General features: G+C 67.2%; 93 protein-coding genes and 1 pseudogene (2 of these 94 only partly in view). 61 read left to right on the top strand and 33 right to left on the bottom strand.

What is annotated here, in order from left to right; genetic code table 11:
• The 29 genes from infB to OV287_RS40540 form a co-directional block, all read left to right on the top strand.
• Window positions 1–1,594, top strand: the 3' portion of a protein-coding gene (gene infB / locus OV287_RS40680; protein ID WP_267539414.1) for a translation initiation factor IF-2. 1,634 nt of this gene lie to the left of the window's left edge; the window shows 1,594 of its 3,228 coding nt (coding positions 1,635–3,228); its start codon lies beyond the left edge, outside the window; it ends in the stop codon at window positions 1,592–1,594.
• Window positions 1,595–1,683: 89 nt separating this feature from the next.
• A complete protein-coding gene (locus tag OV287_RS40675) occupies window positions 1,684–2,289 on the top strand; it encodes a DUF503 domain-containing protein (protein ID WP_267539413.1) in 606 nt (201 codons plus the stop codon).
• Complete coding sequence (gene rbfA, locus OV287_RS40670) at window positions 2,286–2,645, top strand: 30S ribosome-binding factor RbfA (RefSeq protein ID WP_267539412.1); 360 nt, start codon at window positions 2,286–2,288, stop codon at window positions 2,643–2,645. The genes OV287_RS40675 and rbfA overlap by 4 nt, the downstream gene beginning before the upstream one ends.
• Before the next feature lie 35 nt (window positions 2,646–2,680).
• Window positions 2,681–3,550 carry a tRNA pseudouridine(55) synthase TruB gene (gene truB / locus OV287_RS40665; RefSeq protein ID WP_267539411.1) on the top strand — a complete coding sequence of 290 codons (870 nt, stop codon included), beginning with the start codon at window positions 2,681–2,683 and terminating at the stop codon, window positions 3,548–3,550.
• A gap of 219 nt (window positions 3,551–3,769) precedes the next feature.
• Window positions 3,770–4,042 (top strand): 30S ribosomal protein S15, encoded by a 273-nt coding sequence (gene rpsO / locus OV287_RS40660; RefSeq protein WP_043390443.1) that lies wholly within the window; start codon window positions 3,770–3,772, stop codon window positions 4,040–4,042.
• A gap of 390 nt (window positions 4,043–4,432) precedes the next feature.
• Window positions 4,433–6,613, top strand: coding sequence for a polyribonucleotide nucleotidyltransferase (pnp, locus tag OV287_RS40655; RefSeq protein ID WP_267539410.1), 2,181 nt, complete (start codon window positions 4,433–4,435; stop codon window positions 6,611–6,613).
• A 148-nt stretch (window positions 6,614–6,761) separates the two neighbouring features.
• Window positions 6,762–7,520: a hypothetical protein gene (locus OV287_RS40650; protein ID WP_373371868.1), complete on the top strand. Its 759-nt coding sequence runs from the start codon at window positions 6,762–6,764 to the stop codon at window positions 7,518–7,520.
• Window positions 7,521–7,532: 12 nt separating this feature from the next.
• Window positions 7,533–8,546 carry a M23 family metallopeptidase gene (locus OV287_RS40645; RefSeq protein WP_267539409.1) on the top strand — a complete coding sequence of 338 codons (1,014 nt, stop codon included), beginning with the start codon at window positions 7,533–7,535 and terminating at the stop codon, window positions 8,544–8,546.
• A 47-nt stretch (window positions 8,547–8,593) separates the two neighbouring features.
• Complete coding sequence (gene dut, locus OV287_RS40640; RefSeq protein WP_267539408.1) at window positions 8,594–9,049, top strand: dUTP diphosphatase; 456 nt, start codon at window positions 8,594–8,596, stop codon at window positions 9,047–9,049.
• 102 nt (window positions 9,050–9,151) lie between these two features.
• Entirely contained in the window at window positions 9,152–10,792 is a 1,641-nt protein-coding gene (locus OV287_RS40635) for a serine/threonine protein kinase (protein ID WP_267539407.1), read from the top strand.
• Window positions 10,789–11,733, top strand: a complete 945-nt coding sequence (locus OV287_RS40630; protein WP_267539406.1) for an ABC transporter substrate-binding protein — start codon at window positions 10,789–10,791, stop codon at window positions 11,731–11,733. Before OV287_RS40635 ends, OV287_RS40630 begins: the two co-directional genes overlap by 4 nt.
• A complete protein-coding gene (gene purB / locus OV287_RS40625) occupies window positions 11,730–13,043 on the top strand; it encodes an adenylosuccinate lyase (RefSeq protein WP_267539405.1) in 1,314 nt (437 codons plus the stop codon). The genes OV287_RS40630 and purB overlap by 4 nt, the downstream gene beginning before the upstream one ends.
• Before the next feature lie 171 nt (window positions 13,044–13,214).
• Entirely contained in the window at window positions 13,215–13,958 is a 744-nt protein-coding gene (locus OV287_RS40620) for a hypothetical protein (protein ID WP_267539404.1), read from the top strand.
• Entirely contained in the window at window positions 13,958–14,599 is a 642-nt protein-coding gene (locus OV287_RS40615) for a hypothetical protein (protein WP_267539403.1), read from the top strand. Before OV287_RS40620 ends, OV287_RS40615 begins: the two co-directional genes overlap by 1 nt.
• Window positions 14,596–15,798, top strand: a complete 1,203-nt coding sequence (locus OV287_RS40610; RefSeq protein WP_267539402.1) for a hypothetical protein — start codon at window positions 14,596–14,598, stop codon at window positions 15,796–15,798. Before OV287_RS40615 ends, OV287_RS40610 begins: the two co-directional genes overlap by 4 nt.
• Window positions 15,789–16,751, top strand: a complete 963-nt coding sequence (locus OV287_RS40605; protein WP_267539401.1) for a hypothetical protein — start codon at window positions 15,789–15,791, stop codon at window positions 16,749–16,751. Before OV287_RS40610 ends, OV287_RS40605 begins: the two co-directional genes overlap by 10 nt.
• Window positions 16,748–17,377, top strand: a complete 630-nt coding sequence (locus tag OV287_RS40600; RefSeq protein ID WP_267539400.1) for a tetratricopeptide repeat protein — start codon at window positions 16,748–16,750, stop codon at window positions 17,375–17,377. Before OV287_RS40605 ends, OV287_RS40600 begins: the two co-directional genes overlap by 4 nt.
• A gap of 15 nt (window positions 17,378–17,392) precedes the next feature.
• Window positions 17,393–18,100: a MotA/TolQ/ExbB proton channel family protein gene (locus tag OV287_RS40595; RefSeq protein ID WP_267539399.1), complete on the top strand. Its 708-nt coding sequence runs from the start codon at window positions 17,393–17,395 to the stop codon at window positions 18,098–18,100.
• A 9-nt stretch (window positions 18,101–18,109) separates the two neighbouring features.
• Window positions 18,110–18,736, top strand: coding sequence for an OmpA/MotB family protein (locus OV287_RS40590; protein ID WP_267539398.1), 627 nt, complete (start codon window positions 18,110–18,112; stop codon window positions 18,734–18,736).
• Complete coding sequence (locus OV287_RS40585; RefSeq protein WP_267539397.1) at window positions 18,736–20,610, top strand: magnesium and cobalt transport protein CorA; 1,875 nt, start codon at window positions 18,736–18,738, stop codon at window positions 20,608–20,610. The genes OV287_RS40590 and OV287_RS40585 overlap by 1 nt, the downstream gene beginning before the upstream one ends.
• A 14-nt stretch (window positions 20,611–20,624) precedes the next feature.
• Complete coding sequence (locus tag OV287_RS40580; protein ID WP_267539396.1) at window positions 20,625–22,628, top strand: hypothetical protein; 2,004 nt, start codon at window positions 20,625–20,627, stop codon at window positions 22,626–22,628.
• Entirely contained in the window at window positions 22,618–23,454 is an 837-nt protein-coding gene (locus OV287_RS40575) for a hypothetical protein (RefSeq protein ID WP_267539395.1), read from the top strand. The genes OV287_RS40580 and OV287_RS40575 overlap by 11 nt, the downstream gene beginning before the upstream one ends.
• Window positions 23,454–25,364 carry a hypothetical protein gene (locus tag OV287_RS40570; RefSeq protein ID WP_267539394.1) on the top strand — a complete coding sequence of 637 codons (1,911 nt, stop codon included), beginning with the start codon at window positions 23,454–23,456 and terminating at the stop codon, window positions 25,362–25,364. Before OV287_RS40575 ends, OV287_RS40570 begins: the two co-directional genes overlap by 1 nt.
• Window positions 25,361–26,008, top strand: coding sequence for a hypothetical protein (locus tag OV287_RS40565; protein ID WP_267539393.1), 648 nt, complete (start codon window positions 25,361–25,363; stop codon window positions 26,006–26,008). The genes OV287_RS40570 and OV287_RS40565 overlap by 4 nt, the downstream gene beginning before the upstream one ends.
• 304 nt (window positions 26,009–26,312) lie before the next feature.
• Entirely contained in the window at window positions 26,313–27,365 is a 1,053-nt protein-coding gene (locus OV287_RS40560; RefSeq protein WP_267539392.1) for a DUF2169 family type VI secretion system accessory protein, read from the top strand.
• Window positions 27,362–28,456: a beta-ketoacyl synthase N-terminal-like domain-containing protein gene (locus tag OV287_RS40555; protein WP_267539391.1), complete on the top strand. Its 1,095-nt coding sequence runs from the start codon at window positions 27,362–27,364 to the stop codon at window positions 28,454–28,456. Before OV287_RS40560 ends, OV287_RS40555 begins: the two co-directional genes overlap by 4 nt.
• A complete protein-coding gene (locus OV287_RS40550) occupies window positions 28,453–28,929 on the top strand; it encodes a DUF4150 domain-containing protein (RefSeq protein ID WP_267539390.1) in 477 nt (158 codons plus the stop codon). The genes OV287_RS40555 and OV287_RS40550 overlap by 4 nt, the downstream gene beginning before the upstream one ends.
• A complete protein-coding gene (locus tag OV287_RS40545) occupies window positions 28,919–29,869 on the top strand; it encodes a hypothetical protein (RefSeq protein ID WP_267539389.1) in 951 nt (316 codons plus the stop codon). Before OV287_RS40550 ends, OV287_RS40545 begins: the two co-directional genes overlap by 11 nt.
• Window positions 29,870–29,881: 12 nt before the next feature.
• Complete coding sequence (locus OV287_RS40540) at window positions 29,882–30,661, top strand: Imm49 family immunity protein (protein ID WP_267539388.1); 780 nt, start codon at window positions 29,882–29,884, stop codon at window positions 30,659–30,661.
• Window positions 30,662–30,667: 6 nt separating this feature from the next.
• Here OV287_RS40540 and OV287_RS40535 read toward each other — a convergent pair whose 3' ends face one another.
• From OV287_RS40535 to OV287_RS40525, 3 genes are all read right to left on the bottom strand, one after another.
• Entirely contained in the window at window positions 30,668–31,972 is a 1,305-nt protein-coding gene (locus OV287_RS40535) for a TIGR02270 family protein (RefSeq protein ID WP_267539387.1), read from the bottom strand.
• A 153-nt stretch (window positions 31,973–32,125) separates the two neighbouring features.
• Entirely contained in the window at window positions 32,126–33,625 is a 1,500-nt protein-coding gene (locus tag OV287_RS40530; RefSeq protein WP_267537314.1) for an IS1182 family transposase, read from the bottom strand.
• A gap of 860 nt (window positions 33,626–34,485) precedes the next feature.
• Window positions 34,486–34,683: a hypothetical protein gene (locus OV287_RS40525; RefSeq protein WP_267539386.1), complete on the bottom strand. Its 198-nt coding sequence runs from the start codon at window positions 34,681–34,683 to the stop codon at window positions 34,486–34,488.
• Here OV287_RS40525 and OV287_RS40520 point away from each other — a divergent pair.
• Window positions 34,653–38,411: a trypsin-like serine protease gene (locus OV287_RS40520; protein ID WP_308809777.1), complete on the top strand. Its 3,759-nt coding sequence runs from the start codon at window positions 34,653–34,655 to the stop codon at window positions 38,409–38,411. The two genes, OV287_RS40525 and OV287_RS40520, sit on opposite strands and share 31 nt — an antisense overlap.
• Before the next feature lie 81 nt (window positions 38,412–38,492).
• Here OV287_RS40520 and OV287_RS40515 read toward each other — a convergent pair whose 3' ends face one another.
• Window positions 38,493–38,732 (bottom strand): ATP-binding protein, encoded by a 240-nt coding sequence (locus OV287_RS40515; RefSeq protein ID WP_267539384.1) that lies wholly within the window; start codon window positions 38,730–38,732, stop codon window positions 38,493–38,495.
• Between the two features lie 65 nt (window positions 38,733–38,797).
• Here OV287_RS40515 and OV287_RS40510 point away from each other — a divergent pair, with 65 nt between their 5' ends.
• The 3 genes from OV287_RS40510 (at window position 38,798) to OV287_RS40500 (ending at window position 41,458) form a co-directional block, all read left to right on the top strand.
• Window positions 38,798–39,436: a reverse transcriptase domain-containing protein gene (locus tag OV287_RS40510; RefSeq protein WP_267539383.1), complete on the top strand. Its 639-nt coding sequence runs from the start codon at window positions 38,798–38,800 to the stop codon at window positions 39,434–39,436.
• A 9-nt stretch (window positions 39,437–39,445) separates the two neighbouring features.
• Window positions 39,446–40,018 (top strand): group II intron maturase-specific domain-containing protein, encoded by a 573-nt coding sequence (locus OV287_RS40505; protein ID WP_267539382.1) that lies wholly within the window; start codon window positions 39,446–39,448, stop codon window positions 40,016–40,018.
• 249 nt (window positions 40,019–40,267) lie between these two features.
• Window positions 40,268–41,458, top strand: coding sequence for an ISAzo13 family transposase (locus OV287_RS40500; protein ID WP_267542308.1), 1,191 nt, complete (start codon window positions 40,268–40,270; stop codon window positions 41,456–41,458).
• A gap of 170 nt (window positions 41,459–41,628) precedes the next feature.
• Here OV287_RS40500 and OV287_RS40495 read toward each other — a convergent pair whose 3' ends face one another.
• Together OV287_RS40495 and OV287_RS40490 are read right to left on the bottom strand one after the other, a co-directional pair.
• Window positions 41,629–42,321, bottom strand: coding sequence for a LytR/AlgR family response regulator transcription factor (locus tag OV287_RS40495; protein ID WP_267539381.1), 693 nt, complete (start codon window positions 42,319–42,321; stop codon window positions 41,629–41,631).
• Complete coding sequence (locus OV287_RS40490; RefSeq protein WP_267539380.1) at window positions 42,318–44,003, bottom strand: sensor histidine kinase; 1,686 nt, start codon at window positions 44,001–44,003, stop codon at window positions 42,318–42,320. Before OV287_RS40490 ends, OV287_RS40495 begins: the two co-directional genes overlap by 4 nt.
• Window positions 44,004–44,143: 140 nt before the next feature.
• Between OV287_RS40490 and OV287_RS40485 the strand changes: the two genes are divergently transcribed.
• A complete protein-coding gene (locus OV287_RS40485; RefSeq protein WP_267539379.1) occupies window positions 44,144–45,550 on the top strand; it encodes an alpha/beta fold hydrolase in 1,407 nt (468 codons plus the stop codon).
• Between the two features lie 331 nt (window positions 45,551–45,881).
• Here the strand turns inward: OV287_RS40485 and OV287_RS40480 are convergent, their stop codons facing one another.
• From OV287_RS40480 to OV287_RS40455, 6 genes are all read right to left on the bottom strand, one after another.
• Window positions 45,882–46,076: a hypothetical protein gene (locus tag OV287_RS40480; protein WP_267539378.1), complete on the bottom strand. Its 195-nt coding sequence runs from the start codon at window positions 46,074–46,076 to the stop codon at window positions 45,882–45,884.
• A gap of 169 nt (window positions 46,077–46,245) precedes the next feature.
• Window positions 46,246–46,449 (bottom strand): mersacidin/lichenicidin family type 2 lantibiotic, encoded by a 204-nt coding sequence (locus OV287_RS40475; RefSeq protein WP_267539377.1) that lies wholly within the window; start codon window positions 46,447–46,449, stop codon window positions 46,246–46,248.
• 206 nt (window positions 46,450–46,655) lie between these two features.
• The gene (locus OV287_RS40470; protein WP_267539376.1) at window positions 46,656–47,588 is read right to left on the bottom strand and encodes a transposase; all 933 of its coding nucleotides are present in this window, start codon (window positions 47,586–47,588) and stop codon (window positions 46,656–46,658) included.
• A 324-nt stretch (window positions 47,589–47,912) separates the two neighbouring features.
• A complete protein-coding gene (locus OV287_RS40465) occupies window positions 47,913–49,289 on the bottom strand; it encodes a flavin monoamine oxidase family protein (protein ID WP_267539375.1) in 1,377 nt (458 codons plus the stop codon).
• Between the two features lie 31 nt (window positions 49,290–49,320).
• On the bottom strand, window positions 49,321–51,285 hold the full coding sequence (locus OV287_RS40460; RefSeq protein WP_267539374.1) for a YcaO-like family protein: 1,965 nt from the start codon (window positions 51,283–51,285) through the stop codon (window positions 49,321–49,323).
• A 37-nt stretch (window positions 51,286–51,322) separates the two neighbouring features.
• Window positions 51,323–51,451 carry a hypothetical protein gene (locus OV287_RS40455; protein WP_267539373.1) on the bottom strand — a complete coding sequence of 43 codons (129 nt, stop codon included), beginning with the start codon at window positions 51,449–51,451 and terminating at the stop codon, window positions 51,323–51,325.
• Window positions 51,452–51,785: 334 nt separating this feature from the next.
• On the opposite strand from OV287_RS40455, the gene OV287_RS40450 reads away from it, so the two are divergent.
• The 6 genes from OV287_RS40450 to OV287_RS40425 all read left to right on the top strand — a co-directional run bounded on the left by OV287_RS40450 (window position 51,786) and on the right by OV287_RS40425 (window position 65,676).
• Window positions 51,786–55,733: a hypothetical protein gene (locus OV287_RS40450; RefSeq protein ID WP_267539372.1), complete on the top strand. Its 3,948-nt coding sequence runs from the start codon at window positions 51,786–51,788 to the stop codon at window positions 55,731–55,733.
• Window positions 55,734–55,762: 29 nt separating this feature from the next.
• A complete protein-coding gene (locus OV287_RS40445) occupies window positions 55,763–57,673 on the top strand; it encodes a phage tail protein (RefSeq protein WP_267539371.1) in 1,911 nt (636 codons plus the stop codon).
• A gap of 9 nt (window positions 57,674–57,682) precedes the next feature.
• Entirely contained in the window at window positions 57,683–59,626 is a 1,944-nt protein-coding gene (locus OV287_RS40440; protein ID WP_267539370.1) for a phage tail protein, read from the top strand.
• Between the two features lie 9 nt (window positions 59,627–59,635).
• Window positions 59,636–62,716, top strand: a complete 3,081-nt coding sequence (locus tag OV287_RS40435) for a DUF6603 domain-containing protein (RefSeq protein WP_267539369.1) — start codon at window positions 59,636–59,638, stop codon at window positions 62,714–62,716.
• A 5-nt stretch (window positions 62,717–62,721) separates the two neighbouring features.
• Window positions 62,722–64,704, top strand: coding sequence for a hypothetical protein (locus OV287_RS40430; RefSeq protein WP_267539368.1), 1,983 nt, complete (start codon window positions 62,722–62,724; stop codon window positions 64,702–64,704).
• 174 nt (window positions 64,705–64,878) lie between these two features.
• On the top strand, window positions 64,879–65,676 hold the full coding sequence (locus OV287_RS40425) for a hypothetical protein (protein WP_267539367.1): 798 nt from the start codon (window positions 64,879–64,881) through the stop codon (window positions 65,674–65,676).
• A 35-nt stretch (window positions 65,677–65,711) separates the two neighbouring features.
• On the opposite strand, the gene OV287_RS40420 is transcribed toward OV287_RS40425, so the two are convergent.
• Window positions 65,712–66,137 (bottom strand): VOC family protein, encoded by a 426-nt coding sequence (locus OV287_RS40420; RefSeq protein WP_267539366.1) that lies wholly within the window; start codon window positions 66,135–66,137, stop codon window positions 65,712–65,714.
• 149 nt (window positions 66,138–66,286) lie between these two features.
• Between OV287_RS40420 and OV287_RS40415 the strand changes: the two genes are divergently transcribed.
• Window positions 66,287–66,835, top strand: coding sequence for a transposase (locus OV287_RS40415; protein WP_308809776.1), 549 nt, complete (start codon window positions 66,287–66,289; stop codon window positions 66,833–66,835).
• A 403-nt stretch (window positions 66,836–67,238) separates the two neighbouring features.
• Window positions 67,239–70,292: an RCC1 domain-containing protein gene (locus tag OV287_RS40410; protein ID WP_267539365.1), complete on the top strand. Its 3,054-nt coding sequence runs from the start codon at window positions 67,239–67,241 to the stop codon at window positions 70,290–70,292.
• Window positions 70,293–70,433: 141 nt separating this feature from the next.
• Here the strand turns inward: OV287_RS40410 and OV287_RS40405 are convergent, their stop codons facing one another.
• Both OV287_RS40405 and OV287_RS40400 read right to left on the bottom strand, forming a co-directional pair.
• Window positions 70,434–70,733 carry a hypothetical protein gene (locus OV287_RS40405; RefSeq protein WP_267539364.1) on the bottom strand — a complete coding sequence of 100 codons (300 nt, stop codon included), beginning with the start codon at window positions 70,731–70,733 and terminating at the stop codon, window positions 70,434–70,436.
• Complete coding sequence (locus OV287_RS40400) at window positions 70,730–71,182, bottom strand: hypothetical protein (protein WP_267539363.1); 453 nt, start codon at window positions 71,180–71,182, stop codon at window positions 70,730–70,732. Before OV287_RS40400 ends, OV287_RS40405 begins: the two co-directional genes overlap by 4 nt.
• Before the next feature lie 135 nt (window positions 71,183–71,317).
• Here OV287_RS40400 and OV287_RS40395 point away from each other — a divergent pair, with 135 nt between their 5' ends.
• A complete protein-coding gene (locus OV287_RS40395) occupies window positions 71,318–71,758 on the top strand; it encodes a VOC family protein (protein WP_267539362.1) in 441 nt (146 codons plus the stop codon).
• Window positions 71,759–71,818: 60 nt separating this feature from the next.
• Here OV287_RS40395 and OV287_RS40390 read toward each other — a convergent pair whose 3' ends face one another.
• From OV287_RS40390 to OV287_RS40375, 4 genes are all read right to left on the bottom strand, one after another.
• Window positions 71,819–72,751, bottom strand: coding sequence for a LysR family transcriptional regulator (locus OV287_RS40390; RefSeq protein WP_267539361.1), 933 nt, complete (start codon window positions 72,749–72,751; stop codon window positions 71,819–71,821).
• Between the two features lie 905 nt (window positions 72,752–73,656).
• Window positions 73,657–75,426 (bottom strand): caspase family protein, encoded by a 1,770-nt coding sequence (locus tag OV287_RS40385; RefSeq protein WP_267539360.1) that lies wholly within the window; start codon window positions 75,424–75,426, stop codon window positions 73,657–73,659.
• A gap of 198 nt (window positions 75,427–75,624) precedes the next feature.
• Window positions 75,625–76,146 carry a transposase zinc-binding domain-containing protein gene (locus OV287_RS40380; RefSeq protein ID WP_267539359.1) on the bottom strand — a complete coding sequence of 174 codons (522 nt, stop codon included), beginning with the start codon at window positions 76,144–76,146 and terminating at the stop codon, window positions 75,625–75,627.
• Between the two features lie 689 nt (window positions 76,147–76,835).
• Entirely contained in the window at window positions 76,836–77,468 is a 633-nt protein-coding gene (locus tag OV287_RS40375; RefSeq protein ID WP_267539358.1) for a DUF6151 family protein, read from the bottom strand.
• Window positions 77,469–77,638: 170 nt separating this feature from the next.
• On the opposite strand from OV287_RS40375, the gene OV287_RS40370 reads away from it, so the two are divergent.
• The 3 genes from OV287_RS40370 (at window position 77,639) to OV287_RS40360 (ending at window position 80,772) form a co-directional block, all read left to right on the top strand.
• Entirely contained in the window at window positions 77,639–78,412 is a 774-nt protein-coding gene (locus OV287_RS40370) for an SDR family NAD(P)-dependent oxidoreductase (protein ID WP_267539357.1), read from the top strand.
• A gap of 393 nt (window positions 78,413–78,805) precedes the next feature.
• A complete protein-coding gene (locus tag OV287_RS40365) occupies window positions 78,806–80,173 on the top strand; it encodes an AHH domain-containing protein (RefSeq protein WP_267539356.1) in 1,368 nt (455 codons plus the stop codon).
• Between the two features lie 2 nt (window positions 80,174–80,175).
• Window positions 80,176–80,772: an imm11 family protein gene (locus OV287_RS40360; RefSeq protein ID WP_308809775.1), complete on the top strand. Its 597-nt coding sequence runs from the start codon at window positions 80,176–80,178 to the stop codon at window positions 80,770–80,772.
• Between the two features lie 65 nt (window positions 80,773–80,837).
• Here OV287_RS40360 and OV287_RS40355 read toward each other — a convergent pair whose 3' ends face one another.
• Window positions 80,838–81,032: a hypothetical protein gene (locus tag OV287_RS40355; protein WP_267539355.1), complete on the bottom strand. Its 195-nt coding sequence runs from the start codon at window positions 81,030–81,032 to the stop codon at window positions 80,838–80,840.
• Between the two features lie 108 nt (window positions 81,033–81,140).
• Between OV287_RS40355 and OV287_RS56720 the strand changes: the two are divergent.
• Together OV287_RS56720 and OV287_RS40340 are read left to right on the top strand one after the other, a co-directional pair.
• Window positions 81,141–82,507 (top strand): annotated as a pseudogene (locus tag OV287_RS56720) (AHH domain-containing protein).
• Window positions 82,504–83,112 carry an imm11 family protein gene (locus OV287_RS40340; RefSeq protein ID WP_267539352.1) on the top strand — a complete coding sequence of 203 codons (609 nt, stop codon included), beginning with the start codon at window positions 82,504–82,506 and terminating at the stop codon, window positions 83,110–83,112. Before OV287_RS56720 ends, OV287_RS40340 begins: the two are co-directional and overlap by 4 nt.
• A gap of 64 nt (window positions 83,113–83,176) precedes the next feature.
• On the opposite strand, the gene OV287_RS40335 is transcribed toward OV287_RS40340, so the two are convergent.
• Window positions 83,177–84,109, bottom strand: coding sequence for an alpha/beta fold hydrolase (locus OV287_RS40335; protein WP_267539351.1), 933 nt, complete (start codon window positions 84,107–84,109; stop codon window positions 83,177–83,179).
• A 450-nt stretch (window positions 84,110–84,559) separates the two neighbouring features.
• Between OV287_RS40335 and OV287_RS40330 the strand changes: the two genes are divergently transcribed.
• Both OV287_RS40330 and OV287_RS40325 read left to right on the top strand, forming a co-directional pair.
• Window positions 84,560–85,921 carry an AHH domain-containing protein gene (locus OV287_RS40330; protein ID WP_267539350.1) on the top strand — a complete coding sequence of 454 codons (1,362 nt, stop codon included), beginning with the start codon at window positions 84,560–84,562 and terminating at the stop codon, window positions 85,919–85,921.
• Window positions 85,918–86,502, top strand: a complete 585-nt coding sequence (locus OV287_RS40325; protein ID WP_267539349.1) for an imm11 family protein — start codon at window positions 85,918–85,920, stop codon at window positions 86,500–86,502. Before OV287_RS40330 ends, OV287_RS40325 begins: the two co-directional genes overlap by 4 nt.
• 65 nt (window positions 86,503–86,567) lie before the next feature.
• On the opposite strand, the gene OV287_RS40320 is transcribed toward OV287_RS40325, so the two are convergent.
• From OV287_RS40320 to OV287_RS40310, 3 genes are read right to left on the bottom strand one after another with little or no spacing between them, the layout of a single operon-like run.
• Window positions 86,568–87,035, bottom strand: coding sequence for a nucleoside deaminase (locus OV287_RS40320; protein ID WP_267539348.1), 468 nt, complete (start codon window positions 87,033–87,035; stop codon window positions 86,568–86,570).
• Between the two features lie 12 nt (window positions 87,036–87,047).
• Window positions 87,048–88,250 carry a cyanate transporter gene (locus OV287_RS40315; RefSeq protein WP_267539347.1) on the bottom strand — a complete coding sequence of 401 codons (1,203 nt, stop codon included), beginning with the start codon at window positions 88,248–88,250 and terminating at the stop codon, window positions 87,048–87,050.
• Window positions 88,251–88,266: 16 nt separating this feature from the next.
• The gene (locus tag OV287_RS40310; RefSeq protein ID WP_267539346.1) at window positions 88,267–88,944 is read right to left on the bottom strand and encodes an ankyrin repeat domain-containing protein; all 678 of its coding nucleotides are present in this window, start codon (window positions 88,942–88,944) and stop codon (window positions 88,267–88,269) included.
• A gap of 100 nt (window positions 88,945–89,044) precedes the next feature.
• Between OV287_RS40310 and OV287_RS40305 the strand changes: the two genes are divergently transcribed.
• Both OV287_RS40305 and OV287_RS40300 read left to right on the top strand, forming a co-directional pair.
• On the top strand, window positions 89,045–89,923 hold the full coding sequence (locus OV287_RS40305; RefSeq protein WP_267539345.1) for a LysR family transcriptional regulator: 879 nt from the start codon (window positions 89,045–89,047) through the stop codon (window positions 89,921–89,923).
• A gap of 425 nt (window positions 89,924–90,348) precedes the next feature.
• Window positions 90,349–92,199: a Hint domain-containing protein gene (locus OV287_RS40300; RefSeq protein WP_267539344.1), complete on the top strand. Its 1,851-nt coding sequence runs from the start codon at window positions 90,349–90,351 to the stop codon at window positions 92,197–92,199.
• Between the two features lie 155 nt (window positions 92,200–92,354).
• Here the strand turns inward: OV287_RS40300 and OV287_RS40295 are convergent, their stop codons facing one another.
• The 3 genes from OV287_RS40295 to OV287_RS40285 are packed head-to-tail and all read right to left on the bottom strand — an operon-like array spanning window position 92,355 to window position 96,435.
• Window positions 92,355–93,395: a glycoside hydrolase family 2 TIM barrel-domain containing protein gene (locus OV287_RS40295; RefSeq protein WP_267539343.1), complete on the bottom strand. Its 1,041-nt coding sequence runs from the start codon at window positions 93,393–93,395 to the stop codon at window positions 92,355–92,357.
• The gene (locus OV287_RS40290) at window positions 93,392–94,903 is read right to left on the bottom strand and encodes a DUF1552 domain-containing protein (RefSeq protein ID WP_267539342.1); all 1,512 of its coding nucleotides are present in this window, start codon (window positions 94,901–94,903) and stop codon (window positions 93,392–93,394) included. The genes OV287_RS40295 and OV287_RS40290 overlap by 4 nt, the downstream gene beginning before the upstream one ends.
• On the bottom strand, window positions 94,900–96,435 hold the full coding sequence (locus OV287_RS40285) for a DUF1588 domain-containing protein (RefSeq protein WP_267539341.1): 1,536 nt from the start codon (window positions 96,433–96,435) through the stop codon (window positions 94,900–94,902). The genes OV287_RS40290 and OV287_RS40285 overlap by 4 nt, the downstream gene beginning before the upstream one ends.
• Window positions 96,436–96,619: 184 nt before the next feature.
• Between OV287_RS40285 and OV287_RS40280 the strand changes: the two genes are divergently transcribed.
• From OV287_RS40280 to OV287_RS40240, 9 genes are all read left to right on the top strand, one after another.
• Window positions 96,620–97,165 (top strand): RNA polymerase sigma factor, encoded by a 546-nt coding sequence (locus tag OV287_RS40280; protein ID WP_267539340.1) that lies wholly within the window; start codon window positions 96,620–96,622, stop codon window positions 97,163–97,165.
• A complete protein-coding gene (locus tag OV287_RS40275; protein WP_267539339.1) occupies window positions 97,158–98,294 on the top strand; it encodes a FecR domain-containing protein in 1,137 nt (378 codons plus the stop codon). The genes OV287_RS40280 and OV287_RS40275 overlap by 8 nt, the downstream gene beginning before the upstream one ends.
• Before the next feature lie 49 nt (window positions 98,295–98,343).
• Window positions 98,344–99,297, top strand: a complete 954-nt coding sequence (locus OV287_RS40270; protein ID WP_267539338.1) for a hypothetical protein — start codon at window positions 98,344–98,346, stop codon at window positions 99,295–99,297.
• A 13-nt stretch (window positions 99,298–99,310) separates the two neighbouring features.
• Window positions 99,311–101,230: a di-heme oxidoredictase family protein gene (locus tag OV287_RS40265; protein ID WP_267539337.1), complete on the top strand. Its 1,920-nt coding sequence runs from the start codon at window positions 99,311–99,313 to the stop codon at window positions 101,228–101,230.
• Window positions 101,231–101,359: 129 nt separating this feature from the next.
• Complete coding sequence (locus tag OV287_RS40260; protein ID WP_267539336.1) at window positions 101,360–103,225, top strand: di-heme oxidoredictase family protein; 1,866 nt, start codon at window positions 101,360–101,362, stop codon at window positions 103,223–103,225.
• Between the two features lie 47 nt (window positions 103,226–103,272).
• Entirely contained in the window at window positions 103,273–104,505 is a 1,233-nt protein-coding gene (locus OV287_RS40255) for a DUF2403 domain-containing lipoprotein (RefSeq protein ID WP_373371931.1), read from the top strand.
• An 81-nt stretch (window positions 104,506–104,586) separates the two neighbouring features.
• Window positions 104,587–104,916, top strand: coding sequence for an ArsR/SmtB family transcription factor (locus tag OV287_RS40250; RefSeq protein WP_267542510.1), 330 nt, complete (start codon window positions 104,587–104,589; stop codon window positions 104,914–104,916).
• Between the two features lie 50 nt (window positions 104,917–104,966).
• Window positions 104,967–105,227: a hypothetical protein gene (locus tag OV287_RS40245; RefSeq protein WP_267539335.1), complete on the top strand. Its 261-nt coding sequence runs from the start codon at window positions 104,967–104,969 to the stop codon at window positions 105,225–105,227.
• 29 nt (window positions 105,228–105,256) lie between these two features.
• The gene (locus OV287_RS40240; RefSeq protein WP_308809774.1) at window positions 105,257–105,793 is read left to right on the top strand and encodes a DUF1801 domain-containing protein; all 537 of its coding nucleotides are present in this window, start codon (window positions 105,257–105,259) and stop codon (window positions 105,791–105,793) included.
• Window positions 105,794–105,969: 176 nt separating this feature from the next.
• Here OV287_RS40240 and OV287_RS56715 read toward each other — a convergent pair whose 3' ends face one another.
• The 6 genes from OV287_RS56715 to OV287_RS40210 all read right to left on the bottom strand — a co-directional run.
• The gene (locus OV287_RS56715) at window positions 105,970–108,021 is read right to left on the bottom strand and encodes an Ig-like domain-containing protein (protein ID WP_267539334.1); all 2,052 of its coding nucleotides are present in this window, start codon (window positions 108,019–108,021) and stop codon (window positions 105,970–105,972) included.
• Between the two features lie 215 nt (window positions 108,022–108,236).
• Window positions 108,237–109,706, bottom strand: coding sequence for an Ig-like domain-containing protein (locus OV287_RS40230; RefSeq protein WP_267539333.1), 1,470 nt, complete (start codon window positions 109,704–109,706; stop codon window positions 108,237–108,239).
• A 332-nt stretch (window positions 109,707–110,038) separates the two neighbouring features.
• Window positions 110,039–111,331 carry a Kelch repeat-containing protein gene (locus OV287_RS40225; protein ID WP_267539332.1) on the bottom strand — a complete coding sequence of 431 codons (1,293 nt, stop codon included), beginning with the start codon at window positions 111,329–111,331 and terminating at the stop codon, window positions 110,039–110,041.
• Window positions 111,332–111,590: 259 nt separating this feature from the next.
• Window positions 111,591–112,205 carry a response regulator transcription factor gene (locus OV287_RS40220; protein ID WP_267539331.1) on the bottom strand — a complete coding sequence of 205 codons (615 nt, stop codon included), beginning with the start codon at window positions 112,203–112,205 and terminating at the stop codon, window positions 111,591–111,593.
• A complete protein-coding gene (locus OV287_RS40215; RefSeq protein WP_267539330.1) occupies window positions 112,202–114,112 on the bottom strand; it encodes a sensor histidine kinase in 1,911 nt (636 codons plus the stop codon). Before OV287_RS40215 ends, OV287_RS40220 begins: the two co-directional genes overlap by 4 nt.
• A gap of 177 nt (window positions 114,113–114,289) precedes the next feature.
• Window positions 114,290–115,343: the 3' end of a M4 family metallopeptidase gene (locus OV287_RS40210; RefSeq protein ID WP_267539329.1), read on the bottom strand. It continues 1,160 nt past the right edge of the window; 1,054 of the gene's 2,214 nt are visible here — the last part of the coding sequence; its start codon lies beyond the right edge, outside the window; the stop codon is at window positions 114,290–114,292.

Raw genomic sequence — 115,343 nt, 5'->3', positions numbered from 1 at the left:
CGGCTGGCGTGTGGAGAAGGCTGGCTTCGAGGTGGAGGACTTCCTGCCCGAGGTGGAGGCGCGTCCCGAGGACGAGCGTCCGCGTCCGCCGGTGGTCACCGTCATGGGCCACGTCGACCACGGCAAGACGAGCCTGCTCGACGCCATCCGCGCTGCCAACGTGGCGGCCGGCGAGGCCGGTGGCATCACCCAGCACATCGGCGCCTACTCGGTGACGACGTCGCGCGGTGACATCACCTTCCTGGATACCCCGGGCCACGAGGCCTTCACGTCCATGCGCGCCCGCGGCGCCAACGTGACGGACATCGTCGTGCTGGTGGTGGCCGCCGACGACGGCGTGATGCCGCAGACGATCGAGTCCATCAAGCAGGCCAAGGCCGCCGAGGTCCCCATCGTCGTCGCCATCAACAAGATGGACGTGCCGGGCGCCAACCCGGACCGCGTGAAGAAGGACCTGGCCAACTACGAGCTCACTCCCGAGGAGTGGGGCGGCGACACCATCATGGTGCCCGTCTCGGCCAAGCAGAAGATGGGCATCGACCTGCTGCTGGAGAACATCGCGCTGCAGGCCGAGGTGCTCGAGCTCACGAGCAACCCGGGCCGTCCGGCGGTGGGCGCCATCATCGAGGCCAAGCTGGAGAAGGGCCGCGGTCCCGTGGCCACGGTGCTGGTGCAGGAGGGCACGCTCCGCGTGGGCGATTCCGTCGTCACCGGGACGCACTTCGGCCGCGTGCGCGCCATGAACAACAGCCGCGGCGAGTCCGTGAAGGAAGTCCTTCCGGGCTACTCCGCCGAGCTCGTTGGCCTCTCGGGTGTGCCCACCGCGGGTGACACCCTCAACGCGGTGGCCGACGAGAAGGCGGCCAAGGAGATCGCCACCCACCGCGCCATGAAGGGCCGCGAGGCGGAGCTGGGCAAGCCCAGCACCCGCGAGACGCTCGAGCAGCTCTTCGCCAAGACCAAGGCGGGCGGCGGCGCCAAGGAGCTGCGGCTCGTCATCAAGGCGGACGTGCAGGGCTCGGCCGAGGCCGTCAAGGAGGCCGTCCAGAAGCTGTCCACCCACAAGGTCCGCGTGGAGATCGTCCACTGGGGTGTGGGTGCCATGACCGAGGGCGACGTGATGCGCGCGGCCGCCTCCAAGGGTCTGGTGGTCGGCTTCAACGTCAAGCCTGAGTCCGGCACCGAAGCCGCGGCGAAGGCCCAGGAGGTGACGCTGCAGACCTACAGCATCATCTACGAGCTCATCGATGGTGTCCGGAAGGCCATGGAAGACCTCCTGGAGCCCATCCGCACCGAGCGCAAGCTGGGTCGTGCCGAGGTCCGCAACACCTTCAACGTGCCGAAGCTGGGCACCATCGCCGGTGCGGCGGTGCTCGACGGTGTGATGAAGCGTGGTGCCTACGTCCGCCTGCTGCGCGACAGCAAGCAGCTGTTCTCTGGCCGCATGGCCTCGCTCCGCCGCTTCAAGGACGACGTGAAGGAAGTCGCCCAGGGCTTCGAGTGCGGTATCGGCATCGAGAACTACACCGATCTCAAGCCCGGCGACATCATCGAGGCCTATGAGATCGAGGAGACGCGGCCGAGCCTGAGCTAGTCCCTCTCCGGCCGCTGTTCTTCACCACCGGATTGCACCCGGTGGCCCGCCGTCCAGGCGTGGTCACCGGGCCCGAAGGTCTTTGTGTCATGTTCGTTTGTGTCGCACGTCTGACCCTGCAGATTCCGGAGAGCGGTTCTCTCAAGGCCAAGCGGCAGGTTCTCCGCCGGATTACAGAGCGGGTGAAAGCCCGGTTCAACGTGGCCGTGGCCGAGGTGGATGACCAGGATCTCTGGCAGAAGGCCACGCTCGCGCTGGCGGTGGTGGGCAATGAACGCCGCCATGTCGACGAGCAGATGGAGAAGATCATCCGCTTTGTGGAGGAGATGTACGTAGCGCCCCTCCTCTCCCGACAGACGGAGATCATGGCCTTCGGGGAGACGCTCTACACCCCCAGTCGGCCCATGCCGGCCAGGCGGGACAAGGCCGGGGACGACGAGGAGTCGGAGGAGTTCGAGGAGGACGGTGAGGAGGCGGGGCCGGAGGCGGACCTGGAGGACCTCATCGCCGGCATGGGCCGTGGAGACCGCTCCATGGCCGAGGCCGAGGGGATGGTGGACTGGGAGCGTCGGCACCAGGGGCAGGAGAGCGGGCGGCCCGTCAAGGGCTCGGAGCGGCAGGGTCCCCTGTCATTGGATGAGGCCCGGGCCCGCGCGCGGAGCCTGCGCAACCCGAGGGATTGGGAGAAGAAATGAGTACCAGCAATCGGCCGGAGCGTGTGGGGCAGGAAATCCAGGTGGCCCTCGGGAGGATGCTCACCCGAGGCGAGCTGAAGGATCCACGCATCGGCTTCATCACCATCACCGGCGTGAAGGTGTCGCCGGACCTGAAGACGGCCCGCATCTACTACTCGATGATGGGCACCGAGCAGCAGCGCAAGGACACCGAGAAGGGGCTCGAGGCGGCCAAGGGGTACATCCGCCGGGAGATCACCGAGGCGGTGAATCTGCGCGTGTCGCCCGAGGTGTTCTTCACCTTCGACGAGTCGCTGGAGCGGGGTGACCGCATCGAGCGGCTGTTGCGCGAGGTGAAGGAGAAGGAGGGCTGGTAGCCGCGCACGGTGCGGTTGCCGGTAGAATCGGAAGCATGAACGGCGTCCTGGTCATCGATAAGCCCAAGGGGCCCACCTCGTTCGACGTGGTGCGGCAGGTCCGGGGTCTGCTCAAGGTGAAGAAGGTGGGCCACACCGGCACGCTGGACCCGATGGCCACGGGGGTTCTGCCCCTGTGCCTGGGTGAGGCGACCAAGGTGGCTGGCTTCATCACCGAGGGCGACAAGGCCTATGACGCCGTGGTGCGTCTGGGCGCGGAGACGGACACCCAGGACGCCGAGGGCAAGGTGGTGGCCGAGGCGCCGGTACCCGCCCTCACCGCGCCCCTGCTGGAGGACGTGCTGGGACGCTTCCGCGGCTCCTTCGACCAGGTGCCGCCCATGTACTCGGCGGTGAAGGTGGGCGGGAAGCGGCTGTACGAGCTCGCCCGCGCCGGCGAGGAAGTGGAGCGCGCCAGCCGCCATGTGACGGTGTACGAGCTGGTGCTGCGCGACTTCAGTGCCAACCAGCTCCGCCTGTCGGTGCGCTGCTCCAAGGGCTTCTTCGTGCGCACGCTCGCCTATGACATCGGCCGGGCGCTGGGTTGTGGGGCCCACCTGGAGGCGCTGCGGCGCACCTCGAGTGGTCCCTTCACCCTGGCCCACGCGCTGCCGCTGGCGGACCTGGCCGAGCTGGCCCGGGAGCCCGAGGCCCTGGCGAAGCGGCTGTTGCCCGTCTCCCAGGCCCTGACGGACCTGCCGGCGGTGCGGGTGAGCGCAGCGGACGCGGTACGGGTGTCCCACGGGGTGCCAGTGGAGGCCCCTGCTCATCCGGGCCGGGTCCGGGTGGTGGACCCCTCGGAGGCGCTGCTCGCCGTGGCCGAGGTGGTGCGCGGCCGGCTGCGCTACCTGCGGGTGCTCGTCTGACCCCTGGAACCTTCCTGGTGGCCTTGGCCTCGGGGCACCGGACTGTCCACTGGTCCGTCTCCAGGCAGGAGATCGGGCGCTTCAGGTTGACCGCCCGCACGGGCGATGCTTATAAGCCCCCGATTCGTTAGTAGGAGGAAGCCCGGTCTGTACCCCTCCGCGGACCGCGGCGACCGCAGTACCCATCCCCCGGAGCGGGCAGAGAGAAGAAGGAAGCACATGTCGGCATTGCATCAGGACCGTAAGGCAGAGGTTGTCGCGAAGTACCGCACCCACGAGAGCGATACCGGCTCTCCCGAGGTGCAGGTGGCCCTGCTCTCCGAGCGCATCACCATGCTCACGGAGCACTTCAAGACGCACAAGAAGGACCACCACTCCCGCCGCGGTCTGCTGAAGCTGGTGGGTCAGCGTCGCCGCCTGCTCGACTACCTGAAGAGCAAGGACGCCAACCGCTACAAGAAGCTCATCGAGGGCCTCGGCATCCGCAAGTAGGCCTGTCGTGAATCGGGGCGCTGGCATTCGTCAGCGCCCCGAGTCGTTAGAAGCAGTCGCAGTACGCAGTTCAGAGGAAGAAGCGGGGCGAGGGAGGAAGCAAGAGAGTGGTGTGGACGGAGGTTTTGGTTTCCGTTCGGACGGGCCGACCCGGCGCAGAACAGGTCGGCCCGCGCGATCAGGGATCAAAGCTCCGGCGCATCCCTCTGGCGCTTCCAAGGCGCCCCCACCGCAGTCAAGCCGCGGTTGCCCGTATCCGCCTGTTCCAGGCCCGGCGACCGCATTCAACCCTACAGGCCTCGCATCGAGGCGCGTGGGCCCTCACCTTTCTTTTGTCCAAAGGCAGGGCACGCGTCAGCGGGGCCACCAGGAAGTACGAGGCAAACGGATATGCACTTGAAGAAGAGCGTCAAGATTGGCGACACCGAGCTCACCATCGAGACCGGCCACATGGCCAAGCAGGCGGACGGCGCGGTGGTGGTTCGCTACGGCGACACCATGCTGCTCGTGACCGCGGTGAGCGCGCGCGAGAAGAAGGACGTGGACTTCCTCCCCCTCACGGTGGAGTACCAGGAGAAGCTGTACTCGGCCGGCCGCATCCCCGGCAGCTATTTCAAGCGCGAGGGACGCCTGACGGAGAAGGAGACGCTGGCCAGCCGTATCGTGGACCGCTCCTGCCGCCCGCTGTTCCCGGACGGGTACGCCTACGAGACCCAGGTCATCGCGAGCGTCATCTCCGCGGACCCGGAGCACGAGGGTGACATCCATGGCATCACCGGTGCCTCCGCGGCGCTGTGGGTGTCGGACATCCCCTTCAACGGTCCCATCGCGGGCATCCGCGTGGGCCGGGTGGACGGCAAGCTCATCGCCAACCCCACGCGCAAGCAGCGCGAGCTGTCGGACATCGACCTGGTCATGGCTGTCAGCCGTGAGGCCGTGGTGATGGTGGAGGGCGGCGCCGAGGAGGTGAGCGAGGCGGACATGGTGGCCGCGCTCGAGTTCGGCAAGCAGTCGGCACTGCCGGTGCTGGACCTGCAGGACGAGCTGCGGCGCGCGCTGAACAAGACGGTGCGCAACTACGACCGCATCGCCGCGGTACCCGAGGACCTGAAGGCCAAGGTGCGCGCGCTGGCCTGGGACGGCATCGTCCAGGGCTACACCATCAAGGAGAAGGCGGCCCGCTACGACGCGCTCTCCAAGGCCAAGAAGGAGGCCCTGTCCAAGCTCAAGGAGCAGCTGGGCGAGGCCTACACCTCCCAGGTGGAGAAGCACGCCAAGGCGGTGGTGGAGGACCTGAAGTATGAGCACATGCGCACGCTGACGGTGAACGGTGGCCGCATCGGCGGCCGCGGGCACGACAAGGTGCGTGAGATCTCCAACGAGGTGGGCGTGCTCCCGCGCACCCACGGCAGCGCGCTCTTCACCCGTGGAGAGACGCAGGCGCTGGTGGTGGCCACGCTGGGCACCGCCGAGGACGAGCAGCGGCTGGAGCTGCTCGGCGGCATGTCCTTCAAGCGCTTCATGCTGCACTACAACTTCCCCCCGTTCAGCGTGAACGAGACCAAGCCCCTGCGCGGCCCCGGCCGGCGTGAGGTGGGCCATGGCGCCCTGGCCGAGCGCGCGCTGCGCAACATGCTGCCCCCGAGCGAGAAGTTCCCGTACACGGTGCGGCTCGTGTCGGACATCCTCGAGTCCAACGGCTCGTCGTCCATGGCCTCGGTGTGCGGCGGCACGCTGGCGCTGATGGACGCGGGCGTGCCCATCAAGGCCCCGGTGGCCGGCATCGCCATGGGCCTGGTGAAGGAGGGCGAGCAGATCGCCATCCTCTCGGACATCCTCGGCGACGAGGACCACCTGGGCGACATGGACTTCAAGGTGTGCGGCACCTCGAAGGGGATTACCTCCATCCAGATGGACATCAAGATCACCGGTCTGACCACGGAGATCATGAGCCGCGCGCTGGAGCAGGCGCGTCAGGGCCGTCTGCACATCCTGGGTGAGATGCTCAAGACGATGGCCGAGCCGCGCAAGGAGATCAGCGCCTACGCGCCGCGGATTACGACCATCCAGATCCGCCCCGAGTTCATCAAGAACGTCATCGGGCCGGGCGGCAAGGTGATCAAGGACATCATCGCCCGCACGGGTGCCGTCATCAACATCGACGACTCGGGCCGCGTGGACATCGCGAGCTCGAACGTGGACTCGGTGAAGGCGGCCATCGCGATGATCCAGGCTCTCACGCGCGAGGCGGAGATCGGGAAGATCTACACGGGCACGGTGCGGAAGATCGCCGAGTTCGGCGCCTTCGTGGAGCTGTTCCCGGGCACCGACGGCCTCATCCACATCTCGGAGCTGTCCGACAAGCGCGTGAAGAGCGTGTCGGATGTGCTCAACGAGGGCGATGAGGTGCTGGTGAAGGTCATCAGCATCGACAAGACGGGGAAGATCCGTCTGTCGCGCAAGGAGGCCATGGCCGAGCGCGCCGCCACGCAGCAGGGCACCACCCCCGCTCCCGCGGAGGCCGCTCCCGCCCAGTCGCCCGAGGCCACCCAGCCGGGCGCCAAGGCCTGAGCTGCACCCCTCTCCCTCTGGGAGAGGGAGAATCGACGCCCTCTCTTCGCTTTGGCGGGGGAGGGCGTCTTCCGTTGCGGGCTACAGGCGGGAAAAATCCTTCCGCCGGCCCGTGCGTTGATGGGCAGGTCCACCTCCGGAGCCTCCCGTGTCCCAGGGCCCTTTCACCGCGCTCTCGCGTTTCCTCGGCCACTTCCGGTGGGCCTTCATGCCGCTCGGTCTGCTGGCGCTCATCGCCGTGGGCGTCCATGCCGCAGCGGATACGCTCGATGACCGGCTCCTGGCCGTAGTGGACCTGGCCGATGCCGCGTTCGATCGGCTCGTGGGCCGCTACAACCTCACCGCGCCTCTCGTGGACCTGCTCTCCCTGGAGCGGCGCACCACTCTGGCCCGAGCCCTCGCCCTGGCTTGGGAGCTGACGGCGGACCTGGTGCTCGCACTCCCCGCGCTCGGCTACCGCGAGGAGACGCCGTCTCCAGTGCGGTCCTCACTCGCACCTCCGCAGCGCAACACGTGGCGCGCGATGCTCGTGCGCTGCCTGCGCAAGCCCACCACCTTGCGGTGGATTCGCCCTCTGGCCACCGCGCTCGTGGCCGTGGCCGGCGCCTGTACCGTGGCGCGGCTCGTCCAGGGCTCGGTGTACCTCTCGTGGCGCGAGCTGCTCGGTGATGGCGCGGCGGATGTGGCGGCCCGGGGGCTCGCGCTCGCGGCACTGGGGGGACTCCTGTGGCGGCTGGGCTGGCGCGCGGTGCTGCGCAACCTCCAGCACGCGGACGCCGCCTCCGAGCTGCACGCGCGCGGACTTGCACAGGCCTTCGCCTACGGGCTGCCCGGCTCCGCCTTGGTCGCGCCCCTCGCGCTCGCCGCTGCGCTCGATGCCTCTCCCCTGTGGTCCTTCGTGCGCTGAGGAGGACGGCCCATGTTCCCACGCCACGTCCGAGGGTTGCTCGACTTCTCCCTGGCCGTCCTCTGTCTCTGGTGCGCCTGGCACCACACGCCCGCGGGCGCGCTGGTGCGGCGCACCTCGGCCTGGATCTCCGGGGGGCGGAGCACCGCCCGGCCGTTGCTCGCCTACTACGACGGTGTCGTCAGTAGCTCCGGGGTGTCCGCGCCCGCGCTCGCGCCCGTCGCACCACCCCTCCGGCCCTTCACCGACGCGGAGGCGCTCGCGTATGGCACCCACCTGGCGCTCAAGGGGCTCTCACCTGCGGCCCGGGCTCCCGCTTTCGCGCTCGCCGGAGAGTTGGGCATCCCCTCCGACTCCCTGCTGGATGCGGCCCGGGGCCCCGCTGCGGCCCGCAAGCTGCTCGAGTCCCTGGCCAGCGCCTTCCCCCACGAGGAGTCCCGCCTCACCGCTGTCTTCGCCGGCAGTGTCCCGGCCCGCTACGCCGCCGCGCGCGTAGAGGCCGAGGGCGGCGCGCCGACCCTGGAGCGGCTCTCGAAGCAGTTGCCCCCCGGTTTCGAGGACGCCACCGTCGCTGCGGCCCAGGCGCTCGCACTGGCCACGGCCTTCGGTCTCGCGTGGCCCGTGCCGGAGCACACCCCGGTGTCGAGCCCCTTCGGCTACCGCGTTCACCCTGTGCTGGGCACGCGCAAGCTGCATACGGGCGTGGACCTCTCCGTCCGCGTTGGCACCGAGGTGCGTGCGGTCTCCGATGGCACGGTGCGCCGCGCGAGTGAGGACGGCGTGAATGGCCGGGTCCTCATCCTCGACCATGGCCGCGGCGTGACGACGGCCTACTGCCACAACTCGGAGCTGCTGGTCCGGCCGGGGCAGCGCGTGACGCGTGGCGAGCTCATTGCTCGCTCGGGCAACACGGGCCGCTCCACTGGGCCCCACCTGCACTACCAGCTCGAGCTGTCCGCGCAGCCGGTGGACCCATTTCGCTTCCGTCCCAGGTCCGGTCCCGTGGCGAATGAGGCGGCACGCTAGCGGGCCGAGAACTCGCATCTTGGCCACATCGTGCTACTTCATCCCACATGACTTCGTCCGTCAGCGTGAGGGTCCGCCGCGTGCGCGCCCATCCCGAGCCGTTGGCGCTGCCGCGCTACGAAACCGAGCTCGCCGCGGGGATGGATCTGCGAGCGGATATTGATGGGGAGCTGACCCTCGGTCCCCTGGAGCGCGTGGCGGTGCCCACGGGCCTGGCGCTGGCGCTGCCCGCTGGCTACGAGGCGCAGCTCCGGCCCCGTTCGGGACTGGCGCTCAAGCACGGCATCACCCTGTTGAACTCGCCAGGTACGGTGGACGCGGACTACCGGGGAGAGGTGAAGGTGCTCCTGGTCAACCTCTCCTCGCAGCCCTTCACCCTCCGGCGCGGCGAGCGCATCGCCCAGCTCGTGGTGGCACCGGTGTCCCAGGTCTCCCTGGTGGAACTGACGGTGCTGGACGACACCGAGCGGGGAGAAGGTGGCTTCGGCTCGACGGGCCGCTGAACTGGCGTTCCTTGCCCCATGTCGGCGCGGCAGGTTAAGACCCTCCGCGGGTGCCTTCTGGAGGCCCCGTAACAGCCCCCCACCTCCGGGAGTCCGACCGCTGTGCTCTGCTACCGCTGCGGCAGCAATGTCCCCGACAACAGTGAATCCTGCGCCACCTGTGGACTGAAGCTCACGGGCGCGGCGGCGGGAAGTGGCACGCGCCGCCGAGGGGCGAGCGTGGAGGCCCCCTACAAGCCCGGTGACGTCTTCGCGAAGCGCTATGCCATCCGCGAGGTGCTCGGCCCCGGCCCGGTAGGTCACGTCTTCCGCGCGCTCGACCAGGAGATGGACGTCGAGGTCGCGCTCAAGGTCATCAACCCCCGGTTGGTGCAGATGCCCGAGGAGCGCACCCAGTTCTCCTTCGCGCTGCGCCAGGGCAAGAAGCTCACCCACCCCCACCACGTGCGCGTCTACGAGGAGGGCGAGGAGCGCAACCGGCCCTACTTCACCACGCAGCTCCTGGAGGGCATGACGCTGCGGCGGATGATGGAGCAGCGCGCGGCGCAGGGGCAGCACTTCTCGGCCAAGGAGGTGGCGCCCCTCCTGGCGCAGCTCGTCGAGGCCCTGAACACGGCCCACAAGTACGGGCCGCACTCGAACCTCAAGCCCGAGAACATCATCGTCCTGCCAGACATGCTGAAGGTGACGGACTACGGGCTGGCGCTCGGCATTCCCCGGCTGCCCTTTGTCCAGGCTCAGAAGGTCTGGCGAGTGGCCAGCTACGTCGCCCCCGAGTACGCGGAAGGTGGCGAGCTGGATACGCGGATGGACCTCTACTCGCTCGGCGTCATCCTGGGCGAGCTGCTCACCGGCCAGACGCCCGAGGACGGGGAGGTGCCGGAGCTGCAGGCCCATGACCCCGAGCTGCCGCCCGGAGTGGAGGCCCTCTACCGGCGGACCATCAACGCCAATCCGCTCGCGCGCCCCAAGACGGCGAGCGAGTTCCTCGCGGAGTTCACCGCGGCCCTGTCTCGCCCGAGGCCGCCGGGTGCGGTGAAGCCCGCGGCGGGAGCGCAGGCCCCCGCGGCCGCCCGCCCACGTCCGAAGCCGGTGCCCTTCAGCCTCACCGCCCAGCTGGCGACGGCCTCGCCCCTGAGCTCGGACATGCTGCCTCCGCCTGTTCCCACCGCCGAGCTGCCGGCCCTGGCGGCCCCGACCATTCAGGTGCCTGTGGTGGGCGGCAGCCCCACGCTGGAAGAAGTCCCCAAGGTCACCCGCCAGGCGGTTCCCGTGTCGGGCTCGCCGACGCTCGAGGTGCCCCGCGTGGACTCCGGGCCCACCGAGCTGCTCACCTCCGAGAGCATCGAGCAGCGGCTCGCCTCGAAGGCCAAGGAGGACGCGCGCACGCTGGCTGCCACCCAGCCGCTCGACTCAGCGACGCTCGCGGCGATGATGGGGCGGTCTCCCAAGCCCGCCTCAGCTCCGGCCCCCAAGCCACGCCCGGCACCGGCCCCTCCGACACCGGCCGCACGTGCGGAGCCTCGGTCCGAGGCGCATGCGGCTCCCGTCAAGGTACCTCCCCGGAGCGTGCCCGCGACGCCAGCGCCCCGCTCTCGCTCCTCCACGGTGACGCTGGTCCTGCTGACGCTCGCGGGGCTTGCCCTGGGCGCGGCGGGGGGATACTGGCTGCTGTTGAAGATCCGCCAGGGCGCTCATCCGGCCCCCGCGGCGCCCACGTCTTCGCAGGGGGAGACGAGATGAGGCGGTGGGGGTGGCTTGCCCTTCTGGTGCTGGTGTTCCCACTGGTGGCCGCTTCGGAGCAGGCGCGGCCTCGCGTCGTGGTGGTGAAGTCCGCCGGGCTCGCTCCCTACGCGGCGGTGGTGGCCGGCTTCAGCGCCGAGGTGCGCGCCGAGGTCGCGGAGGTGACGCTGGAGGACAGTGCCCAGGCGGCAACCCGGGCCTTCCAGCGCATCGCCACGCAGAAGCCGGCGCTGGTGTTGGCCATTGGCCCGCTGGCTGCCAACACCGCTCGCCGCACCTTGGGCACGCAGGTGCCGGTCCTCTTCGCCATGGTGCCCTACTACGAGAAGTACGGCCTGGAGGGCCCCAACATCACCGGCATCGCGCTCACCAGCGACTTCCGCCCCGAGCTGGCCGCCCTCAAGTCCCTGGCGCCCTCGGCGAAGCGGGTGGGCATCCTTCATGACCCCCGCTTCTCCGCCGGGCTGGTGGAAGCGGCGCAGTCGGCCGCGGGCCCGTTGGGTCTCTCCATCGTGCCGCTCGAGGCCGATGCGCAGGCCAAGGCGGAGAAGGTGCTCGCCGGCTCGAAGGACAAGGTGGACGCGCTGCTGATGGTGGCCGACAAGACGGTGGGCAACGCCGCCGTCGTCCAGGAGCTCATCGCCTTCGCTACTGCTCAACGCCTGCCGCTGGTGGGTCTCACCCCCAGTCAGGTGAAGGAGGGCGCCACGCTCGCCCTCGCTCCCAGCCCCACCGCCATCGGGCAGCAGGCGGGCCGGCTGGCCAACCGCATCATCCATGAGAAGGTCGACCCCGGTGCGCTGGCTGTCTCCCAGCCCGAGGGGATGGACCTCGCCGTCAATCTCTCCGCCGCCAGCAAGCTGGGAGACTCCAGGGACGTGGTGCTGGAGTTGCTCCGCTTCGCGGCCAAGCGGGACTTCCCCGTGAGGGTCTTCGAGTGATTCCGCGTTACAGCCGTAAGGAGATGTCTTCCCTTTGGTCCGATGTGGCCCGTCTGCGCCGTTGGCGCGATGTGGAGCTGGCCGCGTTGGAAGGCATGGTGGAGCACGGCATCGCGCCGCGCGAGGCGCTGGATGACTGCCTCGCCCGCGCCGGTGACTTCACCGAGGCGGATGCCGCCCGCATCGAGGAGATCGAGCGCACCACCAAGCACGACGTCATCGCCTTCCTCACCTTCATGGAGGAGCGCATCGGGCCGAGTGCTCGCTGGCTCCACCTGGGCATGACGTCCTCGGACGTGCTGGACACCTCGCTGGGCCTGGTGCTGCGCGATGCGGTGGACCTCATCCTCCAGGGCGTGGGGCGCGCCATGGCCGCGGTGGAGAAGCGCGCCTTCGAGCACAAGCGCACGGTGATGATGGGCCGCAGCCACGGCATCCACGCCGAGCCCATCACCTTCGGGCACAAGCTGGCCATCTGGTACGACGAGCTGCGCCGCGCCGAGACCCGCTTGCTCCGGGCCCGCGAGGTCATTGCCGTGGGGAAGATCTCCGGCGCGGTGGGCACGTTCGCGCACCTGCCTCCCGCCGTGGAGGTGTTCGCGTGCAAGAAGCTGGGCCTGTCACCAGCGCCGGCCTCCAGTCAGATCGTCCAGAGAGATCGGCACGCTGAGTATTTCTCCGCGCTGGCGCTGCTGGGCGCGAGCATCGAGAAGTTCGCGGTGGAGATCCGCCACCTGCAGCGCACCGAGGTCCGTGAGGCCGAGGAGCACTTCACCGCGGGCCAGAAGGGCTCGAGCGCGATGCCGCACAAGCGCAACCCCATCCTGTCGGAGAACCTGACGGGGCTGGCGCGGCTGCTGCGCGGCTACGCGGTGAGCGCACTGGAAGACGTGGCGCTCTGGCACGAGCGCGACATCTCGCACTCCTCGGTGGAGCGGGTGATTGGCCCGGACGCGACCATCGTGGCCGACTTCATGCTGCACCGCTTCGCCGGGCTGATGGAGAACCTGCGCGTCTACCCCGAGCAGATGCAGAAGAACCTGGAGCTGCTGGGCGGGGTGGTGAACTCGCAGCGCCTCTTGCTGGAGCTGGCGCGCAAGGGGATGGATCGCCAGGCTGCGTACGTCATCGTCCAGCGCAACGCCATGCGCATGTACGAGCAGGGCGTGTCCTTCCGGCAGGCGCTCGCGGAGGACCAGGACTTGCTCAAGGTGATGACGTCGAAGGAGATCGAGGACTGCTTCTCGACCGGCTACCACACGCGGCACATGGACGACATCTTCCAGCGCGTGTTCGGCCGCAGCGAGTAGGGGGGCGGAGGGGTGCGACCACGCCGGGTTCGGGATTCTGATATGGTCGCGCCCGATCATGAACGCCAATGCGACATCCGTGTCGCGGATCGCTGGTCCTGGAGCGGATAGCTCGCCTCATTCTCCAGCTGGAATGCGTCGGCACAACGGTTGCACGAGGTCGCCGACCACATGACTGGCCGTGCTGTGAAATTCAGGCAGAGGGTGAGTGACGCGGGCCGGGTGGCGCTGTTGGGCGTGCTGCTCTCCGGCTGCGTCACCGTGTACCAGCCGCTCAGCTCATTGCAGCGCCCGGCGATCGTCGATCCGCAGCTCGCGAACTTCGAAGGCATGCGCCTGCTCGTGCGCTGCATCCCGGGGGACTACCTCAAGGTGCCCGCCGCCGAGCTCCTCTGCCGCAGGGTCGGCGCACTGTTCCGAAACCAGGGCGCGAAGGTCGAAACCGATGTGCCACGCCATGGCAGATCATCGCGGAGCCTCGAAGAGAGCGCCCAGCCCGACCTGGTCGTCGACCTGTCGTCGCGGCTCCTCCACAAGGAGAGCAGCGGCCCGTTGTGGGCGCTCACGGTACTCACCGCCACGATCGTGCCGGCCTACACGGAGTACAGCGTCGCGCAGGACGTGACCATTCGCGACGCGAGCGGGTTCCTGCTCGCATCCGACAGCCTGAAGGCGCGCTTCATCGAGTACTTCGGCGCCGGAATATGGGGCGTGAACTGGGCGCTCGACACCCTCGTGCGCCCGCCGGAGGAGGAGCTCTCGGGTGATGCGCCAGCGCGGGACTTTTCGCGCGACTTCTACGCCCAGCTGAGCCAGCTCGCCTTCAACGCGCGGGTCCGGTCCGACGTACTGCGCTCGTTCGAGCCTCTTCCCCGGAGCGGGGGCCAACAGCGCCAGACGGGCGTGGAGCGGTAATGGAAACCCTGCTGGCCTTCTTCCTGGTGCAAATCGCGGTGTCCGGGGGGCAGCCGTACGACCCCGCGCCCGGCGTCTGGAACGACAAGTCAGAGGCGCGGAACCTCGACTGCTCGCGCGTGAGCCAGCAGCGGGCGCATGAGCTCCATCCGGGCGAGATCCCCGCGCCGCTCGCGCGCCTGGCGAACCAGGAGTCCGAGGCGCTCATCTGCACCCGGCTCATCATGCGCAATGGAGAGCGGCCGGAGCGCGACGAAGTCATCCTCGCTTCGCTGCGCAAGTCGGTGGGAGAGATCGCCGAGGTCGCCAGCGCGCTGGGGCCGGGTAAGCTCACCTGGCACGTCGACGCCTTCTATCCCCAGCCCGAGGTGGCGGCGAAGATCTCGGTGGCGGCGCGCATCGAGCTCGCCGAGCAGGGACGCAGGGTCTCCGACAAGGTTCCGGTCCTCGCCGCTGGAGATATCGCGGTGCTCGGCCGGATGGCGCCGAAGGAGGCCTATCCGCTGGCGTGCAAGCGCTACTTCGCTCAACGCGCGCTCGGCGAGAACGACGCATTCCTGGGGATCATGCTGATCGACGCACGGGAGACGCAGCTCCACGCCGGACTGTGCCTGAACGGAGAGTGGAGGTGGCTGCGATGAGGCCGGCGCTTCTCGCCCTCACGCTCGCGCTGGTCTCCTCGTCGTCGTGGGCGGCGGACCCGGCGATCGCCGAGGCGCAACGGGCACAGATGGAGAAGCTCCGCGCGGAGGTGGCAGGGCAGATCCAACTGCAGGCGTACGACCTGCTCGACGAGCTCGTCTACGGCTGGACGCGGCAGCCGGTCTTCGAGCTGGAGACGCCGGTGGTGCTCGCCGACGTCACCGTGCCGGTGGGCTTCGGCAGTGGACTGGCGGCCCTGATCGAGAACCACTTCGCCGACCTGGTGGTGAAGAACCCGCGCACCCGGCTGACCCTGGCGCACTGCCCGCAATGCACGGCGGTGATGGTGCACTCGGGCTCGAAGGGGACGATCGTCTCCCGCGGCGTGGACCAGCCGGAAGCGCTAGCCGCCGCGGGCGCGCTCTCCGGTGCGCGCCATGCGATCTTCCTCGACTTCGAGGCGGAAGGCAGCGCGCTGGTGCTGCGCGCCCGCATCACCTCGCTGGAGCCGGCGCTTCCGATCATCCACGCGCGGACCCTCTCGACCTCCACATCGTCACCGGCGCTGCTGCGCTCGGGGGACCAGCTCAAGAGCGCGGCCGAGGCGCGGAAGGAGTACCTCGATGCCCTCCAGGGCCGCGGCGTGTTCACCGTGCCGCTGCGCATGGCGGTGCGGAGCTACGGCTCGCCCCCCGACACGGGCACAGTCGCGGCGATGCCCTTCATCTGGCTACAGGCCGGGACCGAGGTGGCGCTCACCCAGGCGCGGGCCTGGACCGGCACCTTCTCGGTGGGCGTCACCTGGATGCCCCAGCTGCACACGGGCTTCATGGCGCAGGCGCGCATCTCCCGCCTGCTCACCGGCTCGGTTGCATCGCTCACCCGGCCGGATCTCTACGTCTTCCTGGGCGGCTCCGTGATCTCCATCCACGGGCAGGGGGCGCGGGTGTTCCAGAACAAGGTGCTGAACCTGGAGGATGTCCTCACCAACATCCCGGAGCTGCTCGTCGAGCCCCACGCCACCTTCGCCGCGTTTCCGATCGGGCTCGAGCTGCGCGTCGGGAACCGCATCGGGGCTTCGGTCTTCCTCGAGTCCGCGCCGGCGCTCAACGATGCGCCCTCGGTCGGTACCTACCTGAACCTGCTCGATCTCCTGAAGTTCCACACGCTGGGCGCGGAGGTGACGTTTTGCTTCTGAAGCGCCTCGCACTCCTCGCCGCGTTGCTGCCGGCCGTGGCCCTCGCCCAGCGTGACACCTCGCGCGAGGCGCTCGCCCGCGTGGAGGAGACCCTCACCCTGCGCCTGGAGGAGGGAGGGATCGCGTTGAAGGACGTGACTCCCGCCATCGTGGTGAGCGCCTCGCCGGCTTTCGAGGAGTCGAAAGCCTGGTACCCGACCGCTGCGCTGCAGACCCTGGTTCGCGTGTTCGGCTCCGCCGCGCTCCGTTCCTGCGAGGCGTGCATGGCGCCGCGCCTGTTCGTGGAGGAGGGCCGGCTCGAGCAGTTCACGACCGCGCTGGGTGCAGCGGAGATCATCCGGCTGGACGAGAACGCACGTGGAAAGGCCCCGCCGGCCCGGGTGGCGATCTGGCTCGACGAGACGCCGGAGGGCGTTTCGTTGCGCATCATCGATCTGCACAACAGCCGCATCGTGTTCGTGCAGAACTTCGACCCGGGGCTCACCGAGATGGCCCGCACCCGCCGGAACTTCACCCTCACCGAAGAGCTGGAGAGGCGCGCGCGGGGAGACAGCCTCACCCACACGTTCCTCGACGTCACGGTGTACCCCGGCCAGCACGTCTCCCTGGATTTCGCGGAGCAGTGGGGCGACACCAACGCGAACCTCGCCGGCTTGTCCCTCTCCGCCTACGATCCGCTGATTGGCGTAGGAGGCGCCTACTACCGCGTCATCCCCAGCGCGCTGAACCTCACGGTCGGCGGTAAGATCCTGCTGAGCGTGCCCACGGCCGTCGCCAGCGGCATCAGCGGCGAGTCGGTCCAGCTCATCGACCCGCTGCTGACCGCCGTCTTCGTGGTGCGCGTGCCGATCGCCAGCTCGAACTACGGCATCACGTTCACCGCGTCCACCAACGGGAGGATCGGCGTTGGGATCTCCCTCATGAACATCACCGCCCTGCCGTTCCTGCCATGAACCGACTCCTGCTCATCCTGCTGCCGCTCCTGGCCTCCGCTTGCGCGACGCGGAACTACACCTATTACCTGGTCGAGCCGGCGCCGAAGAAGCCCGAGGCGCTCAAGGAGGAGGGGACGCTGGTGCGGCCCTTCGGCTTCGGCTCGACCACGGTGATGAAGGTCCGCTGGAACGACGGCAACCTGATGACCGAGGTGGACGTGCCCATGCTGGCCTCGGGTCAGCGCATCGTCATCGAGCACGGCGCGGGCAACGGTGACGTGAAGACGCTCCCCGCCAGCCGGGTGGTGCCACCGCCGCCCTCCGCGGCGGACAAGGCGCTCATCGAGGCCTACCGGGCGCGTGGCCTGCGCATCGACGAAGGGGCCGCGGAGGTGAGCATCACCCGCGCGCGCACCTTGATGGAGCAGGCCAGCCGCGAGGGCAACTACCACCTGGCTCTCGAGTGGTGTGAGACCGTGTTGGCACGCTACAAGACGCACCCCGAGTTCCTTCGGGCCAAGGGCTCGCTGCTCCTGATGATGGGGGAGCGCGAGAAGGCCGTCGAAATCTATGAGCAGGTCGAAGCCATCGAGAGTGATCCGGGCGTCCGCAAGAAGCTCGAAGAGCTCCAGCGTCAGCAGTAACAGGAGAAGCACCTCGTGCAGATCATCGGTTTCGTGTTGTTGGGCTTCATCATCTGGTACGGGTTCAAGGATCGCAGCGACGCGGTGATCTCTGCGTTCGACGCCCACGCGCTGGTGATGGTGCTGGTCGGGTCGTGCTCGGCGGTGCTGGTGAGCTCCAGTCACACCACCGCGTGGCGCACCCTCCTGTGCCTGCGCGAGATGCTCCCCGGCCTGGCGCTGTTCGGCCGGAGCACCCGGGCGATGGAGGTCGAGCGCAATCAGCTGTCCGCGCTGTGGCGCGACGGCAAGCGCAGCCAGGCGGTCGATCTGGCCGCCAACAGCCGCTTCCCCGCGGTGAAGCAGATGCTGGAGTTGATCCTGAACCGGGCGAACGAGGCCTCCAGCAACAAGACCTTCACCGAGCTGCGGCACGAGGAGATCAGCCGGTGGCAGCCGGCGATCCACAACTGGGAGATGCTCGCCAAGCTGGGGCCGGCGTTCGGCATGGTCGGCACCATCACGGGCATGATCCAGCTCTTCCGCAACATGAGCTCGGAGAACCTCAACATCGGCGCGTCGATGTCCCTGGCGCTGCTGGCGACCCTGTACGGCGTGGCGTTCGGCGCCGGCGTGGCCGGGCCCATCGGGCACTATCTCAACGGGCTGCTCGACGACCGCCTGGGGCTCCTCGAGCGGTGCGAGAAGAGCGTCAACGAGATCGTCTCTCGCGGCGAGCGGTGAGGGTGAGCCATGCAAAGACGGAAAGCGGGGCATGAGGAGAGCTGGCTGCTCAGCTATGCGGACCTGATCACCAACCTGCTGCTGTTCTTCGTGGTGCTGCTGACCGCGGCGAACTTCAACAAGATGAAGATGCAGCAGATCGCCCAGAGCATCTCCGGCAAGGAGAGCCCGGCGAGCCTGGAGTCCATTCGTAAGGAGCTCGAGCAGCAGATCGCCGCCAAGAACCTGCAGGAGCTGGTGACCACCACGGTGACCGAGGCGGGGCTGGAGGTGTCGCTCAACTCCGGGCTCGTGTTCGACTCGGGGAAGGCGAAGATCCGGCCGGAGTTCGACGAGACCGTGGCGGCGATGCTGAAGGAGCTCTCGCCGTACTCGTCGCAGTACCACTTCGCGGTCGAGGGGCACACCGACTCGACACCGATCGTGAGCGGTGGGCTGTTCGCGAGCAATTGGGAGCTCTCCAGCGCGCGCGCCATCGTGGTGAGGCAGCGGCTGGAGGAGGTAGGGATCGAACGCTCGCGCATCCGTGTCGAGGGCTACGCCGAGACGAAGCCGCTCCCTGAGCAACTGCTGAAGGGCCTGAGCGAAGACGAGCGCCTGGCCCGGCACCGCCGTGTCGTCGTGAGGATCTACTGATGAGAAGCTTCGCCGTCCTCGTCGCCTGGGTCGCGTTGAGCTCCGTGGCGGCAGCTCAGACCCAACCCCCGACCGGCACCAGCCTCCCTGACGCGCCGACGCCGGTGCCGCAGAGCCATGTCCCCGCGCCCGTCCTCCTGGAGCTGCGCACGCTCGAGAGTCAGTTCGATCTCGCGCTGGCACAGGACTGTGCCCCCGAGCGCTGCTTCTCCAAGGGCTGTGTCTACCGCGACCACGTCACCGTCGACATGCCGCGCACCAGCTCGATGCCCGGGCTCGGTCAGAGCGAAGGTCCCGGCAGCGTGCCGCCGCAGGAGTACCTGACGCAGGCTCAGTGCGAGTTCACCCACGAGAAGTCGGTCCCCACCCAGGATGTCCAGGCCCTGGTCCGGCGCCTCGAGCAGCGGCTGTCGAAGGGTTGGCTCAAGGTGAAGGTCGGCCGGCAGATCCTCCAGCCGATCTCTCCGGGACTGCGCGAGTCTCCGCCTCCGGCCGAGCCCCCGAAGCCGCCGGCGCCGGAGCCGGTGGTCGAGGAGAAGCCGGTGGAGCCGGCGCCGCCGACGACGTGGGAAGCTGACGTCGCGCTGCGGGAGCTCTGGGTCAGCCTGCTTCCGCACTTCTCGTGGATGATCGCGTTGGTCATGTTGACGGTCGCGGCGCTGACCATCATCTGGGCCCTGCGCCGCCTTGGGCGCGAGACGCTCGAGGAGAAGGCGCTGGCGGCGCAGCTCGCGGCGGGTTCGCTCGACAAGGCGGCGGAGGCCGAGACACCCCCGAGCGCCGGGGAGCCGTCTGCGGACGGGGCGGACCCGGCGCCTTCCCAAGGGGACGTGGAGGCCGCGTTCGTCACGGCCCAGCAGCAGCTGTGGAACGAGCGGATCGCCCAGGCCGAGCTGGCCAAGGACGAGAGCGTGGTGGTGGAGCTGCTGCGCGACTGGCTGAAGGCCGGCGAGTTCGAGCTGCTGGCCAAGGCCATCTTCGTCTTCGGCGATCGGCTGTCCCTGGCCTTCACCTCGGACGGTGAGCTCGCCGTCCGCAAGGTGGAGTTCGCCGGGTATTTGAAGACGGTGGACGAGAAGGCGCTGCTCTCGGACGCGGAGTTCTTCCGCTTGCTGAACCAGCACGCCATCTCCTCCACGCTGATGGCCCAGGCGGACGCCGAGGTGTACCGCAGCCTCCGCGAGGAGTTTGGCTCCAACGGCGTGGCGCACCTGATCGAGAGCCTGTCGCCACGTCATGGGGCGCTGCTGTTCGGGCACGTGCCCACCGACTGCCAGCAGGACGTGGCGCGGATCATGCCGCCCGAGCTGCGGGTGCAGGTCGCCAACGAGCTGCTCGCGTCCAACCGCATCTCGAAGGAGGAGACGGTCCACCTGTTCGAGGTGCTCGACGCCGCGCGCGCGGGGAAGCCGCTTCCCCCGGCGCCTCCGGCCCAGGGCATCCTGGACCGTGGCCGGCAGTTCGACGCTGCCGGTGCGCTCTCGGTGCTGTTGCCGCTGCTCGAGTCCTCCGAGCGCGGTGTGCTGTTCACGCGGGCGCTGGGGCGCTCCGGCGGGACGCTGCCGCTCTGGTACCAGGACATCCTCTACGGAGACATGCTGCTCAAGCTGCCCGACGAGCTCCAGAGGGACCTGCTGCTCGACGTCGACGTCCGGGGGCTCGCCGGCTGGTCTTCGGTGCAGCAGCCCGCGTGGCAGGAGAGCTTCATCGCGCGGCTCGCGCCAGCGATGCAGAGCGCCATCCGCGCCAACATGTCGTTCGTCTCGCGTGAGGAGCAGCTCAGGGCCGCGCGGCGCGGCCAGAACGAGTTGATCTCCGCCGTGAAGAAGCAGGTCGCGCGAGGGAAGGTCTCCTTCGCGGAGATCATCACCTAGGTGGGGTGGACGGGATGGACCGCGCGCGCCTGCTGATCATCGGGGTCACTGCCATCGCGGTCGCCGCCTGCGAGAAGGTGCCGATCGTCGACATCAACGCGGGCTTCTCGCTCGCGGACGTGGCCTGGTTCGAGGAGGAGAACACGCTCTTCGTCTTCTACCAGGCCAACGCCGAGCAGGGACTGGGGCCCGAGAGCCAGCTCGAGCTCACGGTCCGTACCGATCACTTCGAGCTGCCCTGGACGCCGCTGTCACAGCTCGACACGGTTCACACCCACGTTCCGGTCGACTGCGGCCCCAAGAGCGTGTGCGGCAGCACCAGCCTGGCGCTTGGCGAGCGGCCGCGCGACGTGAGGTTGCGGCTGCGCTACCACCGGGCCGGCGAGATGACGCTGAACGCGCCCGTGGCCCTCAACATCATCGGCAGGGGGGCAGCGCACACGAACCGGAGCCTGCTGGTGTACGGCGTGTTCGACGAGACCAACACGCACGTGCAATGGCGCGCCCGGCACCAGTTCCCGACGCTGCGGAACCACGACGTGCAGAAGTACGGGCTGCGGCGCCACTTCTCCATCGCCGACCGGCGGCACGGCGCCATCGCCGCGAACTTCGGCGAGAACCCGTACGGCTACGGTTCGGTTCAGAGCTGTCCGGGAGCGCTGCCGTCGCTGGACTTCGGACCGGTGGAGACCACCGAGCGAGCCGTGTTCGACGTGGGTTCGCTTCCGCTGTCGGCGTCCGAGTCCCCGGTCGTCTGTGCGCGCTCGACCGTCACCGATGCAAAGGGGGGCACCTTCGAGGCGGTGGCGCTGGCGCGAAAGAATCCGCAGGTTCGCCCGGCCTTCCCGGTCCTGCGCAGCCCGATCACCGAGAACACGCCGATCAAGTTCATGTTGCGCCCGTGCCGACGGGAGATCTCCTCGCCGCATTACGCGATGCAGGAGCAGCGCCTCTTCCTGGAGGACGCTTCGGAGATCTGCATCGACAACTGGAATGCTCCCGGGTTCGTCGACGAGCTCGCCACCCAATTCCGCACGCGGATCGATCAGGTGCGGACGCAGGGGCGGGACATGGTCCTCGTGCTGGGTTTCCATCACGACGACACGACAGGCCGGCTGGGCACCGTGCTCGAGGAGGCGCTCCAGAGAGTGCTGCCCTTCGAGCGGGACAAGAGCTCGCCGCGCGTCACCGGTGCCTTCGTCTATGACAGCGTGGCGCACGTCGTCGCGCGCCCGGAACTTCGGCGACTGGTGTTGTGGTGCCCACCCAACCACACGGTTGACGACCTCGACGAGGTCCCAGTAGCAGCGTCGAGCACCTGCCCCGCGGTGTCGGAGCGCCCCGACCTCGAGCTCGGGCCGTTCCGCTTCAATCAGATCCCGATCCTGGCGACCCGTGCGCAGTACCTCCGGTTCATCCAGAAGTACTCGGAGGCCCAGGCGGGGAGGATGACCTCGATGTCGTTCCGGGCTCCCGAGCACACGCCGCTCTCCGTCAACATCCCGATCGGAGAGTTCGGGATCGCGACCTTCTACAACAACGAGATCCTCACGGCGGAGCCGGGCGATGCGTTCTCCTATTGCCCGGACGCGGACAAGAGGCGGATTGTGTTCCGCCTCCCGGGTTCGCCGACGCCGATGGGGCTCGAGGTGCTTCCCGAGCTGCACCAGTTGGCCCCGCAGCCCGCGTATGCGCTCGGGCTGTTCTGGGACTTCCCGTTCCTGTTGAAGGCGCAATACGAGAGCTATCTCGCCGGATCCGTGACGGCCTACTCGTTCAGCGTGCCGTTCGGAATTGTCAGCTCCAACGAGGAGACCTGGGCAAGCGGGCTGTGGACGACGGGAGAGTTCCCCATGGGCGACATCCTGGCGCAATGCACGCGCTTCTGTGATCACCCGACGTTCGATTCGAGCGTCACCTACAACGTACAGGCGCTGTTCCGGGATGCCTACCGCGTGCAGTGCTATCGCCCGATGTTCCCGCGACCGGGTGACGGAGGCTTCCCTCATGATCCGTAGCCTCTTCGTCCTCCTCGTCCTCTTCGTCCTCTCGTTGCCGCGCGCCGTGCTGGCGGAGGAAGCGCAGGCCCCGGAAGCGCAGGCCCCGGAACCGTCCCCTGCCGACTCCGAGAAGACCGACGACACGTTGGAGGGCTTCCGCACGCCGCTCGACGCGCTCACCGAGCGGGAGATTGGCGCAGCCTCGAAGTCGGTGCGTTTCGACTGGCGGAAGTCCACCATCGGGTTCGGGCTGATTGGCAGCGAGCTCCTCGAGCGAAACAACTTCGGCAGCACCCGCCTTGGGCTCATGGCGCGCAAGCCGTTCGGGAGCTTCGTGGGGGAGGTGGCCATTACCCGCGCGTTCACCTGGGGAACCGACAGCACCGAGAAGCTGGCGCTCACGCCGTACCGCCAACACGGCCGCCCCAGCCGCTTCGAGCTCGACATCAACGTCGGGTATCCGTTGGCGGAGGGCGTGGTGACCGCGCTGCCTGGCTTCTTCCCCGCGACCGAGCTGGTGTTCTCTGCCAACGCTGGCTTCCGCTACCTCTTCTACCCGGGGGCGATGGGGGGCATGAAGTTCCAGGACGTCGCCACCTCGCTCCTCGCGCCGCGCCTCTCCGACCACGAGCTGGCGCAGCTCGAGTCCTCGCGGCCGGGCGGCATGCAGATTGACCCTGCCCGGTATGGCCTCCTCGCGGGGCTCTCTGTGGACGTGTACTTCGGGTCCGGAGGTTTCCTTTCGCCGCGGGCGATGATGGCCGTGCCGCTGTTGGGCGTCGTCACCGGAACAGGCCTGGGGTTCTGGTGGGAGCTCTCGCTCGCGTTGGGCTGGACACTCTGATGCGCTGGGTCGTCGCCATCGTCGCTGCTCTGTTGTCGAGCGCCGCGGCCGCGGAGGCGACGGCGTCCAGACAGACCGTGGTCTTCTACAACGCGCGCCTCGCGCTCCGGGACGGCCGTCCGGAAGACGTGCTCAAGCTGTGGCTGCTTCGCAACAGCCTTCTCCAGCAGGGCGAGCGCCCGCGAGATGATCCGGAATTCCGCTCCGTGGTGTGGGCAGCGCTCGGAAGCCTCGGGCTGTGCCAGGACGGGTTCGAGGATGACGAGCGAGAGGGCGCGGGCCTTTGGCCGCTGGGGCTGCACAACATGGTTGTCCACGGGCTCAGCAGAGGCCCGGCGCCCTCGAGGCCCGCGCCGTGGGACGTCTTCGAGGTCGGGCGCCAGCAGCGATTCATCTCTCTGCGGGACGTGCTCTCGGCGGAGGAGCTGCGTTCCGTGACCTTCTCCCGAACCGACTGCCTGCTGCCAGCCACCATGGCGCTGCGGTTCGGACGGACCCTGTTCCTCGACCTCGAGGAGCGACTGAACGCGGGCTGGCTCCTGCGCGATCTGCTGGTGACATCGCGCGCCACCCTGGTGCGGGAGAAGGTCCGGAACCTGTCGGTGGTGGAGGCGCGCATCTTCGATCTCGACCTGGTGCTCGCGGACCTGGAGGCGCGCAAGGCGCGCGGCAATGCTCGAAGCATCGCGCAGCAGGCCCGGGTGGTCGGCGTCTCCGCGGCAGGCGCGGCGGAGCTCCGGAGCAAGCTGGAGACCTTCCCCGAGGACTCGCCGCAGGCGGCGTTCCTTCGACGAAGCCTGACCTGGACCCCGGGGGAGTGGCTGGCGCTGAACCGGGAGCGGCGGCTGTTCCTGTTCGCCCGGGCGCGACCGCTGTCGAAGGAGCCGGACGCGCTCCAGAAGCTCATGTTCGGGATCATCGACGAGCTGATCCGCCGCAAGGATGGGAAGGAGCTCGAGGCCTGGATCGGTTTCGTGGGAGCGAGCGACTCGAGGGAGCTGCGCGGCGCGCTGACCTCGGGCGAACGAGGCAAGCGCCTCCTCGAGCTCGATGAGAGCACCGGGTTCCGCGAGCGCTCGGTCGTCGCGCTGCACCGGGGCGTGGGCTTCCTGGAGGTGGGAGAGCTGCAGGAGTCCCTGCGCTCCTTTGCGTACGCCATGCAGCAGGCCGAGACCTCGCGCGAGGCGGCCGTCACCCTGGGGCTCGCACGGCGGTGGCTGTCGTACGTGCTCTCCCGCTACGAGACCAACGACGAGGTCGTCGCCACGCTGAAGGCGCTGGTTCCGCGGCAGGAGTACAACCAGGTCATCGAGGAGCTGGTCTGGCGCGCGGCACTGCGCGCCGACGAGCGCTCCTTCGAGCGGATTACCCGGACTGCCCGGCGCGGTGGCTCCTTCGACGCGACGGTCGAGCGGCTCCGGCCGTTGTCGCAGGGCAAGCCGGGAGAGATGGCGACGCGGCTGCGCGACGCGCTCCCCGAGGAGCCCTCGTCGGTGCTGAGGTTCGTGCGACAGCTCATCGAGAACATCGAAGCGGAAGATGCGGACGTCCGCCGGGCCAACGTTCCGACGCTCAAGCACGTGCTCGAGATGCTCCGGCCCTTGAGCGACGAATCCAGAACGGCGAAGTCGCAGAGCCGGACGGCCGGCGAGCTCATGGAGCGGACCCAGTCGATCCTCGACGGCCTGAGCCATCTCGACGACTCGGTGAGCGGGAACGCGCGGGCGCTGTCACTCACGCGCTCGACGTTTGCCGGGAGCATCCGCCTTGCGCCGGCCGATCCGCTGCCGTGGCCCTTCAGGCCGCCCGAGCCCGAGGCGCCGTCCGTCTTCACGCCGATCGTGCTCGAGCCGGTGGAGTGGAGGGACGCCAAGGGCGCACTCGTTTTCGGGTGGAGGCTCACCGAATGACCCCCAGGGAGCTTCGGCGCGAGCTGCGCCGGCGCAAGAAGGAGCTGCGCCGCTCGGCGGAGCGCATGAGGCAGGCGGCACGCGAGCGGATGGAACAGCACCCCTCCATCCGACGCGAGAAGAGGCGGAGACGGATTCGTCGAGCGGTGACGATCGCCGCGCTGCTGCTCCTGGCGATGTTGGTGCGTTGTGAGTGCGAGCCGTCGCCACCTGCGCCGCCACCGGAGCCGGTGGTAGAACCCGCGCCGGAGGTGAAGCCGAAGAAGCCCGCGTCGCCCGCGAGCAAGCCGAAGGCCTTCAGCGAGCGGATGGAGCGCCAGCGGCGGGGGAGCTACCAGAACGAGGCGCAGACCTCGCCGAGCTGGCTGGACGACTTCCGCCTTCAGGTCGCGGCGCGCAGCCCGCGCCTGGCCCAGTGCTTCAGTGGGACGGAGCGACCCGGGGCCCTGCGCTGGACGGCCGCGGTGAACGCCGCGAGCGGCTCCGTCTCCGACCATGCGCTCGAGCTCGTGGGAACGGGCGGCGAGCTGAGCGGGAAGCAACGCGACTGCGTCCTGGGTGTCCTCTCCAGCCCGGGCTACCGATTGAAGCCCGAGCAGAAGCAGGACCTGCCCGGTCGGGTCAGCCTCGTCATCGAGTTCTGACGGTCGGGCCGAAAAAGCCCGGCCCCGCAAGCTGGACGCATAAGCCCTCTTAACCACGAGGCTTCTTTGACCAGCCCCGTCCAACCCGCGGAACCGACACGCGAGGACGCCAGGAATTTTGCGGCGACCTTGCTACGCCCCACTCAAGCCCACGAACTCAATCCCTGGAATCCAGCAGACGCAGGAGAGAGCCTCGGCGGCACGCAGCCCATCTCACGCTTGAAGGAGTTAACATGCTCGAGGGGCCAGCAGCCGCTACATATGACCCGCTGGTCGGGCACAGTGAAGGGAGGAGGGTCATGACATGCCCCAGCCAATAGCGGATCTGGTGCGCAAAGGATTCGTCAATCTGACGCCCTTCGCCGCCGACATGTTCCTGTTGCAGGACGAGCACGGCGCAGACGTGCTGACGCTGGTCGTCAAAGCAACGTTCGTTCTCCAGGCCAAAGGAGCCCTGGCGCCGCTCCAGCCTTCGCCTCCCGTCAGCGCGGAGCCTGTCTTCCATGGCGCGCCGGGCGCATCCAGCCTGAAATACGAGACTGAAGCGGTCTTCACCAAGGAGGCAACGGACGTCGTGCTGCTGGGCCACGCCCATGCGCCAAAAGGTCGCGCGACCGAGGTCGAGGTCTCGCTGCGGCTCGGACCCCTCCATAAACGGGTGCTGGTCCTGGGGAACCGGGTGTGGTCCCGATTCCTGGGTTCTACGACCATGAACGCCCCACTCCCCTTCGAGCGTATCCCCCTGACCTACGAGCGATCCTTTGGGGGTTGGGACCGCAGCAATCCAGAGAAGCCCGAGGCAGAGTTGCGCAATCCCGTGGGCACCGGATTCATTGCTCGCCCCTCCCAGGCAACCTACGACGGCCTGCTGCTGCCCAACCTGGAGGACCCTCAGCACCGGATTCGCCACCCTTCCGACAGGCCGCCTCCAGCGGGCTTCGGTTTCATCGCATCCCACTGGCAGCCCAGGCTCCGGCTGGCTGGCAGTTACGATCAGGCCTGGAAGGAGGAGCGCTTCCCCCTCGTGCCAAAGGACTTCGATCGCCGCCACCTCAACGCCGCCCCCGCCGACCAGCAGGTACCGGGCTTCCTCTCAGGTGGCGAACCCGTCGAGCTCCTCAACGCTTCTGCCAGAGGCCCGCTCCGGTTCCTGCTGCCCACCCACCGCTTCGAGGGAGTCGTCATGCTGCATTCCGGTCGCCGACACGCACTCCCCATGCCGCTGGACACGGTGGTTATTGACACGGACGAGGAGCGCCTGGTGATGGTGTGGCGCGGCTCGCTGCCCATCCACAGGCGGGTGCACGAGGTGCTCTGGACCAAGGTCCAGGAGCCCGGCGGAGGTCAGCGCCCATGACGGGAGGGCCGCAGGGCGGAGCCGTGCCCGTGACGGGCATTGGAATGGTGACCTCGGTGGGCTTTGGAGCCTACCCGGCATGCGCGGCCATCCGAGCCGGCATCGTCCGGATGAACGAGCTCGACAAGTCCCAGAGGATTGCTGACCGTCCCTCCTGGAAGCCCCCCCTCATCGGCAGTCCGCTGAAGGGGCTCACGGATGGATATTTCGGAATGGGACGGTGGACCCGGATGACCGTGGATGGGCTGCGGGACCTGATGGTCAACGCAAGGCTGGGCGGTCAGGAATTCGAGCAGCTCGGCATCTACCTGGGGCTGCCTTCCGGGGGGGGCATTTCACAGGAGCGCCGCCAGCAACTCGCCGCGCGTATCGCTCAGTGGCTCCAGTTGCCCGGCCTGCAGAGCCGCATCCGCATCTACTCCGAGGGGCATGCGTCCGCCCTCAAGGCCCTCCAGGACGCGCTCACGCAGCTGCAACAGGGCAGATTCACGCAAGCGGTGATCGGAGGTGTCGACTCCCTGGTGGAGCGAGAGAGGCTGACCCAGCTCTGGACCGAGGGGCGGCTCAAGACAGACGAAAACGCCGTGGGCCTGATTCCCGGGGAGGCGGCGGCCTTCTTCCTGGTGGAATCACCGGTTCAAGCCCGGCGAAGGAAGGCCGAGGTGCTCGCCTGGCTGGAGGCGCCCAGCGTCGCCCATGAGCCCGTCTCTCCAGCCTCGGGGCAGCCATGCAATGGACTGGGCCTTGGGCGGGCCATCTCCACGACCCTCGTGGGATTGACGGACCGTGGCGCCCACACGGGGCTCATCCTCAGTGACTTGAATGGTGAACTCTACCGCGCGGAGGAGTTCTCCAAGATGGTGCCACGCGCGCTGCAGCACCTCCAGCAACCCTGGCGCCTGTGGCACCCCGCGGACTGCATCGGGGACACGGGTGCGGCCTCCTCTGCCATCTCCGTATGCGTCGGTGCACGAGCCCTTGCCCGAGGCTACGCAGGCACAGACAATGTCCTCGTCTGTGCATCTTCGGACGAGGGACTCAGGGGCTCGGTCTACCTGCGCAGTGCTAGAAAGGAGGGTGCTCGCCCATGAGCACCAAGACAGGTGTCAATAAACTGACTGTCGTTCACAAGGACTCCTCGGGCACCAGCATCGCCTTCCCCGATGTGTGTCTGACGCCGGGCCCTCCTTCCCCCGTACCGGTGCCCTATCCCAACATCGCGAAGTCCTCCGACACGGACAAGGGCACCAAGAGCGTGATTTGTGATGGCAACCCGGTGTGCGTCAAGGACTCGAACTTCAAGACGAGCACTGGAGACGAGGCGGGCACGAACAAAGGCGTCGCCTCCGGAAAGATCCAGGGCAAGGCAGAGTTCATCAACTACTCGTTCGACGTCAAATTCGAAGGGAAGAACGTGGCTCGCGCCTTCGACATGATGCTGCACAACGACAAGAACACTCCACCCGCACCCGTGCTGCAACCTCCGCTGGTTGCCATGGGTCAGAGTTCGAAACTGGATCCGGAGGAGATCAACCTCACCGTGGAGTGGAAGGATGGCAATTAATCCCGAAAAGACGCATCAGGCGGTGATCGTCGTCTCCTATGCGAACTGGACCAGCTCCCAGGCCACGGAACACCGGATCGTGCGGATGGGGCACGTGAACCCATGGCAGGGCTGGGCCAGCGACAACCGCCTCGAGACCACTTGGAACAGCATCCCTCAAGGAAAACCGAGCGGGACCAAGCCCTTCCAGACCGAGGAAACGCCCGTCAACAGTGGAACGGGCAAAATGGAGCTCAAATGGACGGTCTGGGACAACACCAGCAAGCTGACCAATATCGAGGTCGAGCTCTACTCCGTCATGCGGGCTGAAAAGCGCTACATTGGCGAGGGGTTCACGAAGCTGGCCTCGAAATACGTTCGGACCCTGCAACGAGGCGCGGCCTCAATTGATATCGAAAACTGCGGTGTAGACAGTTTCTTCTGGCGCGACAGGGACCAGAGTTGTGTCTTCTGTGAATCCAAATTCACTGGCAACGTGGCCAAGTTCGAAAGTTGGAAGCAGGATCGGCGGCGCGTCTGGCAGCTCATGGGGCGCTACCAGGCGGATGGCAGGCGCTGCCGGCAGATGAGCTGGGCCTGGATCCGGGATCGTGCCAAGAAAGCCTTGCTGAAACCGGTCGGCCTCGACGGGCTCACCACGGACCAGAAGGCATCCAGTGTCGAGCAGAGCGTCCGAATGCTGCAGGCCGCCAAGAACAGGCGAGGCAGGCGGGTAGTCAACATCTTCGGTGCCGCCCAGGTACCTGTCTATCCTGGCATCTACCTGGTCGTCCTGGGCGAGGGCGCAACCCCTTCTGTCAACGAACTCAGCATCGAGTGGCCATTTCCACAGGAGCCGCAGGAATTCATCGAGCTGGGAGAAGACTTCGACAATTGGTTGCAGACACAGGCTTCTCATGATTCAGAGCCTGCGCCATCCTCCATCATCCTCCCTCCCTGAGGTTTCCATCCCATGGCGAATCAAGAGCTGCTCAACGACTCGCTGCTGAGCATCAACACCACCATTCGCACCTTCCTCAAAGAGGACATCACCCGGCCCTACTCGGCCTGCAAGAATCTCGGTGGCTCCATCTGGTGCCTGGTGGACATGTACCGCGGCCGCGCTATCATCCGCTTCCTTTTGGAAGCGGATGTGGATGGCTTCTTCGAGGATCTCCACCGGGAGGCGCTGACGTACCACACCCTCCTCAAGGCCTATCATCAGGGATTCGACGTGGAGAGCGATCTCGTCAATGCCGAAACGGAAGGCCCACTGCTGTGTGCCATGGCGGCAGGCAATTTCAATCTCGCTCGCGAGATCGATGCACTCATGCCCAGGCAACAAGACGACCCTGAAGGACAGGAGTTCTTTACCTATACGAACATGCTGCGAGCACTGGCCGCTGGTACCGAGCAGGCCATTTCCACTGCATTCCAGGAGTTCCAACGCATGTGCTCGGGCAAGTTCCGATTCGATGAGAAAATTGCCATCCTCGAAGGATTGGTTCAGAGGGACGCGGCGGCCTTCAACGAAGCCCTGAGCAAGTACCTGGAATCGTTCGAGCAACTCTCGCCAGAGGAGCAGGAAGAGCTGGACCCAGGGGCTGAGGACATCGACATCCTGGCCCTGGCACTGGTGCAGGTGGCTCGGCGCCGCAGCGTGCCGCTCACGGTGGAGCACCGGATGCTGCCGCCGGAGTTGCTCGATCCACGCGTACGCATGCCGCAGGATGGCTACCCGGCCTGGCCGTGAGCGGGCTCACCCACCGAAAATGCGCGCAAACGGAGTTGCGGACAGGCGCGCCTGCTCCGCACGGGCCTTTCGCAGTTCCGTACGCTGTCTCTGGGCGAAGGCGCGAGTCTGGAGCAGGCACGCCCCTCGGCTGCGAATCGCCAGCTCCAGTGCGTGCACGTGCCTGCGCCGCATGGGCCCCCGCTCGAGTTCTTCCAGCAGCCCTTCGTTGTTGAACACGCGCCCCCGCAGGTAACGGGTGCCGCGAGCGAAGTCCTTCCGCATCCTCATCCACCAGGCGGCCATTGCCTGGCGATCCGGCATGGGCAGGGCACTCTCCGGCCGAAGCTCCAGGTCCTGATCGAGCTCCTCCTCCAGTGGGGGCAGCGCGGCCTCTTCCTCCATTCTCGGCAGAACGTACGGCCCCTCCAGCCTCAGCCCGGTAATGGCACAGAAGGCCTCACCCGCCAGGGGCGCCATGGGTTCCGCCCCCATCAGTTCCAGGCAGGCCTCCGCGGCTGCCACCCGGCCGCTGAAGCCCAGCGCCCAGATTGCATCCGCGCGCAGTTCCTCCGACCCGGCACGCTCCAGGAGCGGTTTGAGATTCCCCTCCTCTCCCCCCACCGCCAGCAATGCCAGCGGCAGCCGGCCAGCGCCGGTGCGGCCCTCCACGGCCTGACAGCACGCATTCCATGCCACACGCGCCCCGGCGACCAGCCCGGCCTCCAGGGCAGCCTCCGCCACTCCAGGACGTGGGTCGGCCAGGAGCCGGGACAGCGTCAACGAGTCCATCTCCCGGGGAAGAGGGCGCATGCCTCGAAGCGCCGCGGCGACCACCGAGCCATCCGCATGCCGCAGCCACTCCATCGACGCCTCACTTCCCGCCTCTCCCCGGAAGGCGAGCACATGGAGCGCCAGCGCAGGAAAGACGGGCTCCGTCCGCCGCAGCAGCGGCAGTAGCGCGCCCCCCAGTTCCTGCCGTCCGCTCAATTCCAGTGCACGCTGCAACGAGGGCAGCAGTTTCGGGGGCGCAGCCACCAGGAGGTTCACCGTCTCTTCCAACGACATCCCCTCGGGCGCCTCCACCTGAGCCCAGAAGGCAGAAGCGATACGCGGCGGGTCCTCCGAGCCCAGCGCCGGCATCAGTAGCTCCCGCGCCACGGGAGCACCCCCAATCACCAGCCCATCCAGGTGCGCCAACAACCGCTCTTCCAACGCCGCCGTATCTTCTAGGTCGTGGTCTGGAGCCGCCAGCGCCCGCTCCCACTGGCTCCAGAGAAAGGCGGCCTCGTCCAGGTGCTCTTCGTAGATATCCATCATCCGCAGCGCCATGTGCGCCTCCACGTGCCCGCCCAGCCTAGGAGCTTGTCGGCGAATCAGCCAGCGGTGCGGTAGCGCATAGCAGACACCATATGGCACCACAGGCGGGTACTGGGGGCGTGGCCGATGTGGCCCATGGTCGCCCGCCTCGCAGCGACCTCGCCGCTACGCGGCCTGCGCGGCAAGGCTGGGAAGCTCCCAGCCCTGCTTCCACAGCTTCTTGAGGTTGTGGACGGCGCACGCCAGCGAGAATTCCCCTTGCACCTTGGTGAGGCCCCGCAGCGAGAAGCGTGGCAGCACTCCGTTCTTTACCTGTCCAATCACTGGCTCAGCCGTCACCTTGCGCCGCGCGTATGCCTTGCGCCCCCGCTTCGTCGAGAGCTTGCGCTTCATCCGCTCCTTGAAACTCATGCCCGCCGGCCGTCGCCCTCTTGGGGCCGGCGGTGCCTCCTCCCCATGCTTGTCGCGCCCGGTGGCGATGAAGCACTCCACGCCCTTGGCCTCTACCTTCTCAATGTCCTGCTGGCACAGGTAGCCCGAATCCGCGCTCAGCTCCTCGGGCACCAACTCCGTGTTGGCCTCTACCTGCTCCACCATGGGGGACAGCTGGCGTGCATCGCTGCTGCTCTGCCCCACCTCCTGCGCCACTATCAGCTGCGTGTCCGCGTCCACCGCCACCTGCGCGTTGTAGGACTGCTGGAAGGTGCCTCCCCTGGGCATGATTCGTGACTCCGGGTCGGTGAAGTTGCGCTGCGCCTTCTCGGAAGGTTTCGCCTCCTCCGGCCTCTCGCCCCTGGCCTCGGCTTTCTCCCTGGCCTCCTTCTCCAAGTCCTCCTTGGCCTTGCCAATCTTCTCTCGTCGCTTCTCCTTCTCCACCGCCAGCTCGAGCTTCTTCTCCGCCTCCAGTTGACGCGCCGCCTCCCGCAGTCGCTCGGCGCGCTTCTTGGGGTCCTTCAGCTCCTCGGGCAGCTCATCTCCGCGCCGCCCCTTGCCGTAGCGCTTGTTCTCCTCGGCATCCAGCGCCGCGGCCTCTTCCAACAGCCTGTCAATCTGCTCGTCCAGCTTCTTCATGCACTCCTCCATCCGTCCGTAGCTCATGGCCTTGTGCTTGCTGGCGTTGGCCTTCACCTTCGTGCCGTCCACCGACAGGTGCCCAAGCTTCTTGAGCCCCGAGCTGCGCGCCAGCCTCAGCGTGTCCACGAAGAGCGCCCGGAAGGCTTCCAGATGCCGCACCCGGAAAGTGCACACCGTGTCGTGGTCCGGCCTCTCTCCTCCCGTCAGGTAGCGGAAGGCGAGGTCCGTCTCACACCTCCGCTCAATCTCCCGGCTGCTCGTAATGCCTCGCGCGTACGCGTACATGAGCAGCAGCGCCATCATCACCGGGTGGTAGGCCGGCTGGCCGCACTCCTTCGTGTACGCGCTCAGAATCGGGCTGAAATCGAGCGCCTTCCTCAAGTCGACGAAGAAGCACGCCAGGTGCCCCTCTCCCAGCACTTCCCGCGCGTACTGCGGCAGCAGCTGCCCCTGCTCCGGTTGCCATTCCCGGAACGGCCTCGGCGAGGTGAAGCGGGCGGAGCTCTTCGCCTCCTCCCGCTCCGGCTTCTCGCTGGCGGCTACTTTCAACAGGTCGGCCTGCTCCGGCTTCTTCGTCGTGGTGGCGCTCACCCTCCACCTTCAACCAGAACTCTCCTTCCCTCTGAAGAACCACCTGGGGCATCACCCTCCTGGCCCACCCTCTACGGTGGGGTTCTCCGACAAGCTCCTAGCTCTGGCTGGGATGGTGGAGTCGAGGAAGGAGCGCACGCCGCGATGGGATTGGGTGGGGCTGCTGCGCCGGATGTTCGCGCAGGATGTCTTCGCCTGCTCTGGGTGTGGAGGCCGCAGAAGGGTGCAGGCATAGCTGACGGCCCCCAACGCAGTGCGAGCCATTGTGGAGCACCTGTCACGGCCCACGCGGCCTGCTCAGCAGTCTGCAGAGCAGGGGCCACCCCAGAGAGAGTGGTGTTGAGCCTCGAGCAGTCACGGAGCCAAAGACGCCCACGCCCCTGCGGCCTCCCCCTGGGGAGGCCACTGGGTCGGCGTGTGCCCCATGGGGCTGCACCGCGTCTCCACCGGCCCGGCGCAGTAGGCCGCGACGTCCTCACATCCGGATTCCGAGCAGCACGCCGGGCCAGTGTCCGAGCAGGGGAGAGGTGCGCCTGGAGCACGACGTGCAGTCCCCCATGGGGACCCCTCCTGCACTGTCCATGGAGTGTCGAGCTGCCCTCCTACCCCGGCCCTCGCCCGCAACAGGGCTCCTCTCCCGCCCATACTCCAGCAGGACCTCTGCCCAGCCGCCCCAGCACCGCTCTGCGCGTGGGAGCGGCAAGTGCCTGGAAGGTGTCGTCGTAAGAGCCAACCAAGGCTGGGCCGGCGATCTCCGCCGCCACGAAGTCCGCGACGTTCTGAAAGGGCGCGAACGCGATGCGCACCGGACCGCCGCTCGAGTTGAGTGCGGTCACTCCCTTACCGAAGTTGCGGAGGGCTTACTTGGTGGGGTCGCCCATCAGCAGCCCATGGTACTGCTTGAACAAGTACCCGACTTGAGGCCCGTCGATGACCAGGGCTGACTCGACGTTCAAGCCCGTCATCGCGCCCTTCGAGATGTTGGGCGCGCCGGTAAAGGTCACCCGCGAGGTCACCATCATCGAGGATGACGGCAAGAAGCTCGTTTTCTGCATCATGGGCCCTCGCGCCCACCGTGCCTTCGTCACGCCCTGGTCACAGGCTCTCGGGTATATGGCGCAGCGCATTCATTCTCGGGAGAAGAATCCAGATGCGAATCATGAAAAGGTCTGTCCACCGAGGGGTGGCGGGCGCAGTATTGTGTGCAGTCCTGACAGCCGCCTGCGGCAACTCCGAGCAGTCCGGGCCGGGGAGCCGCTCGGGCACTGAATTGGGGGAGGGTCGCAGTCCCATCCTCGGGGGCGCGAGCGCCGTTCCGGATGCAAGTCACTCCGGAGTCGTCGCCTTCTCCGCCTCGCGGTTCTGCAGCGGCGTGATGCTGACGAATACGACCTTCCTCACCTCGAGACACTGTGGTGTCTCGCAGGTCTGGCCGGCCCAGACCGTGAAGGTCTACATGGGCAACCTCAACGACCAGATGCTTCCCGCCGATGGCTCGGTCCAGGAGCGAAAGGTGAGCTCCGCCAGGGATCTCGAGCTTTCCCCTGGCGTGTTCGAGGATGCCACGCTCGTGACGGTGGACGCTCCCTTCGCCATCATGAACGCGAGCGGCCAGTTGGTGTCGAAGGGCTACCGGAGGAGCCTGTATCCCAAGAAGGTCGCCGACATGATCGGTGAATCCGTCGAGTGCTTTGGCTATGGAAAGAATGATGATTCAGGTACCGGTGTGGCGGGGCAGGGGATCCTCCGGAAGACGACGTTGAAGACGGAGGCGTCCTCCAGTTATCCGAACCGGGTCCTCCTCGCGCCGCACGCCAACATGCTCTATTCGGGGGACTCGGGAGGGCCCTGCATCATCCGGGTTCCCGACCCGGACTGCGCCGGCGGGTGCCTCACGGGCATCACCGATTCGGTGGGCTACGAGCCTGGGCCGCCGAAGAAGTACTTCGCCTATCAAATCGCCGCCGAAACCCTCCGAGGGTGGGTGGCCTCGAGCGTCAGTGGGCTTCAGCCGGGGAACACCTCGTCGACCAACAAGGACAAGAAGCTCGAGGGAACCGCGGACGCTCCGGACGGAGGCTCGAGTGGGTTGATGGCGCTCCTCGCGGCGAGCTCGGCGACGGTCGAGTTCTGGGCGGGCGGCTCGCTGATGGGCACGGCGGTGGCCAACCTGCCCACGTCGACCGGGCGGAACAATGGTTTCGAGTTCGAGATTCCGGCGGCGTACCAGACGGGCTACCGGCTCGAGGTGAAGATCGTGGTCCGGGATGAGGCGAACCAGCTCCTGCTCCATCTGGCGGGCTCGCCGATGACGATCATCTCTGGCACTCCCCAGGGCACGGACATCATCCAGCGCAAGTATGAGTCCCTGCAGGATGCGCGCGGGCCGCTGGGTTCCCCGCTGCCCTCGCCGCAGGGAGACGAGCGCGAGGCCCCGGATGGAGAGGGGCGCCTGCGACACTTCACCTCGGGTGCCATCTACTGGAAATCTCGCGCCGAGCAGCCCGCCTTCGCCGTCCATGGGGCCATCTACTCCCGCTATGAGTCCATGGGAGGCGTGCAGAGCCGGCTGGGCTGGCCCATCGCTGACGTGCAGGCGGACACCCGGGGCGGGGCCGTCGGCAGGTTCCAGAATGGCAGGCTCTACCACCACCCCAGCACGGGCACCTTTGCCATCTACAGCGAGCGGATCCTCAGCACCTACCAGCAGCACGGAGAAGGCGGGAGCTCCGAGGGTTATCCCATCGCGGATGAGGTGACGGACTCGAAGGGAGGCGGTCTGGTGCACATGCAGAACGGCGTCCTCCTCTACAAGCTGGGGGCCACCAATGCCTATGTCTCTCGTGGCGCCATCTTCCAGCGGTGGTCCTCGGATGGCGCGGAGAACGGCCGCCTCGGCTATCCCATTGCGGTGGAGGGTTCCATCACCTCGCCGAGCGGCACGCTCTTCCAGGAGTTCGAGAACGGCTTCCTCATCCACCACACGCAGGTGGGGGTCCGGGCGATCTACACCAAGGCCATCCACAGAGCCTGGGGCACCTCCCGCGCCACCTTCGATGCGGGTCTGCCCATCGCGGACGAGCGCGCCGCGGCCAACGGGGGCGCCATGGTCGAGTACCAGAACGGTGCCTTCTACTGGCACTCCCTCACGGGAGCGGTGGCCGTGAAGAACGGGTCGATCCGGCAGCACTGGGACCAGCGTGGCGCCGAGGGCGGCGTGTTGGGATACCCGGAGCAGTCCAGCTCCAACGTGGGCAATGGCTATACCTACCAGTCGTTCCGGGGCGGAGCCATCTACTCCTCGGACGCGACCGGCCCCATCAGCCTCATCAATTCCATCGAAATCCACTACGAGTACCTGAGGGGGCGTAACGGAGGTCTGGGATACCCCGTCTCCAATGTCATGACGTTCGGCGGTGGCGAGTACGTGCGCTTCACCGGCGGAGCCATCTCCTGGCACCCGTTGCTGGGCGCCTTCGAGGTGCATGGAGACATCTACGCCAAATACAAGGCGATGGGCGAGTGGCAGGGGCTGCTGGGGCTCCCCGTCTCGGATGAGGAATACGACTCGAGCACTGGCGGCCAGTTGAGCAAGTTCCTCTTCGGCACCATCCACTGGATTCCTGGCAAGGCCACGGAGGTGCTGGGCCCCTATGTCACGGGACACCGGTTCTTCCCCATGGATTATGACGGCGATGGAGATGACGACCTCGTCGTCCGTGGGCCCCACGGCCAGTTCATGGCCTTCCGCTCGGAAGGAGGACAGCTCTCCTTCGCCGGCATCCTGGTGAACACCTCCTGGACGGACTATTGGGGCTGGAACGCCGGGCATCGCTACTTCGTCATGGACTATGATGGTGATGGAGACGATGACCTCGTGGGGCGTGACTCGTATGGTGTCTTCTCCGCCCTGCGGTCGGATCGCACCCAGTTCGTCATGACCGGCGCGCTCTTCATCAACCCGGGCATGGGGGATGACCAGACCGGCTGGAACGCCGGGCATCGCTACTTCGTCATGGACTACGACGGCGATGGAGACGATGACCTCGTTGCCCGCGATTCCTACGGTCACTTCACCGCGATCCGCTCGGAGCGGACCCACTTCGTAGGCACGCCCGCGCTCTACATCAACACCGGGATGAAGGACGCGGATGGGTGGAACGCCGGGCATCGCTACTTCGTCATGGACTATGACGGCGATGGAGACGATGACCTCGTTGCCCGCGATTCCTACGGTCACTTCACCGCGATCCGCTCGGAGCGGACCCACTTCGTAGGCACGCCTGCGCTCTACATCAACACCGGGATGAAGGACACGGATGGGTGGAACGAGGGCAACCGCTACTACGTCATGGACTTCGATGGCGACCACGACGACGACCTGCTCGTGCGTGACGCGGCTGGTACCTTCTCCCTCTTGAGGGCGGAGGGCAACGCCCTGGTTCATCGCGGCGTGGTGCTCAACACCCCCTACACGGATGCCTTGAACTGGGGCAGTGGCCACCGCTTCTTCGTCATGGACTTCGACAAGGACGGTGATGACGATCTGGTGGGCCGTACCTCCAATGGTGCCCTGATTGGCTTCCGCTCCGATCGGACCGCCCTGGTGGAGACGGGGCTCCTCCTCAATACACCGATGGTGGATGGCCCCTCCATCCCCCCGCCGCCGAACCCCTGCGACTCCAATCCCTCCCTTTGTGAGGATCCATGCGATACCAATCCCGGGCTCTGCGAGCCGGACCTGTGCGAGCTCAGGCCCTGGTTGTGTGATCCGGAGAGTCCGTAGGCTACAAATATCCGGGTGGTGCGCTCTACTGCACGACCAACACGGTCACTGTCGTACTGCAGTGAGGAGATGAGCTCCTGCTCAGGGGAGCGGGAGCTCCAGCGTGGCCACGGCGCCCTTGCCGGGTCCCTCGCTCTCCAACCTGAGGCTGCCCCCGAGCAGCTGCGCCGCCAGCGCGCTCGTGTGCAGGCCAAAGCCGTGGCCGTCCTTGCGCGTGGTGAAGCCGTGCACGAAGAGCTTCTCTCGCATCTCCGGCGCGATTCCCTTCCCATCATCCACCACCTGGATGCACGCTAGCTTCCCCTGCGCGGAGAGCCGCACGCCACGCGGAGGGAAGGAGAAGAGGGGAAAGGGAGCTGAGCACCCCAACGCACCGTTTCTGGGGATTGTACGTCCATCTCCTCAAGCGCGAGACACTCGAAGCCGCCTACCTGGAGGCCCGGCGTAAAGACGGAGCGCCCGGGGAAGACGGTGAGACGTTCGAGCGGATAGAGGAGACGGGCCGAGAGGAATTCCTCGCGCGGATAGCCGAGGAATTACGAACGGAAACGTATCGCCCCAGGCCCTATCGTCGGAGAGAGATTCCGAAAGAGGGCGGCAAAGTGCGCGTCATCTCGATTCCCTCCATCAGGGATAGGACCGTGCACGGAGCACTCCGACTGGTATTGGAACCCATCTTCGAGGCCGACTTCTCGGACAGTTCCTTCGGGGCGAGGCCGGGGCGCTCGGCGCATGAAGCGATAGAAACCGTGAGCCGGGGGCTGCGCCAGCGCAGGCACCGAGTCGTGGACGTGGACCTCAAGGGCTTCTTCGACAACATCCGGCACGACCGGCTGCTGGAGAGGGTGGCCCGACGAGTTCAGGACGACGAGGTGCTCGCCTTGGTGAAGCAGTTCCTCAAGAGCACGGGGGAGAAAGGGATACCGCAAGGCTCACCCCTCTCTCCTCTACTCGCCAACATCGCGCTGAATGACCTGGACCAGGCACTGGAGAGAGGAAGAGGCTATCTCGCCTATACGCGGTAGCTGGACGACATGGTGGTGCTCACCCCCAACTCACAGAAGGGACGGGAGTGGGCTGACCGAGCGCTGGAGCGCATCCGCCGGGAGGCGGAGGCAATCGGCGTGTCGCTCAACGCGGAGAAGACCCGGACGGTGACGATGACTGAGCCGGGAGCGAACTTTGCCTTCCTGGGCTTCGAGTTCCGGTGGGAACGCAGCCCGAGGACCGGGAAGTGGTATGCGCACACGAGTCCACGAAAGAAGAAGGTGACCGAGGTGCTGAGCAAGGTACGCGACACCCTACGAGCCGGCCGGGCCCTGCCGATAAGGGCGGCGGTGGAGAGGGTGAACGGAATCGTGCGCGGCTGGGTCAACTACTTCCGGGTGGGAAACTCGGGGCAGGCGTTCGGCAAGGTGAAGCAATACGTCGAGCGCAAGGTGAGACGATTCGTGGCGAAACGAGCGGGGCGAAGGGGACTCGGCTGGAAGCGGTGGAGTAGAGGGGTGGTGTACGGAGCCTGGGGCCTCTACGGAGACTACCGGGTGAGGTACCGCAACCCCTCGAAAGCCAGAGTCCAACCGAACGGAACCATAACCCTGGTGTGATGACGCCTTCGCGGTGAGCCGGATGCGGTAGTCCCGCCTGTCCGGTTCGATGTGGCGGGGATCGGAAACGGAGTGATGGTGGACCCTAAGGGGCTGTCGCAAAATAAGTGTAATGAAAGTGATAATGAGCCCACCAGGCAGGCAGCCATGGGGCTGGTCGCTGCGTAAGAGGCATTTCGTGGGCATGTTGTATGCGTGAAAGTAGATCTCGAAGCCTTGCGCGCCAAGTTCAAGGCCCTGGCCCCCATCATGGACGAGAGGGTCAGCCGCCTGTGGGCTGCGGCTGAAGTGGAAAGCCTTGGACGCGGAGGAACCGCAGCGCTCCAGCGGGCAACGGGGATCAGTGGTCGTCGCATCTGGAAGGGCAAGAAAGAGCTGGCGGAGCTTCGGCGGCAACCGCCTTCAAGGGCTTCAACGTCGCGAGTGCGTCGGCCAGGAGGAGGAAGAAGGCGCCTGAGCGCAAAGGACGCGAGGTTGCTGGGTGACCTCCAGGCGCTGCTCGAGCCGGTGACGCGCGGCGAACCGCAATCGCCGCTTCAATGGACGACGAAGAGCGTGAGGCACCTTGCGTCGGAGTTGAGAGAGCGAGGGCATGAGGTGAGTAGCGACACCGTCGCGCGGATGCTGCACGAAGCGGGGTATAGCTTGCAGGCTCCGCGTAAGGAGGAAGAGGGAGGCAGCCATCCAGATAGGAATGCACAGTTTCGTTACATCGCTCGACAAGCGAAGGCCTTTCAGCGGCGCCGACAACCAGTGGTGTCCGTCGACTCGAAGAAGAAGGAGTTGATTGGAAACTTCAAGACCCCGGGTCGGGAGTGGCAGCTCCAAGGCCAAGCGCCCAGAGTCAACGCCTACGATTTTCCGGATATGGCTGAGGGCAAAGCGATTCCCTATGGAGTGTATGACTTGGCCCGTGACGAGGGCTGGGTCAACGTTGGGACGGACCATGACACTCCTGAGTTCGCAGTCCAGTCGCTTCGGCGTTGGTGGCTCACGATGGGCAGGCATGCATATCCTCATGCAAGAGAGCTTCTGGTGGTAGCGGATGCTGGGGGTTCGAACTCGGCACGGTCGCGGGTATGGAAGAAGTGCCTGCAAGAATTTGCAGATGCCACGGGGTTGAAGGTCTCCGTCAGCCATTACCCTCCGGGCACGAGCAAATGGAACAAGATCGAGCATCGACTCTTTGCCCAGATCACGCTCAACTGGCGAGGCCGACCGCTAACGAGCTATCAAGTTGTCATCAATCTCATCGGCAGCACCACGACACGCACGGGACTGTGTGTTCGGGCTGCCCTGGATACGAGGGAGTACCCCCTTGGCGTTCGCGTCAGCGCAGCGGACTTTGGGCAACTGAACATCCGAAAGAAGCGGTTTCACGGGGAATGGAACTACTCGCTCTCTCCGAGACGGCAAGCGAGCGCTCAGCTGGTGAAATAATTACACTTATTTTGCGACAGCCCCTAAACGGGCACGAAGCTGGAAACGGCGGATACAGCCAAGGGCCTCCTGCACACCACCGCGCCGATCCTCGACCCGACCACCGATTCCGGACACCGATTCCGCCCTCCCTGGCGCTCGGGGTCCCCTGGCCGCCGGCGAAGCACAGCCTACGCTTCCAGCCGTTTGCGCAACACTCCCAACCGGCTGCGGCCCACCGGCAGTCGCGTGCCGTCCTGGAGCTCCACCGCGGCGCGCGAGCCCTCCGAGGTGACGAGCTCACGGATGTCCGTGACGCGGACGAGATAGGAGCGGTGGATGCGGAGGAAGTCCGCGGGGAGCAGCTGCTCGAGCCGCTCCAGGCTCTTCTCGCTCAGCTCGGTGCCGCCTCCGCGCAGGACGAGCTCCGCATAGTCGCCAGCGCCCTGGATGTACGCCACGGAGTCCAGAGGGACGAGGACCACGCCTCCGCCCTTCCTCACCGCGAGGGTGCGCAACGGAGTGGCCGCGCGGCTTCCCACGCGGGCGAGCGCGAGCGCGAGCCGCTCCGGCGTGTATGGCTTTGGCACGAAGTCCAGCACCCCCAGCTCGAAGGCGCGCAGCGCCTGGTCGGTGTTCGCGGAGACCACCACCGTCTGGAATGCGCCCGCGGCCGCCTCCGTGAGCAGCGCGAAGCCGTCCTCGCCCGAGAGGTTCAGGTCCAGCAGCAGCACGTCCACGTCGCGCTCGGCCAGCAGCGCGCGCGCCTCGTTCAGACTCGCGCACACGCGCGGGGGCGGGGCGTCCGGCCCCAGCCGCTGCTCGCACAGCCGCGCGAGGCGGCGCGCCGCCAGTGGCTCGTCCTCCACGATGAGCAGCCTCACGCCGGCACCTCCACCCGCGTCATCCACCCCGCCTCCGTGGGCCCGTCCTCGAGCCGCCACGCGCCGGGGAAGGCCTCCTCCAGGCGCGCGCGCAGGTAGCGCGAGCCGGTGCCCTCACCACCACCCCGGGGTGTGCCCGTGCCCGAGGGGGCGAGGAAGATGTAGCGCCGTCGCGGCCGGGTGCCCTCGGCGACGAGGCTGCCCTCGAGCCGGAACGTGTGGGGCGAGACGTAGCGGTTATGGCTGAAGGCGTTCTCCAGCAGCGTGTGCAGCAGGGCAGGGGGGACGGGGGCCTCGATGTCCACGCCCGCGGTCTCGAGGTGGAAGGCCGTGCCCTGCCGGCAGCCCATGACGTCCAGATGGGCGCGGCACAGCTCGAGCTCGCGGGCGAGCGGAATGGTGCGCTCACCGGAGACGGCGAGCAGGTGCCGGTACACCGCGCCCAGGGCCTCGATGAAGCGGACGGCCTGCGCGGGCTCCGTCTCCACCCACTCACTCAGCGCGGCCAGCGTGTTCATCAAGAAGTGGGGCTGCAGGCTGCGCTTGAGCAACTCCAATTGCAGGCGCTCCGCGACGCGCGTCGCGCTCTCCAGCCGCTCCTGCTGACGGCGCTGCTGCTGGGCATGCACCGCCGCGAGACAGAGCAGCAGCCCCCCGAAGGCGAGGAAGAAGCCGAGCTCGGAGAAGCCCCAGGGGGCCAGCATGTAGAGCGTCCCGGTCAAGCCCAGCCCCACCAGTGCGCCCAGGGCCCCCTTCTCCCCGCGGCGCCACGCGCGCATCGCGAGCACCATGGAGACGGTGAGCGAGGCCCCGAGCGCGACGCCATTCTTTCCATCGAAGCCCCGGACGAGGACGAGCGAGAGCAGCCCCAGCCCGAGCCCCGCCCACCGCAGCCAGCGGCGCGGCTCTCCGAAGGCCGCGTGCACGGTCGCTGGCAGCAGCGCCGACACGGCGAGCGCCGCCGCCGCCAGCAGCCGCAACCGCGGCGCGTGCAGCGGATAGGGGTAGTTGGCGAGCCCGCGCCAGGCTTCCAGCAGCAAGAGCGCCGCGGCGGCGAGGCACAGCGCGCCGAGCAGCAGCGTGGCGAGCCCACCGTGAGAGAGCCTCACGCGCGCGAGGTGGTAGAGCCCCATCAGCACCAGCGCGCCCAGCGTGCAGAGGGCGGGCACCAGGCCGAGCATCCGCGCCTGGGCGAGTGACGCCGCCTCGCCTGCCCGCAGGTGGTGGACGATGCCGACGGGCTGGAAGCCGAGCCGGTGCGACGAGATGCGCAGCGTCAACAGGTGAGTGCCTGGCGCGCTGAGCTCGGGCGGCAGCGGGAGCAGGGCGTCGACGCGTCCCGGCACCTCCTCCTCGGGCGTGCGCCCCACCTGCCCGTTGCGGCCCAGGGGCACGCCGTCCCACCAGGCCTCCCATGAGCCGAGTACGGACAGGGCGAGGGCGGGCGTGGGCGCCCCGTCTTCACGCACGGGGACCTCCACCTGCGTGCGCATCCAGAAGGGGCCGGCTCCTTCGTGCACCTCATCGCGCTCCACCGTGCGCCAGCCGCGCGCGTCCCCGGAGAGCGCCACCTCCACGGGGAGGTCCTCCGCGTGCACCTGCACCTGCCGCGGGGTGGGCAGGGCAGACGAGGAGGCGAGCGAGAGCGCGAGGCATCCCGCGACAAGGGCGGACGACATCATGAGCCTCATCATACCCGGCCCGGCTCCGCCGCCCCCGAGCACTCCGGCGACGGCGCGAGACGTTGGGCGACCGGCACCCCACGCATCGCGCCAGTCACCGCATCCTCGTCGGCGTACCCCGCTCCCTCGGAGGAACGCCCATGCGTGCCGTGCTCCTGCTCTCACTCCTCGTTCCACTGTCGCTCGCCCAGGCCCAGGGACTCCAGTTGCAGCCCCACACCTTCCAGGCCCGCGACGGTCGCGAGGTCCAGGCCGAGCTGGGCACCGTCACCGTGCCCCTGCGCCACGCCCGCCCCGAGGGCCCGGTCCTGCCCCTGCGTTTCGTGCGCTTCAAGAGCACGAACCCCTCGCCCGCGGCGCCCATCGTCTACCTGGCCGGTGGCCCGGGAGGCTCCGGTATCGATGCCGCGCGCCATGGCCGCTTCGAGTTGTTCCTCGCCTTGCGCGAGGTGGCCGACGTCATTGCGCTGGACCAGCGCGGCACCGGCGAGTCGAACCCCCACCCCGAGCTGGCGCAGCCCTGGGCCATCCCGCTCGAGCAGCGCGTGGACGAGGCACGGCTCACCACCACGTTGAGGAAGGCCGCCGCCGAGGCGAGCCGGACCTGGTCCACGGCGGGCGTGGACCTGGGCGCCTACACCACCGTGGAGAGCGCCGACGACCTGGATGTGCTGCGCAAGGCGCTGGGCGCGCCGAAGCTCAACCTCTGGGGCATCAGCTATGGCACGCACCTGGGCCTCGCCTACCTGCGGCGCCACGCACAGCATGTGGACCACGCCATCCTCGCCGGACTCGAAGGGCCGGATGACACCTGGAAGCAGCCTGCACACGCGGAGGCGCTGCTCGAGCGCTGGGAGGTCGTGTTGCGCGCCGAGGGTGAGCGCGGGCCGGGCCTGAAGTCGCGGCTGGCGAAGCTGTTGAAGGCGCTCGAGCGCGAGCCTCCCACCGTTCAGTTCACAGACCCGGCGAAGGGTGAGCGCCACACCTGGCGGGTCAGCCCCTTCGACCTTCAGCGCGCCACCTTCGAGTCCCTCCGGGACCCCGCCACCTTCCGACGCTTCCTCGCCCTGCTGCCGAGCCTGGAGGCGGGGGACTACGAGCCGATGGCCCCCTTCGCGCGGATGCTGCGTGAAGGAGTGCTGAGGCCCATGTCGCTCGCCATGGACGCGGCCTCCGGTGTGAGCCCGGCGCGAGCCGCCCTCATCAAGAAGGAGGCGGCGAAGGCACTGCTCGGTGGCAGCGCCAATCCGGGAGCCTTGCTGGCGGGGGATGTGCCCGGCGTGAGCGACCTGGGCGAGTCCTTCCGCGGCCCGCTGAAGGCGTCAGTGCCCGTGCTCCTCATCAGCGGCACCCTGGATGGGCGCACGAGCCCCGACAACGCGGAGGCCCTGCGCCCCGGCCTCTCCCGGGCCGTGCATCTGGTGCTGGAGGGCTCGGGACATGACGGCCTCTTCCAGTCGGACCCGCGCATCCTCGAGCGGATGAAGTCCTTCCTGAAGGGCGAGTCGCTCCGTGATGAGCGGCTGGAGATCAAGGTGAAGCCCTGAAGTCGCTCCCCTGCTGGCCCAGGCTCGCGATTTCGCCTGGGCCCATGCAGTGTCTCAGCGAGCGCGGACCGTGCAGGACGTTCCCCCAATCAGGAGAGAAGGGGCCCGGGAAGGTGTCAAAGGAGTCGTTCCAACACTTCGTCTCTTACGAATCGTCTGACATCCTTCCGGACATCCTTCCGGGCCTACGACTCAGAATGCACAGCGAGGCTCGAGGGGAGGGGAGGAGAGCGAAACCGGGGCCAGATGCGAGCGGCCCCGCGCCCCTTACCCCCCTGTGTCAGGGTAGTTGACGCCTGGGCTCGCGCGCGCTGCACGGCCGCTCAATCGGTCATGTCCATCTCGTCTCCGGCGTCGTGGATTCGATGATGATGGGGCGGGTCACGGTCAAGACGAGCTGCGACCGCCGTCCGCCCACCGCGTCGCCCAGCTCGTCGTCCTCCAACTCGGTGATGGCTCTTCCGGACAGGTTCTCTGGAGGCGTGGAGGGATCCTTCCATGCTCGGGTGAGCAGCTCTTGGTTCATTTCATCTCCTGGGTTGTGCCTTGGTAGAGCGCTGGAGCTACACCTTGTTGGACGGACCAGCCTCCGAGAGTGACGACAGATTCCCTGCCGAGCCATGGACCCGGCCGAAGGGAGCCATCCGGACGCAGGCTGAGGAGAGCCTCCCTGGCCGGGCGGCTGGCCACATCAGTCAAAAGCCGTTCGAGATGTCGGACGCGGTCGGGTTGAACCTGGGGCGGGAACGCCCGCCCACCACGCCGCCCAACTCTTCGTCATCCAGCTCGCTGATGGGCCTCCCGGACGGAGTCTCCAGAAGCGTGGTGCGTAGAGGGGCGGAAAGCCGGGCCCGGAAGGAGGGCTCCTCCCTTGCTCGGGTGAGCAGCTCTTGGTTCATTTCATCTCCTGGGTTGTGCCCTGGTAGCGCGGTGGAGCCTCACCCGGTTGGAGGGACCAGGCTTCGGGCGTGACGGCAGGTTCCCTGCCGGGCCGCGGACCCGTTCGAAGGGGGGCCGTGCGGACACATGGTGTCGACACATGGCGTCGCATCGCCGTTGGCCCGGCCCTGAGAGGGTGTCCCTGAGAGGGTGTCCTGAGAGGGTGTCAAAGAATTTGAGCAACACGACCGGGCACGACACGCGGAGGGAAGGAGAAGAGGGGAAAGGGAGCTGAGAAATCCCCCAGCCGCCACCGAGCTGCCGCCTCGCGGAACGCCGCGACGAAGACACGGTACAGCTCGCGCAGTTCCTCCAACGCCCGTCGGGAGGAGGCATGCCCCAACGGTCGCGGGCTGCGCTTGCGGTGCTCGGGCCGGGTATGCGGGTGCTGAGAGCGCACGGCCCGTGCGCCCATGACAGGAGTGCCCCGCGTTTGGGCCTCAGCTTCCACCTGCTCCACAAGTCCCCGCACCAGGCCTTGCCGCTCCTCCACCTCCAGTCCTTCCCAGCACGGCAGTGGAGCCACCTCCAACTCTACCGGCTCGGCCCACTCCTGCGCGTAGCGACCCTGCACGGCTTCCATGCCCTCGCGTCCCCGCTTGCTCCAGCGCTTCGTCCAGTTGAACCACTGGAACAACCGCCGTGCCGGCCCCATCAATTGGGGCAAGCAGGTAAGGCCAGGCCACTCGGAGGTCCTCTCCACCAGCCCCTCCTTCACTCCATGGGCGAGCACGTAGCGCAGCCGCCCCACCAGAGCCGTGTCGTCCAGCACGGGTTCCGCGGAGTAGCGCCGCTCCCAGAAGCTTCCACTCCAGTCCACCAGCCGTCCTACCTTCTTGGAGAGGTTGGCGCGCAGGTATTGCATGAAGTCCGCGAGCGCCGTACCTCGCGCCCACACCAACAGGTGAAAGTGATTGGAGGCGAAGGTAAAGGCGAACAGCCGTACGGTGCCGGCGCTCTGCTGGACAGCTCGCGCGAGCACTCCCCCCACCACCTCGTTCACCTCCGCGCTGGGACGCAGCAGCAGCCGTCCCTGGAAGCACCTGGAGGTGACGAAGTAGTAGCCCTCCTCTTGAAACATCCTCAGCGGCCAGCCCATCCCCCATCCCTCCTACGCTCCGCGACGTCGATGCACCGCGCAGGCCAACCGCAAGTCCCCAGAAACACGTGGAGGCCGGTAGCGTCACCTGTCCACGCTGAGTCTCTTTGGGACTCGAGTCCCGCGTTTCGAGTTCTTTGACACCGATTCCGAGACACCGATTCCGACACCGATTCCGACACCGATTCCGGATTCCGGGGACTCGAGTCCCGCGTTTCGAGTTCTTTGACACCGATTCCGGACACCGATTCCGGACACCGATTCCGCGTGGTGTTGAGGATTACGCCGCCATAGCCCAAGAGAGCCAGGCCCCTGCCGCGCACCTCATGGGCGCGTGGCCAGGATTTCGGCGGCGGCACGGCGACCCGATAAGAGTGCCCCCTCCATCCATCCGGGCATGGGGGAGGTCTGGTCCCCGGCGAAGTGGAGCCGTCCCTCGGCGCTCGCGAGCGCCGAGCCCCACTCCGTGAGCTGTTTCGGACGGAACCACGCGAAGGCGCCCCGGGCCCAGGGGTCCAGGTCCCAAGCGTAGGACGCTCCGGCCTGGACCTCGGAGGCGAGCTCGGGCGCGACCTGGCTCATGCCCCGCACCACCATCGCCAGGCGCTTCTCCTCGGAGAGCCGCGCCGCCGCGCGGGCCCGCGGGCCCGCGATATAGGCCTCGAGGAGGCCCGAGCGTCCGGGCTGCGTCGGTGAGGCGTCGAGGACGTGCATGATGGGCAGGTCCGTCAGCCACGCAAGCGACCACCCCCGCTCTTCCCAGAGGCGGCGCCGGAACTGGACGAAGACGCGCACCACCGAGGTGTGCTCGAGCTCACGAACCGCTCTCGCCTTTCGCTCCGAGAGCGCGGGGGAAATTTCCACTTCGCGAAGGACCGGGAACGGGATGGCACACACGAGGCGCTCCGCCGTGAACGTGCACGGCTCGCCAGCGCTACCGACACAGTGCACACGCACCGTCGTGGGGTCCTGCTCGATACGGCGCGCGGCCCACCCGAGTCGAAGCCGCTCACCCAGCGATTTCGCGAGAGCGGCGGGAAGCCGGTCGCTTCCACCACTCAGGGTGTAGACGCCCGAGGCGCCCGCGCCGTTGGCCAGCACCTCCCGCCGGAGGGCGCCGAGTGCCGAGCTCGCGTCCACGCCATCGCCGAGGAGGTCGAACCGGCCCAGGCTCAGCGCCTCGATTGCCGCTGGCGAGGCGCCTCGTGCCACGAGTGCCTCGCGCATGGTCAGTCCATCGAGGTCGGTGGCGCTCGAGCCGGGCCAGGACGCATGGAAGGGGTCACCGACGGCCTCCAGGAGCGGAGCAACGTACTCGCGATAGAGGTTCGCCAGGCCGAGCCGCTGCTCGTCGGGCCTCAAGGCATACGGGAAGCACGCCTCACTGCCCGCGGAGGCCACGATGCGGCGTTGCTGGAGATGGAACAGCCGCGAGCCAGGCCGCGGAGGCGCCGGCAGCGGAGTGAGCTCCAGGCCGAACCGCTTCGCGTAGCCGAGGACGGTCGAATGCCCGCCGAGGACGTACATCCCGCCCGCCTCGGCGTACTGCCCGTCGAGGAACGGCTGACGCAGCGTCAGCACCCGGCCGCCGACCCGAGGGCGCGCCTCCAGCACGAGGACGTCCCGCCCCGCGAGCACCAGCTCATGTGCCGCCGCCAGCCCCGCGAGTCCGGCTCCAAGGACGATGATGCGCTCGCTCATTCGTGGCCTCGCCTCCCGGCTCCGCGTGGGCTCACGCGAGCGGAAGCACGTAGGGGTTGAGATGCCCTCGCCGGACCTTGAGCGGTGAGGGCGGCGGCCCCGGATTCCGCGGTGGGAGGCGGTGTGGGAGCAGTCCGCTCCCGAGGCGTAGCAGGCTGGGGGTGAACGCCAGGGGCTGCGTCCCGAGGACCAGCGCCTGACAGGTCCGGAAGGGCGCGGCCGTCGCCAGCGTGAGGTCGATGATGAGCGTGCGCAGCCCGTCCCGACGGAGCCTCGGGATGAGGGCTCCCGCCGAGTCAGGGACGACACGGCGTGGGAGCGCCACCGGTGGCCCGTCGAGGAACAGCTCGACCGCGCTCCGCATGGCCGGGTTCAGGTAGAGCATCGTGATATCGATCAAGGACTCGATGTCCTGGTAGCCCGCCAGCTTGGGGGGACGCTGGAGCGCCTCGAAGTCAATCTCGAGCTCCCTGGGGAGCGACAGCGCCTCCGTCACCATCCTCATCTCTCGGAGGGCGCGCCGCACGGCCTCTTCCGGGGCACCCGCCGCCGCGGCGGTGAGCAGCGTTCCACCCTTCGGAAAAGGCCCCTCTCCCGTGGCCTCGGCGATGAGCGCGATGACGTGAAGGCTGGCGCGGCCGGCCAGGTAGGAGAAGTGCAGGTCCCACCCGGCATCCCTGAAGAAGCGTTGTGTCCCCGCCTCGAGGGGGACCGTCCGCCTGTCGATGCGCTGGGCGCCCTGACCCCGGTACCAGGCGAGCTGGAGGGCATCGCGCTCCGCCACCTCCAGGAGCGCGGAGCGCAGCGCGGCGTCATCGCGCGTGTGCGTCGCGACCCCGTTCGATGAGCCGCACACGAAGCGCGGCCCGGCGAGTCGCTCCGAGGTCGTGAAGGCGGCTGGAACGAGCAGCCGTTCCCCAGACCCGGCGTCCGTGGCCCAGAGCCAGTCGAGCGGCGTGTCCTCGGTGACGGGCGCATAGGGAAAGCCCGGGCTCGCATACTGCTCCGGGGTGTAGAGGTCCCAGTCGCGCAGCGGCAGGAATGGCCTCCCGAGCGCACGTGCCGGCGTGGCGCGGATGTCGGGCACCCGGAGGATGGCCGAAGCGCGCTCGATGACCTCGGCGCGCGCCGTCAGCTTCCGCTCCTCGAGCGACGCTCCGGTGCCGACCTGCGCGAGCAGTTGCCCCGACACGATGGGACGCCCCCGCTTCCGAGGGCGGAGGACGGCGGCACCCCAGGTCACGCTGAAGATGGGCGGAGTGCCCCGCCTGCCGCGAACAGTGGACTCGCGCGTGGTGATTCCCATCCGCTCCAGGGCGGCGCTCGCCATCCGGGCGATGTCCGTCATGACGGTGAGGTCCACCGCGCCCGCGGGAGGAGTGCACCCGCATCCCGCCGCGGCCCGGGGCCGGACGCGCCTTCCCCGCCGCTGTCTGTATGCGCCCTCCGTCCAGGTTTTCTCCTCAGTGGGCGGCCCTCCCAGCGCGGACCGGAGCGCCGCGAGCTCGGTGGACCCCAGGGCAATCACGGCGCGACGAGGAAGCGCATTCGCCAGGATGGCGGCCTCGGCGGGGGCATCGGAACCCTGGACCTCCCAGAGCACACCACACGCCATACACACGCCACGGCCAGCGCTCCGCCAGCCCCTGGCGCTCAGTTGAACGAGCGCTCCGTTGCCCGCGGTGATGTCCACCGTGCGAAGGGGGCCGAGGCGCAGCCTGCCGGCAATGCCCGATGCCTCACGGAGGGCGCGTTCATCCAGCAGTCTCGGGGCGCCCGGCCCGAAGGCTCCCTCCGCGGCGAGGCGCGCTCCGAGCCCAAGGGCGTCGGACCGGTCCACGCCAAGCCTCATGAGCTCGCGGGCAAAAGCGGCCTCTCCGCCACGGCGCAGCTTCCGGAGGATGGAGACGAGAAGAGGAAAAGGGAGGCCCCGTACTTCCAGCAGCGCCTTGCGCGTCTGGAGGACGGAGACTCCCTTGCTCACTTCGAGGAGCACGACACCTGTTTGAAGCCCCATGTCGTGCTGGAGGAAGTTACTTCTTCGAGGTGTGGGTGATGGTGCAGGTGTTGGTCTCGAGCGCCTTGAGCGCGGACTCCCTCAGGACGCGGACGGTGACCTTGATGGACTTCTTCGCGCGCTTCGTACGAGCAGGCTTCTTCATGATGGGCCTCCCTGGGTAATGGCGAAATGGTCGTCCCGGCCCGCACGTGAGTCAATGATTGATTCTTGAAATGCACCTTGTGCGGTGTGTTCCAGGCCCCGAGAGGGTGTCAAAGAATTCGAGCAACACGACCGGGCACGACACGCGGCGGGAAGGAGAAAAGGGGAAAGGGAGCTGAGGTGCTCGGGCCGTTTCGAGTTCTTTGACACCGATTCCGGCACGACTGAAAGACATACAACCCGCCTGTAGCCAGCCCTGGCGTAAACGCGGGATCCTTGTCAAGTCTTCAAAACGCTTATTGCGACTCTGAGTGAAGTTCCCTAAGCCCGGGGTCATGGCAACCACTTCGAGGCAAGGCTTCCTCCAGGTGCCCCTGCAATTGCAGGCACTGTGTCTGGATGGGGAACAGACCGTGGTCCGGGCGCTGGCGGACTACCGCAAGCTGCCGTCACTGCACGAAAAGGGCGACGTCGACGACCATCCCAACCTCAGCGGCGCCATCCTCACGCCGCCCTTCACGCGGGATCTGCTCCTGCCCGCGGGCATCCACCTGCACTGGATGTTGCCGTCCGTGCTCACGCGGGGCGAGAGCGACGCCTCGGGCATCCGCTTTCCCCAGGTGCCCAACCGCTGGCTCATCCTGCGCTCGGGCGGCGGTCAGCCCGAGAAGCAATGGGTGGTGGAGAGCGACTACCTCTACCCGGAGGGGTACGGCGACGAGTGGGAGCAGGAGGGCAAGGGCGAGGGAGACATCCCCGTCAATGTCATGGTCGTGCCGGATCCCGCGCCGGGCACGGGCCTGCGCTACCGCTTCCTCGGCCGGGCCCTGACGCTGGCGGACTGGCGCGCGGCCCGGGGACAGAGCGGCGCCGAGTACCTGGCGGATCTCACCGCCGTGGGCCCCGAGCCCCTGCTCAACGCGCTGGATCCGGTGCGCGCCACGTTCGCGTCCTTCTACCCGAACTGCCGTACCGTCTTCGGCTTCCATGACGCGGACTTCGCCACCGCCTCGCCCCCGGCGGACCTGCGCTATGACGTGCTCGGCTGGTACGGCGACGCCTCGCGCGACTGTCTGCTTCCGCTGCTGAACGCGGAGACGGACGCCGAGCAGCTCCGGCTGCGGCTGGACGAGGAGTTCCAGTGGACGCTCCCGCCGGGCGAGGTGCTGCCCGCGGCGTGTCTCTTCCAGGCACGGCTCACCTTCGCGCTCGGCGCCCGAGCACTCATGAACCGGGTGCGCTCGCTGGACAAGCCCCTGCTCTCGGTGGGCCAGACGGAGTCGGAGGCCCTGGCGGCGCTGCTCGCCCACCGCCGCGCGCCCGAGACGAATGAGGAGGCCCGGGCCGTGCGCCGCCAGGTGGAGGAGCAGCTCGAGGCGCTTCAGCTCACCGAGCGGCTGGAGGGGCTCACCCTGGACCTGGACGCGCGCCTGCTCGAGTCGCGTCACGAGCGGGGCTTCGCCTCGCACGCCGCGGGCATCCGCTGGGCGCTCAAGCCCCAGGCGGACGAGACCCAGGACGTCTTCGCCGCCCTGCGGCGCCGGCCCGTGCGTGCCACGCGCTCCACGGGCCTGCCGCCCGCGTGGATGGGCCAACTGGAGACGCTCAACACGCTCCAGGAGGAGTACCAGCGGGCCGGGGACGAGCTGGAGGCGCTGCGCCAGCGCATGTACACGGCCTGGTACGACGCGATGGACAGGCATGAGAACGTGAACGCGTCCTTCTTCGAGGAGTACGTCGTCCCGGTGCGCCAGCGGCTCACCACCCGGGGCGTGCTGAACCTGGGCGAGGGCGAGGTGTCGCTCGAGCCCGTGTCGTTCACCGTCGTCACCCGGCTGAGTGACTACTTCTCCACCTACGTGGACGTGCTCGACGCGGGGAGGCCCTTCGAGCTGTCGGACGAGGACGACGACTCGTACTGGACGTGGGCATTGGAGTTCCCCAACTGCCTGGGCCGGGAGCTGTCCGCCCAGCACACCGTCGCCGTGGTGAAGGCGGGCGAGGCCTGGGAGATCCGCGACCAGGGCGTGGTCTACCCCGTGCGCGCGAGCGCCGAGGGACTGGTGCTGGAGTTCCCCCCTGCTGCCACGAGCGCCGCGTCGCGGCTGGCCGAGGCGCTGCGGGTGCTGCGCGCCTCCGTGGCGGCCTACAACGCCACGCCCGAGGGCACCGCCGCCCCCTACCAGCTGCAGGCCCTGCCCGCGGCCCCCTATTGGGAGCCCGCCGAGCCCGTGCTCCTCCTGTCGGGTCCCGCGGCCCGGAGCGACCTGTGGGGCGACCTGAACGCGGCCACGTCCGCCCCTCGCCAGCTCACGTGCCAGCATGTGGACCTGACGCTGAACCTGGCGGACCTGCCGGACGCCACCCTCACTGCCCTGCGCACGCACCTGGCGGGCCTGGAGTCGCGGGGGAACGTCTGGACCCAGACGCCCTGGAGCCCGTTCATGATGAACTGGCACTTCCGCGTGTCGCCCGCCGGCCGCGATGACAATGGCGACTACGACCCCGGGCTGCTCCAGCGCCACTACCAGCTGGACACACGCGCGGTGGACCAGACGCTCCAGGCCGGGCACGAGCAGGATTTCGCGAAGGAAGGCAGCATCTACAGCGGCATCAGCCTGCTCACCCCCGGAGTCAGCCTGGAGGTGGGCGGCCGCTTGCGGCGCTACCTCGCCCAGGAGGTGCTGGAGGACTACTACACGGCACAGAACGTCCCCGCCGATGACCGGCACGAGGGCTACCTCGACGAGCACTTCGACGCCATCCGCGACTGGTACGTGGCGCGCCAGGGCGGCACCACGCCAGGGGTCGAGGATCCGGTGTACACCGCGCTCTGGACCTTCGGGGAGCTGCGCTCCACGCCGTGCCTCGCGCAGTCGCTCGGCCACTTCAACCAGGTGCTGATGCTGCGTGAGCCCACGCTGCAGCTCAAGATCAGCGACCCCTCGGCATCCCGGGACACCGAGCAGTTCTTCTACACGGAGACGGTGCGAGACGCGATGGGCTCCACCGTGCAGCACCGCCCCCTGACGCTCGACATCTTCAACCCCCTGCGCAGCGGCGCCTTCGCCCTCAATGGCCTGTGGCTCGTGGACACCTTCGGGCAGGTGAAGGAGGTGGTGGACCTGGAGACGCCGGAGGACACACGCGTCATCACCACCGACGAGCTGGTCCCGCCCGCCACCGCATTGGGTCAGCACATGCTGCTCCCCCCCCGCTTCAACCAGCCCGCGCGCCTGCGCTTCGACTTCCTGCCCGCCAAGGACGTCCAGGCCCAGCGCGCAACGGAGCACCCGGACACCAACCCCGTGTGCGGCTGGGTCCTGGTGAACAACCAGGACCGCGCGCTCGCGGTGTACGACCAGGCGGGACGGGCGCTCGGCGCCATCGACCAGGGCGGCAACTGGCGCACGGCACCGGGCACCCGCGCCGCCGTGCGCACGAACGCCCAGGGCCTGCCGGAGTTCGCCAACCCCCATCTGCAGCGGGTGGTGCGGCACGTACTCGCCCAGGGCGAGGACTTCCTGCGCCTCTTCCTGTCCACCCAGCGCACCGCCCTGGAGACGATTGATCCGGCCGCCTACGCCGAGCACCCGAGCCGCGCGCTGCTCATGGCCCGCCCCGTGGCCGTGGTGCGCGCCGCGTTCACCCTGGAGCTCAAGGGGCCGCCCGCGTTGGATCCCAACGCCCTCGCCGATGGCGTGGACACCACGCGCGGCGTGGAGAGGTTGAAGGTGCCCATCCGCTTGGGCGAGTTCGGCCAGTTGGATGACGGGCTCGTGGGCTACTTGCGCGAGAGTCCGGACGGGGCCGGGGGCTACACCTACGCGCAAGGCGGCACGTTCTTCTCGCCGCAGATGGGCTCGGTGGGCCACCCGCTCATCAAGACCTATAGCAACGAGTCCCTGCTCATGCTGCGCACCGCGGCGGACCCGGCCCAGCACGTGACGATGCTGCTCGACCCGCGCGGCCAGGTGCATGCCACCACGGGCCTGCTCCCGAGCGAGCAGCTCCGCCTGCTGCCCGAGTTCTACGCCCAGGCGCTCGCGGACCTGGAGGTGAGCTTCCTCACCGCGCCCCTGCTCACGGACCAGGGCACGCTGCGGCTGCCCGTGCCCGAGGAGCCCGGCCTCACCTGGTCCTGGACGACGCGCCAGCCCGACGGGGCCTGGACCGAGACAAACAAGCTCGACCCCGTGAACCCCCGCGCCGCCTTCTCCGCGACCCAGGAGGTCCGCGAGGGCTGGCTGATGCTGCGCCGCTCGGAAGAGTCCGGCTCCTGAGCGGAAAACGAGACCAAGGAACGACATTCATGGCCGACGAGAAACCGAAGAAGAAGCCGTTCGCCTTCGAAGTCAGCTACGAGCTGTTCAACGCGCGGGAGGAGCGCCTGCGCGAGGTGCTGCTCATCGAGAACCCGGGCTCGGGGCAGGTGATGCAACTGGGCATCGCCAACGCGCTGGTGGCGGAGAACGAGCGCATCACCCTGCATCAGCGCACGAGCGCGAACGCCACCACGAACCATTTCCGGCTGCGCTTTCCGCAAGGGACCCTGGCGCGGCGTACGGTGGGCGTGGAGGGCGAGGACTGGCTGGTGTCCCGCGTGGACAACCAGGACGGGACCACGGACGTATTCCTGTCCTGGGGCAGCCCGGACGTGACGCTCGAACCGGGGGAGTGGCTCACCTTGGGACTCAAGGGCGTGTCGGCGGAGCCCGGCGTGGGCGCCCAGGTGGTGATGGAGCTCAAGTGGCCCAAGCCCGAGACCGATCCGGCGACCTCCTCGGCCCTGACCATCTCGCCGACCGGGCCGGGACAGCCCGGGGACTACGAGCTGGAGGCCCAGAAACCGCTCGGTGTCCGCAACCGCCGGGGCAAGCCGGACTGCCCCCTGCGCGCGGGCTTCGCGGGTGCCAACCAGGTGCTCAACGTGGGCAACGAGATGAGCACACTGTACTTGCGGCTGTCCAACGAGGCACCCGCGGGCAGCCAGGGCGGCACGCTGCGCTTCGTGTACGACGCGAACGAGCCCACGCGCACGTCCCGGCTGGTGGTGGCCCTGCCCGTGGGCACGGTGGCGGATTCGCCGTGGGCCCTGGGCACCGAGCAGCAGGTCAAGGACATCACCTTCTCCACCCTGACCGATTGGAACCGCTCGGCCGCCACGCTCAGCACGGACGGGGCCTGGATGGAGTGGACCTTCACCCCCACAAAGGAGGTGACGCTCGCGCCCCGGGAGTTCCTGCAACTGCAATTGAGCAAGCTGGTGACGTTGCATCCGAACGGCCCGACGCAGCTCCTGGTGCGCTATGAGAACGTGCCTGGCTTCTGGGATGGCGAGCGAATGTGTGTCATCGAGAAGGCACCGCTCGTCTTTGGCCGGAGAGGCCTGCTCCACGACTATTCGAGCCACGTGGGCATTGGTGACGCGACCCCCACGGCCCGGCTCTATCTGAAAGGCGGGCACCTGCGCCTGCACAACGCAGAGATCCAGAACGAGGGGCCACTCATCTTCCGCTCGGACGCGGACAACACGGGAGACGACACCGCGGTCCGGTTCTTCAAGAAGGACGAGACGTCCGCCCTGATGCAGCTGAACGCCAATGGAGATCTGACCCTGACGGGTGATGTCCTTCCGTTCAATGGAAGTCTGACCATCAAGGGAAGCCTGACCGTCACGGAACGGGCGAAGGACAAGACTGGCTGGCTCGTACCCGTGGGCACCATTGTCGCGTACGCAGGGCCCAACATCCCCGAGGGCTGGTTGCGCTGTGACGGCTCCACCCAAAGCAAGACCACGTATGCGGACCTGTACGCTGCCGTCGGGGATACCTACAAAGGCTCGCTCACGCCTCCGTCCGGACAGTTCTACATCCCCTCACTGCTGGCCCGAGTGCCGATGGGGGCCCATGTCATGTCACCCCACAACTACCCGCTGGGCACGCAGGGTGGCGAGTTCACTCACACGCTGACCATCAACGAGATGCCCGTGCACGACCATTTCGTGGATGACCCGGGACACTCCCATGTCATGGATGGGATCGATACGCCCAGCGGTTCAACCAACCTGGTGATCGACACCTGTTACAGGGGCAGTAGGTCGCCCCAAAGGCTCGATACGCACACGGTCAAGACAGGGGTCACGCTGCGGACCAATGGCGGAGGCCAGCCGCACAACAACCTGCAGCCCTACACGACCGTCAACTTCATCATCAAATACTGACAAGGCCCCATGGCGGATACGACTCCGAAGAAGAAGCCGTTTGGTTTTGAAGTCAACTACGAGCTGTTCGACGCGCGGGGAGAGCGCCTGCGCGACGTGCTGCTCATCGAGAACCCGGGTTCCAGCCAGGCGCTGCGGCTGAGCATCGTCAATGCCCTGGTGCAGGAGAAGGAAACCATCACCCTGCACCGCATCAACGAGGTGACCTCGGGCCGGTATCACTTCCGGCTGCGCTTTCCGGCCAGCACCCTGACGCCCCGCGAGGTGAGCACGGTGGGAGCGGACTGGGGGGCGCTGCGCGCGGGCAACTCGGATGGCACCACGGACGTCTTCCTGGCGTGGCGCAGCCCCGACGTGACAATCGAGCCGGGAGAGTCCTTGACGGCGGAGTTGTATGGCGTGTCCGCGCTGCCCTCCGTGGGCGCTCAGGTGGTGATGGAGCTCAAGTGGCCCTCGCCAGACACTGAGGTGCAGACCACCACGGCCCTGTCCATCGTGACGCCGACCGGGCCGGGACAGCCCGGGGACTATGAGTTGGAGGCCCAGCATCCGCTCGGTGTCCGCAACCGCCGGGGCAAGCCGGACTGCCCCCTGCGCGCGGGCTTCGTGGGTGCCAACCAGGTGCTCAACGTGGACAACGAACAGGGCACGCTGCGCTTGCGGCTGTCCAACGAGGCTCCCTCGGGCATTGCCAATGGCACGCTGCGCTTCGTGTACGACGCGAACGAGCCCACGCGCACGTCCCGGCTGGTGGTGGCCCTGCCCGTGGGCACGGTGGCGGACGCGCCGTGGGCCCTGGGCACCGAGCAGCAGGTCAAGGACATCACCTTCTCCACCCTGGCCAACTGGAACCGCTCGGCCGCCACGCTCAGCGCGGATGGGGCCTGGATGGAGTGGACGTTCACGCCCACGAAGGAGGTGACGCTCGCGCCCCGGGCGTTCCTGGAGCTGCAACTGGGCAAGCTGGTGACGCTGCATCCCAATGGCCCGACGCAACTGCTGGTGCGCTACGAGAACGTGCCTGGCTTCTGGGATGGCGAGCGGGTGTGTGTCATCGAGAAGGCGCCCCTGGTGTTTGGCCAGAAGGTGGACGCGAGCCACGACTATTCGGGCCGCGTGGGTATTGGTCATGCGAACCCCACGGCCCGGCTCTATCTGCAAGGCGGGCACCTGCGCCTGCACAAAGACGCGGAGCTCCAGAACGAGGGGCCACTCGTCGTCCGCTCGGACGCGGACAACAGCGGCGACAGCTTGGTGGCTCGGTTCTTCAAGAAGGACGAGACCGATTCCTTGATGTCACTGAGCGCTACAGGGGTCTTGAGCACCAAGGGCGACCTGATTTCTGGAGGCCGCCTGATGCTCACGCTCGGCGTGATGGCCGGAGGCCATCTGGTCGCCAGTGGGGATCTCCAAATAGGGGGCCGGGCGAAAGACAAGACTGGCTGGCTCGTGCCCGTGGGCACCATTGTCGCGTACGCAGGGCCCAACATTCCCGAGGGCTGGTTTCGCTGTGACGGCTCCACCAAGAGCAAGGAGGACTACGGGGACCTGTACGCGGCCATCGGGGATACCTACAAGGGCTCGTCCACGCCTCCGTCCGGACAGTTCTATATCCCCTCGCTGCTGGCCCGAGTGCCGATGGGGGCCCATGTCATGTCACCCCACAACTACCCGCTGGGCACGCAGGGTGGCGAGTTCACTCACACGCTGACCATCAACGAGATGCCGGTGCACGACCATTTCGTGGATGACCCGGGACACTCCCATGGCATGACCACCACGAACGCTGAGGGGAGTGGCGACCTGCAACCCAACCGGGATGCATCCAAGGGGCACGTTACACATATGACGCACTCCGCCACGACGGGGGTCACGCTGCGGACCAATGGCGGAGGCCAGCCGCACAACAACCTGCAGCCCTACACGACCGTCAACTTCATCATCAAATACTGACAGGGCGCCATGGCCAATCTCGATATCACTATCGATCCGAACACGATCCAGAGCGTACGCGATGTCATCTTCGCGCTGGAGCGCACCTTCCAGGTGAGCTTCCTCCCGGAGTTCCTCAGGACGCTGGATGACACGCTTCCCCTGCAGAGCGTCACGTTCACCGCCAACACGGAGAAGCAGCAGTACGAGTTCGCCGTGGAGTTCGGCATCAAGATCGGCGAGGAGGGCCAGGGCGAGGACGCCGAGTCCAAGCACCTCATCCTGGGCCTCTCCATGGTCCTCAAGCCGGATCAGGCCTCGGGGAAGTTCCCCCACGCCGCCCAGTACGGCGCCAAGGTGGAGGTCCCCGTCGACTGGGGGGGGATCAATGGCTTCATCTTCGAGGGCCAGTTCACCGAGAAGATGGGCAGCACGCTCGCGCTCCAATGCAACCTGGTGGAGGAGCAGGCGCTGCCCCTCGCCTCGCTCGTGGGCGGGGTGGCCCCGGCCCTCGGACTGGCCATCCCCGAGGAGCTGTCCATCCCCATCCGGCAGAACTTCCTGCTGGTCCTCATGGGGCAGGTGGCGAGCAAGCGCCCCCGGCTCCTGATGGGCGGCGGCTTGAGCGCCGGGGTGGACCTGGGCCAACTGCCCCTGGTGGGGCTCTACTTCACCTCGGGCCAGACGGCCGCGAACGTGACCGTGGACCTGCTCGTGGCCACCGCCCACTTCACCAAGGACGAGGTCAAGGGCATCAACGGGGTGCTGGAGGAGATGAGCTCCCCCCTGCGCATCCGCTCCTCCAGCGCCGCGGTGCAGGAGCTGGAGTTCGGTGCCTACCTCGTCGCGTACGCGGCCATCGGGGGGATGGTGCGCTCCTGGTACACGCCCCTCAAGCGGCGGCGCACCGGCACGGGCGTGCGCTCCGTGCGCGGGCTCGTCCCGAGGCAGCTGCCGCGCGCCGTGGGGGACGACATCCCCATCACCCTCGCCGACAACGGCGCCTGGCTCACCGTGCAGCGCGCCGTGGGGCCCGTGCACTTCGAGAAGCTGGGGCTCGTCTACAAGGACGGCGCCGTGCAGTTCGTGCCGGAGATCGTCCTGTCCGTGGGGGACCTGAAGCTGTCGCTCACCGGGGTGGCCGTGCGCCTGCCCCTGCCGAGCGGCACCACGCAACTGCTGCTGGAGGGCTTCGGGCTCGAGTACGAGAACGCCACGCTGCGTATCGCCGGCGCCTTCCTGCGCAAGAAGCGTGACGGCTACGAGGAGTACGCCGGCATGGCCGCGCTGCAGATGGGCGTGAAGGGCCAGACGCTCGGCCTGGCGGCCATCGGCGCGTATGCCGTTCCCAACAACGGCCAGCCGTCGCTGTTCCTCTACGCCACGCTGGACTACCCGCTCGGCGGCCCGCCCTTCTTCTTCGTCACCGGCCTGGCCGCGGGCTTCGGCTACAACCGCGCCTTCACCGCGCCCGCGCTGGAGAACGTGCAGGAGTTCCCCCTCGTCAAGCAGGCCGTGGAGGGCACGGGGAAATGGGACTCGGACAGCGCCACCGAGACCGTCGCCTCGCAGCTCGACGCGCTCACCCGCTACCTGAAGATCCAACCGGACACGGGCTTCCTGACGCTCGGGGTGAAGTTCACCTCGTTCAAGATGCTGGATGGCTTCGCGCTCATGTACGCGGCCATCGGCAAGAGCTTCGAGCTGGGGCTCCTGGGGCTCGCGCGCCTGACAGTGCCCTTCTCCAAGCCCGGCTCGGCCGCGAAGGATCCGCTCGTGTTCGTGGAGCTGGCGCTGCAGGCGCGCTTCGCTCCAGCGGAGGGCGTGGTCATGGTGCGCGGGCAGCTCACGCCCGCGTCCTACCTGCTGGGCAGGTCGTGCAGGCTCACGGGCGGCTTCGCGTTCGCCACGTGGTTCGCCGGCCCCCACGCGGGCGACTTCGTGCTGTCTCAAGGTGGCTACCATCCGTCCTTCAAGAAGCCCTCGCACTACCCGGACGTGCCCCGGGTGGGCTTCCACTGGCAGGTGGACAGCAAGATCTCCATCAGCGGCGAGTCCTACTTCACGCTGTGCGCCCACGCCGTCATGGCGGGCGGCTACCTCAAGGCGAGCTACGAGAGTGGCTCGGCCTGGGCGTCCTTCACCATGGGCGCCGACTTCCTCATCAGCTGGCGGCCGTATGCCTATGACATCCGTCTGTATGTGAGCTTCAAGGCGGGCCTGGGCTGTCTCAAGGGCAGCATCGGCGCGGACCTGCACATCTGGGGGCCGTCGTTCGGCGGCAAGGCGCAGCTGGATTTCTGGCTGTTCAGCGTGACGGTGAAGTTCGGCAACCAGTCGGGCGTAGCCCCCGTGCCCATCCTCTGGGACGAGTTCCGCTCGTCCTTCCTGCCCGAGGACCGGGAGATTGTCAGCGCCGCCGTCTCCGAGGGCCTCTTGCGCCAGTACCGCTCTCCCCAGGGCGACGAGATATGGATCGTCAACCCCAAGGAGTTCTCGCTGGTGACGGACTCGGTCATCCCGAGCAAGAAGGCCGTCTACGTGCCGTCCGGAAAAGAGCTGACGGGCAACCAGGACATGGGCGTGGCGCCCATGGCCATGGAGACGAACCAGTTGGAGAGCGAGCACCGCGTGTCCATCAAGTACAAGGGCACGGAGGTGGTGGCCAACAAGTTCACGGTCCAGGAGGAAAAGCGCAAGGTGCCCGAGGCCCTGTGGGGTCCTCCCAAGACACAGACCGTGGGCGGACAGAAGCGGCTGCGCTTTCCCGACGTCAACGCGCGCTCCTTCGTGGAGAACACGCTCGCGGGCCTGCGGCTCGAGCCCGCGCCCGTGCCCAACCCGGCGGACACGAAGGACCTGCCCGTGGAGCTCTTGCGCTACGAGACCACGGCGATGCCAGACGCCTACGCCTGGCAGTCGCTGCCCGCCTTCCGAGCCCGGGTCCTCGAGGACGACGCGCGCCGTGACGCCATCCGCCAATCCATCGCCAGCAACCCCGCGCGCGACGCGCTGCTCTCGTCGTTGGGCTTCACGCCCGCCGAGCACGTCACCCTGCGCGCCGATGTCGCCGATCTCTTCGTTTTCGCCCCCCAGGTGAAGGAAGCCTGACACCCATGAAGACCTCCTCTTTGGACCTCCGGTCGAACCTCCGCTCGCCGAGCCGCGATGCGAAGATTGAGTTCCTCCAGTACGAGCAGCCTCCGCTCGAGAGCGGGGTGTATGACGTCACGGTGTCGCAGACGGTGAAGGTGGACGGGCAGTTGCGCGCCGTCCCGCCCCGCACGCTCACCTTCGCGGTGCTCGGCGAGCGCTTCGGTCCGCTCGCGCCCGAGGACATCGCCGCGGTGTTCCCGCCCGATGGCAGCGTGGGCGAGCACTCCAACGTGCTGCCCCATATCTCCCTGCGCCGCAGCACGCTGCCCTGGGAGCGCCTGCCGGGCTCCAGGGACGAGAACCTGTCCTGGCTCGCGCTGCTGCTGTTTCGCGACTCGGACTTCGCGGGACAGCCGGAGCGCTCGAAGCTGCTCAAGGTCCAGAGCGTGACCCTGGGACAGCTCGAGTCCCCTCCGGCCGGCGCGGGGCGCTTCCCCTCCTTCGACTTGGATCCGGGCCAGAGCACGGAGGACGTGGTCACGGTCATCGACGTGCGGCGCGACCTGCTCGAGTCCCTGCTGCCGACGGCCGCGGAGCTGGCCCTGCTCGCCCACGCGCGCCAGCGCAAGACAGCCGGGGGAGAGCCGGAAGGCGACGCCCAGTCCACGGTCCTCTGCAACCGCCTGCCCGAGGTGGGCGCCGACAGCACCGTGCACCTGGTGTCCCTGGAGGGGCGCTACAAGGACGGCGCCTTCGACTTCCAGGGGGCGGGCTCCACGGACTTCATCCGGCTGGTGAGCCTGACGAGCTGGTCCTTTCACAGCGTGGATCCGGCCCAGGGCTTCAGCGCGCTGCTCAAGCGCCTCAACCGCGAGCCGAGCTCCCTGCGCGCGCCCGCACCCGCCACGGCCTCGAGCGCGGCCCAGGCCTGGCTCGCCCAGGGCCACGTGCCCGTGACCCACGCCCTGCGGGAAGGGGACAAGACGGTGTCCTTCTACCGGGGGCCACTCATCCCGGGGGCTCCGCCGGACGCGCCCAAGCTGCCGGCGCGCAGCGCGGACGAGCTGCTGCGCTACGATCCCACCACGGGCCTGTTGGATGTCTCCTATGCGTCGGCCTGGGAGATGGGGCGGCTCCTGACCCTGGCCAACACCCGCGTGGCGCTCGAGCTGTACAACTGGAAGCGGAAGATCGCCCAGGAAGACAACGCGCAGGCCCAGCGCTCGGTGAAGGGGCTGCCCACCCGGCGGCGGCGGCTGGCGGCGCGCACGTTGGACGAGGGCCTGCCCGAGGCGACGGCGGCCTGGTTCAATGGCCTGTCGGTGCTCTCCGGCCTGCCCTTCAACTACGTCATCCCGGACGAGCGGCTCCTGCCCACCGAGTCCCTGCGCTTCTTCTGGTTGGACCCGGTCTGGGTGGAGTGCCTGAAGGATGGGGCACTGAGCGTGGGCCGGGTGACGGAGGCGGACTTCGTGAGAGACCAGGGCTTGCGCTCGCGGATGGCGGCCCTGAGCGGCGGGCGCGTGGTGACGGGCTTCGTGATGCGCTCGAGCGTGGTGTCCGGCTGGCCGGATCTGCTCGTGGAGGCCTACAGCGAGCGTGTCCAGGACGAGGACTTCCTCCCCACCGACAAGCAGACGCTCACGCCCCTGCGCATCGAGAAGCTGTCCAAGGACGTGCTCATCGGGCTGTTCGAGGGCGAGCTCAAGACGCTGGACGTGCACCAGAAGCCCGAGGGCATGCACTTCGGATTGGATGCCCAGCAGGACAGCGACTCCTCCACCTACAGCAAGAACCTGAGGGACCTGGAGTCGGGCGCGGGCAGCGAGGAGCTGATCATCGACGCCGTGCCCTGGCGCGATGGGGAGAAGGGCCTGGTGGACGTGGTGGGACTGGCCGAGGCGATGCGCGGCAAGCTGGGCCAGACGGCCTTCTCTGCCGCGCCCTTCGCCCTGCAGATGATCGAGGGCGTGCAGAAGGTGCGCTTCGTGTCCAAGGGGTAGGGAAGGGCTCGCGAGGGCGTGTCAGGAGAGAACGCCCTCGCGGGTCGGGCCGGGAGTGCACCTGAGGGGTAGGGCGCTCCAGATGCACCGTGCAATGCCTGGATCGACGGCTCGGCTCCATGCGAACAAGAGTCTCGGATCTCCGGTTGGCGGGGAGGTCAGCGAGGAGCACGCATGGACGACGAGAAGAAGTCGGGGAGGAGCTGGGAGGAGCGGACGCAGTTGGGGCCCTATCAGCTCGAAGAGCAGATGCCGCAGTCGGCTCACAGCCAGGGGGAGCTCTACCGGGCCAGACATGAGGAGAGCGGGGCCACGGCCCTGGTGTTCAAGCCCGCCGCCGAGGAGGACGTGGCCCTGATGAAGGACTGGCGGGTGCGCATCATCTCCTCGATCGCACCGAGCTACATCGCCCTGGAGGTGGAGGACTCTCAGTGGGCCGTGGCCCCTGACAAGCACTCGGCGGATGCGTTGGTGTTCCTGTTCGAGGGGGTTCGCGAGGGAGTACGGCGCATGGCCCGCGCCTTCGACACCTACGAGCCTCCCATCCGGTGGCGCCTGGGTCTGGGGTTGGCGGGCGCCGCCGTGGTGTGCGCCCTGTTCTTCGCATGGGAGCATCGGGCCTCCGTGTCCCAGACACCGGATGACCCGGAGCTCGTGGCGAGCACCCCGCCAGCGACCATTAATCACGAGATGCCCACGATGGGGTGGGACCCGGACCAGCCCACTCATGGGGGGCTCGTGGACACCGCGGATGCAGGGGGGGTCGTGCTCGCCCGTCCGCTGCCGCGCGAGCCCTTCAAGGGGCAGAAGCGCCCCCCCTGCACCCGCTACGCCGAGGTCGAACTGGTCGGCGCCTGCTGGTTGCCTCACGAGCTCAAGGCTCCGTGCCCGGACGTGCTCTACGAGTACCAGGGCAAGTGCTACTCGCCCGCCTTCAGCGCGAAACCACCGCCCCAGTCGCTCGGGCAGTGAGTGGGGCGGGCGCCTTCAGAAGTAGGTCGAACGCTTCAGCGGAGCTGCTCGGCCAGCGCGACGATGATGCCCTCAGGGCCGCGGACGTAACAGAGCCGATAGCGGTCCTCGTACTGCGCCACCTCGCCGACGAGTTCGGCGCCATGGGCGCGCAGGCGGGCAATGACGTCCTCGATGTCTTCGACGGCGAACATGATGCGACGTATGCCCAGCGTGTTCGCCGGTGCGTTTTTCGGCTCAGCGGTGACCGCCGTCGGCCTGTGGAACTTCGTCAGCTCGAGCCGGCTGTGGCCGTCCGGGGTCCGCATCATTGCGATGTCGACTCGGACGTCGTCGAGCCCGACGACGCGGTCCACCCAACGTCCCTCGACAGCCGCCTCGCCCTCCAGCTCCAGACCCAGTTCGATAAAGAAAGCGATCGCAGCTGCGAGGTCGTCGACAACAATGCCGACGTTGTCCATCCGCCGAATCGTCATGTCCCCGAGCATAGGATAGGAAGCTCTCGACTATCTAGCTCGAGCCGATAGGAGAGCTACACGCTGTAGAAGCAGGTGACTCCGCACTTCCACTCGCCGGTGCCGAGCGGCGTCTTCGTGCCGGGGGGGGCGGCGTGCGCTTGGATGCGTTGCCACCGCCCACGCAAGGAGCGGTGGAGCGGTTGCCGAGGGTGGTGCGTCACCGGGTCTTCTCCCTGCATGCCAATACGCACCTCCATGCCAATGACAGGCAGGGGCTGGAGCGGCTGTGTCACTATGGGGCGCGTGGCGCGCTGGCGCTGGAGCGCCTGTCGCGAATGGAGGATGGCCGCCTGGAGTACCGGATGAAGCGCCCGCTGCCGGACAGCACCACGTACCTCTTCTTCACCGGGCTTACGCTCCACCGTCGTCTGGCGTCGCTGGTGCCCCTGTGCCTCGGACAAACCTCACAAGGTTCCACGGCGTCTTTGCTCCAGGCGCGCAACTGCGGCCATTTCTGCTCCCTCAAGAGGGGGAGGCGCCGGGGCTGGAGGAGGAGAGCCCGGCCCAGGCTGCGACGGAGGAGTCGAGGAAGGAGCGCACGGCGCGATGGGATTGGGCGGGGCTGTTGCGCCGGACGTTCGCGCTGGATGTCTTGGCCTGCTCAGGGTGTGAAGTCAACAGGAGGGTGCTGGCATACCTGAGGGCGCTCGGTGGGGTGAGCGCCATTGTGGAGCACCTGGCATTGCCTGCGCGGCCTGCTCGGGTGGCCCCAGCGCAGGGGCCACCCCAGAGCGCGTGGTAGTGAACTCCAAGCACCCACAGAGACCTGAAAGCCCACGCCCCTGCGGCCTGCCGCCTGGCTGGGCCGCTTGGGCCGGCGTGTGCTCCAAGGGGCGGCTCGGACTCTGCTCCGGCCCGGTGCGCCGCCCTTGCGGCACCCTCCAGCAGTCCTTCTCCTCCTTTCTGTACTCGCCCGCCGCCCTCAACTGGGCTCCTATCCGTCCTATACTTCGACCAGAACGTGCCAATATCGTCTTCCCATCCATCTGCGCTAGGGCTGGGAGTCGTTGACAGCGAAGCACACCCAATAGGAGGCCAATCGCAATGAAGATTTCCGCCTTGCTTCTCGCCGTGTGTCATCTGCTTGTGATCGCCACGGCAGGTTGCAAAAAACAGGACCCTGTGGCGCTTGGTAGCTCTGCGTCAGAAGCACAACATTCTCCTTCCAGCAGCGTCAGGACCTACAGTCCTCGAGACGAAGCGACCGCAGGCGGCTACGTGGATGCCTCTGGGCATGAACACCTGGTTCCCATCCGTGTGAGCACCGCTTCCAGGGCCGCGATGAACTACCCTGGCTGCGGTGATGACTACATTGACAACCACAGCATCTCCTACAAAGGCTACTCCCTTGATTACACAACCTGCAGCTCGGGATCGCCGCAGCCCAGCGCCATCCACGTTCGCTGGACGCACGACATACCCTCCGACATTGCTCTTGATGTCACGTCCAGCGGCAGCACCGCGAAGCTGAAATTCGACAGCGGCGCGTACCAGACCATTGCGCCGATCTCCGTGAGGCCGATCGGGACGTATACGCACCCTGGATCGGGCATCGCGATGACCAGGTATCAGGTCGAGTATGCAGTCAACATGGGCAGCGTGAACTATTGCGCCACCTCCAACTTCACCTCCAGCTACCGCCTTGCTACAGATTGCGACGAAGTACCCGTGGTGTTTCCGACGACAAAGACTGACTCCCTATCACCCAACACCTACAAAGTCCACCCCTACATTGCAAAGGTTTCTTCTGGCTCGAGAGCATTCACTGTGTCCCCAGGAACGCTTCCCTGCTCTGGCTGCCACGACCCTGCGCTGGGAGACAGCCCTGAGCACCTGTTTGAGTACCGAAAGAAAGGCACCACTACTTGGACTGTGATTCAACGCACGAACCTGTCCAACTTCAGAGTCCCTGTCCCCAGTGCTGGTATCTACGAGTACCGGTCGAAAGGCAAGCTGACCATTGGTGGGGCATATTCCGATTACACTGAGATCCAGACGGTTACAGTGTCGGACTATGCAGAGGTTGTGGCGGGTGTTGACTACTCCCTGGCCCTACGCCCGGACGGCACTGTCTGGGCCTCGGGTAGTGGGCCACTTGGAGATGGTTCTTCTGGAGTAAACCGGTTCATCCCGGTGCAGGTGCAGGGGTTGAGCGAAATCGTGACCGTGGCCGCTGGTGGTTCCCACGCGCTGGCGGTGCGTTCCGACGGCACGGTCTGGTCTTGGGGAGAGAACTATGACGGGCAATTGGGAGATGGGACCTACATCGCTCAAAAAACACCGGTGCAGGTGCACGGATTGAGCGGGGTCGTGGCTGTGTCCGCTGGCTTTTACCACTCGCTGGCGTTGCGTTCTGACGGCACCGTCTGGTCTTGGGGAGAGAACCATGACGGGCGATTGGGAGATGGGACCAACAACACACACAATACACCGGTGCAAGTACTGGGGCTGAGCGGCGTAGTGGCTGTGTCCACTGGCTTCTACCACTCGCTGGCATTGCGCTCCGATGGCACCCTATTCGCGTGGGGCAATAATGATTTCGGCCAGTTGGGGGATGGCAGTACCACCGACCGTTTCTTGCCGGTTCAGGTCCAAGCGCCGAGCGAGATCAAAACCATGGATGGAGGCCTATCGCACTCCCTGGCAGTCCTCTCAGACGGCACGGTGTTGGCCTGGGGTCGCAACGCCCAGGGCCAACTGGGCAATGGCTCCACGACAGACAGCTTGCTGCCGCAACACGTGCAGGGATTAAGTGCTGTGACGGCCGTGTCTGCTGGCCTTTTCGACCACTCGCTGGCGGTGCACTCCAACGGCACCGTGTCGGCCTGGGGCGAGAACAACAATGGCCAGGTAGGGGATGGCTCTATGATCAATCGCCTCACACCGGTGCAAGTACAAGGGCTGACCAGCGCGGTTGCCGTTTCGGCTGGTGGATCACACTCGCTGGCGTTGCTCTCCGACGGAACCGCTTGGGCCTGGGGCTCGAATTCCGTCGGACAACGCGCGGACGGGAGCTTCAGGGAACAACCTGTCCCAATGCAGCTTGATGGACTGAGCAACGTGGTGGCCGTAGCCGCGGGTGGTTACCATTCGCTGGCATTGCGCTCTGACGGCACAGTCTGGGGCTGGGGACAGAATAATCACGGCCAGTTGGGGAATGGCACCACCTCAGAAATCTCCACGCTCGTACAGGTGCAAGGACTGAACAACGTGATCGCCATAGCTACCGGTCCTCTCCACTCGCTGGCGGTACACTCCAACGGTACTGTTTGGGCTTGGGGAAATAACTCTTGCGGGCAGTTGGGCGATGGCACCACGAGCAGTAGGCTTACGCCTGTGCAAGTGCAAGGGCTGAGCGACGCAAAGGCTGTGGCCGCAGGTCATCTACATTCGCTAGTGCGACTCTCCGATGGCTATATCAAGGCCTGGGGCTACAATTTTTTCGGGCAGTTGGGTGATGGGACCATTACGTCGAGGTCCATGCCCGGGTATGCGGTGAACTGGGTGTGGCAGTCAGTTGCCATAGCCGCAGGTGACAATCACTCCATGGCCATAGGGCTGCACGACGGCAACGCCTGGACCTGGGGTGATAACAGCGTCGGCCAAATGGGCGGGAGCGGCGACGACAAGTACCGATATGCAATGCCGGTACAAGACATGAGCGGCGTAGTGGCCGTAGCCGCAGGTGGCCTCCACTCGCTGGTGCTCCGCAATGACGGGTCCGTGTGGGCCTGGGGCGCCAATAGCAAAGGCCAATTGGGCGACGGCACGAACAGCACACGTTATTGGCCTGTGCAAATGCAGGGACTGAGCGACGCGATGACTGTGGCCGCTGGTGGCGAGCAATCGGCGGCAGTGCGGACCAACGGAACCTTCTGGACCTGGGGAGGGAGCCGCGTCATCGGCCAGCAATCCAACACTACTCCAATTCAAGCTGGCACGCTGGACAACGGGCGGAGTGTGGCCGTTGGCTACGAACACTTTGTAGGCTTGCGATGGGATGGCACCGTTTGGGTCTGGGGGGATAACTCCTACGGTCAACTCGGGAGTGGACTGCCGACGGGCGTCTTGACGGCGACTCGCTCCCAATTGCTCTGAAACACACCGGCAACCCACGTCTGCGAACACCGCCTCGTCGAAAGCGAGATTGAAGCGCGACGGCGCAGTCCAGGCCTTGCTGCGGCCCCTGATGGAGGGACCTGACCACTCCATCAGGGGCTGATGCACAGATGCACACCATCACACCGGATGCGAGCGGATGATGGGCAGGTCTCGCACGCGAGTGCCGGTGAGCGGACACAAGGAGTTGGCGATGGCAGGAGCCACCAGGGATACTCCCGACTCGCTGATGCCACAAGGAGCCTCGTCGCTTTGGATGATGTCGACGTGGATGCACCGGGGCGCCTCGGCCATCCGTACCAGCCGGATGTCGCGGAAGTTCGACTGCTGGATCGCGCCGTCCTTCATGGTGATGGCGCCATAGAGCGCCAGACTCACCCCGAAGATGACCGAGCCCTCCATCCGTCGAGAGGGAGTCAAAGAATTTGAGCAATACGACCGGGCACGAAACGCGGAGGGAAGGAGAAGAGGGGAAAGGGAGCTGAGAAATCCCCCAGCCTCCACCGAGTTGCCGCCTCGCGGAACGCTGCGACGAAGACATGGTACAGCTCGCGCAGTTGCTTCAACGCCTGGCGCGAGGAGGCCTGCCCCAACGGTCGCGGGCTGCGCTCGAGGTGCTCGGGCCGGGTAGGCGGGTGCTGAGAGCGCACGGCCTGTGCGCCCATGACAGGCGTGCCCCGCGTTCGGGCCTCAGCTTCCACCTGCTCCACAAGTCCCCGCACCACGCCTTGCCGCTCCTCCACCCCCAGTCCTTCCCAGCATGGCAGTGGAGCCACCTCCAACCAACCTACCTTCGTGGAGAGGTTGGCGCGCAGGTACTGCATGAAGTCCGAGAGCGCCGTCCCCCGAGCCCCCGGGCGTCGAGCCACTCCTGGTGGGACTGCTCACTGAGCGGCTAGAGGGGAGGATTGCGTTGAACGCAATCGTATGATGCCTGTGTTGCACTGTACGCCATGCCAGCACGAGCGCAGAGTGGCTCCCGTCACGAACGAGGGAGACACCCCATGGCACTTGAAATCCTGGAGCTTCATCATCACGGCGTTTGCATGCACCCGAGCCTCACGGAACCGATGCGCGAGTTCTACGAAGGCGTGCTGGGTCTCTCATCGGATGCGGGTCGCCCCCGAATCCCTGGCATCCCGGGCCACTTCATGGATGTGCCCGGTGATACCCAGATACACCTCTTGGGAAAGGAGGGACCCTCGATGTATGCCCAGGGGCCGGGGAGGGATCCGGTCGACACGCATGTTGCCCTGGCTGTCGCGGATGTCGCCGGGGCGGAGCGGGAGCTGCTCCGCTTGAAGGTCGATTACTGGAAGCAGTCCTCCGTGGCGGCGCCTCAGCTCATGCAGCTCTTCTTCCGAGACCCGGCCGGGAACCTGATCGAGCTCCACCAGGCCAGCCATTGTCGGTGCAAGAGGAGCGACCGCGAGCGTGCCGCGTGACGCACATTGGGTTTCAGTGCGTCCACATCGCGACGTCCAGTCCGTTACCCATGGGCACCCTCACGGCGAGATACGGGCTGCGTTCGACTTCCGGCGGCCCTCCCTTCCGCACACGCGGCGAACGCACTCCCTGAGCCAGCGATGCCCGCCGTCCGCGTCGAACCGTGGATGCCAGGCTTGGGAGATGGCGACCGTAGGCAAGGTCGAGGGCATGGGAAGTGTCTTCAAGCCGAGCGCCTCGCGAGCACGTTCCGAGCACCGCTCCGGAACCGTCGCGATCATGTCCGACCCGGCAACGACGACCAGCGTGGCCTGCATGGACGGAAGTGCCAATGCGACCGTACGTGTGATGCCCATGTTCGAGAGGACCTCGTCCAACGGACCGCGCAGCTTGCCCCGGCGTGAGGTGGAGATGTGCGGATGATCGGCGAGCCGCTCGAACGAGTAGCGTCCCCGGAGGATCGGATGGCCGCCCCGCACCACGGCGACATACCGGTCGTGGAACAGGGTCTGGACTCGCACCTCGGGACCCATTGCGCCAATGACCCCCAGGTCGAGATCCACCTGGCCGTCGCGGAGTGCTCCGACGTCTTCGTCGCCCTCCGGGACGAAGCGCGTTACGACACGCGGGGCCTCTTGTTGAAACAACCGGGTGAGAGACTCGGCGAACATCCCGGCGAGCCCATCACCCGACCGGAGCGTGAAGACGCGGTCGAGCGTTGCGGGCTCCAGCTCGCCGCCCGGTCGAAGCAGTCCCGCGGCCTGCTCCACGACCTCGTGCACGCGGCCCCGCAACGCCAGGGCGTGGGGGGTCGGGACGAGCTTGCGCCCCGCGCGCACGAGGATCGGATCTCCCACGGCCTCGCGGATCCGTGCCAGGGTCCGGCTCATCGCGGGGGCGCTGAGATTCATCCGCCGGGCCGCTCCGGTCACGCTGCCCGCCTGGAGGAGTGCATCCAGCGCGGTGAGCAGGTTCAAGTCGATGGGTTGCATGGAGCGCAACTCTATCGCCTGAGCGAACACGCCAGCAGCATCATCGACGTATAGGAAGGACAGGATCCCTGTAGGGGGTAGCGGGCGGGAGCAGAGAGGGAGGAGAGGAGCGCTGACGGGTACCCCATGAGGAGCACGCCGGGCCCGGAGAGGGTGTCAAAGAATTTGAGCAATACGACCGGGCACGAAACGCGGAGGGAAGGAGAAGAGGGGAAAGGGAGCTGAGAAATCCCCCAGCCGCCACCGAGCTGCCGCCTCGCGGAACGCCGCGACGAAGACACGGTACTGCTCGCGCAGTTGCTTCAACGCCTGGAGCGAGGAGGCATGCCCCAACGGTCGCGGGCTGCGCTTGAGGTGCTCGGGCCGGGTATTGCGGGTGCTGAGAGCGCACGGCCCGTGCTCCCATGACAGGAGTGCCCCGCTTGAAACATTCTCAGCGGCCAGCCCATCCCCTATCCCTCCTACGCTCCGCGAGGGCGATGCACCGCGCAGGCCAACCGCAAGTCCCCAGAAACACGTGGAGGCCGGGAGCGTCACCTGTCCACGCCGAGTCTCGTTTGGACTCGAGTCCCGCGTTTCGAGTTCTTTGACACCGATTCCGGCCCGGCCCAATCCACTCGTGGCGTCCGCTCCTTCTTCGGCTCCGCCTTCACTGTTGCCTCAGGCGATGGGCTCGCCTCTTGTGGCTTCGGCTCTGCCCCCGCTGGGGGGAGCGGTGCTCGTCACCTCATGCCTTGAACTCGACGTCAACCTCCGCCTCCACGGGCCGCGGCGAGGTCTTACGTAGCATCGGTGCCCGAGCTCCTCCTCTCGGGCCCTCTCGCATCTGACCGGGTAGTATTAGCCGTGCGCCGGCTGCCGACAGCGGTCGCACCCGACCGCAGTCGGACAGTTCCCCTCGCTGCTCAGAGTTCTTCGCTCGTGAGCGGGCGCGGCCCCGGAACGACCGTGGAACCGGGGCGACTCCCGTTCGCCGTGGAACCCGGGCGACTCCCGCTCGCCGTGGAAACCGAGCGACTCCCGTCCGCGTTGCGGACCATCATTCGCACCTCCACGCGCCCGCCCTGGAACGGCGCAACCCCGACGTGCAGGCGGAAGTGACCGACGCTCGCATCGTCGGAGAGCCAGCCGTTGAAGTAAACGTTGCCAAACCCTGGCGGGTTCGTGTGCACGATCACGGACTCGCGAACCGTGCCAACGGGGAGGTTCCAGTAGATGTCCTCCTCCAGACGTATCCCGGAGAACCATCCGCTGTAGTTCCGCACCCAGGGTTCGCCCGCTTGCTCGTAGGGCTCGCCCAGGCCTCGAGTCGCAAGGCCACGCCCCCCAGGGGTGGTGATGGGAACGAACGCGCCGGGCGCAAACCACGACATCACGAGGGTCACGCCATTGCCGCGATCCAGGCTCCTCAGCAACTGCGTCGCAGCGGCAACGAAGAAGGAGGCCGCCATCATGTATGGCGCCGCTGGGCCGGTCATAGGTCCGATTGCGGCGACAAAGGCACTTGCCGGGTCGGCAGCGCTCGTGAATCGGAGGAGATCCTCATGGCTGATTTCGATTTGGAGGCCCCACCACTGGGTGCGAACGATGGGGGCCCCCGTCACGGCGCGCTGTGCGGCGGATGATGCTTGGCGGGGAGCCTCCGTCGGGCCCCCCACGAACGAACCGCCGCCGTTGCCCGCGGGATGCACGCCGGATTCCGCGCCGGGCAAGTCCAACGCTGGAAAGCGCCGCTTCAGCTCGGCGAGAACTTCTGGCATCATCTCTTCGCCGGATTCCTGCGTGCTCATCATACAGCCTCCTGTCGTTGTTTTGTCCGCCACCGGTGTGGTAGTCGAGACGGTGAATGGCCGCTCTTTCTCGAAGTCAGACACTCCCCCACCGTAGGTGAGGTAGCCTGGGCTCTGTGTCGGGGGCATGGCCTGCCCGATGCGTTGCCAGAACGCGCGGTGGCTCCCGCGAAACTGCCCACCGCTCCAGACATCCTTAAGCTTGCTGGTGAATAGACCGTTGCCCTCTCCGTCAGCCGATAGCTGGTCGTCCTGGCACCCTGAGAGCTGGATCACCGCCGCACGGACCAGTTCTCGAGGATTCGGGGGTGTCCCTCGGGTGAGCATCCGGTATTGACCCGCATGCTGGCTCCACACCCGCTGCCCGAACCCCGGCTCGCTGGGGGTACGGAAGACGCTGGTCGTGCCCGCATACTGCGAGGCCAGCGGGCTCGCTTCCGCAAGCTCGCGGTACACTGCCTCCCGCGCAATCGAGCCGCTATGACAACTGTCCGAGATGAACAGGACGCGCACGCCGCCGGAGAAGGCCGCCAGCGCGGCATACAGCTCGTCGTCCAGCAGCATTCGGTCGAACAAGACCCAGGTCTCGTCGAGCGCGTCGGCCTCGTCGCCACTCACGTCCGGTACCTGGGCACCATGCCCCGCGTAGGTAATCAAGAACGTGTCGCCGGCGCGCAGCTCGCGCGCCGCGTCGTTGATCGCCGCGAGGACACTTGGCGCGGTGGCCTCGGCGTCGAGGAAAACCCGCGAACGGAAACCGGTGGCGTGCGCGATGGCCCTCATGTCGAGCGCATCGTTGTGGCAGCCACCCAGTAGGAGCGGGCTGCCATAGTGTGTGGAGTCGACTGCATTCAATCCCAGGTGGAGCGATATGCCGTTGGGCATGACGAACCCTCCAGCTGAAAACTGACAACGCCCTTTCCTAGAGCACACTGGGACGCTGATGCCAGGCGAGTGTTTCCTAGAGTCGAGTTTCGCAGTTTCGAGTCGCCTGAAGGAGCGAGCGGCGGATGCGCTGGTGGGCTGAGTAGCCCGCGCTCTCGGTGGCGCCTTCCAGCTTACCTGAAGATGGCGCAGGCGGGCTCATCTGCTGGGCGGAGGCGATGGCCGACGTGTTTCGTCGACACCCTTGGAGCCTCGAAGCAACCGGTGGACGGGGCTGACGAGATTCCTGGCGTATAGGCGGAATGGGGGCCCTGTTGCTGGGAGGCGGGCTGGAGCAAGGAGGCGGAGGAGGACGGTGAGAACCTCCGAGAGCAGTCCCACGTCCTTGAGCAGCACCCACCGCACCCGGTGCGGAAAGAACAGCGTCCACTGTCGGTAGGGCACATGCGGCAGCACCCGCTCCACCAGGTGCGCCGCCGTCACATGCGCCCGCTTCGCGTTGCAGGACGGGCACCCCCCGCGTCCCTTGCAGGAGAAGGCGACGAGAAGCTCGTCCTTGCAACTCTCACAGCGCACCCGCGCGAAGCCGTGCGCCAGCACACCGCATTCCAGGCACCTGGCGAAGTCCCGCTCCACATACCGGGGCAGGCCTCTCCCCACCTCGCTCGCCTCGATCATCAGGACGCAAACGACAAAAACGGCCGGAGAGGGGGACTGCATGCTCGATGGTGACGTCCTCCCCCAGCACGATGACCCGCTCGACGAGCAAGCGGACGAGCCGTTGGCGCCCGGCGAAGTCGAGTGCCTCCAAGCCGTCCCGGATGGCTGCGGCGAAGGCCTCGAGATCGTCCCCCAGCCGCTCCATACGTGCACCCTCGGCGTGTTGCGCCTCCAAGTGCTCGACTCGCGCGCGCGTGGCCTGGAGCCCCGGAGAGGGTGTCAAAGAATTTGAGCAATACGACCGGGCACGAAACGCGGAGGGAAGGAGAAGAGGGGAAAGGGAGCTGAGAAATCCCCCAGCCGCCACCGAGCTGCCGCCTCGCGGAACGCCGCGACGAAGACACGGTACTGCTCGCGCAGTTGCTTCAACGCCTGGAGCGAGGAGGCATGCCCCAACGGTCGAGGGCTGCGCTCGAGGTGCTCGGGCCGGGTATTGCGGGTGCTGAGAGCGCACGGCCCGTGCTCCCATGACAGGAGTGCCCCGCTTGAAACATTCTCAGCGGCCAGCCCATCCCCTATCCCTCCTACGCTCCGCGAGGGCGATGCACCGCGCAGGCCAACCGCAAGTCCCCAGAAACACGTGGAGGCCGGGAGCGTCACCTGCCCACGCCGAGTCTCGTTTGGACTCGAGTCCCGCGTTTCGAGTTCTTTGACACCGATTCCGGGTTCTTTGACACCGATTCCGGCGGTCACGCGCGAGCGGGACGCGGGCCACACAGCGAGCGTAGCGCGTCACGCTCGGCCGTGGACAGCACCGTGACGGGGTACTTCGGATTGCCGCTCGCGCGGTCGAAGAACGGATGTGGCCACGCCTTGCCGCGGAGCTTCCAGCCGAGCAACTTGCGGATCGTACGCGCGAGCAGGCGCACGTTCGGCTTCACCGACCCGGGCGGCGGATTGCCGATCGCGAACTTGCCGAGGATCCCACCGCGCGGCGCGCCGAAGACCTCGTCACACCGGGGGGCGTTCGGCGCCTGCTGGAACAGTTCGGTGACGATCCCGACGAACGGGAGCTGCGGCGACACCGTGTTGCCGAGCGGCGTCTTGCAGCAGCTCGCGTACCAGCGATAGAGGCCCTTGGGCGTGAGGCGCACGGCGGTGACGAGTTCGGTGCCACGATCGAACGAGAGCGTCGATGGCGCGACCTGCACGATATCCGAGCCGCCGTGCTCGTCGAGCAGCTCGGCGCGGCCGAGATGGTGCAGGAATGCCTGACAGTCGTCGCAGTAGCAGACGACGCGGTTCACCGAGTCTGGTGCCGCATCGCGCAGCCAGCCGTGTATCTTTCCGCAACGACACTGGAGTTCGACGTCTCTAGACATGGGACCCCCGCATACCACCTTTTGACGCGCGCTCGGATAAGCGGTGAAGGGCTGCTGACGGGTGCCGCCGAGCTGTGCGCCAGGCTGGTGGACAGGCCGTGCACCTGAACTAGGTTCCGCGCTGTCGACCGGTGGCGGGTGCACCCGTCGACCTCGAGAGGGAGCACATCATGAATCGGTTGCAGAACAAGGTTGCGATCATCACCGGCGGCGGCAGTGGCATCGGAGCGGCGACGGCCGCGCTCTTCGTCCAGGAGGGCGCCCGGGTGGTGGTGGTGGGCCGAAACGAGGAGAAGCTTCGCAAGACGGTGCAGGCGATCAACCACGAGAACATCAGCTACACCGTGGCGGATGTCTCCCAGGTCGAGGACACCCAGCGCTACCTCCGTGAGGCGGTGGCGCGCCATGGAGGGCTCGACCTTCTGGTGAGCAACGCGGGCATCCAGGGGGAGTTCCACCCCATCTCCGACATCTCCGTGGAGTCCTTCGACTCGGTGATGGCCATCAACGTGCGCGGTACGTGGCTGGCCATCAAGTACGCGTTCCCCGAACTGCAGAAGCGCGGCGGTGGGAGCATCATCCTCACCTCCTCGGCGGGAGGCCTCGGTGGGATGGGGGTCTCCTCGCCGTACGTGGCCAGCAAGCACGCCGTCGTGGGGATCGCGCGCGCGGCCGCGATCGACGGCGCGCCCCACCGCATCCGGGTCAACGCGGTGTGCCCTGGCCCCGTCGACAACGACATGATGGCCAATGTGGAGCGGACCCTGGGGGCCGGCAAAGAGGCCGAGATCCGGGCCTGGGTCGCTGGGCGTGTGCCCCTCAAGCGCTTCGCCTCCAACGAGGAGGTCGCCCGGGTGAACCTCTTCCTCGCCAGCGATGACAGCAGTTACTGCACCGGTGGTGCCTACACCGTGGACGGTGGCTGGTCCTCCAGCCTGCCCTGATCAGCGCGGGGCGGGCGTGTACCCCAAGGGGCTGCGTGGCATCTGCTCTGGCCCGGCGCGCCGCCCTTGCGGCACCCGCCAGCAGTCCTTCTCCTCCTCTCTACACTCGCCCGCCGCCCTCACCTGGGCTCCTGGGTGGAAGCGGGGCTCGACGGGGGCGAGCGTGGCGCTGCGCTCGCGCAGGGTGCGCAGCAGGGAGTTGAAGTCGAGGTTGGGCCGGGGTGGACAGCATGCGCTCGCGGCCGATGGCTTCCACCAGCGTGAGTGCAGCCCGGGCCATCGCGGCGGTGAGGCCGCGAGCCCCGGGCCAGGGTCGTGTCTGGCATCCCACCTCCGAGGTGAGGGACACTGGCCGCCACCGCCTTGCATTCCGAAGGGCCGGAGGAGCCGCACATGCAGCCAAGAGTCCTTCAACCCAGCTACCTGCTGTTGCTGTTGGCGATGGCGCTGGGGGGCACTTCAGCAAGGGCCAAGGACGAGGTGCCGGTGCCGGTGCTGGGGGAGGTGGGAGTGAGCGGGTACCAGGGGGACGAGGGGCAGGGGCTGAGGCTGAGCTTCAAGAGGTTGAAGCCGAACCCGGCGCTGGGGCTGTGGAGGGAGGAAGAGGCGAGAGAGGTGGTGGAGGCGCTGGAGGAGGAATTCCAGCAGGCGAGCAGGAGGAAGAAGGAGAAGCCGCACCCGGCAACGATGTTGGCCCTGGCGGGCCATGTGCCAGCGGAGGAGGCGAGGCCCTCGGCGTTGGAGAGGCGGGTGAGAGAGGAGTACGAGGAGCTGTTGGGGCCGGCGCAGGTGGAGCTGCCGGGGACGCTGGAGAGCGCCAGGTGGTTTCAGGCGCTGAGGCTCTCGCCGCGCTACATGGGGGAAGGAGTGAGGGAGGCGGCGCTGGAGCTGTTCAGCTCGCCCGCGGTCCTGCTGTCCGTGGGGACGTCCATGATGCTGTACATGCTGGCGTGGGCGGTACCAGAGCCGGTGTTCTCCAAGGCGTTGGCGGGAGCGGTGACAGTGGGGCTGCTACTGACGTACAGCGCGGCGGAGCTCTACAGCGTGGGGCAGGCGTGCCTGAGGCTGTACCAGGAGGCGGAGGCGGCGAGTACGAGGGAGGAGTTGGAGGAGGTGGCCAGGCGCTTCGGGAAGGCGTTGGGAGGAGTGGGGCTGAGGGTGCTGGTGACGGTGGCGGGGGCGAAGCTGGCGAGGGGGTTACCGGAGGTGCCGAAGGGAGGGCTATGGGCGAGCCTGTCGCCGCCGCGCTTCGCCATGGCGGGAGGGGGCACGAGGGGAGGCGTGAGGGTGGTGATGGGGACGAGGGCGCAGGTGAATGTGGCGGAGGGGACGGTGGTGCTGATGGGGGTGACGGCGAACACGGCGACCGCTGCGGTGGCGTCAGCGGTGAGCGTGGCGCGGACGACGGGGGCGTGTACGGAGTCGAAGCAGGACGGCCACCATCGCCACCACCTGTGCACCAACAAGAACGACATATCCGAAAGCAATGGCGGCCCTTGGACTCCTCGGTTCGAGGAGTTCTTCGAACGAGCGGGGATGAGCCTGGATGACCCGGCGAACATTGTCTATCTGCGAGACCACAAGGGGCCCCATCCCGAGGCGTACCACAGCGAGATTTTCGAGCGGCTGGAGAAAGCGCTTGGACCTTGTCGAACCCAGATTGAGTGCCGGCCCAGGCTCCTGGGCGCGCTCGACAAGATTGCAGGGGAGGTATGCAAGCCGGGCTCCACGCTCAACAAGCTGGCCACTAGGACGCCATGAGTATGCAGATGAAGTATTACAAAATATATGACGATGTATACATTCCAGGGCGTTGGCATTTGAGGATGCCTCTCTTCAGCGATAGCAAGCGTGAGGGCGAGCGCGAGGAAGAGCGCGAGTTGTTCGACGTTTGGCGGTTCAAGGAAGGAAGAGTCTTGGAAATCGAGAGGCCGATCCGCTTGTCCATGAAGCCGGCGGGCGTCGCGCTCGAGTTCAGTCACGCCATGGGGGTTCCCATCGTCCACCGTCGGGTCGTCTCGCTCTTCGAGCGCCTGGGTCTCCAGAAGGAGGTGCAGTTCATCCCCGTGGAGGTGGAGGACCAGACGGAGCCCTGGTTCATCCTCAATGCACTGCGGGTCATCCGGTGCATCGATGACGCTCGGTGTGAGGAGGTGCTTTATTGGGGACCAGAGGATGGCGAGCCAGACAGGGTAGGTGAATACCAGAACGTTCGAGGGTTGAGGGTGGATCCGGAGAAGGTGGAGAGCGCCAATATCTTCCGCCCCTGGGGCTGGCAGGTTGTCCTCATCGTCTCCGAGCACGTCAAGCAAGCGATGGAATCAGAGGGCATCACTGGCGCCAAATTCATTGAAGTCTGACGGCAGCGGGACTCCACCTTCTTGACATCGGGAGCCGGAAAGCCCGACCCCCAGAGGCCATTGGCTCAGGTGCTGAGGGACGCCCGCCAGAGCTCATAGAGCTCGGTCTCGCCCTCCGGTCGAACGGGAAGATGAACCAGCTTCATCGCTTGCTGTGCCAAGGGCTTCGCCAGCTCGGCATAGATGGCAGCCGTTGACAGGCCGTAGGGCTCGCCCTCCTCGTTCGAGTAGGCGAAGGCAATCTCCTTGATGCCGGCCATGCGCATGGCCGCGAGCCCCGGGCCAGGGTCGTGTCTGGCATCTCACCTCCGAGGTGAGGGACACTGGCCGCCACCGCCTTGCATTCCGAAGGGCCGGAGGAGCCGCACATGCAGCCAAGAGTCCTTCAACCCAGCTACCTGCTGTTGCTGTTGGCGATGGCGCTGGGGGGCACTTCAGCAAGGGCCAAGGACGAGGTGCCGGTGCCGGTGCTGGAGGAGGTGGGAGTGAGCGGGTACCAGGGGGACGAGGGGCAGGGGCTGAGGCTGAGCTTCAAGAGGTTGAAGCCGAACCCGGCGCTGGGGCTGTGGAGGGAGGAAGAGGCGAGGGAGGTGGTGGAGGCGCTGGAGGAGGAATTCCAGCAGGCGAGCAGGAGGAAGAAGGAGAAGCCGCACCCGGCAACGATGTTGGCCCTGGGGGGCCATGTGCCAGCGGAGGAGGCGAGGCCCTCGGCGTTGGAGAGGAGGGTGAGAGAGGAGTACGAGGAGTTGCTGGGGCCGGCGCAAGTGCAACTGCCGGGGACGCTGGAGAGCGCCAGGTGGTTTCAGGCGCTGATGCTTTCGCCGCGCTACATGGGGGAAGGAGTGAGGGAGGCGGCGCTGGAGCTGTTCAGCTCGCCCGCGGTCCTGCTGTCCGTGGGGACGTCCATGATGCTGTACATGCTGGCGTGGGCGGTACCGGAGCCGGTGTTCTCCAAGGCGTTGGCGGGAGCGGTGACAGTGGGGCTGCTACTGACGTACAGCGCGGCGGAGCTCTACAACGGGGGCAGGCGTGCCTGAGGCTGTACCAGGAGGCGGAGGCGGCGAGGACGAGGGAGGAGTTGGAGGAGGTGGCCAGGCGCTTCGGGAAGGCGTTGGGAGGAGTGGGGCTGAGGGTGCTGGTGACGGTGGCGGGGGCGAAGCTGGCGAGGGGGTTACCGGAGGTGCCGAAGGGAGGGCTATGGGCGAGCCTGTCGCCGCCGCGCTTCGCCATGGCGGGAGGGGGCACGAGGGGAGGCGTGAGGGTGGTGATGGGGACGAGGGCGCAGGTGAATGTGGCGGAGGGGACGGTGGTGCTGATGGGGGTGACGGCGAACACGGCGACCGCTGCGGTGGCGTCAGCGGTGAGCGTGGCGCGGACGACGGGGGCGTGTACGGAGTCGAAGCAGGACGGCCACCATCGCCACCACCTGTGCACCAACAAGAACGACACGTCCGAAATCACCGGCGGCCCCTGGACGCCCAGGTTCGAGAAAATCTTCGAAACGGCGGGGATGAGCCTGGATGACCCAGCGAACCTCGTCTACCTGCGAGACCACAAGGGGCCTCATCCCGAGACGTACCACCGTGAAATTTTCGAGCGGTTGAAGTTGGCGCTTGGAACCTGCAGGACCCAAGTCGAGTGCCGAATGAAGCTCGTGAGAGTGCTCGACAAGATTGCAGGGGAAGTTTGTACACCGGGCTCTACACTCAACAAGCTCGCCACGAGAACGCCATGACAGCGCGGACACGCTATTACAAGCTATACGACGATGTATACATTCCAGGGCGTTGGGATTTGAGTTTTCCTCTCTTCAAGGATGGAGGGGAATCGGGCGCGCGTGAGGACGATGACGAGCGCGAGTTATTCGACACCTGGCGATTCAACGAGGGGCGAATCCTGGAAATCGAGAGGCCGATCCGCTTGTCCATGAAGCCGGCGGGCATTGCGCTCGAATTCAGTGAGGCGATGGGGGTTCCCATCGTCCACCGTCGGGTCGTCTCGTTCTTCGAGCGCCTGGGTCTCCAGAAGGAGGTGCAGTTCATCCCCGTGGAGGTGGAGGACCAGACGGAGCCCTGGTTCATCCTCAATGCACTGCGGGTCATCCGGTGCATCGATGACGCTCGGTGTGAGGAGGTGCTTTATTGGGGACCAGAGGATGGCGAGCCAGACAGGGTAGGTGAATACCAGAACGTTCGAGGGTTGAGGGTGGATCCGGAGAAGGTGGGGAGCGCCAACATCTTCCACCCCTGGGGCTGGCAGGTTGTCCTCATCGTCTCCGAGCACGTCAAGCAAGCGATGGAATCAGAGGGCATCACTGGCGCTAAATTCATTGAAGTCTGACGCAGGGACGCCCGTCTGACCCGAGTTGGGGAGCCTCCCCACGTGTGGGCTGAGAGCTCTCTAACTACCAAAGAGAGGGGTTGGCGGGAGGCGCGTCCTCCAAGAAAGGCGTCACCATCGACTCGAGTACCTTCGCCTCCCCTGAGATCCCAATATGAGAGGTCGCGGGGAGGATCACCAACCGCGCCGCAGGAACCTTCGTGAGCATCCCAGTAGCGGCCGCCTCCTCATCGCCTCCGCCCCGAAGCTTGAACATCGCCACCGCGTGTTCCAGCTTCACGCCATCCGCATCACCCACGATGACCATCGTCTTGGCTGGAATAGCGCGCATCTGAGCGTCGGTGATGTTCTGGTCGTTGATGTTCAACACCTTCATCTTCTCGATGTAGGCCTCGAACGCCTTGGGATCAGCCGTGTGCTTCTTGAACGCTACTTCGACTGGAGAACCTGCAAACATCTTGGCGCTCAGGCCCTCAATCGCCTTGAACACCGCAGGGTACCAACCGTCCTTACGGTAGGTGGCGGACAGCGAGACGAGCTTGTTGACGAGCGTGGGGTGACGCACCGCCAGCTGCAGTGCCACCCCTCCACCTTGGGAGTAGCCCATCACATCCGCGCGCTCCACCTTCAGGGCCCTCAGCAATGCCGCAGCGTCATCGCCGAACTGCTCGTAGGACATCTTCCGCGACGTGTCCGCGGTTCGACCGTGGCCCTGTTGGTCAAAGACAATCACCGAGCGCTTCGCAGCGAAGGCTGCCACCCAAGGCTTCATTGAGTCGGTGGATAAGAAAGCCCCAGGAATCAACAGCAACGGAGCTGTCTTGGACTTGCCCAACTCTCCGTACACTTCGTAGTAGAGCTTCAGGCCGTTGATGGGCAGATAGCCACTGCGTGAAGGGCTCGGTCCTTGCGGCTTGGACGGTGGAGGCGACGACTCCGCAGCCCACGCCATCACCCCCATGGTAACAAGTCCCATCACCACCATTCGTCGAAACATCCGGCTGGCCTCCTCGAAAGAGAGAGCACGGCTTATGGCCCAGCAGACACGGAGCGTCGACGACTCACTTCTGCCATGTAGAGCACTTCACATCGTTGGGACCGCGGTGGGGTTCGACGCGCGAATGCGGTATCCCTTTCGTCCATTCTCCTTGCTCAACTGGGCTCCTCTCCGTCCTATACTTCAGAGGGGCGCCACGTCCGGGTGGAAGCGGGGCTCGACGGGGGCGAGCGTGGCGCTGCGCTCGCGCAGGGTGCCGAAGTCGAGGTTGGGTCGGGGTGGGCAGCATGCGCTCGCGGCCGATGGCTTCCACCAGCGTGAGTGTAACCCGGGCCATCGCGGCGGTGAGGCCGCGAGCCCCGGGCCAGGGTCGTGTCTGGCATCCCACCTCCGAGGTGAGGGACACTGGCCGCCACCGCCTTGCATTCCGAAGGGCCGGAGGAGCCGCACATGCAGCCAAGAGTCCTTCAACCCATCTACCTGCTGTCGCTGTTGGCGATGGCGCTGGGGGGCACTTCAGCAAGGGCCAAGGACGAGGTGCCGGTGCTGGAGGAGGTGGGGGTGAGCGGGTACCAGGGGGACGAGGGGCAGGGGCTGAGGCTGAGCTTCAAGAGGTTGAAGCCGAACCCGGCGCTGGGGGTGTGGAGGGAGGAAGAGGCGAGGGAGGTGGTGGAGGCGCTGGAGGAGGAATTCCAGCAGGCGAGCAGGAGGAAGAAGGAGAAGCCGCGCCCGACGACGATGTTGGCTCTGGCGGGCCATGTGCCAGCGGAGGAGGCGAGGCCCTCGGTGTTGGAGAGGCGGGTGAGAGAGGAGTACGAGGAGCTGCTGGGGCCGGCGCAAGTGCAACTGCCGGGGACACTGGAGAGTGCCAGGTGGTTTCAGGCGCTGAGGCTCTCGCCGCGCTACATGGGGGAAGGAGTGAGGGAGGCGGCGCTGGAGCTGTTCAGCTCGCCCGCTGTCCTGCTGTCCGTGGGGACATCCATGATGCTGTACATGCTGGCGTGGGCGGTACCGGAGCCGGTGTTCAGCAAGGCGTTGGCGGGAGCGGTGACAGTGGGACTGCTGCTGACGTACAGCGCGGCGGAGCTCTACAACGTGGGGCAGGCGTGCCTGAGGCTGTACCGGGAGGCGGAGGCGGCGAGGACGAGGGAGGAGTTGGAGGCGGTGGCCGAGCGGTTTGGAAAAGCACTGGGCGGAGTGGGGCTGAGGGTGCTGGTGACGGTGGCGGGGGCGAAGCTGGCGAGGGGGTTGCCGGAGGTGCCGAAGGGAGGGCTATGGGCGGGCCTGTCGCCGCCGCGCTTCGCCATGGCGGGAGGGGGCACGAGGGGAGGCGTGAGGGTGGTGGCGGGGACGAGGGCGCAGGTGAGCGTGGCGGACGGGACGGTGGTGCTGATGGGGGTGACGGCGAACACGGCGACCGCTGCGGTGGCGTCAGCGGTGAGCGCGGCGCGGACGACGGGGGCGTGTACGGAGTCGAAGCAGGACGGCCACCATCGCCACCACCTGTGCACCAACAAGAACGACACGTCCGAAATCACCGGCGGCCCCTGGACGCCCCGGTTCGAGACACTCTTCGAAACGGCGGGGATGAGCCTGGATGACCCGGCGAACATTGTCTATCTGCGAGACCACAAGGGCCCCCATCCCGAGGCTTACCACCGCGAAGTCTTCAACCGGCTGGAGGATGCGCTGTCGGGTTGTCGGCCAGGGGCCGATTGTCGAGCGAAGCTTGTCAGAGCGCTCGACGAGATTGCAGGGGACATCTGCAAGCCGGGCTCCACACTCAACAAGCTCGCCACGAGGAAGTCATGACGGAGCTGATGAAGTATTACGAGATATACGATGACGTATACATCCCTGGGCGTTGGCACTTGAGGATGCCTATTTATAACCAGGGCGGAGGCGAGGACGATTTCTTTGACATCTGGCAGTTCAAGGAGGGCCGAGTCCTGGATATTGAGAGGCCGATCCGCTTGTCTATGAAGCCAGCGGGGATCGCGCTCGAGTTCAGTCATGCAATGGGTACTCCCGTCGTTCACCGTCGGGTCGTCTCACTCTTCGAGCGTTTGGGGCTCCAGAAGGAGGTGCAATTCATCCCCGTGGAAGTGGAGTGGCAGGCGGAGCCCTGGTTCATTCTCAATGCCCTGCAGGTCATCCGGTGCATCGACGACGCCCGGTGTGACGAGGTGTTTTATTGGCAGCCAGAGGATGGACGCCCGGAAAAATTAGGCGGGTACAAGAACGTTAGAGGGCTGAAGGTGGACGTTGAGAAGATAGGAGACGCCCACATCTTCCGCCCTTGGGGCTGGAAGGTGGTCCTTATTGTCTCCGAGCGCCTCAAGCAGGTGATGGAATCAGAGGGCATCACTGGCGCCAAGTTCATTGAAGTCTGACGGCAGCGGGACTCCACCTCCTTGACATCGGGAGCCGGAAACCCCGACCCCCAGAGGCCATTGGCTCAGGTGCTGAGGGACGCCCGCCAGAGCTCATAGAGTTCGGTCTCGCCCTCCGGTCGAACGGGAAGATGAACCATCTTCATCGCTTGCTGTGCCAATGGCTTCGCCAGCTCGGCATAGATGGCAGCCGTTGACAGGCCGTAGGGCTCGCCCTCCTCGTTCGAGTAGGCGAAGGCAACCTCCTTGATGCCGGCCATGCGCATGGCCGCGAGGCACATCGGACAGGGATGGCCGCTCGCATAGACCGAGCACCCGTCGAGGCGCGGCGTGCCGAGGGCTCGGCCCGCGGCGCGCAACGCGAGGAGCTCCGCGTGTGCGGTGGGATCGTTGGTGGCGAGAATCTCGTTGACCCCGCGCGCAATGACGTTGCCGTCTTTGACCACGACGGCACCGAATGGCCGTCCGCCGCGGCGTACATTGTCTCGTGCGAGCGCGATTGCTTCGAGGAGATGGTCCGTTGGTGATGACATAAAACCGCCTTGTCAGGCCGTTCCAGGCCGTGACGATGCCTGTGTTCCGTTCATGGCAGCGCCGTAACCATCGGGCGCAAGCCGCGTGACGAGGTAGATGACGAGCAGTACGCAGGCGAGGTGCGCGAGCCAACCGGTAGCGAAGCTTCCGCTCCTCTCCTGCAACACCGCCATCAACCATGGGCCGTTCGCTGCAATCAGGAAGCCGCCTCCCTGCATGAGCGCGCTGAGTGCGCCCGCTTGCGCAGGCTCGTGCAGATGGTCGAGGGCAACGACGAGGGAGAGCGCGAAGCATCCGCCGAGCCCGGCCCCACCGAGCGCCGCCCACAGGCGTGGCGAAGCATCGGGCCAGAAGGCCAGACCGGCGAAGCTGGTTGCCTGCGCGAAGAGTGTGAGCCACAACCACGGCCGTCGGTCGTGGCTGCGTGCGGCGAGCGCGGGCAGCGACAGCGCCGCGGCCGCCTGCGCCACCGCCATCAGCGCCACCAGACCACCGCTGTGTGCCTTGCTCCAACCGCGAGTCAGGTAATAGGCGGGGAGCCAGGCGACCATCGATGAATAGCCGGCGTTGACTAGGCCAAAGCAGCTCATCAGGAGCCAGGTACGCGGCCGACGCAGAAGCACGGCCACGGCTGTGTGACCGGCGCTGGCTCGCTCCGCGCGAGGCAGGACCCACCACCCGAGCACCAGCGCCGCGCCCGCGGGAGCCGCCAGCCAGGCGAGGGCTCCGCGCCAGCTGCCCACGATATCGGCAAGCACTGGCGTAAGCTGCGCGCCGGCTGCGCCGCCGGCCATGAGGGCGGCCGAGTACACCCCGGTGATGGGCGCGACGCCGCGGGGGAAGTTCTCCTTGATGAGGCCGGGCATGACTGCCTGGATGGCGGCCACGCCCATGCCACAGAGTGCGGCGGTGCCGATGAGCGCGCTGCCACTCGGCACGGCGATACGGAGCGCGGAGCCCAACCCGAGCATCGTCAATGCGCCGAGGACGATACGCCTTCCACCCAGCTCGCGCTGTATCCAGGGACCGAGGAAGGCCCCGGCGCCCATCAACAACGTCGGCAGCATCGTGAGCCAGGCCAGGCCGCGGTAGCCGAGGCCGGTATCGGCGGCGATGCTCGCCACCAGCGGGCCGATGCCGGTGAGGAAGGGGCGCAGGTTGAGGCCGATGAAAACCAGGGTGAGGAGCAGAATCGCTCGAGGTGGAAATCGCATGGCACACGCCAGGCCTTCATGCGGCGCCAGCCGCCACCAACAGTTGCTCGATTTCACGGTAGCCGCGCTGGCGTGCGTGCTGAAGCGGCGTCACCCCCGAGCCATCGGCGAGCTTGACGTCCGCTTTCGCCGCGACGAGCAGGCGCACAATCTCGACGTATTGCGGGCCGCCATTGCCGAGCATGATTGCCTCGAGCAATGCCGTCCAACCAAGGTTGTTGACGTGGTTCACGTCGACCCCCGCCCCGATGAGCGTCTTCACTGTCTCCACGTGTCCGCGCTCACAGGCCGGAATGAGCGCCGTCCCGCCGTACCGGTTGGTGCTCTTCAGGTCGGCACCGTGCGCGAGCGTGAGTCTCAGAATCTCGAGATGACCTCTGGCCCCCGCGTAGAGGTAGGGGCTGTCTTTGAGCGCATCCTTCGCGTTCACGTCCGCTCCTGCCTCGATGAGCACCTTCGCGACGGCGACGTGGTTCTTGTGAGCGGCCGCCAGCAGCGCCGTACGGCCCCGATCGTCGCGTGCGTCGATGGCTGCACCTTCCCGGAGCGCGACGCGCACAGCCTCGACATCACCTCGCTCCGCCGCCACGATGAGCACGCGGTCGCGTGGCGCAGCCTGCGAGGGCCCACTCCCAGTCAGGACACCCATGAGCAGCAATCCCATTGCGCTGGCGAACGCCGCCAGCTGTTTCAACGATAGGTTCACGAAGGAATCCCAGGATGACGATGTCACGAAGATAGAGGAGAGGTCCCCCGCGTTGCCATGAAACCTCAGCATACTTATGAGTGCCCTCATGAATAGAACCCCTCTCGACCTGGGCCTCCTGCAAGCGTTCACCGCCGTGGTCGACTGCGGCAGCTTCACCGGTGCGGCGCGGCGCCTTCACTCCACGCAATCAACCGTGAGCCAGCAGCTCCGCAGGTTGGAGGAGCAGGTGGGCGCCTCGCTCCTCGATCGGCGGCGTCGCGACATCCGTCTGACCGCTCCGGGCGAGCGCCTCCTCGGTTATGCACGGCGCATGCTGGCGCTCGATGCGGAGGTGGCGGAGGCGCTGTCGCAGGCAAACGCGGGCGCGACCCTACGCCTCGGTGTGCCGGAGGATTTCGCTTCCGGGCGCATCACTGGGATGTTGGCTGGCTTCATGCGTGCGCACCCCGACATGACGCTCGAGGTGACCAGCGGGCTGAGCCGGGACCTGCGCCGCCTCTACGACCGTGGCGAGTTCGATCTCGTGCTGCTCAAGCAACGACGTGGCACGGGGGCGGGTGTATCACGCTGGCCCGAGCCACTGTGCTGGGTCGACAGCGCGAGCCACCCATCGGTCGATGGCGACCCGCTGCGCCTCGTCGTCTTTCCGCCAAACGGCCTCTACCGCGACGAGATGTTCGAGACGGTGGAGTCGCTCGGGCGCCGATGGCGCATCGGTTACTCCAGCACGAGCCTTGCCAGCATCCAGTCCGCCGTCGCCGATGGACTCGGTATCAGTCTGCTGCCGGCCCGCGCGGTACTGCCGGGCCACCAGGTCCTCGGTCCGGAAAGCGGCTTTCCGCCGATCGAAACGATGGAGCTCGCCATCCACCATCGGCCTGAAGCCGGACCATTGCTCCTGGAGCTTGCAGCGCGTCTCGCCAGGCTGGTGCATGAGCCAGAGAAGGCCCGGCGCCACCGCTGAGCGCCGCGGTCCCTCCCGCGCTGAGGCACTCCGCATGTTTTCGGACCGCCCAGGCGGTGGGTGTCAACGGAGTTGTCGCGAAAAGCTGACTCAAGCAGTCAGCCGAAATGAAGGCACTGCAGGGGTGGAGTGCTGGGAGGGGTTGAGGCGGACGGCGCCTGCCTCCACACCCAACACAGGCGAAGAAATACAGTGCGAACCGAACGTCTCGCTCGAGGGAGCATCTCCTCGCTTTGACGCGTCAGCCCACCGGATTGACGCGTCAACCCGCCGGGCCGGCATCTCTTGTTCCCGGGATGCAGGACCACCGTCGCTCTGAGAAGCCCTCGGCCACGGGCAGGCACATGGCTTGCTGAGGCACGGTGTGCCCTTTTCGAGGGGCATGCCGTCGCACCGACCGTAATCGAGGCAAGGAGAACGAATTCATGTCGACCCATATCAACGCGGCGAAGTCAGCCGCTCAGCTGCGCAAGATGTTCTGGGGGGGTCTGCTGGTGGGACTCATGGGGCCGCTCACCGCGAGCGCACTGCCGGCTGGCGGACAGAACAGCCAGATCGATTGGACGCAGTCCGGGTTCTCGGGGATGGCTCGTCCCGAGGCGCTATCCCTCGCCGAGCTGAAGACATATCACGCGGATCGCAGGTACGTCCGGAGCCTGGTGAAGACGGACGCCGCCACGAGCCTCGACTACTCGGACCCGCAGGTGTTCCGGTTCGTCCTCGCCCGCCTGAAGATGGCCGGGAAGACGCCGCAGACGGCGCCCCGTCTCTTCGCCCTCATCAACCAGCGGCGTGCCGCGGATCAACTGCATCCGAGAAAGACGGAGCGCACTCAGACGCTCACGGCCACCCGGACGCCCCAGCACTTCATCAACTCGACCAACTTCCTCACCGAGAGCAGCCCGTACATGGAGGCCAACGCGCTGGTCACCTACCCCGGCGTGGCCAACTACCTCTATGTCGACAGTGCTACCTGGGACAAGAATGGCACCGCCCTCGGGGCGATGGCTTACGCCGAGAAGTACAGTGGCTCCATCGTGAGGTCGGCGGCGGTCGGGGACGTCACTCTCACCAGCGCGCTGGATTACGAGGTGGACTCGTACTCTCTCATCGACTCGGCCGCGGGCCTGCAGGAGACCTACACCCTCCGCGAGAACAACAAGAGGTGCCAGTTCGACCTGTCCACACTGAACATCACCGACCCCGTGGACACGACGGGCGGACAGTGCGTGGACATCTGCCTGAACCGGACCTGGACGGGTGATTGCGACTACGACCTGACCGGAACCCCGACGGCGTTGAAGATCCCCTTGTCCGGCTCCATCGGCATCTCCTTCAACAACCCCAACTGTGTCTTCGATGCCAACAGGATCGCGCAATACCAGAACGGAACCTTGACGCCTCCGGGAAATATCAAGGTCGTGTTGACCAACGTGGGCGGCGGCTGCGACGTGGACAGCAGCAATGCCCTGTACAGCCCGATGCAGAACTTCTGGCAGCACGTCACGATCGCCCCTGACGGCAAGACGCTGAGCTGGAATCTCACGGGGGCGGACGCGGCGCTCTTCGACCCGAGCTGTCGGCAGGTCCAGGACCAGCTGGATCTCACCATGATTCTGGGCATTCCGATGAAGCAGGGAGCAGTTGAGATTCCGCCCCGTCCCATCGTCATCAGCAACGATCCAGACTCCCAGGCCACGGACTGGCAGTTGCCGTGCATGACCATGACGAACAGCTGCCTCGCCGAGGGCACGAAGGTGCAACTGGCCGACGGCCGCATGGTGCCCATCGAGTCCATCCAGATCGGGGACAAGATCTTCAACCCCTTCCACCCGGGCGCCCAGGCGCTCACCGTGACTGACATCGCCAAGGGCTTCGAGACCGTGCCCATGGTTCGCATCAAGGACAAGACCGGGAGGGAGCTGCTGATGACGGAGATGCACCCCATCGCCACGGTGGACCGGGGCATGGTGCAGGCCCGGAAGCTGCACGTGGGAGACAAGGTCCAGACCCAGACCGGCATCAGCCAACTGGTGAGCGTCACCCGCCAGCCGTTCGGCGGAAAGGTGCACAACCTCAAGGTCGGCTCGAACGAGGAGTCCCTGAAGCTGGGCCCGGATCAGACCGTGGTGTACGCGAACGGCTTCCTCGTCGGTGACGGGCAGATCCAGCAGAAGTACGAGTCCGCCGAGCAGAATGCCAACGCGAGGCTCGACATGCGCACGCGTGTGGACAAGCGCTGGCGCCAGGACTACGTGAAGAGCGCCACCCGGTAGCCGCGTCACCATCGAGCAGCACGGCGAGCTGTTGCACTGGGCCGATCTGTACTCACGCGGATCGGTCCGCCGGTCTCCCCCGCGCCTTTTCGGCACGCCGGGCTGCGGCACGGATGAGTTGCACGAGCTCAGGCCGCCTGGTCTCGGCCAAGCGCTCAAGGCGCGTAGAGGCGCTTGAGCGCTTCGTATGCGGGCCGCGTGTTTCGGTCGACGTCGACGATGCCCCACCACTCCTCGTTGAAGGTGCCGTCAGGGTAGGGCCCCCCACCGGGGGCCGCACCGCCGTTGTCGTGCTGGGAGGGGTTCCCCGACTTCCACCACTCGTCGGACCACTCGAAGAGGGTGCCGCCGGAGCACACTCCGCCCTTGTTCGCGGTCGAATGCTCGAGAATCTCCTCGGTCAGTGCGCGGGTCGCGGTGCCCTGGCTCTCGGGATCGTATCCGGGAAGCTTCGCGTTGAACGCGTCCGCACCATATTCGGCAAGGAACATGGGCTTCTGGGAGAGGCCCTTCCACTTGTCGAAGGCGTCTCCGAAAGTGATTCCCCGATACATGTTCAGGCCCCAGACGTCGACGTCTGGCATTCTCTCGAGGGTGTCCCTGGAGGGCATCTCGCCATAGACGGTCGCGATGGGATGCGTCGTATCGATGGCCTTGATGGCGGCAGCGATCTGGTTTAGCCGCGCCATCGAGTCATTGAAGGACATCCCGGTGTACAGGCCGTTGTAGTTCCACTCGTTTCCCAGTGACCACATGAGGATGGCGGGGTGATTCTTGAGAGCCGTCACGTGCTCGGAGGCCCGAGTCGCCGGCTCACCGCCATAGGCATACACGCTCATGATCACCCGGATGCCCGCGGCGTGCAGCTTGTCCAGCACCCTGGTATCGCGGATGGTGTCGTACGTGCGGACCACGTTGATGCCCGCGGCCTTCATCAGCGCGATGTCCTGGTCGGCGAAGGCGGCGTAGTCGTCCCTGGGCGGATGCTGGTGACCCTTTCCGACGGGATTCCAGCAGACGCCCTTCAACTGGATGGCCTTGCCACCGACCTTGATGGCTCGCCCATCCACGGAGATTGCACCGTCGCTCCCGCCATCCGCCACGGGAGCGTTCGGTCCGGCGGGCTCGACCGCACAGGACTGGATTGCAACCATCAAGAGGCCCAGCACGAAGCCACGAAGCATCGGGGAACTCACGCGAGGATCTCGGTGAGGTCCGCGTTCCCCACGCCACGCAAGTCCTCTCCGAACGAGGACACCGGCATGCCGAACACGTGACGCATGAGGGTGTACCACAGGTCGCGGAGCTGCCGGTCGCTGCCCACCGACTGATAGGCGATGTGCGTGTCGCGCTTGAGCGCGCCGTTGCCGCCCGCGATGAGAATCGGGAGGTCGAACGCGTCGTGGTCGTGCGTGCGCATCTCGCTCAGGAACACGAGCGTGGTGTGGTCGAGCACGGTGCCGTCACCTTCGGGGATGGCGTCGAGCTTGAGCGCGAGCTCCGCCACCTTGCGGCCCATCCACGCGTTGATGGCCGCGAAGTCGCGGTTGCTCGGGGTCAAAATCTTGTACTGGCCATTCTCCGTCGTATCGGCCAGCTCACCCGGCCCGTGCTGGGAAGCGTGATAGTGGAGGCTGGCCCCCGCATTGTAATTGAGCCCCACGCGCGTACGGTCCGAGGCGGGGATGTTGCGATACTCGAACTCGGAGCGGGCGTCGTCGAGCAGGTGGGTGACCACGCGCGTGCGGTCGCACTCGAAGGCGAGCGTGATGAGGTCGTTCATCACGTTGGCGTGCAGCTCGTGGTCATACCCGTCCTGCCCCTGGGACAGACCCTGCTGCGGGCCGGGCGGCTCGGGCACGGGGCTGGGGGTAGGGACCGTACGACACGTGGCCGCGACCTGGTCGACAGCGATCTCCAGACTCCGCACGGTCTCCAGGTACTGGTCCAGCACCTGCTGGTCCCGGCTGCTCACCCGCTTCTTGATGCGAAGCGTGTCCTCGCGGACCGCGTCCAGCACGCTCTTCTCCCGGGCCTTGAGCCTGGCGAGCTCCGCCGGGGTCTGGGCACCGGTGCCGCCGACAAGCTGGTCGAAGACGACGCGCGGGTTGACGTTTCGCTTGAGGGGCTCGGTCGGCGACTTCCACGACAGCACCTGGTTGTAGGCGTAGCTGCGGTAGTCAAAGAAGCCAGGCTTCACGCCGAGGCCGGTCTGCAGCGAGTTGAGGCCCGTCAGGCCCACCATCGTCCGAGCGATGAGCTGATCAACCGACGTGGTGCTGCGCACCGCCGAGTCGAGCGGCAGGCCCGCTTTGCGCGCGACCTCGTCGGCGTCGATGCACGTGGTCACCGCCGACATGCAGCGCGCGTGAGACGGCTCGACACTCGGGCCGGGCGCGCTGCCGTCGTGGCTCCAGGTGTAGTTGCCGAGGCGGCTCACCATCATCAGCTTGTGCTTGATGGGCGCGAAGGGGGCGAGCACGTTGGGTAGCTTGAAGTCGGCGCCCGACAACGACGTGCCGAATGAGGGGGCGTTGGTCCACCAGTCATGAGGCGCGCCGTTGGGGAAGGCGCAAATCAACAGGCGGCGCGGGATGCCAACGGCGGCGCGGGCGGTGCGCGGCGCGAGCGCCTCGAGCCAGGGGAGCGAGAGCGCGACACCTGCCCCACGCAGCACGGTACGGCGCGACAACAGCGTCTTCATGGAGCCTCCTCGGTGTGCCCGCGGAAGGCGGGCGAGACGACGATCTCATGCAACAGCTCGCGGAACGTTCCCGCCTTCCACGTCTCCGCGAGCTTCTCGGCGCGGAGGTAATCGGCCTCGTCCAGGCTGCGCCGCATGGCGAAGCTGAACAGTTTGTGCGGTGCACAGGTGCCAAGGCGCGGATCCGCCGCGAGCAGCGGCATCAGCCCCGACACCTCGGTGAACGACGTGCCCTGGTAGGTACCGCTCGCGTCGATGGGCTGCCCCTCGTCCTGGGTACGGTAGCGGCCGACAGCATCGAAGTTCTCGAGGCTCAGACCGATCGGGTCGAGCATGTTGTGGCAGCCGGAGCATGCCGGGTTGCGCCGGTGCGCCTCGAGCCGCTCGCGCACCGTCTTCGGCGACGTGCCCCCCTCATTCGCGGGCAGCTCGGTCACCACGCCCGGGGGCGGCGTCATGTCGGTGCAGAACAGTGAGGTGATGACGCCCTTCGCGCGCGAGGTCGGCGAGGTGCGGTCGCTGTGCGAGCTGAGCGTGAGGTACGCGGGCAGCGTGAGGAAGCCGCGGCGCTTCAGCGTCGAAGGATCGGCGGCGAGCAACGGCTGCACCGCCGCGCTGGCCGGGTGCGGCGCCGAGAACAGCTCGCTCCACGGCGTGGTGCCGGTAACGAAGCCGCTCAAGAAGGTGTTGGCCTGGCCCTCGACTGCCGTGGCCACTGTCGGTGTCCACTGGCGGAAGCGTGTAGGGTCGACGTTGTGGCTGGAGAGCCGGACCGTCCCGAGCCACTGTCCGAGGAAGCGCGAGACGAAGCGCTGACCGCGCGGGTCGTCGAGCATCCGGTCCGTCATGGCGCGCAGCGCGGCGTCGTCGTCGAGCTCACCCCGCTCGGCGGCGTCGAGGAGCGTGTCGTCGGGCATCGAGCCCCACAGCAGGTACGAGAGACGGCTCGCGAGCGCCGCCGGCTCGATGGGCTCCTTTCCCTTGCCGGGCCGCTCGATGCGCAGGAAGAAGGACGGGCTGCTGAGCATCACGCGGAGCACATGTGCGACCGCTTCGACGTGGCCCATCTCGAGCGTGGTGCGCGCGCTGCGGTAGGTATTGAGGTACGCGTCGACCTCCTCGGCGTCGAGCGAACGACGGAACGCACGGCGGCCCAGCGACGTCACGAGCGTCCGCGCGCAGGTGGTATCGGTGTCGCTCGCGGGCATGCACGTCACGAGGCGTGAGGTGAGCTCCGGCGACTTGAAGGCTTCCTCGACGACGTCGCTCGCGGCGTTGAAGAGCGCCTCGCGCTGCACCGACGAGAGCGTCGAGAGCACCCCCACGTTCGCGTCGAACTCGGAGGCTGAGACCGCTGGGAAGAAGTCGGCTGGCCGCGACGGGGTGCCGAGCAGATCCTGGACCGTCGTGTTGTACTCTGACGCAGTCAGCAGGTGCGCTGGCATCGTCTCACCCTGGATCGACGGGGTGGATGAGTCCTCGCACGCTGAGAGGCCGACACCAACACACATGATGAGTAGGGTGTGACGCATTGAGGCTCCTCGCGAACGACACCAGAGACACCCGAGCGCGAAAAACGGCTCAACGAGAATTTCGTCTGCTCGTTCGCGGGTCTCCGGCGGGTTCAAGCCCTGCCTGACATCGCCCCGGGTAGTCATGTAGGCTACCCGGGAATTTGGCATGACCTGTTTTGCGCGGTCGTGTCTCTAAAGGGCCATGTCCGCACCAGGGCACCTCATTCAGCTGCACCAGGACGCCACCCAACTGGAGGTCGACCCGGCCGACTTCACCGCCGTGGTTCGGGCGTACCGCCCTTACGTCGCGGGGGTGGTGAAGCGCATGTTGGGGCGTGACGACGACGTCGACGACATCGTGCAGGACACCTTCTTGCGCGCCCTCGAAGGGCTCAAGCGGCTCGAAAACCCCCTGCGGGTCAAGCCCTACCTGGCGTCGACCGCGGTGCGGCTGACGCTGAGGCGGCTTCGAAGGCGGCGGCTGCAGCGCGCTTTCGGGCTGTGGGAACGTTGGAACCCCACACTGCTCTCCATGCCCCGCGGCAACGGCGAGCACCGGGCACGGTTGAGCGACGTGTACCGGGTGCTCGACGGAAGGTCGGCGGACGAGCAGGTGGCGTGGAGCCTGCGCTATCTCGAGGGTGAGCGGCTCGAGAGCGTCGCCGAGCTCCTGGGCTGCTCGCTCTCGACGGCCAAACGACGCATCGCCGCGGTCGACGCGGCGCTGGAGGAGGCGCACCGTGACTGAGCAGCACCAGCGCTGGGCCGAGGCGGCGCGCTCGCTCGAGCCGCAGTACTCGACCGTCGAGTCGGCCCTGTTCGAAGCGGAGGTGCGCCGGCGCTACCGCCAACGGGAGGTGCGCCGGCGGGTGGTTCCGGCCGGGATCGGCGTTGCGGTGCTGCTGCTGCTCGGGCTCTTCGGCCCGTGGAAGCTGCGCGAGCCCGGCGTTCCCGAAGTCGCGATCGGTGAAGACGCGCGGGTGGTGATGCCCATCGACGCGCCGGTGCGCACCCTCCGCTCGGAGCCGGGACTCTTGTGGCTCGAGCTCGAGCGCGGCGCCATGCGCTTCAGGGTCGCCCCGCAGCACGGGCGGCTGGTGCGGGTGTCGGCTGGCGCGGTGGATGTCGAGGTGGTCGGCACCGCGTTTTCGGTCACCCGTGGTGACGAGCAGGTGAGCGTGGTGGTCACCGAGGGCCGCGTTCGGGTGCGCGCCGGAGCTCGAGAGACGCTGCTGGCGGCGGGCGAGCAAGGCCTCTTCCGCGCCGAGGCACTCGCCCCTGAAGCTGCCAGCGCGCCCGCCGGGCCTGGCGAGGTGACGACCGAGGCGAGCGAGGAGCGAGGCGTGCCCGCGATGCCCCAGGCGCCGAGCGTGGCGTCGGCACCGCGGCCCCCGGTCAAGAAGAGCGTGCGTCGCCCGGCCACCTGGCGAGCGCTCGCCGAGCAAGGTGACTTCCAGACTGCATGGTCGGCACTGCAGCGCGAGGGCGCTCCCGATGACGAGCCCGGCGATCTGCTCCGCGCCGCCGACGTGGCCCGTCTCAGTGGTCACCCCGCGGATTCGCTCGCCCCGCTCCGACGGGTGCTGTCGCGCTTTCGCGGTGACCCGCGCGCGTCGCTCGCCGCCTTTACCCTCGGTCGGGTGCTGCTCGACGATCTGGGCAACCCGCGTGAGGCGGCCGACGCGTTTCTCGATGCGTACGCGCTGGCCCCGAAGGGCCCGCTCGCCCCCGACGCGCTTGCCCGCGCCGTCGAGGCCCAGGCCCGGGCGGGAGACGCCGCGGCCGCCCGCAGCACTGCCGAGCGCTTCGTCGACGAGTTTCCGCGGTCGGGTCGGGTCGACGCGGTGAGACAGTGGGGGAGGCTCGGAGCACCGTGATGTTTCCTTTTTCCTCCGGGTACCCCGGCGCCGTGCAGGTGGCCCAGGCGTGATGATCGCGGTGGTGTTGGTGGTGGCCGCCGTCTCCACGCCTGGCGCGGGGCGCGTGGCGGTGAGCACCACCGGTTGCCCGCCAGGCGTCGAGTCCGAGCTGCGCCGGCTGCTGTCGATCGAGCTCAAGGTGCCCGTCGACGCGGTGTCCAGCGAGGGTGACACGCTGGTGGCCATCGACTGCAGCACGGCGCCGCGCTACGGGGTGGCGCTCGAGGTGTTGGGCCGAGAGCCCGAACAGTTCGAGGTCGACATCTCCGAAGTCGACGCGTTGGCCGTTCCCCGGACAGTCGCGTTGGTGGTGGCCGAAGCCGTCGCGCGGCTGTGGTCCTCGCCTCCAGCCGAACCGCCCCCGCCCCCAGCCGAACCGCCCCCGCCGCCGGTCGCGGCCCCCCCTGCTGTCCCACAGGCCCCCCCTGTCCCTCAGGGCGCGCCCGCTCCCGTCACCGAGCCGGGCAGGGTGCAGCTCGGCCTGTTTGGCGTCAGCCGCTCGGGAGCGGTGCCGCTGTTTGGCGGGGGTCTCGCGGCCGACGTGCGGCTGTGGCGCTGGGTGGGCATGCGCCTTGACGTGGCGGCGCTGCAGGGAGAAGCGCTGCGGGCCTCGGGCTCGGTGTTGGCGACGCTGGTCGATGGGGGGGTCTCCTTCGACGCGCGGATCGAGCGGGCGCGGTGGATGGTTCGGGGCGGCGTCGGGCTGCGCGGCGGGCTTGGCGTGCTCGAGGGCCGGCCGGCGGAAGGGCACGTGGGAGCTGTCACCCAGGGCGTGCTCTGGGGTCCCCAGGTGGGGGTGAGCGGCGAGTGGCGGCCGTGGGGGTGGCTTGGGCTCGGGCTGGGCCTCGATGGAGTCGTCTGGGCCCCGCGCCTCGAGGGTACCGTGGTGGGCGAGTCGCCCGTTCGCTTCGGCGGCGTCTTCGGCGCGCTCTGGTTATCGGCCGGCGTACGCGGATGGTAGACTGACGAAACCGATGCGCATACGGCCACCAAACGTGCTGGTGCTGGTGCTGGTGCTCGCGGGGTGCGAGCCGATCAAGCTCGGTGGCGGCACTGGGGTGGTGCTCGGTCCCAACCTGCAGCGGTGCCGGGAGGCCTCGCTCCCCCGGGTGACCCCGCTGTTCGCCGAAGGCCCCGCCGAGACCGGCCCCATCGTCCGCCATCGGGAGGACGGCGTCCTCGTCACCGAGGTCGCCGGGCGGGTGCGCGGCCGTCATGAGCGCGAGGAGCGCTTCGGTTCCTACGACACGCGCTCGTTCGAGAACCGGAGCTACCGGCTCGTGGTTGAAGACGCGGTCGCGGCCGGCCGATCCGAAATCAGAATCACGTACTACCCCATCGCCGACGTCTCGACGTACGGCCCGGTCACCAACTTCCGCAGCTGGAAGATGTACGGCCCCGAGGGCAACCAGAACGGGGGCTACACCTTTTACGTCAACCAGCAGATGCGTCAGGTGTCGCCGCGTCAGCTCGAGCAGACGGTGACCGACAACGCCCGCGAAGGCCGGCCGCTCCGCACGGGTGACATCCTCGACTTCGAGCTCGGCATCTACCTTGCCGGTGCCGATCCCATGGACCCCGCCCCCATTGCCGGCGGGTCGTCCTACTTCTCCGACACCTTCCGCTACCAGGTCGGCCTCGGCGGCCTCACGCCGGAGACCTTCGACTCCGCCGGCATGTTGGGGCCTGCTCCCGACGGCCGCCTCGGCGGAGGCACCACCGTGCCCTTCGTCGCCCTCGCCGACGGCACCCCGGTCGAGCCCAGGTACGCGCTCTCGCAGCTGGCGCTCAACATCCAGTCGCCACACCCTCAAGGGTTTCTCGAAGGCCGCCGGCTCTTCTACACCGAGCTCGACACGGGCGCCCACGTCGAGAACGGCAACCCGCCCCTGCCGTTGCAGGGCGTACTGGGGCCGCAGTTCAACGCCAGGAGCTGCGTCGCCTGCCATGCCTTCAACGGCCGCGGCGTGTTGCCTCCGGTGGGAGAGCAGGTGCAGTCGCTGGTGCTCAGGCTGACCAACGAGCCGGAATTCGGCGACCAGCTTCAGCCCCAGGAGGCCACGGTGCGGCTCTCGCGCATCGAGCCGCAGCCGGTGACGTTCAGCGATGGCGAGGTGGTGATGCTGCACCGGCAGGTGTTCGACGCCGGCCGGCCGCTGCGCGCGTCGGCTCGGCTGGCGCCGGCTTTGGTCGGCATGGGGCTGCTCGAGGCGCTCGACGAGTCGACCATCCTGGCGGCCGCCGACGAGACCGACTGCGACGGGGACGGCATCTCGGGTCGCGCTGCGCTGAGCAGAGCCGCGCCGGGTGAAGAACCGCGCCTCGGCCGCTTTGGATGGAAGGCCGAGCACCCGTCGGTGTCCGCGCAGGTCGACGCCGAGCTCGAGGCCCACCTCGGAGTGGGGGTGACGGCGAGCGCGCTCGGCGGCGAAGACCGAGCTCGCCTCGTCACCTACCTGCGGCTGCTCGGGGTCATACCGCAGCGCATGACCTCGCCGGTGCAGCTCCGTCGCGGCGCCGAGGTGTTCGCCGCGGTGGGTTGTGGTGCCTGTCACCTGTCCGAGCTGACGACGGGTGGGCGCCACCCGTTCGAGGAGCTCCGCGCACAGACGGTGCACCCCTTCACCGATCTGCTGCTGCACGACATGGGCGCGGGGCTGGCCGACGACTCCGGCCTGCCCGAGGCGAGTGAATGGCGCACGGCTCCATTGTGGGGCCTGGGCTTCACCGCGCAGGTGTCTGGCGCCGTCAACCTGCTGCACGATGGGCGGGCCGGCTCGGTGCTCGAGGCGGTGCTGTGGCACGGCGGAGAAGCGCAGGCGGCGCGGGACGCGGTGGTGGCGCTGCCGCGAGAAGACCGCCTGGCGCTGCTCGCCTTCCTCGAGAGCCTCTGACGCGCCAGAACGTGCACCGGCGCTGAACCGAAATCCGCTCGTCAGGTCTCTCTGGATGCGGTCCGGAGGCGACACATGCTGCGACGGGTTCTTTGGGTTGGCTGGCTGGTTATCCTGGGTGGGTGCGGTTTGATCGGAGGTGGACCCACCGATCCCGAGCAGTGCAACCAGGCGGCGTCGGCCGTGGTGCCGCTGTTCGCCCCCGGGCCATCGGAGACCGGCCCCATCGTGGTGCAGCGGCCAGATGGAGTCATCGTCACCACCGCCAGTGGCCGCGTGCGTCCCCGCCACGAGCGCGAGGACCGCTTCATGCAGTACGAATCGCACTACTTCGAGCACCGCAGCTTCCGCTTCACCATCGAGGACCGCGTCGCCGCGGGGGAGTCCTCCATCAAGGTGATTTACGAGCCCATCGCTGACCCCAGCACCTACGGGCCGACCACCAACTTCCGCGCGTGGAAGCTGTACGGCTCAGCAGGCAACGGGCCGCAGTACTACACCTTCGCCGACAACGGCGTACTCACCCAGGTGGCGCAGCGGCGCCTCGAGAAGACGGTGACGCGAAACGCCCGCGAGAGCCGGCCGATCAAGGTGGGCGACATCTTCGATTTCGAGTTCGGCATCTTCCTCGCGGGCTTCGACGCCGCCGACCCGACCTCGATCGGGGATGGGGCGAAGTCGTATTACTCGGACACCTTCCGCTACCAGGTCGGGGTGGGCGGGCTGACGCCAGAGACCTTCGACACCACCGGGCTTCTGGGCCCCGTCGAGTCGGCGCGCTTCGGTGGCGGTCTGACTGTCCCGCACATCGCCTTCGCCGACGGCACCCCGGTCGATCCGGAGATGGCCTTCTCGCAGCTGGCGCTCAACACGCAGTCGCCCCACCAGCAGCTCGCTCTCGAGGGGCGGCGCTTGTTCCACACCCGGTTCGACACCGGCGGACACAGCGAGCCGTACAACCCGGTCTTCAGAGAGCAGGCGGGCAAGTTGGGGCCCCACTTCAACACGACCAGCTGCAGCGCCTGCCACGTGCACAACGGGCGCGGCACCCTGCCCGAGCCCGGTGGCGCTCCGGTCGAATCGCTCGTCCTCAAGCTCTACGGAGACGACGCCTACGGTTCCCAGCTGCAACCCCAGGAGGCCCCCCTGCGGCTCGTGCGCTATGAGACCCGGCAGGTGTCGCTGAGCGACGGTCAGGTGGTGACGCTCAAGAAGCCCGTCTTCGACGCCGGGCGCCCGTTGCAGGCGTCGCCACGGCTGGCGCGGCAGCTGGTGGGCATGGGCCTGCTCGAGGCCATCGACGAGTCGACGATTCTGGCGCGCGCCGACGAGCACGACTGCGACGGCGATGGCATCTCGGGCCGCGCCCAGCAGGTGAAGGACCCGGTCACGGGTGAGCTGCGGTTGGGCCGCTTCGGGTGGAAGGCCGAGAAGGTGTCGGTGCGCCATCAGGTGGCCGACGCCCTCGACGCGGACCTCGGGGTGACGACGAGCATCTTCCCGCGAAATGGCGCCGCTGAGCTCTCCGACGACGACCTCCAGCGGCTCACCGTCTACATGCAGCTGTTGGGCGTGCTTCCACAGCGCAACGCCACCGACCCGAAGGTGGAGCGGGGCGCGGCGCTCTTCGCCTCGATTGGTTGCTCGGGATGCCATGTGACCGCGACCATCACCGGCAACTCACACCCCTTCGAAGAGCTGCGCGCGCAGAAGGTGCGCCCCTTTACCGATCTGCTGCTGCACGACATGGGGCCCGACCTCGCCGACGACTCGGGGCGACCCGATGCGAGCGAGTGGCGCACTCCACCGCTATGGGGAGTGGGCTTCACCCGCGAGGTGTCGGGCTCGGTCCACCTGCTGCACGACGGCCGCGCCGGCTCGGTGCTCGAGGCGATCCTGTGGCACGGGGGCGAAGCGAAGCCGATGCGCGACACGGTGGTGGCGCTGCCGAAGGACTCCCGCGAGGCGCTGATCGCCTTCCTGGAGAGTCTGTGAGCCGTGCACACGGCCTCGAGGTCCGGTTCGATGGGTTCGCCCGGCGGATTCTGAAGAGTCTGCTCCTGGCTCTGCTGTGCGCATGCACGCTCAATCAAGGTCCCGGCTCTCAGCCGCCGGACGCAGGGCAAAACCCCGGACCTACGCCGGCCCCCGTCGATGGCGGTGGCTCGGGAGCAGAATTCGATCCTTCGGAGTTGGACCCGGCCTCGCATGGAGGCACCGTCACCTTTGAGTCCATCGGTGCGCCGGGTTGGTATCCGAGCCGGCGTGATCCCGAAACGGGGCCCTGCGATGCGTACACTGCCTCGGGCTGCTGTCTCAGCAAGCACACCATCGAAAGCGATGCGCTGACCCCCTGGGACGAGGACCTCATCGTGACCCTGCGGGGGCCCATGAAGCTCAAGCAGTTTGCCGTGTATCAGCCGGCCGTTGAATCGCCCGGCCCCTGGAACCTGGTGTCCTCCTGGGATGAGCGGAGCCCCAAGAGCTCGCAGGGGCTCAACTTCTCGGGAAACAACACCGAGAAGAACGGGTTCAGCGGCACCATCGGGACGGAATGCCTGGTGGACGTCTCAACGAGCGAGGACTTCGCGTGTGGTCCCGGGAGCTTGCCGTACTGCCCACCGCAAGGTTCGGGAAAGAAGACCTGGGGTTGGTCGGGCTCGAAGCTCTTCGTGATGCTGGCCACCATGCCCCACGCGGCTTCGCTGGGCCATGCCTGCTCGAACAACTCGAACGGGAACTGGTTCGATGCACCGTGGATGGGGCTCAGCGTTGGAGAGCTCGTGCGCGCGGGGGCCTTCGGCAGTTGCCAGTGCTACGCCAAGGCGCCTGACAAGTGGTACCTGGGCGACGGCTGCGGCCAGTTCAACGTCTTCGAGGTGGTGAACGACAACAACGAGTTCCGGAACCTCGACGTCTTCAGCACGAACATGTTCGGTTACGCGGGCTACGTCGGCGAGGGCCCCTGCGGCTCGCGGTGCAAGGTCGACTCACTGGGCGGTGAGGTCGACCTCATCGACAAATCGAAGGTCACCGAGGCGGCGCAGGGCGCGGTCGCCAGCCCTACCCGTGGGCCCGGTGCCGCCTTCCGGCGTCCCGTGTCCGGCTATCGTTACTTCCTCGTCCTGCTCGACGTTCCGACGCGGACCGTCCAGCTGGCGGTGATCCATCCGCTGAGCGTTCCCGCCCCCGTTGGCGCGCTGCTTCCCGGATTGCCAGCCCAGCTAGACGCGTCGACCATCGACGCCGTCCGGACCTTGCGACTGCCCAGGTGAGGGAGGACGTGGGGCACGCCCGACGCAGGGGGTCCGAGCTGGGCGCTTGACAACCGATAAGCGGCGGCTTATCTGTTGAGCATGCAGAGCGCGGCCGGACTCGAAGACAAGATCTTCCAGGCGTTGGCGGACCCCAGCCGTCGGGCGATCTTCGAGTCGCTCACGCGTGGTGAGGCCGCGGTGAAGGACCTCACGGCGCGTTTCGACATCTCGCAACCGGCGGTCTCGCAGCACCTCGCCACTCTGAAAGACGCCGGTCTGGTGAGCGGCCGGCGCGAGGGGCGCTGCGTCTACTACCGGGTGGAGCCGCGCGGAATGAAGCCACTCATCGACTGGATCTCCCACTACCGCGCCTTCTGGACGGAGCGCGTGGACCGCCTCGAGCAACTGCTCGAGAAAATGGACCAATAAACCCCGAAGATAATGGGCGGGAAGCTCGTCGACCTGCTCACGAGGCTCTCATGAACTGGAACAAATTGATTCGAGACATTCATCGCTGGCTGTCCATTGTCTTCACGGTGGCCGTCATCGCCAACATCGTCGCCATGCTCACCCAGAAGCCCGGCTCGGAGGCGGCGGGACAAGATCAGTCCGCCATGCTGGTGGGCCTGCTGGCGCTGTTCCCACTCATTGTGCTTCTGTTCACCGGTCTGTATTTGTTTGCGCTGCCGTATGTGGCCAGGTGGCGCAGGGTCGACGCACCGGTGGTCAGAAACGATTAGTACCCACGATTGCACCTGGAGTGAAGGCGATGTCCGGCAAGACGACGAAGAAAGCCGCGGCGAAGAAGACGACCGCGAACAAGAAGACCGCGACGGTCGCGAAGAAGCCCGCCGCCAGGCGTGTCGCTACGAAGGCGGCAAAGCCGAGCAAGGCTGTCGCCAGGTCATCAGACCCAATGAGCGCATCCGAGCGGATCGACCAAAGGATCGCGAGCCTGGACGATTGGCGAGGAGCGCGGTTGGCCGAAATTCGCAAGCTCATCCACGAGGTCGACCCCGAGGTGGTCGAAGACTGGAAGTGGATGGGTACTCCAGTGTGGTCGCACGACGGGATGTACGTTCTCGCCAACCCTCACAAGGACAAGGTGAAGATCACGTTCTTCCACGGAGCCCGGCTCCCTGACCCCAAGAAGCTCTTCACCGCGGGTGAGGGGGGCAAGTGGCGGGCGATCGACCTTCGCGAGGGAGACAAGCTCGACACGACAGCATTCAAGGCGTTGCTGCGCGCAGCGGTGGCTTACAACACCACGTACTCGGTGCCGAAGAGCAAGGGGTCGAGAGCGTAGAACGCGCGCGAAGATTCCGCGCAAGCAGGTGCTCTCCTGGTCTGTCCCATATGCCCCCCCTCCGGTCCTGAAAAAACCGAGGCCGGAAACCCCTGAGTACTCAGCGGCTTCCGGCCTCGGCTTTTGTGTCCCCGACGGGATTCGAACCCGTGGAGGAGTGGGTGCCCTATAAGCGGCTACGGCGCCGGCATGAATGCCAGACCCAAGTTCCTGCTGCTGCCCGAGTTCACGTCCTGGATATCGCTGCCGTCGGCCAGATTGGCGCTCCGGAGCACTGTACCCAGCCAATCCGCCCAATACAGCCGCCCGGCCGTGACATCGATGGCAATCCCGTGCACTGTGTTCTGGTTGGTCACCAGGGTGGTGATGTTGGAGCCGTTCAGGTTGGTGACATAGATACTGTTGCCGCGGGTCGAGTAGTACACCTTCCCGCCGCTCGAGTCGACCGCCAGGCCCACGCCCTGGCCGTTCAGGTTTGAAGCGGGGGTCTCCAGGTTGGTACCATCGAGATTGAATCGTACGATCTTGGTGTTGTTGTAGGTAATGACATACACCTTGCCGCTCGGGACATCGAACGCGATGGAAGACGGGCTATCGATGCCGCCGAGCACCTCCGTTGGATTGCTGCCGTCCAGCTCGGCGCGCATGACCCGTTTCCCGGTGAAATCGGACCAGTACAGCTTGCGGTTCGTCGAATCGACTGCCAGCCCGGAGGGGTAGCCTCCGTTCGCCACGATATCGACCGGGTTTGCCCCATCACTGTCCGCTCGAACGATTGCGCTGCCGCGATTGTAGAAGATGGTACGGGTTACCGGGTCGGTGGCGACGCAAGCTGCCCCGCTGATGCCGGTCTGGAGCTCAATGGCATTCGTGCCGTTCACGTCAACCCTCCACAGCGAGCCGGCGGCAGTCACCCAGTAGAGGCGCGCAGGAGCGGTGACGTCGACCGTGAAGGTGGTGGTGGTGGTGGTGCCGTCACTCACCGAGAGGGTGATGGTGGTGGAGCCGCTGGCGCTGGCGACGGGGACGACGTTGAGGGTGCGGCTGGAGCCGGAGCCGCCGAGGATGAGATTGCTGGGGTCGTTGGGCACCAGGCCGGTATTGGAGGAAGTGGCGGTGACCGTGAGGCTACCGGCGGCGGTTTCCACGTCGCCCACGGTGAAGGCCAGGTCGCCGGTCGAACTGCCAGCGGGGATGCGCTGATTGGCCACCGGGGAAATGGTGGGGACGTCGTTCACCGCGGTGACGTCGACCGTGAAGGTGGAGGTGGTGGTGACGGAGCCGTCGCTCACCGAGAGGGTGATGGTGGTGGAGCTGTTGGCGTTGGCAACGGGAACCACCTTGAGGGTGCGGCTGGTGCCGGAGCCGCCGAAGACGAGGTTGGCGGGGTCGTTGGGCACCAGGGCGGTGTTGGAGGAAGTGGCGGTGACCGTGAGGCTGTCGGCGGCGGTCTCCACGTCGCCCACGGTGAAGGCCAGCTCGCCGGTCGAGCTGTCCTCGGCGATGCTCTGGTTGGCCACCGGGGAAATGGTGGGGGCGTCGTTCACCGCGGTGACGTCGACCGTGAAGGTGGAGGTGGTGGTGACGGAGCCGTCGCTCACCGAGAGGGTGATGGTGGTGGAGCCGTTGGCGTTGGCAGCGGGAACCACGTTGAGGGTGCGGCTGGTGCCGGAGCCGCCGAAGACGAGGTTGGCGGGGTCGTTGGGCACCAAGGCGGTGTTGGAGGAGGTGGCGGTGACCGTGAGGCTGCCGGCGGCGGTCTCCACGTCGCCCACGGTGAAGGCCAGGTCGCCGGTCGAGCTGTCCTCGGCGATGGTCTGGTTGGCCACCGAGGAGAGGGTGGGCGTGTCGTTCACTGGCGTGATGGTGATGGTCACCGTGGCCTGGGCGCTTTGGCCCTTGCGGTTGGTGGCGCGGAAGGTGAGGACATCTTCGCCATTGTAGTCGGCGCTGGGGGTGTAGGTGATGACGCCATCGGCGCTGATCTCACTCAGCGTGCCGTGGTCCGGCGCGTCGACGATGCTGAAAGTGAGTGCCCCGTTGTCGCTGGCCGGCAGGTGCACCTCGAGGGGCGTGTCTTCCGCCGTCTCGCGGGTGTCGTTCTGGGCCGCCGGCGGTGGCGTGCTGTCCTTACAAGCGGCGAGGGTGCTGGCAGCCAGTCCAAGCACCAGTCCGGCGCGCAATGCGGTGGCTGGTGCTGCGAGCCACCTCGAAAGCAAATATGACATGAACTCTCCTCGTGGTCCGCGGGGGCCGACGAGTGTGTAGGTGTTGAAGTGTTGCGTCACTGCGGTGCTTCGGTGGGGGAAGGGTATCACAGTGCCGACGCAGCAATACGAGACACGATGCCCCCCCCCACGCTCGATTTCGATCCGGCCTCTGAAGGGCAGTCGATCAATCACTCGCCTGCGGGTTCGATGCAACCTTCAGAGAGGCTGTGCGCTCAGGGCACGTACACTTCCGCCGTGGCAAGTGGGTTGGTGCCATCTTCGCCACCCACGACGAGAACCCTGCCTGAGAGCAGCGGCGTCGCGGTGTGAGCTCCGCGGGACGCGGCCATGGAGACGGTTGCGGACCAGGAAGAGGTGGCTGGGTTGTACAACTCCGCGGTGTTGTAATAGCTGCTGCCGTCGCCCCCCGCGACGAGCACCTGGCCCGAAGCGAGCAGCGTGGCGGTGTGGCGGGAGCGGCTTTCGACCATGGATCCAGCTGCGGACCAGCTGTTGGTGGCTGGATCATACAGCTCAGAGGAAGAGGGCCCGGTGACCGATTGCCCCCCTGAGATGAGCACCTTGCCAGAGGAGAGCAGCGTGGCCGCGTGATGGCTATGGCTCGTCACCATGGTGGCCGCTGGAGCCCACGAATTGGTGGCCGGGTCGTACACCTCGGCGCTGCTCAAGCTCCCGGAGGCATTGGTCCCTCCCGAGACGAGGACCTTGCCCGAGGGGAGCAATGTGGCCGTGTGGTGGAAGCGGGCGGTGCTCATGAGGCTGGACTTAAGCCAGATGTTGGCGAGCGGCTCGAACACCTCCGCGGTGGCTGAAGCGTTGGTGCCATCAGTGCCGCCGGTGACGAGCACCTGGCCCGAGGGAAGCAGCGTCATGGTGTGACCGTAGCGGCCCCCACTCATGGGGCTGACCTCATACCAGGCGTTGTTCGCCGGATCATACATCTCCACGCTGGTAAGGGCGCCGACGCCCCCAGTGACGAGCACGTAACCATCGGAGAGCAATAGGGCGGCGTGATCGAAGCGGCTCTTGGACATGGCACTGACTGGAGACCAGGCGTGGGTAGCTGGATCGTACAACTCCGCACTGCTCAGGGTGGTCGTCCCATTGCGCCCCCCAGTGATGAGCACCCGGCCCGAGTCGAGCCGCGTGGCGGTGTGGTTGTAGCGGCTCGTGGACATGGACCCCGCGGACGTCCACCCAGTGACGCTGAGTTGAGCCGTACCGCTCACGTCAGCCAGGGTGGCGGTGATGGTGACGGGCCCACCCCCAGCCACGCCGGTGCCCAGGCCCGTGCTGCTCACGGTGGCAATGGCGGTGTTGCTCGAGGTCCACGTCGCGCTGCTCGTCACATCGACCGTGGTGCCGTCGCTGTAGCTGCCCTGGGCGGTGAACTGCTGCGTGATGCCCACGGGCACAGAGGCAATGGTGGGTGACACCTGCAGCGAGAGGAGGCGAGCGCCGGTGGCTTCGGTGACCTCGAGGGTTGCCTCGCCCGAGGCTTCGTCCGCGTTGACCGTGATGATGGTGCTACCGGGCTTGAGCGCCGTCACTTGGACAGTGCCGTCCGGTTGCGGTTCGACGGAGGCCACTTGAGGAGCGGACGATGTCCATTGCTGTAAAGTGTCGAGGTCGACGACGCGGCCATCGTCATAGACCCGCTGGGCCTTCGCGGTGGTCTTCATCCCCGCGGAGACGCTGGTCTCCGCGAGGACGACACGGAGCGAGAAATCGTCTGATGGAGATGAAGAGCAGCGGCAGCCAGTGACTGCCAGCGCCAAGCAGAAGGCAAGAAGGGAGAGCGGTAGGTTTTTCATGCGAAGTGGCTCTGGCTTCATGGTGGGGAAAGGCCCAGACGGCCAGCAGCCAGAGGAGGTGCCGGCTCATGTCAGCGCGGCCTCCTCTACTCAGAGTGTCAGGTCATGGATATTGGACCTTGTGCTTATACGGCGCGGGCTCAGCCCTGGCCCAGCCGGTCCACGAACCGCACCAGCTCCGCAACCTCGTGGTAGGGCGGTCAGCTCTTCGGCCAGGTCAGCTTCCAGAGATCGTCGAGGAACTCGCTCGCGCCGCCATCCGACGTGGCCCCGCCGTTCAGGTACAGCTCGTAGGCGGTGGGCGTCTCCCGCACGAAGGAGATGCCTCCGACGCGGCCCGGGGGGATGGGAGAGCCGGAGCCGAGGGCCACCTCGCTCCAGCGGTTGTCCTTCACCGAGTAGAACCACAGCTCGCTGGAGAGGCCGTCGAAGCGCTGCCCCCCGAAGACGACCAGCCCGCCATGGGCGGTGTCGAAGAACGCCACCGTGTTGTCGCGCGGCGAGGGCAGGGGGCCCTCCGGCTGGAGCCGGGTCCACGTGAGCGTCTCGAGGCTCAGCGACCAGAGGTCGTTTTCGTAGTTCGTCGGACCGAAGAGCTCCCCGGCTGGCGTGTCGGGGCCTTGATCCGCTCCGAGGCGGTAGCCGCCGAAGACGAGCAGCGAGTGGCTGTCCGGCTCGTACCCGCCGGCGGCCCAGGCGCGAGGCGCGGGCTTCTCACCGGCTGTCGTGACGAGCCTCCAGCCCGTGCCCTCGTCATGGACGGCGACATCGTTGCGAAGACCGGTGGACGTGGTGGCGAATCGGGGAAGCGTGTTGCCCACGCCGCCAAACGCATAGAAGGTCTTCTTGCCGGGCTGGCCCGCCCGCGGCACTTCCACCACCAGGGCGGAGGAGCGGCGCACGGCGAACGGGTCTCCCAGGTTCTCGGAGGAGACCTGCTCCCAGTGCTGGCGCTGGACGTGGTAGGTCCACATCTCGGGGAACATCAGGTCCGAGCCTGTCCGGAACCGGCCCCGCCCTCCCACGAGGCTCACGCAGCCGTCGCACGGACCGGGGATCATTAGCGACTCGGCGCGTGCGGCGGGGGGCGGCGGCGGCGAGGCCAGTTTCCTCCAGGTGGCCGTGGCGATGTCGAATGCATGGAAGTCGTTGACGGTGAAGTCGTTCGGGAAGTTCCCGCTCTGGCCGCCGAAGCGGTAGACGACGGCCGGTTCACCGCTCGTGCGGGCGAACGAGGCACTGGCCTCCCAGAGCGCGGGCGGGAGGTCTCCGTGCTGCTCGACGGCCTCCCAACGCGGGCTCTCGCACAGCGGCGAAGCACCCGACTCGGAGGAGGAGGGTGAGGCGCCCGGGTGGGCCTCCGCGCACCCGGGCGGCGAAGGCTTCTCGGTGCCACAAGCGGCCAACACGAGCAGGGTGGCGAGGCCGCAGCCGCGGCGAAGCAGGGCCAGGCGGGGGAGGGCGTGGGAAGTGGACGCTGGCATGAGGGACATGCCCGATGATGCTGCGGAACGAATGGCTCCGTCGAACACTTCTTCCGCGGCTGCTCGCGTGGCCGCTTCGAAGCTTGATCAGGATCAGAACCAGACCTCCGCCGCCCCTGCCTGGCCTACCGGGAATCACGAGCTCGCGCCCGGCTGCCGAGGGTCACGTCGCTCGCGAGATCGCGGGCGGGTGCCAATCCTCGCGAGCGCGGAACCTATCCGCGTGTCAGGTCATGGATATTGGACCGAGTGCTTACACAGCGCGGGCTCAGCCCTGGCCCAGCCGGTCCACGAACCGCACCAGCTCCGCCACCGAGTCCACGCCCAGCTTCTGGATGACGCGGGCGCGGTGCACCTTGATGGTCTTCTCGGTGGTGCCCAGCCGCTGGGCGACCTCCTTGTTGGTCAGCCCCTGGGCCACCAGCGCGCATACCTCGCGCTCGCGGGGAGTGAGGACGGCATGACGGGCACGCAGCGCGGCTGTCTCGGCGCGGCCAGCGCGGGCCGCCGCGTCCTTGCGCAAGGCCTCGGAGATGGCTCCCAGCAGTTGTTGCTCATCAAAGGGCTTCAGGAGGAAGTCCACGGCGCCGGCCTTCATGGCCCTGACGCTGGCCGGCACATCCCCGTGGCCGGAGATGAAGATGACAGGCAGGTGGCAGTCCTTGGACTCCATGGCCTGCTGCAGCTCCAGCCCGTTCAGCCCCGGCATCCGCAGATCCAACACGGCGCAGCCCGGCGTGTCCCCGGGCAGCTGCGCGAGGAACTCGGAGGGCGAGGCGAAGGGCTTCGTGGCATAGCCGGCGGCCCGCAGCAGCCGCCCCAACCCTCGCAGCACGGACTCATCGTCGTCCACGAGGAAGATGGTGGCGGGGGCTTGCTTCATGACGAGGACTCAGTGGGCGCCGCGGGAAGCACGCACCGTAACAGAGCCCCCTGCCCCGGAGGGCTCTCGGCCTGCAAGCGGCTGCCGTGCGCCTCGACGATGGAGCGGCTGATGGACAGCCCCATGCCCAGCCCGTGCGCCTTGGTGGAGTAGAAGGGCTCGAAGATGAGGGCCAGCCGCGACGGCTCGATCCCTCCTCCCGAGTCCTGCACGCTCAGCTCCACCTGCCCCGGGCCTGGCGAGGCGGTGCGGACCTGCAGTTGGCGCTGGCCCGCGGGGACATCGGCCATGGCATCCATGGCGTTGATGAGCAGGTTGAGCACCACCTGTTGGAGCTGGATTCCGTCCCCCTGGACGGTGGGCAGCGACGGGGCAAGCGCCAGCTGCAGGGTCGCGCCGCGCAGGTGCATGTCGTTGGCCATCAGGCGCGCCACCTCGCGCACCAGGTCATTGAGCGAGTGGAGCTCCTGCCGGGGCTCCCCCCGCTTGAGCAGCGCGCGCATGCGGTGAATGACTTCGCCCGCGCGCTTGTCGTCGGAGATGATGTCCTCGAGGGCCTCGCGCACCTCGTCCAGCTCCGCGGGGGTGGCGTTCAGCAGGCGGCGTGCGGCCTGGGCGTTGCTGAGGATGGCGGCCAGGGGCTGGTTGAGCTCATGAGCCAGTGAGGCGGTCAGCTCGCCCAGGGCGGCCACCCGGCTCACGTGGGCCAGCTGCTCCAGGGTTCGACGCGCCTCCATCTCCGCGAGCTTCTCCAGGCGTTGGCGCTCGAGGAGCTCGGCCTGGGCACGCATGCGGCGGCGGCGCTCCACCACGAGCCCCCCGGCCACCAGCGCCTGCAGGCCGCTGATCGTCAGGGCCCCCAGGACCCACCAGCGGTAGCGCTCCCACAGCGTGGGCTCGTCGAAGGCGAGCCGCACCCCGGGAGGCACCCGCTCGCGGGGGATGCCCCAGCGCCGCAGCGCGCGGGCATCGACCGTCAGCGTATCCACGGGTGCCGGCTTCAGGGGCGCGAGGAATTCCTCCTGCTCTCCGCGCAACACGCGGGAGGTGAGCATGCCCAGCTGTTGGCCCACGGCCTCGTAGCTGACGAGCGCTCCGCCGACGAACCCCAGACCCAGGACGGTGTCGTGGAGGGCGAAGCTGGGCCGGTTGCAGGCGGAGAGAAACATGCGTGCGATCTCGCGCCCCACGAAGGGTCTCCCGCTGGGATCGGTCATGAAGGTGGAGGTGAGGACAGTGGTGTCGTCCGGCAGGGTCCTCGCGCGCTCGAGCAGCTCGGCCAGCGGCAGGTTGCTCAGGTCGATGAGCTCCAGCCCCCGCTGCGCCAGCAGCGGTTGCAGCTCTCGCACCAGCTGCTCCTGCCGAGCGCGCTCCCAGGGACTGGAGCCGTTGACGAGCGCCAGCCTCCGTGTGCTGGGCAGCAGCTGCAGGGCCAGCTCCGCGGTGGCCCGAATGTCATAATGCAGCCAGCGGCCCGCCACCCGCTCCGGGCGAGGCTGCTGCTCCCAGAGCCGCTCGTCCTCGGAGAGGACGATCATCGGGATATCCGGCCACAGCTCCCGGCGCAGCTGCAGGGCCAACTGGATGGCGTCGGAGCGGAAGACGATGAGGGCATCCGGCCGACGCTCCCGGTACTTGGCCAGATACCAGGTGTGCAGGGCGTGGGTGTAGGCAGGCCCGCGGGCCCAACCCAGATCCAGGCTCTCGACATCCAGAGTGAGCGGGCCGTCCTGGGCCTCCCACAAGGAGGAGCGGAGACTGGCGACGAGCGTCGCCATGGCGGGCAGCGCCGTATCCTCGGGAATGAGCAGGATCACGGACTTTCCAGCCGGACGCGCCTCCTGGCCCACCGCCTGGGGGGGCAGCAGCAATAGGATGCAGAAGACAAAGACCATGCGCCAGGACATGGTGGACACTTTGAACCGCATGAGGGGGATCAGGAAACTCCAACGCTGGACGGCGAGGAGCGGTTCCTCACGTGCCACCCAGGCCCACCTCTTCGCGACAACGACGTCGACACCCACCGCCAGAGCGCCTCCACCCCGCCGGAGCATGACGGGTGGAGGTCGTGGGATGGGCCTTCCCTAACGCGAGCTCAGATCGACCCCCGTGTAGGCCGAGTATCCGTAGACCATGACGGAGTACGTGCCCGCGGCGGGGGCGGTGACGGTGCACCGCTCGTTGCTCCCGGAGAGAGAGGTCTTGCAATCATAGGCGGCGAGGGTCGGCGCTGAGCCGAACCTGACATAGAGGTCCGCGTCGCCCGTGCTGCCCCCGGCGTTCGGCGCGAGGGTGAATGTCACTGCCTGCCCGGCCGCCACGGGGTAGGTGAAGAGTTGCTGGGAGCCCGTGGCGCCCGAGAGGTTGAAGTACGAGCCCGAGGGCGCGGTGTACGAGACCTTGAGGGTGACACCCGCGTAGGCGGAGAAGCCTCGCAGCACGATGGAGTAGGTGCCGGTCCCTGGAGCGGAGAAGGTGCAGGACTCGTTGCTCCCACTGAGGTACGGCCGGCAGTTGTACGAGGATGGGCTGGGCGTCGCGCCGAACCCGACGTAGAGATCGACGTCGCCAATTCCACCCAACGTCTCCACCTTCAGGTTCGTGGCGCCCACGGGGACGGCGAGGGTGTAGGTGCAGCTGTCGCTGTTGGCCGTGCCGGCGAGTCCGGAGATGACGGCGCCGTTGGTGAGGGCAATGGGCGTGGTGCATGGGGGCGGGGGCGAGGCTACACCAACACCCACTGCCATCCAGGCCGTGGTCACAGCGGCTTGCTCAGCCGAACCGGCGCCGTAGAGGGTACCGGCGGCCTGCTCGGTATAGGTCTTCGCCTGGGCGAACGTGGTGCTGGGGGTAAAGAAGTCCGTGTTCGCCTTGTAGAAGATGAACCCGGCCTTCTGGGGACCGAGCCCGGTGACGTTGATGGTGCTCTTTCCGCGCGGGTGCATCCCTCCCTTGGTCATCAGCGTGAAGGCCAGATTGCTGATGCCCGAGAGCTCATACACGTCGCCAGGCAGGGGATTCGTATAGTAGTCCAGAGCGCCTGTCTTGGCCGGATCGTCCAGGTAGCGTGCTCCGTCACCCGGAATCGCTGGCGTCCAGATATCCTCGCCAATCGTCCAGACATCCGCTCCCACGGAC

The organism is Archangium lansingense (genome assembly GCF_026626635.1).
Classification (GTDB): Bacteria; Myxococcota; Myxococcia; order Myxococcales; family Myxococcaceae; genus Archangium; species Archangium lansingense.
The sequence above is the reverse complement of the archived record's forward strand: the minus strand, read 5'-3'. Positions and strand labels throughout refer to the sequence as shown.

What these genes read in the sequence shown, in the direction of transcription:
- OV287_RS40675 (WP_267539413.1), top strand. Translation starts at nt 1,684, where the DNA reads ATGTTCGTTTGTGTCGCACGTCTGACCCTGCAGATTCCGGAGAGCGGT.
- rbfA (WP_267539412.1), top strand. Translation starts at nt 2,286, where the DNA reads ATGAGTACCAGCAATCGGCCGGAGCGTGTGGGGCAGGAAATCCAGGTG.
- truB (WP_267539411.1), top strand. Translation starts at nt 2,681, where the DNA reads ATGAACGGCGTCCTGGTCATCGATAAGCCCAAGGGGCCCACCTCGTTC.
- rpsO (WP_043390443.1), top strand. Translation starts at nt 3,770, where the DNA reads ATGTCGGCATTGCATCAGGACCGTAAGGCAGAGGTTGTCGCGAAGTAC.
- pnp (WP_267539410.1), top strand. Translation starts at nt 4,433, where the DNA reads ATGCACTTGAAGAAGAGCGTCAAGATTGGCGACACCGAGCTCACCATC.
- OV287_RS40645 (WP_267539409.1), top strand. Translation starts at nt 7,533, where the DNA reads ATGTTCCCACGCCACGTCCGAGGGTTGCTCGACTTCTCCCTGGCCGTC.
- dut (WP_267539408.1), top strand. Translation starts at nt 8,594, where the DNA reads ATGACTTCGTCCGTCAGCGTGAGGGTCCGCCGCGTGCGCGCCCATCCC.
- OV287_RS40630 (WP_267539406.1), top strand. Translation starts at nt 10,789, where the DNA reads ATGAGGCGGTGGGGGTGGCTTGCCCTTCTGGTGCTGGTGTTCCCACTG.
- OV287_RS40620 (WP_267539404.1), top strand. Translation starts at nt 13,215, where the DNA reads ATGACTGGCCGTGCTGTGAAATTCAGGCAGAGGGTGAGTGACGCGGGC.
- OV287_RS40615 (WP_267539403.1), top strand. Translation starts at nt 13,958, where the DNA reads ATGGAAACCCTGCTGGCCTTCTTCCTGGTGCAAATCGCGGTGTCCGGG.
- OV287_RS40610 (WP_267539402.1), top strand. Translation starts at nt 14,596, where the DNA reads ATGAGGCCGGCGCTTCTCGCCCTCACGCTCGCGCTGGTCTCCTCGTCG.
- OV287_RS40600 (WP_267539400.1), top strand. Translation starts at nt 16,748, where the DNA reads ATGAACCGACTCCTGCTCATCCTGCTGCCGCTCCTGGCCTCCGCTTGC.
- OV287_RS40590 (WP_267539398.1), top strand. Translation starts at nt 18,110, where the DNA reads ATGCAAAGACGGAAAGCGGGGCATGAGGAGAGCTGGCTGCTCAGCTAT.
- OV287_RS40585 (WP_267539397.1), top strand. Translation starts at nt 18,736, where the DNA reads ATGAGAAGCTTCGCCGTCCTCGTCGCCTGGGTCGCGTTGAGCTCCGTG.
- OV287_RS40580 (WP_267539396.1), top strand. Translation starts at nt 20,625, where the DNA reads ATGGACCGCGCGCGCCTGCTGATCATCGGGGTCACTGCCATCGCGGTC.
- OV287_RS40575 (WP_267539395.1), top strand. Translation starts at nt 22,618, where the DNA reads ATGATCCGTAGCCTCTTCGTCCTCCTCGTCCTCTTCGTCCTCTCGTTG.
- OV287_RS40570 (WP_267539394.1), top strand. Translation starts at nt 23,454, where the DNA reads ATGCGCTGGGTCGTCGCCATCGTCGCTGCTCTGTTGTCGAGCGCCGCG.
- OV287_RS40565 (WP_267539393.1), top strand. Translation starts at nt 25,361, where the DNA reads ATGACCCCCAGGGAGCTTCGGCGCGAGCTGCGCCGGCGCAAGAAGGAG.
- OV287_RS40560 (WP_267539392.1), top strand. Translation starts at nt 26,313, where the DNA reads ATGCCCCAGCCAATAGCGGATCTGGTGCGCAAAGGATTCGTCAATCTG.
- OV287_RS40555 (WP_267539391.1), top strand. Translation starts at nt 27,362, where the DNA reads ATGACGGGAGGGCCGCAGGGCGGAGCCGTGCCCGTGACGGGCATTGGA.
- OV287_RS40550 (WP_267539390.1), top strand. Translation starts at nt 28,453, where the DNA reads ATGAGCACCAAGACAGGTGTCAATAAACTGACTGTCGTTCACAAGGAC.
- OV287_RS40545 (WP_267539389.1), top strand. Translation starts at nt 28,919, where the DNA reads ATGGCAATTAATCCCGAAAAGACGCATCAGGCGGTGATCGTCGTCTCC.
- OV287_RS40540 (WP_267539388.1), top strand. Translation starts at nt 29,882, where the DNA reads ATGGCGAATCAAGAGCTGCTCAACGACTCGCTGCTGAGCATCAACACC.
- OV287_RS40535 (WP_267539387.1), bottom strand. Translation starts at nt 31,972, where the DNA reads ATGGCGCTGCGGATGATGGATATCTACGAAGAGCACCTGGACGAGGCC.
- OV287_RS40520 (WP_308809777.1), top strand. Translation starts at nt 34,653, where the DNA reads ATGACGGCAAGAAGCTCGTTTTCTGCATCATGGGCCCTCGCGCCCACC.
- OV287_RS40525 (WP_267539386.1), bottom strand. Translation starts at nt 34,683, where the DNA reads ATGATGCAGAAAACGAGCTTCTTGCCGTCATCCTCGATGATGGTGACC.
- OV287_RS40505 (WP_267539382.1), top strand. Translation starts at nt 39,446, where the DNA reads ATGGTGGTGCTCACCCCCAACTCACAGAAGGGACGGGAGTGGGCTGAC.
- OV287_RS40500 (WP_267542308.1), top strand. Translation starts at nt 40,268, where the DNA reads ATGGACGAGAGGGTCAGCCGCCTGTGGGCTGCGGCTGAAGTGGAAAGC.
- OV287_RS40490 (WP_267539380.1), bottom strand. Translation starts at nt 44,003, where the DNA reads ATGATGTCGTCCGCCCTTGTCGCGGGATGCCTCGCGCTCTCGCTCGCC.
- OV287_RS40485 (WP_267539379.1), top strand. Translation starts at nt 44,144, where the DNA reads ATGCGTGCCGTGCTCCTGCTCTCACTCCTCGTTCCACTGTCGCTCGCC.
- OV287_RS40480 (WP_267539378.1), bottom strand. Translation starts at nt 46,076, where the DNA reads ATGAACCAAGAGCTGCTCACCCGAGCATGGAAGGATCCCTCCACGCCT.
- OV287_RS40475 (WP_267539377.1), bottom strand. Translation starts at nt 46,449, where the DNA reads ATGAACCAAGAGCTGCTCACCCGAGCAAGGGAGGAGCCCTCCTTCCGG.
- OV287_RS40470 (WP_267539376.1), bottom strand. Translation starts at nt 47,588, where the DNA reads ATGGGCTGGCCGCTGAGGATGTTTCAAGAGGAGGGCTACTACTTCGTC.
- OV287_RS40465 (WP_267539375.1), bottom strand. Translation starts at nt 49,289, where the DNA reads ATGAGCGAGCGCATCATCGTCCTTGGAGCCGGACTCGCGGGGCTGGCG.
- OV287_RS40455 (WP_267539373.1), bottom strand. Translation starts at nt 51,451, where the DNA reads ATGAAGAAGCCTGCTCGTACGAAGCGCGCGAAGAAGTCCATCAAGGTC.
- OV287_RS40450 (WP_267539372.1), top strand. Translation starts at nt 51,786, where the DNA reads ATGGCAACCACTTCGAGGCAAGGCTTCCTCCAGGTGCCCCTGCAATTG.
- OV287_RS40445 (WP_267539371.1), top strand. Translation starts at nt 55,763, where the DNA reads ATGGCCGACGAGAAACCGAAGAAGAAGCCGTTCGCCTTCGAAGTCAGC.
- OV287_RS40440 (WP_267539370.1), top strand. Translation starts at nt 57,683, where the DNA reads ATGGCGGATACGACTCCGAAGAAGAAGCCGTTTGGTTTTGAAGTCAAC.
- OV287_RS40435 (WP_267539369.1), top strand. Translation starts at nt 59,636, where the DNA reads ATGGCCAATCTCGATATCACTATCGATCCGAACACGATCCAGAGCGTA.
- OV287_RS40430 (WP_267539368.1), top strand. Translation starts at nt 62,722, where the DNA reads ATGAAGACCTCCTCTTTGGACCTCCGGTCGAACCTCCGCTCGCCGAGC.
- OV287_RS40425 (WP_267539367.1), top strand. Translation starts at nt 64,879, where the DNA reads ATGGACGACGAGAAGAAGTCGGGGAGGAGCTGGGAGGAGCGGACGCAG.
- OV287_RS40420 (WP_267539366.1), bottom strand. Translation starts at nt 66,137, where the DNA reads ATGGACAACGTCGGCATTGTTGTCGACGACCTCGCAGCTGCGATCGCT.
- OV287_RS40410 (WP_267539365.1), top strand. Translation starts at nt 67,239, where the DNA reads ATGAAGATTTCCGCCTTGCTTCTCGCCGTGTGTCATCTGCTTGTGATC.
- OV287_RS40395 (WP_267539362.1), top strand. Translation starts at nt 71,318, where the DNA reads ATGGCACTTGAAATCCTGGAGCTTCATCATCACGGCGTTTGCATGCAC.
- OV287_RS40390 (WP_267539361.1), bottom strand. Translation starts at nt 72,751, where the DNA reads ATGCAACCCATCGACTTGAACCTGCTCACCGCGCTGGATGCACTCCTC.
- OV287_RS40385 (WP_267539360.1), bottom strand. Translation starts at nt 75,426, where the DNA reads ATGCCCAACGGCATATCGCTCCACCTGGGATTGAATGCAGTCGACTCC.
- OV287_RS40380 (WP_267539359.1), bottom strand. Translation starts at nt 76,146, where the DNA reads ATGCAGTCCCCCTCTCCGGCCGTTTTTGTCGTTTGCGTCCTGATGATC.
- OV287_RS40375 (WP_267539358.1), bottom strand. Translation starts at nt 77,468, where the DNA reads ATGTCTAGAGACGTCGAACTCCAGTGTCGTTGCGGAAAGATACACGGC.
- OV287_RS40370 (WP_267539357.1), top strand. Translation starts at nt 77,639, where the DNA reads ATGAATCGGTTGCAGAACAAGGTTGCGATCATCACCGGCGGCGGCAGT.
- OV287_RS40365 (WP_267539356.1), top strand. Translation starts at nt 78,806, where the DNA reads ATGCAGCCAAGAGTCCTTCAACCCAGCTACCTGCTGTTGCTGTTGGCG.
- OV287_RS40360 (WP_308809775.1), top strand. Translation starts at nt 80,176, where the DNA reads ATGCAGATGAAGTATTACAAAATATATGACGATGTATACATTCCAGGG.
- OV287_RS40355 (WP_267539355.1), bottom strand. Translation starts at nt 81,032, where the DNA reads ATGGCCGGCATCAAGGAGATTGCCTTCGCCTACTCGAACGAGGAGGGC.
- OV287_RS40340 (WP_267539352.1), top strand. Translation starts at nt 82,504, where the DNA reads ATGACAGCGCGGACACGCTATTACAAGCTATACGACGATGTATACATT.
- OV287_RS40335 (WP_267539351.1), bottom strand. Translation starts at nt 84,109, where the DNA reads ATGTTTCGACGAATGGTGGTGATGGGACTTGTTACCATGGGGGTGATG.
- OV287_RS40330 (WP_267539350.1), top strand. Translation starts at nt 84,560, where the DNA reads ATGCAGCCAAGAGTCCTTCAACCCATCTACCTGCTGTCGCTGTTGGCG.
- OV287_RS40325 (WP_267539349.1), top strand. Translation starts at nt 85,918, where the DNA reads ATGACGGAGCTGATGAAGTATTACGAGATATACGATGACGTATACATC.
- OV287_RS40320 (WP_267539348.1), bottom strand. Translation starts at nt 87,035, where the DNA reads ATGTCATCACCAACGGACCATCTCCTCGAAGCAATCGCGCTCGCACGA.
- OV287_RS40315 (WP_267539347.1), bottom strand. Translation starts at nt 88,250, where the DNA reads ATGCGATTTCCACCTCGAGCGATTCTGCTCCTCACCCTGGTTTTCATC.
- OV287_RS40305 (WP_267539345.1), top strand. Translation starts at nt 89,045, where the DNA reads ATGAATAGAACCCCTCTCGACCTGGGCCTCCTGCAAGCGTTCACCGCC.
- OV287_RS40300 (WP_267539344.1), top strand. Translation starts at nt 90,349, where the DNA reads ATGTCGACCCATATCAACGCGGCGAAGTCAGCCGCTCAGCTGCGCAAG.
- OV287_RS40290 (WP_267539342.1), bottom strand. Translation starts at nt 94,903, where the DNA reads ATGAAGACGCTGTTGTCGCGCCGTACCGTGCTGCGTGGGGCAGGTGTC.
- OV287_RS40285 (WP_267539341.1), bottom strand. Translation starts at nt 96,435, where the DNA reads ATGCGTCACACCCTACTCATCATGTGTGTTGGTGTCGGCCTCTCAGCG.
- OV287_RS40280 (WP_267539340.1), top strand. Translation starts at nt 96,620, where the DNA reads ATGTCCGCACCAGGGCACCTCATTCAGCTGCACCAGGACGCCACCCAA.
- OV287_RS40265 (WP_267539337.1), top strand. Translation starts at nt 99,311, where the DNA reads ATGCGCATACGGCCACCAAACGTGCTGGTGCTGGTGCTGGTGCTCGCG.
- OV287_RS40250 (WP_267542510.1), top strand. Translation starts at nt 104,587, where the DNA reads ATGCAGAGCGCGGCCGGACTCGAAGACAAGATCTTCCAGGCGTTGGCG.
- OV287_RS40245 (WP_267539335.1), top strand. Translation starts at nt 104,967, where the DNA reads ATGAACTGGAACAAATTGATTCGAGACATTCATCGCTGGCTGTCCATT.
- OV287_RS40240 (WP_308809774.1), top strand. Translation starts at nt 105,257, where the DNA reads ATGTCCGGCAAGACGACGAAGAAAGCCGCGGCGAAGAAGACGACCGCG.
- OV287_RS56715 (WP_267539334.1), bottom strand. Translation starts at nt 108,021, where the DNA reads ATGTCATATTTGCTTTCGAGGTGGCTCGCAGCACCAGCCACCGCATTG.
- OV287_RS40230 (WP_267539333.1), bottom strand. Translation starts at nt 109,706, where the DNA reads ATGAAGACCACCGCGAAGGCCCAGCGGGTCTATGACGATGGCCGCGTC.
- OV287_RS40225 (WP_267539332.1), bottom strand. Translation starts at nt 111,331, where the DNA reads ATGTCCCTCATGCCAGCGTCCACTTCCCACGCCCTCCCCCGCCTGGCC.
- OV287_RS40220 (WP_267539331.1), bottom strand. Translation starts at nt 112,205, where the DNA reads ATGAAGCAAGCCCCCGCCACCATCTTCCTCGTGGACGACGATGAGTCC.
- OV287_RS40215 (WP_267539330.1), bottom strand. Translation starts at nt 114,112, where the DNA reads ATGTCCTGGCGCATGGTCTTTGTCTTCTGCATCCTATTGCTGCTGCCC.